This is a genomic window from Parafannyhessea sp. LCP19S3_B1, from assembly GCF_052121955.1.
Lineage (GTDB): Bacteria > Actinomycetota > Coriobacteriia > Coriobacteriales > Atopobiaceae > Parafannyhessea.
The window spans coordinates 1-115,343 of the sequence record NZ_JBQKDH010000001.1 but is presented as its reverse complement, the minus strand read 5'-3'; the positions used below and the strand labels follow the sequence as shown (position 1 = coordinate 115,343).

Annotated in this window: 89 protein-coding genes, 11 tRNA genes and 1 other RNA gene (1 of these 101 running past the window's edge); 53 read left to right on the top strand and 48 right to left on the bottom strand. The window is 62.4% G+C overall.

Going from position 1 to position 115,343, the window contains the following annotated elements:
* The 12 genes from purD to ACTQWE_RS00450 form a co-directional block, all read right to left on the bottom strand.
* Window positions 1–344: the 5' portion of a phosphoribosylamine--glycine ligase gene (gene purD, locus ACTQWE_RS00505; RefSeq protein ID WP_441855031.1), read on the bottom strand. 955 nt of this gene lie to the left of the window's left edge; 344 of the gene's 1,299 nt are visible here — the first part of the coding sequence; it begins with the start codon at window positions 342–344; the stop codon falls past the left edge of the window.
* A gap of 33 nt (window positions 345–377) precedes the next feature.
* A complete protein-coding gene (locus ACTQWE_RS00500; RefSeq protein WP_170103838.1) occupies window positions 378–1,319 on the bottom strand; it encodes a DegV family protein in 942 nt (313 codons plus the stop codon).
* A gap of 6 nt (window positions 1,320–1,325) precedes the next feature.
* Window positions 1,326–2,606 (bottom strand): adenylosuccinate synthase, encoded by a 1,281-nt coding sequence (locus ACTQWE_RS00495; RefSeq protein ID WP_170103837.1) that lies wholly within the window; start codon window positions 2,604–2,606, stop codon window positions 1,326–1,328.
* Window positions 2,607–2,748: 142 nt separating this feature from the next.
* Window positions 2,749–4,143 carry a replicative DNA helicase gene (dnaB, locus tag ACTQWE_RS00490; RefSeq protein WP_170103836.1) on the bottom strand — a complete coding sequence of 465 codons (1,395 nt, stop codon included), beginning with the start codon at window positions 4,141–4,143 and terminating at the stop codon, window positions 2,749–2,751.
* A 493-nt stretch (window positions 4,144–4,636) separates the two neighbouring features.
* Window positions 4,637–5,170: a 50S ribosomal protein L9 gene (gene rplI, locus ACTQWE_RS00485; protein ID WP_170103835.1), complete on the bottom strand. Its 534-nt coding sequence runs from the start codon at window positions 5,168–5,170 to the stop codon at window positions 4,637–4,639.
* Window positions 5,171–5,193: 23 nt separating this feature from the next.
* Window positions 5,194–6,054: a DUF2232 domain-containing protein gene (locus ACTQWE_RS00480; protein ID WP_441921190.1), complete on the bottom strand. Its 861-nt coding sequence runs from the start codon at window positions 6,052–6,054 to the stop codon at window positions 5,194–5,196.
* A gap of 205 nt (window positions 6,055–6,259) precedes the next feature.
* Window positions 6,260–6,532, bottom strand: a complete 273-nt coding sequence (rpsR, locus tag ACTQWE_RS00475; protein WP_090847281.1) for a 30S ribosomal protein S18 — start codon at window positions 6,530–6,532, stop codon at window positions 6,260–6,262.
* 54 nt (window positions 6,533–6,586) lie between these two features.
* A complete protein-coding gene (locus ACTQWE_RS00470) occupies window positions 6,587–7,069 on the bottom strand; it encodes a single-stranded DNA-binding protein (RefSeq protein ID WP_170103833.1) in 483 nt (160 codons plus the stop codon).
* A 49-nt stretch (window positions 7,070–7,118) separates the two neighbouring features.
* The gene (rpsF, locus tag ACTQWE_RS00465) at window positions 7,119–7,412 is read right to left on the bottom strand and encodes a 30S ribosomal protein S6 (protein ID WP_373577244.1); all 294 of its coding nucleotides are present in this window, start codon (window positions 7,410–7,412) and stop codon (window positions 7,119–7,121) included.
* A gap of 276 nt (window positions 7,413–7,688) precedes the next feature.
* Window positions 7,689–8,711 (bottom strand): DUF4013 domain-containing protein, encoded by a 1,023-nt coding sequence (locus ACTQWE_RS00460; RefSeq protein WP_441855027.1) that lies wholly within the window; start codon window positions 8,709–8,711, stop codon window positions 7,689–7,691.
* A gap of 194 nt (window positions 8,712–8,905) precedes the next feature.
* A tRNA-Ser gene (locus tag ACTQWE_RS00455) sits at window positions 8,906–8,996 on the bottom strand.
* A 52-nt stretch (window positions 8,997–9,048) separates the two neighbouring features.
* Window positions 9,049–9,139 (bottom strand) — tRNA-Ser (locus ACTQWE_RS00450).
* Between the two features lie 200 nt (window positions 9,140–9,339).
* Between ACTQWE_RS00450 and ACTQWE_RS00445 the strand changes: the two genes are divergently transcribed.
* Window positions 9,340–10,278: a trimeric intracellular cation channel family protein gene (locus tag ACTQWE_RS00445; protein WP_441855025.1), complete on the top strand. Its 939-nt coding sequence runs from the start codon at window positions 9,340–9,342 to the stop codon at window positions 10,276–10,278.
* Between the two features lie 148 nt (window positions 10,279–10,426).
* Here ACTQWE_RS00445 and typA read toward each other — a convergent pair whose 3' ends face one another.
* The 3 genes from typA to ACTQWE_RS00430 form a co-directional block, all read right to left on the bottom strand.
* Window positions 10,427–12,265: a translational GTPase TypA gene (gene typA, locus ACTQWE_RS00440; protein ID WP_170103829.1), complete on the bottom strand. Its 1,839-nt coding sequence runs from the start codon at window positions 12,263–12,265 to the stop codon at window positions 10,427–10,429.
* Window positions 12,266–12,434: 169 nt separating this feature from the next.
* Window positions 12,435–12,899: a hypothetical protein gene (locus ACTQWE_RS00435; RefSeq protein ID WP_441855023.1), complete on the bottom strand. Its 465-nt coding sequence runs from the start codon at window positions 12,897–12,899 to the stop codon at window positions 12,435–12,437.
* A gap of 32 nt (window positions 12,900–12,931) precedes the next feature.
* Complete coding sequence (locus ACTQWE_RS00430) at window positions 12,932–18,154, bottom strand: hypothetical protein (protein ID WP_441855021.1); 5,223 nt, start codon at window positions 18,152–18,154, stop codon at window positions 12,932–12,934.
* A 195-nt stretch (window positions 18,155–18,349) separates the two neighbouring features.
* Between ACTQWE_RS00430 and ACTQWE_RS00425 the strand changes: the two genes are divergently transcribed.
* On the top strand, window positions 18,350–20,341 hold the full coding sequence (locus tag ACTQWE_RS00425; RefSeq protein WP_441855019.1) for a helix-turn-helix transcriptional regulator: 1,992 nt from the start codon (window positions 18,350–18,352) through the stop codon (window positions 20,339–20,341).
* Between the two features lie 84 nt (window positions 20,342–20,425).
* Here ACTQWE_RS00425 and ACTQWE_RS00420 read toward each other — a convergent pair whose 3' ends face one another.
* Together ACTQWE_RS00420 and ACTQWE_RS00415 are read right to left on the bottom strand one after the other, a co-directional pair.
* Window positions 20,426–23,380, bottom strand: a complete 2,955-nt coding sequence (locus ACTQWE_RS00420) for a helicase C-terminal domain-containing protein (protein ID WP_441855017.1) — start codon at window positions 23,378–23,380, stop codon at window positions 20,426–20,428.
* 9 nt (window positions 23,381–23,389) lie between these two features.
* Complete coding sequence (locus tag ACTQWE_RS00415; protein WP_441855015.1) at window positions 23,390–24,361, bottom strand: D-alanine--D-alanine ligase family protein; 972 nt, start codon at window positions 24,359–24,361, stop codon at window positions 23,390–23,392.
* 110 nt (window positions 24,362–24,471) lie between these two features.
* Here ACTQWE_RS00415 and rlmN point away from each other — a divergent pair, with 110 nt between their 5' ends.
* Window positions 24,472–25,551: a 23S rRNA (adenine(2503)-C(2))-methyltransferase RlmN gene (rlmN, locus tag ACTQWE_RS00410; RefSeq protein WP_441921189.1), complete on the top strand. Its 1,080-nt coding sequence runs from the start codon at window positions 24,472–24,474 to the stop codon at window positions 25,549–25,551.
* Window positions 25,552–25,854: 303 nt separating this feature from the next.
* Here rlmN and ACTQWE_RS00405 read toward each other — a convergent pair whose 3' ends face one another.
* The 8 genes from ACTQWE_RS00405 to rpmH form a co-directional block, all read right to left on the bottom strand.
* The gene (locus tag ACTQWE_RS00405) at window positions 25,855–26,730 is read right to left on the bottom strand and encodes a ParB/RepB/Spo0J family partition protein (RefSeq protein ID WP_441855011.1); all 876 of its coding nucleotides are present in this window, start codon (window positions 26,728–26,730) and stop codon (window positions 25,855–25,857) included.
* Window positions 26,723–27,523 (bottom strand): ParA family protein, encoded by an 801-nt coding sequence (locus tag ACTQWE_RS00400; protein ID WP_441855010.1) that lies wholly within the window; start codon window positions 27,521–27,523, stop codon window positions 26,723–26,725. The genes ACTQWE_RS00405 and ACTQWE_RS00400 overlap by 8 nt, the downstream gene beginning before the upstream one ends.
* Window positions 27,524–27,645: 122 nt before the next feature.
* Complete coding sequence (gene rsmG, locus ACTQWE_RS00395) at window positions 27,646–28,392, bottom strand: 16S rRNA (guanine(527)-N(7))-methyltransferase RsmG (protein ID WP_441855008.1); 747 nt, start codon at window positions 28,390–28,392, stop codon at window positions 27,646–27,648.
* A 1,549-nt stretch (window positions 28,393–29,941) separates the two neighbouring features.
* A complete protein-coding gene (locus tag ACTQWE_RS00390) occupies window positions 29,942–30,484 on the bottom strand; it encodes a Jag family protein (RefSeq protein WP_441855144.1) in 543 nt (180 codons plus the stop codon).
* Window positions 30,485–30,590: 106 nt separating this feature from the next.
* Complete coding sequence (locus ACTQWE_RS00385) at window positions 30,591–31,346, bottom strand: YidC/Oxa1 family membrane protein insertase (RefSeq protein WP_170103819.1); 756 nt, start codon at window positions 31,344–31,346, stop codon at window positions 30,591–30,593.
* A 21-nt stretch (window positions 31,347–31,367) separates the two neighbouring features.
* The gene (yidD, locus tag ACTQWE_RS00380; protein WP_170103818.1) at window positions 31,368–31,580 is read right to left on the bottom strand and encodes a membrane protein insertion efficiency factor YidD; all 213 of its coding nucleotides are present in this window, start codon (window positions 31,578–31,580) and stop codon (window positions 31,368–31,370) included.
* A gap of 30 nt (window positions 31,581–31,610) precedes the next feature.
* A complete protein-coding gene (rnpA, locus tag ACTQWE_RS00375; protein ID WP_441855006.1) occupies window positions 31,611–31,937 on the bottom strand; it encodes a ribonuclease P protein component in 327 nt (108 codons plus the stop codon).
* A 7-nt stretch (window positions 31,938–31,944) separates the two neighbouring features.
* The gene (gene rpmH / locus ACTQWE_RS00370) at window positions 31,945–32,079 is read right to left on the bottom strand and encodes a 50S ribosomal protein L34 (RefSeq protein WP_019127408.1); all 135 of its coding nucleotides are present in this window, start codon (window positions 32,077–32,079) and stop codon (window positions 31,945–31,947) included.
* 477 nt (window positions 32,080–32,556) lie between these two features.
* Between rpmH and ACTQWE_RS00365 the strand changes: the two genes are divergently transcribed.
* The 7 genes from ACTQWE_RS00365 (at window position 32,557) to gyrA (ending at window position 43,392) form a co-directional block, all read left to right on the top strand.
* Entirely contained in the window at window positions 32,557–33,570 is a 1,014-nt protein-coding gene (locus ACTQWE_RS00365) for an ATP-binding protein (protein WP_441921193.1), read from the top strand.
* A gap of 248 nt (window positions 33,571–33,818) precedes the next feature.
* Window positions 33,819–35,369 (top strand): DnaA ATPase domain-containing protein, encoded by a 1,551-nt coding sequence (locus tag ACTQWE_RS00360; RefSeq protein WP_441855002.1) that lies wholly within the window; start codon window positions 33,819–33,821, stop codon window positions 35,367–35,369.
* Between the two features lie 238 nt (window positions 35,370–35,607).
* Window positions 35,608–36,711, top strand: coding sequence for a DNA polymerase III subunit beta (dnaN, locus tag ACTQWE_RS00355; protein WP_441855000.1), 1,104 nt, complete (start codon window positions 35,608–35,610; stop codon window positions 36,709–36,711).
* Between the two features lie 2 nt (window positions 36,712–36,713).
* A complete protein-coding gene (recF, locus tag ACTQWE_RS00350; protein ID WP_441854998.1) occupies window positions 36,714–37,802 on the top strand; it encodes a DNA replication/repair protein RecF in 1,089 nt (362 codons plus the stop codon).
* Window positions 37,795–38,397, top strand: a complete 603-nt coding sequence (locus ACTQWE_RS00345) for a hypothetical protein (protein WP_441854996.1) — start codon at window positions 37,795–37,797, stop codon at window positions 38,395–38,397. The genes recF and ACTQWE_RS00345 overlap by 8 nt, the downstream gene beginning before the upstream one ends.
* A gap of 129 nt (window positions 38,398–38,526) precedes the next feature.
* Window positions 38,527–40,536 carry a DNA topoisomerase (ATP-hydrolyzing) subunit B gene (gene gyrB / locus ACTQWE_RS00340; RefSeq protein ID WP_441854995.1) on the top strand — a complete coding sequence of 670 codons (2,010 nt, stop codon included), beginning with the start codon at window positions 38,527–38,529 and terminating at the stop codon, window positions 40,534–40,536.
* Window positions 40,537–40,575: 39 nt separating this feature from the next.
* Window positions 40,576–43,392 (top strand): DNA gyrase subunit A, encoded by a 2,817-nt coding sequence (gene gyrA, locus ACTQWE_RS00335; protein ID WP_441854994.1) that lies wholly within the window; start codon window positions 40,576–40,578, stop codon window positions 43,390–43,392.
* Between the two features lie 154 nt (window positions 43,393–43,546).
* On the opposite strand, the gene ACTQWE_RS00330 is transcribed toward gyrA, so the two are convergent.
* Window positions 43,547–44,050 carry a bifunctional nuclease family protein gene (locus ACTQWE_RS00330; RefSeq protein WP_441855142.1) on the bottom strand — a complete coding sequence of 168 codons (504 nt, stop codon included), beginning with the start codon at window positions 44,048–44,050 and terminating at the stop codon, window positions 43,547–43,549.
* Between the two features lie 230 nt (window positions 44,051–44,280).
* Here ACTQWE_RS00330 and ACTQWE_RS00325 point away from each other — a divergent pair.
* The 15 genes from ACTQWE_RS00325 to ACTQWE_RS00255 all read left to right on the top strand — a co-directional run bounded on the left by ACTQWE_RS00325 (window position 44,281) and on the right by ACTQWE_RS00255 (window position 57,429).
* A tRNA-Ile gene (locus tag ACTQWE_RS00325) sits at window positions 44,281–44,357 on the top strand.
* Window positions 44,358–44,417: 60 nt separating this feature from the next.
* Window positions 44,418–44,493, top strand: a tRNA-Ala gene (locus ACTQWE_RS00320).
* A 550-nt stretch (window positions 44,494–45,043) separates the two neighbouring features.
* A tRNA-Gly gene (locus ACTQWE_RS00315) sits at window positions 45,044–45,118 on the top strand.
* Window positions 45,119–45,236: 118 nt separating this feature from the next.
* Window positions 45,237–46,520 (top strand): aminopeptidase, encoded by a 1,284-nt coding sequence (locus ACTQWE_RS00310; RefSeq protein ID WP_441854992.1) that lies wholly within the window; start codon window positions 45,237–45,239, stop codon window positions 46,518–46,520.
* Between the two features lie 38 nt (window positions 46,521–46,558).
* A tRNA-Lys gene (locus ACTQWE_RS00305) sits at window positions 46,559–46,634 on the top strand.
* 684 nt (window positions 46,635–47,318) lie between these two features.
* On the top strand, window positions 47,319–48,581 hold the full coding sequence (locus ACTQWE_RS00300; RefSeq protein ID WP_320785937.1) for an argininosuccinate synthase: 1,263 nt from the start codon (window positions 47,319–47,321) through the stop codon (window positions 48,579–48,581).
* Between the two features lie 36 nt (window positions 48,582–48,617).
* Window positions 48,618–50,015: an argininosuccinate lyase gene (gene argH, locus ACTQWE_RS00295; protein WP_304121441.1), complete on the top strand. Its 1,398-nt coding sequence runs from the start codon at window positions 48,618–48,620 to the stop codon at window positions 50,013–50,015.
* Window positions 50,016–50,158: 143 nt separating this feature from the next.
* Window positions 50,159–51,511 carry an adenylosuccinate lyase gene (gene purB / locus ACTQWE_RS00290; RefSeq protein WP_170103807.1) on the top strand — a complete coding sequence of 451 codons (1,353 nt, stop codon included), beginning with the start codon at window positions 50,159–50,161 and terminating at the stop codon, window positions 51,509–51,511.
* A 131-nt stretch (window positions 51,512–51,642) separates the two neighbouring features.
* A complete protein-coding gene (locus ACTQWE_RS00285) occupies window positions 51,643–51,918 on the top strand; it encodes a TIGR03905 family TSCPD domain-containing protein (protein ID WP_441854990.1) in 276 nt (91 codons plus the stop codon).
* A gap of 7 nt (window positions 51,919–51,925) precedes the next feature.
* Window positions 51,926–53,161 carry a Tat pathway signal protein gene (locus tag ACTQWE_RS00280; RefSeq protein ID WP_441854988.1) on the top strand — a complete coding sequence of 412 codons (1,236 nt, stop codon included), beginning with the start codon at window positions 51,926–51,928 and terminating at the stop codon, window positions 53,159–53,161.
* A 105-nt stretch (window positions 53,162–53,266) separates the two neighbouring features.
* The gene (locus ACTQWE_RS00275; protein WP_090847058.1) at window positions 53,267–53,989 is read left to right on the top strand and encodes a response regulator transcription factor; all 723 of its coding nucleotides are present in this window, start codon (window positions 53,267–53,269) and stop codon (window positions 53,987–53,989) included.
* Between the two features lie 25 nt (window positions 53,990–54,014).
* Window positions 54,015–55,553 carry a sensor histidine kinase gene (locus tag ACTQWE_RS00270; protein WP_170103804.1) on the top strand — a complete coding sequence of 513 codons (1,539 nt, stop codon included), beginning with the start codon at window positions 54,015–54,017 and terminating at the stop codon, window positions 55,551–55,553.
* 171 nt (window positions 55,554–55,724) lie between these two features.
* Window positions 55,725–56,621 (top strand): phosphoribosylaminoimidazolesuccinocarboxamide synthase, encoded by an 897-nt coding sequence (locus tag ACTQWE_RS00265; RefSeq protein WP_441854986.1) that lies wholly within the window; start codon window positions 55,725–55,727, stop codon window positions 56,619–56,621.
* Window positions 56,608–57,306: a hypothetical protein gene (locus ACTQWE_RS00260; protein WP_170103803.1), complete on the top strand. Its 699-nt coding sequence runs from the start codon at window positions 56,608–56,610 to the stop codon at window positions 57,304–57,306. The genes ACTQWE_RS00265 and ACTQWE_RS00260 overlap by 14 nt, the downstream gene beginning before the upstream one ends.
* Window positions 57,307–57,353: 47 nt before the next feature.
* A tRNA-Arg gene (locus tag ACTQWE_RS00255) sits at window positions 57,354–57,429 on the top strand.
* A 235-nt stretch (window positions 57,430–57,664) separates the two neighbouring features.
* On the opposite strand, the gene pknB is transcribed toward ACTQWE_RS00255, so the two are convergent.
* From pknB to ACTQWE_RS00225, 6 genes are all read right to left on the bottom strand, one after another.
* Complete coding sequence (gene pknB / locus ACTQWE_RS00250) at window positions 57,665–59,653, bottom strand: Stk1 family PASTA domain-containing Ser/Thr kinase (protein ID WP_441854984.1); 1,989 nt, start codon at window positions 59,651–59,653, stop codon at window positions 57,665–57,667.
* Window positions 59,654–59,750: 97 nt separating this feature from the next.
* Complete coding sequence (locus ACTQWE_RS00245; RefSeq protein ID WP_441854982.1) at window positions 59,751–62,603, bottom strand: FtsW/RodA/SpoVE family cell cycle protein; 2,853 nt, start codon at window positions 62,601–62,603, stop codon at window positions 59,751–59,753.
* A gap of 5 nt (window positions 62,604–62,608) precedes the next feature.
* Entirely contained in the window at window positions 62,609–63,913 is a 1,305-nt protein-coding gene (locus tag ACTQWE_RS00240) for a Stp1/IreP family PP2C-type Ser/Thr phosphatase (protein WP_441854981.1), read from the bottom strand.
* Window positions 63,910–64,326, bottom strand: a complete 417-nt coding sequence (locus tag ACTQWE_RS00235) for an FHA domain-containing protein (protein ID WP_320785901.1) — start codon at window positions 64,324–64,326, stop codon at window positions 63,910–63,912. The genes ACTQWE_RS00240 and ACTQWE_RS00235 overlap by 4 nt, the downstream gene beginning before the upstream one ends.
* Entirely contained in the window at window positions 64,326–65,438 is a 1,113-nt protein-coding gene (locus ACTQWE_RS00230) for an FhaA domain-containing protein (protein ID WP_441854980.1), read from the bottom strand. Before ACTQWE_RS00230 ends, ACTQWE_RS00235 begins: the two co-directional genes overlap by 1 nt.
* Window positions 65,425–67,206: a serine/threonine-protein kinase gene (locus ACTQWE_RS00225; protein ID WP_441854978.1), complete on the bottom strand. Its 1,782-nt coding sequence runs from the start codon at window positions 67,204–67,206 to the stop codon at window positions 65,425–65,427. Before ACTQWE_RS00225 ends, ACTQWE_RS00230 begins: the two co-directional genes overlap by 14 nt.
* A gap of 213 nt (window positions 67,207–67,419) precedes the next feature.
* Here ACTQWE_RS00225 and ACTQWE_RS00220 point away from each other — a divergent pair.
* Window positions 67,420–67,506: transfer RNA gene (locus tag ACTQWE_RS00220), tRNA-Leu, on the top strand.
* A 143-nt stretch (window positions 67,507–67,649) separates the two neighbouring features.
* Here the strand turns inward: ACTQWE_RS00220 and ACTQWE_RS00215 are convergent.
* Complete coding sequence (locus tag ACTQWE_RS00215) at window positions 67,650–67,874, bottom strand: DUF6724 family protein (RefSeq protein ID WP_090847084.1); 225 nt, start codon at window positions 67,872–67,874, stop codon at window positions 67,650–67,652.
* Window positions 67,875–68,006: 132 nt separating this feature from the next.
* Between ACTQWE_RS00215 and serS the strand changes: the two genes are divergently transcribed.
* The gene (gene serS / locus ACTQWE_RS00210; RefSeq protein WP_441854976.1) at window positions 68,007–69,293 is read left to right on the top strand and encodes a serine--tRNA ligase; all 1,287 of its coding nucleotides are present in this window, start codon (window positions 68,007–68,009) and stop codon (window positions 69,291–69,293) included.
* Between the two features lie 148 nt (window positions 69,294–69,441).
* The gene (locus ACTQWE_RS00205; RefSeq protein ID WP_441854974.1) at window positions 69,442–69,801 is read left to right on the top strand and encodes a hypothetical protein; all 360 of its coding nucleotides are present in this window, start codon (window positions 69,442–69,444) and stop codon (window positions 69,799–69,801) included.
* A gap of 34 nt (window positions 69,802–69,835) precedes the next feature.
* On the opposite strand, the gene ACTQWE_RS00200 is transcribed toward ACTQWE_RS00205, so the two are convergent.
* The 4 genes from ACTQWE_RS00200 to gluQRS all read right to left on the bottom strand — a co-directional run bounded on the left by ACTQWE_RS00200 (window position 69,836) and on the right by gluQRS (window position 71,276).
* Window positions 69,836–69,912: transfer RNA gene (locus ACTQWE_RS00200), tRNA-Arg, on the bottom strand.
* Between the two features lie 36 nt (window positions 69,913–69,948).
* Window positions 69,949–70,025, bottom strand: a tRNA-Arg gene (locus ACTQWE_RS00195).
* A gap of 141 nt (window positions 70,026–70,166) precedes the next feature.
* Window positions 70,167–70,257 (bottom strand) — tRNA-Ser (locus ACTQWE_RS00190).
* A 50-nt stretch (window positions 70,258–70,307) separates the two neighbouring features.
* A complete protein-coding gene (gene gluQRS, locus ACTQWE_RS00185; RefSeq protein WP_441854972.1) occupies window positions 70,308–71,276 on the bottom strand; it encodes a tRNA glutamyl-Q(34) synthetase GluQRS in 969 nt (322 codons plus the stop codon).
* Window positions 71,277–71,623: 347 nt separating this feature from the next.
* Here gluQRS and arcC point away from each other — a divergent pair, with 347 nt between their 5' ends.
* Window positions 71,624–72,592: a carbamate kinase gene (gene arcC, locus ACTQWE_RS00180; RefSeq protein ID WP_170104712.1), complete on the top strand. Its 969-nt coding sequence runs from the start codon at window positions 71,624–71,626 to the stop codon at window positions 72,590–72,592.
* Between the two features lie 98 nt (window positions 72,593–72,690).
* Here the strand turns inward: arcC and ACTQWE_RS00175 are convergent, their stop codons facing one another.
* Complete coding sequence (locus ACTQWE_RS00175) at window positions 72,691–73,683, bottom strand: helix-turn-helix domain-containing protein (protein WP_441854969.1); 993 nt, start codon at window positions 73,681–73,683, stop codon at window positions 72,691–72,693.
* A 286-nt stretch (window positions 73,684–73,969) separates the two neighbouring features.
* On the opposite strand from ACTQWE_RS00175, the gene ACTQWE_RS00170 reads away from it, so the two are divergent.
* The 6 genes from ACTQWE_RS00170 (at window position 73,970) to ACTQWE_RS00145 (ending at window position 84,306) form a co-directional block, all read left to right on the top strand.
* Window positions 73,970–74,629 carry a hypothetical protein gene (locus ACTQWE_RS00170; protein WP_328804376.1) on the top strand — a complete coding sequence of 220 codons (660 nt, stop codon included), beginning with the start codon at window positions 73,970–73,972 and terminating at the stop codon, window positions 74,627–74,629.
* A gap of 238 nt (window positions 74,630–74,867) precedes the next feature.
* Window positions 74,868–78,425 carry a pyruvate:ferredoxin (flavodoxin) oxidoreductase gene (nifJ, locus tag ACTQWE_RS00165; RefSeq protein ID WP_441854967.1) on the top strand — a complete coding sequence of 1,186 codons (3,558 nt, stop codon included), beginning with the start codon at window positions 74,868–74,870 and terminating at the stop codon, window positions 78,423–78,425.
* 282 nt (window positions 78,426–78,707) lie between these two features.
* On the top strand, window positions 78,708–79,871 hold the full coding sequence (gene nagA / locus ACTQWE_RS00160) for an N-acetylglucosamine-6-phosphate deacetylase (RefSeq protein WP_441854966.1): 1,164 nt from the start codon (window positions 78,708–78,710) through the stop codon (window positions 79,869–79,871).
* 437 nt (window positions 79,872–80,308) lie between these two features.
* Window positions 80,309–81,388 (top strand): putrescine carbamoyltransferase, encoded by a 1,080-nt coding sequence (gene ptcA / locus ACTQWE_RS00155; protein ID WP_441854964.1) that lies wholly within the window; start codon window positions 80,309–80,311, stop codon window positions 81,386–81,388.
* 132 nt (window positions 81,389–81,520) lie between these two features.
* Entirely contained in the window at window positions 81,521–82,951 is a 1,431-nt protein-coding gene (locus tag ACTQWE_RS00150; protein WP_441854962.1) for an APC family permease, read from the top strand.
* 140 nt (window positions 82,952–83,091) lie between these two features.
* On the top strand, window positions 83,092–84,306 hold the full coding sequence (locus ACTQWE_RS00145; protein ID WP_441854960.1) for an agmatine deiminase family protein: 1,215 nt from the start codon (window positions 83,092–83,094) through the stop codon (window positions 84,304–84,306).
* Window positions 84,307–84,409: 103 nt separating this feature from the next.
* Here ACTQWE_RS00145 and ACTQWE_RS00140 read toward each other — a convergent pair whose 3' ends face one another.
* The gene (locus ACTQWE_RS00140) at window positions 84,410–85,237 is read right to left on the bottom strand and encodes a helix-turn-helix transcriptional regulator (protein WP_441854958.1); all 828 of its coding nucleotides are present in this window, start codon (window positions 85,235–85,237) and stop codon (window positions 84,410–84,412) included.
* 169 nt (window positions 85,238–85,406) lie between these two features.
* On the opposite strand from ACTQWE_RS00140, the gene aguA reads away from it, so the two are divergent.
* Window positions 85,407–86,555 carry an agmatine deiminase gene (gene aguA, locus ACTQWE_RS00135; protein ID WP_441854957.1) on the top strand — a complete coding sequence of 383 codons (1,149 nt, stop codon included), beginning with the start codon at window positions 85,407–85,409 and terminating at the stop codon, window positions 86,553–86,555.
* Here aguA and ACTQWE_RS00130 read toward each other — a convergent pair whose 3' ends face one another.
* The gene (locus tag ACTQWE_RS00130; protein WP_441854955.1) at window positions 86,556–87,200 is read right to left on the bottom strand and encodes a GNAT family N-acetyltransferase; all 645 of its coding nucleotides are present in this window, start codon (window positions 87,198–87,200) and stop codon (window positions 86,556–86,558) included.
* Between the two features lie 158 nt (window positions 87,201–87,358).
* Between ACTQWE_RS00130 and ACTQWE_RS00125 the strand changes: the two genes are divergently transcribed.
* The 8 genes from ACTQWE_RS00125 to ACTQWE_RS00090 all read left to right on the top strand — a co-directional run bounded on the left by ACTQWE_RS00125 (window position 87,359) and on the right by ACTQWE_RS00090 (window position 97,404).
* On the top strand, window positions 87,359–88,351 hold the full coding sequence (locus tag ACTQWE_RS00125; protein WP_441854953.1) for a helix-turn-helix transcriptional regulator: 993 nt from the start codon (window positions 87,359–87,361) through the stop codon (window positions 88,349–88,351).
* A gap of 228 nt (window positions 88,352–88,579) precedes the next feature.
* The gene (locus ACTQWE_RS00120) at window positions 88,580–89,995 is read left to right on the top strand and encodes an MATE family efflux transporter (RefSeq protein WP_441854951.1); all 1,416 of its coding nucleotides are present in this window, start codon (window positions 88,580–88,582) and stop codon (window positions 89,993–89,995) included.
* A 42-nt stretch (window positions 89,996–90,037) separates the two neighbouring features.
* Window positions 90,038–91,663, top strand: a complete 1,626-nt coding sequence (locus ACTQWE_RS00115) for an amidohydrolase (protein ID WP_441854949.1) — start codon at window positions 90,038–90,040, stop codon at window positions 91,661–91,663.
* A 187-nt stretch (window positions 91,664–91,850) separates the two neighbouring features.
* On the top strand, window positions 91,851–93,308 hold the full coding sequence (locus ACTQWE_RS00110) for an APC family permease (protein WP_441854947.1): 1,458 nt from the start codon (window positions 91,851–91,853) through the stop codon (window positions 93,306–93,308).
* A gap of 145 nt (window positions 93,309–93,453) precedes the next feature.
* On the top strand, window positions 93,454–94,677 hold the full coding sequence (locus tag ACTQWE_RS00105; protein WP_441854945.1) for a glycosyltransferase: 1,224 nt from the start codon (window positions 93,454–93,456) through the stop codon (window positions 94,675–94,677).
* Window positions 94,674–96,026, top strand: a complete 1,353-nt coding sequence (locus tag ACTQWE_RS00100; protein ID WP_441854944.1) for a sensor histidine kinase — start codon at window positions 94,674–94,676, stop codon at window positions 96,024–96,026. Before ACTQWE_RS00105 ends, ACTQWE_RS00100 begins: the two co-directional genes overlap by 4 nt.
* A gap of 59 nt (window positions 96,027–96,085) precedes the next feature.
* A complete protein-coding gene (locus ACTQWE_RS00095; protein ID WP_206109894.1) occupies window positions 96,086–96,823 on the top strand; it encodes a LytR/AlgR family response regulator transcription factor in 738 nt (245 codons plus the stop codon).
* 107 nt (window positions 96,824–96,930) lie between these two features.
* On the top strand, window positions 96,931–97,404 hold the full coding sequence (locus ACTQWE_RS00090; protein ID WP_170104702.1) for a YfcE family phosphodiesterase: 474 nt from the start codon (window positions 96,931–96,933) through the stop codon (window positions 97,402–97,404).
* Between the two features lie 95 nt (window positions 97,405–97,499).
* Here the strand turns inward: ACTQWE_RS00090 and ACTQWE_RS00085 are convergent, their stop codons facing one another.
* Both ACTQWE_RS00085 and trxA read right to left on the bottom strand, forming a co-directional pair.
* The gene (locus ACTQWE_RS00085) at window positions 97,500–98,207 is read right to left on the bottom strand and encodes a phosphatase PAP2 family protein (protein WP_441854942.1); all 708 of its coding nucleotides are present in this window, start codon (window positions 98,205–98,207) and stop codon (window positions 97,500–97,502) included.
* A 114-nt stretch (window positions 98,208–98,321) separates the two neighbouring features.
* Window positions 98,322–98,639 (bottom strand): thioredoxin, encoded by a 318-nt coding sequence (gene trxA, locus ACTQWE_RS00080; protein ID WP_090847325.1) that lies wholly within the window; start codon window positions 98,637–98,639, stop codon window positions 98,322–98,324.
* A 133-nt stretch (window positions 98,640–98,772) separates the two neighbouring features.
* Between trxA and ACTQWE_RS00075 the strand changes: the two genes are divergently transcribed.
* From ACTQWE_RS00075 to ACTQWE_RS00065, 3 genes are all read left to right on the top strand, one after another.
* Window positions 98,773–99,327, top strand: coding sequence for a hypothetical protein (locus ACTQWE_RS00075; RefSeq protein WP_441854941.1), 555 nt, complete (start codon window positions 98,773–98,775; stop codon window positions 99,325–99,327).
* Between the two features lie 184 nt (window positions 99,328–99,511).
* Window positions 99,512–101,206 (top strand): glucose-6-phosphate isomerase, encoded by a 1,695-nt coding sequence (pgi, locus tag ACTQWE_RS00070; protein WP_441854939.1) that lies wholly within the window; start codon window positions 99,512–99,514, stop codon window positions 101,204–101,206.
* 234 nt (window positions 101,207–101,440) lie between these two features.
* Complete coding sequence (locus ACTQWE_RS00065; RefSeq protein WP_441854938.1) at window positions 101,441–102,655, top strand: prolyl oligopeptidase family serine peptidase; 1,215 nt, start codon at window positions 101,441–101,443, stop codon at window positions 102,653–102,655.
* Window positions 102,656–102,823: 168 nt separating this feature from the next.
* On the opposite strand, the gene ACTQWE_RS00060 is transcribed toward ACTQWE_RS00065, so the two are convergent.
* The 5 genes from ACTQWE_RS00060 to ACTQWE_RS00040 form a co-directional block, all read right to left on the bottom strand.
* Entirely contained in the window at window positions 102,824–103,099 is a 276-nt protein-coding gene (locus ACTQWE_RS00060) for a GNAT family N-acetyltransferase (RefSeq protein WP_170104696.1), read from the bottom strand.
* A 141-nt stretch (window positions 103,100–103,240) separates the two neighbouring features.
* The gene (gene amrS, locus ACTQWE_RS00055; RefSeq protein ID WP_441854936.1) at window positions 103,241–104,140 is read right to left on the bottom strand and encodes an AmmeMemoRadiSam system radical SAM enzyme; all 900 of its coding nucleotides are present in this window, start codon (window positions 104,138–104,140) and stop codon (window positions 103,241–103,243) included.
* A complete protein-coding gene (amrA, locus tag ACTQWE_RS00050; protein ID WP_441854934.1) occupies window positions 104,137–105,576 on the bottom strand; it encodes an AmmeMemoRadiSam system protein A in 1,440 nt (479 codons plus the stop codon). The genes amrS and amrA overlap by 4 nt, the downstream gene beginning before the upstream one ends.
* A gap of 158 nt (window positions 105,577–105,734) precedes the next feature.
* The gene (locus ACTQWE_RS00045) at window positions 105,735–106,337 is read right to left on the bottom strand and encodes a hypothetical protein (RefSeq protein ID WP_441854932.1); all 603 of its coding nucleotides are present in this window, start codon (window positions 106,335–106,337) and stop codon (window positions 105,735–105,737) included.
* A 125-nt stretch (window positions 106,338–106,462) separates the two neighbouring features.
* Window positions 106,463–108,274, bottom strand: a complete 1,812-nt coding sequence (locus ACTQWE_RS00040; protein ID WP_441854931.1) for an adenine deaminase — start codon at window positions 108,272–108,274, stop codon at window positions 106,463–106,465.
* Between the two features lie 199 nt (window positions 108,275–108,473).
* On the opposite strand from ACTQWE_RS00040, the gene ffs reads away from it, so the two are divergent.
* The 5 genes from ffs to deoC all read left to right on the top strand — a co-directional run bounded on the left by ffs (window position 108,474) and on the right by deoC (window position 111,620).
* Window positions 108,474–108,569, top strand: an RNA gene (gene ffs / locus ACTQWE_RS00035) — signal recognition particle sRNA small type.
* Window positions 108,570–108,692: 123 nt separating this feature from the next.
* Complete coding sequence (locus ACTQWE_RS00030) at window positions 108,693–109,352, top strand: DedA family protein (RefSeq protein ID WP_441854929.1); 660 nt, start codon at window positions 108,693–108,695, stop codon at window positions 109,350–109,352.
* A gap of 118 nt (window positions 109,353–109,470) precedes the next feature.
* Window positions 109,471–109,701 carry a hypothetical protein gene (locus ACTQWE_RS00025; protein WP_441854927.1) on the top strand — a complete coding sequence of 77 codons (231 nt, stop codon included), beginning with the start codon at window positions 109,471–109,473 and terminating at the stop codon, window positions 109,699–109,701.
* Window positions 109,702–109,948: 247 nt separating this feature from the next.
* Window positions 109,949–110,377, top strand: a complete 429-nt coding sequence (locus ACTQWE_RS00020) for an Hsp20/alpha crystallin family protein (RefSeq protein WP_090863840.1) — start codon at window positions 109,949–109,951, stop codon at window positions 110,375–110,377.
* A 532-nt stretch (window positions 110,378–110,909) separates the two neighbouring features.
* Window positions 110,910–111,620, top strand: coding sequence for a deoxyribose-phosphate aldolase (deoC, locus tag ACTQWE_RS00015; RefSeq protein ID WP_441854925.1), 711 nt, complete (start codon window positions 110,910–110,912; stop codon window positions 111,618–111,620).
* Between the two features lie 166 nt (window positions 111,621–111,786).
* Here deoC and ACTQWE_RS00010 read toward each other — a convergent pair whose 3' ends face one another.
* A complete protein-coding gene (locus ACTQWE_RS00010) occupies window positions 111,787–112,929 on the bottom strand; it encodes a hypothetical protein (protein ID WP_441854923.1) in 1,143 nt (380 codons plus the stop codon).
* A gap of 464 nt (window positions 112,930–113,393) precedes the next feature.
* Between ACTQWE_RS00010 and dnaX the strand changes: the two genes are divergently transcribed.
* On the top strand, window positions 113,394–115,343 hold a 1,950-nt coding region (dnaX, locus tag ACTQWE_RS00005; protein ID WP_441921188.1), incomplete at its 3' end, for a DNA polymerase III subunit gamma/tau.

The following is a 115,343-nucleotide window of genomic DNA, read 5'->3' as shown; positions in this document are numbered from 1 at the left end:
TCCTTGGCGAACTTCTTCGAGCCCTCCATCTGCGCGGCCTTGCCGCTGGGACCGAAGACGGGGATGCCCTCCGCACGCACGGCGTCGGCCACGCCTGCGACGAGCGGCGCCTCCGGGCCTATCACCACGAGGCCGATGCCGTTCTCGCGGGCGAAGCGCGCGACCGCGGCAGGATCGTTCTGGTCCACGTCCACCTTCTGGGCGAGCTGGTACATGCCGCCGTTGCCCGGCGCCACGAACAGCCTCCCGGCGCGCGGGGACTGGGCGAGCTTGACCAGCATGGCGTGCTCGCGCCCGCCGGAACCTAGGAGCAGGATGTCTACCTTGTGGTCTTGTGAAGCCATGGTGCCCTCCTTGGGCTAGACGTGAATGTGGCCTTAGGCCTGACGTGCCTGAAGGATCGAGGATGCCTCCTCGGCGGTGATGAGCGATGCGGGCGCATAGGCGATTCCCACGGCGCCGACGCCGATCTGGGCGCAGGTGGAGGGGTTGGCCCTGAGGCGCGTGGCGCAGGCGGACTCGAACTCGTTCGTGTCGAGCGGCTTCTCGAGCTTCTGCAGCACCTTGGGGTCGCCGGAGTAGACCTCGGCGTACGTGATGGGCCCGACCTTTGCGGAGTAGCGGCTGAGCGTGCGCGCGAGCACGCCCGCGAGACGCGCCGTGTCAGAGGAGGTGGTAATCTCCTCCGCCTGGCCGTCAGGCGTGATCTTGACGAGGCCGCGCACGCCGAGCGCGCGGCGCTGCAGCTGGCTCATGTGGCCGAGTATGCCGCCGCGCTTGTGGCCAATGCCGTTTGACGGGTTGGCGTCCGCCGTGGGGACCATGAGCATGCGCGACGCCGCGGACAGCGCCTGCGCGCGCTCCACGGCCTCGTAGGAGTCCATACCGGCGTTCCTGTCCAGCACGAGCCGCGCGAACACGAGCGCGTACTCCGCCGAGGCCGCATGGGTGTCGATCACCGTGACGCGCGCGCCCTGCACCTTCGAGACGGCGCTGCGCGCGACCTCGCACACGTCCCTCATCTGGGACGAGACGTGCAGCGAGACGATGTGCTCGCACCCCTGCTCCGCAAGGGCCTGGTACACGGTCAGGAAGTCGACCTCGGACGGCGAGTAGGTGTTGATCTGGCCGCGGTGCTTGGTGTACTCGCGGTAGAACGTGGGGGTGTCGATGTCGAGGCAGTCGCGGTACTGCTCGTGCCCCATGCGCACGATGAGCGGTACGAGGGCGACCCCCGCCCTCTCCAGCGTGGAGAGGGGGAGGTCGCACGCGCTATCGCACACTATTGCGAACTTTCTGTTGGAAGTGCTGGCGGTCACGCTGGCCTACTTCCAGTAGCGGTCGATCGTCTGGTCGCGATCGGGGCCGACGGTGATGATGGAGACGCGCACGCCCGCGAGCTGCTCGAGGAAGTCGACGTAGTCCTTCGCCTCGCGCGGGAGCTGGTAGAAGTTGCGGACGCCAGAGATGTCGCACTTCCAGCCGGGGAGGGTCTCGTACACGGGCTTCGCGTGATAGAAGACGCTCTGGTGCTCCGGCACGGTGGTGTAGCGCTTGCCGTCGCACTCGTACGCGACGCAGACCTTGATCTCGTCCAGGCAGCCCAGGACGTCCAGCTTCGTAATCGCGAGGTCCGTGAGGCCGTTGACGCGGGCGGCGTAGTTCACGACGACGCCGTCGTACCATCCGCAGCGGCGCTTGCGGCCGGTGGTCACGCCGTACTCGTGGCCGACCTCGCCCAGCTTGTCGCCCACCTCGTCAAACAGCTCCGTCGGGAACGGGCCGGAGCCCACGCGGGTGAGGTACGCCTTCGCGACGCCCAGCACGCGCTTGATCTGGGTGGGGCCGACGCCGGACCCCGTGACCGCGCCGCCCGCGGTGCAGTTGGAGGAGGTGACGAACGGGTAGGTGCCGTGGTCGATGTCGAGCATGGTGGCCTGCGCGCCCTCGAACAGGATGTTCTTGCCGGCCTCGAGCTGCTCGTTCAGGAAGAGCGAGCTCTCCACGATGTACGGGCGGATGCGCTCGGCAAACGGCAGGTACGACTCGCAGATCTGGTCGACCGTGTAGGTCGGGAGGTCGTAGACCTTCTCGAGGATGGGGTTGGTGTACGCAAGGGCCGCGTCCAGCTTCTCGCGGAAGATCTTCTCGTCCAGCATGTCCTGGATGCGAAGGCCGGTGCGGTTCATCTTATCCATGTAGCAGGGACCTACGCCGCGCTTCGTGGTGCCGATGAGGTTCTTGCCGAGCTTCTTCTCGTGCGCGCCGTCCAGGTCCTTGTGGTACGGCATCACGATGTGCGCGTTGCCGGAGATCTTGAGGTCTGCGCACGAGATGCCCTGGCCCTCGAGCACGTCGACCTCGCCGAGCAGGACCTCCGGGTCGACGATGCAGCCGTTGCCGATGACGGGATAGGTGCCCTTGTACATCACGCCGGAGGGAACCTGGTGCAGGGCGAGCTTGTGCCCGTTCGCGATGACCGTGTGGCCGGCGTTCGCGCCGCCGGCGTAGCGGCAGACGACGTCGTAGTCGCCGGAGATAAGGTCCGTGACCTTGCCCTTGCCCTCATCGCCCCACTGTGTGCCAACCAGAACTGTTGCAGGCATTGCATCCTCCCTGTCGGGTCATGTTCACGTGTCGCGGCGCCGTGGCGCCGGCAGTCTCAGTATAGGCCACGAGAAGGACTTCCCGTTCTTCTCGTTACCTATGTTTGAGACTCTCAACGCATCTCTACGGATGGCCGGGCCACTAGTCGCCGTGCCTGGTGTCCACCTCGACGAACTTGGTGGAGCCGGGCAGGAACATGAGCGGCACGATGTTCAGCGGGCCGGAGCGGTTCTTCGCGATGATGAACTCCGTCACGTTCATGTCCGGGCGGTCGTCGCGCGCGGCCTCCTCCTCGGTCATGGAGCGGTCAAGCAGGATGACGATGTCGGCGTCCTGCTCGATGGAGCCGGACTCGCGCAGGTCGGACAGCTGCGGGCGCTGACCCTTGCGGTCCGTTACCTGACGGTTCAGCTGCGACAGCGCGATGACGGGCACCTCGAGGTCCTTCGCCATGATCTTGATGCCACGCGACATCTCCGAGACCTCGGTCGCGCGGCTGTCCGCGCGGTGGCCCCCGGACGGCGGCGAGAGCAGCTGCAGGTAGTCGACCATGACCATGCCCTTGGGCTTGTCCTTCAGCATGCGGCGCGCCTTCGCGCGGATCTCCGTCACCGTCGTGCCGGGCGTGTCGTCGATCAGGATGTCCAGCTGGGAAAGGTCGCGGGTCGCGTCCAGGATGGTGCCCCACTGGTCGTCCTTTATCTTCGCGCCGCGGATGGCGGAAAGCGGGATCTTTGCCTGCGCGGACAGCAGGCGCTGCGCGATCTCGGTCTTGCTCATCTCGAGCGAAAAGAACGCGACGCTCGCGCCTGCGGCCGCCGCGTTGACGGCGAGGTTCAGCGCAAACGACGTCTTTCCTACGCCGGGTCGCGCGCCGATGACGACCATCTGTCCGGGTCGCAGGCCCTGCAGGCACGCGTCGATCCCGGGGTAGCCCGTGGAGACTCCCAGCGTGCCGTCCGGGTTCTGGCACATCTCGCCTAGCTCGGTGTAGAGGTCGCCCATGACCTCAGTGAGCGTGGAGTAGCTGTCGCCGATTTCGCGGTTCGTGACTCCAAGGAGCAGGTTCTCCGCGGTGTCCACGACCTCCTTCGTGTCCTCCGGCGCGTCAAACGCAAGCGCCGTGATCTTGGAGGAGGCGTCGATGATGGCGCGCAGCGTCGCGTCCCTGTGCAGAATCTCGACGTGGTGCTGCCAGCTCGCGAGCGAGAACGAGTTCGTGTTGAGGTCGAGGATGTACGCCATCCCGCCGACCTTGTCCAGGTTGCCCGTGCTCCTGAGGTGGTCTGCAAGGGATACGGGGTCCACCACCTGGCCGCGATCGAACAGCTCGTTCATCGCGCGGAATATCGCCTTGTGCGAGTAGAGGTAGAAGTCGTCCTCGTTCAGCGCGACGAGGCACTCCTGCAGCACCTCCTGGGAGAGCAGCATCGCCGAGAGGATGCTCTTCTCGGCGGCAAGGTCCTGCGGCATCACGCCCCCGCCCGGAAGCGGACCTCCGGAGCCGGAGTAGTTGTCGTATTGGTTGTCGGACATGTCCCTGCGCTCCTCGTCTGATTGCCACGGTCCACTCATTCTAGAACGTAGCCGTCCGTCCGCAGATTGAGGTTGAGTGAAGCCTTCGGAGATTTGTCAAGCCCGTCTGCGGCCACCATCGGGGGCTACGACCCAATTTGTTGATAGCTAGGCGCCACGAGCGGGCCTTTCTTCACTTTTCTTAGTTTTCAACAAATTTGGGAAATTTTCGAGGTTTGCGTTTTCAACATTTCTCCTCACAAGGCGGGACTCCGGGCGAGAAATGCCCCGGCTCCCCATACACCACCCTCTACCTGCGAAAACAGGACATTTCTGCAGGTAGACGGCGCGTTATGCCCTCGCGGCGAGAAAAGGGCCGCCCGAACGAAAGCATGTTCGGGCGGCCCGTATGGCGCACGTATGTGCTGGCCAGGCTCTCACGACAACCCCTCTACCTGCAGGTATTGTTGAAATCCCCTGCTAGGACCATCAATCGGGCCTGGGTGCGGGAACGCTACTCCGCAGACTCCTCGGCAGGTGCCTCGGTGGCCTCGGCGTCCTCGGCCTTCTCGGCCTCGGGCTCCTCGGCAGGCTCCTCCTCGACGGGGGTGCCGACCATGACGGTGACCTTGGAGCCGATCTCGCGGTAGAAGTTGACGTCGACGACGTGGGCGCCGGCGGTCTTGATGGCACCGCCGGTCGCGATGCGCTTGCGGTCGACCTCGACGCCGAGCTGGGCCTTGATGGCGTCCGCGATCTGCGCTGCGGTAACGGCGCCGAAGAGCTGGTTGTTCTCGCCAACCTTGGCGTCGATCACGATCGTCTGGTCGTCGAGCTTGGCCTTCGTCGCGTTGGCATCGGCGATGCGCTTCTCCTCGCGCTTCTCGATGTTGTGGCGGCGCTCCTCAAGCTGCTTGATGTTGCCCGGGGTGGCAGGCTGAGCGATCTTCTGGGGGAACAGATAGTTCTCCGCATAGCCCTGAGCGACCTCTACGATGTCGCCCTCGCCGCCCTTGCCCCTGAGCTCACCCAGAAGGATGACTTTCATGGGAACTCCTTTTGTTGGTCGGCCTAGGCCGACTCTTTGCTCACTTTGGGATCCTTTGGCCGCGCGTTCCCCCGCTTGCGCGGAAGGCCACGGAAGTTCGCCGCGACTACGTCGACCAATCCCACAACGCTCACTAACAAGAATGACACCTCAAGATAGAACGCCGCGACAAGCGTCAGTCCCTGCGTTATGGGGCCGAAGCCAGCCTTCTTCGTGTACCACGTCGCCACGGCCGCGCCCTGCAGGAACAGGGCGACCCTGGCTGCCGTGAGGACGTTCTCCCCCACCATCTTCACCTGGGAGGACCAGGCAGGCAGCTGCGAGCTTAGGAGGCTCGCCGCAACCCCGACGATGAAGAGCACCGCGACCCATGCCGGCGCGTCAAACAAGGAGAACGTGCGCTCAGTACGCGCGTTCCTCTTTCTTGCCGCGAGGCTCCCGCCAATGTGAGAGCAGAGCGCCTCGACGATGGCGTTGCTCAGGAACGCCATCGGCCAGTAGGTCTTGGCCAACGTCACCACCGCGGTCAGCTGCTCGCGCATGTCCGCGCTCGCAGACTGTCCCGCCTCCCTCGCGTACGTCCGTATCGCGCCGTCCATGGCGGCGGGAAGAGACGTGTTGTTCAGATAGGCGAACACCGCGTCGGTACCTGCCATCGCAAGCGCTATCACCGCGACGGCAAAGCACTTCCAGCCAGTGGAGGCCTCTGCATCCGAACCGTCTGCAGAGAAGACCCAGGCCGTCAGACACCCGATGAGCACATAGGGTATCTGCTTGGGATCGACCAGAACGCAAACGAGGATGGAGGCGAGACAGGCAACGACAAACGCCGTCCGCCTGGCCACTTTCCCGTTCGATTCCGAAAGGCCGATTCCGTACGCCACGAGCACGCACGCGAAATCGATTCCCACGAGCATGCATGCCGCGCCGACCAGAATCCAGGCGAGACCACCTTGGGTGGATCTCGGTCCTTCCGCCACTTCTCGGGCGCCGTGCGCGCCTTTGGAGCCGTCAAACCCCTCGGGAGCCACCGGACGACCGTTTTCGGAAGTGTCGTTCAAAAGAGCTGCGTCCTTCTCTAGAGGCTACCTAGCCGCGGTTGCGGCCACCACGGCTGGAAACCACGGTGACGGTGTACGGCAGGAGTGCCATCTCGCGGGCGCGCTTGATAGCGACCGCGATGTCGTGCTGATGCTGCGTGCAGGCGCCAGTGACGCGACGGGGCTTAATCTTGCCACGGTCGGTCATGTACTTGCGGAGGAGCTGCGTGTCCTTGTAGTCGATGAACTCGACGTCCTCCTTGCAGAACTGGCAATACTTGCGACGCGGCTGGCGCTGTTCAACTTGCCTTTGCTTAGCCATGTCTTTTTGCCTTTCTTACGACGGCCGTGCTTTCGCTGGCCGCCTTCTTGAATCCTAGAACGGGATGTCCTCGTCGTAGATGTCCGCGCTGGGCGGGGTCTGGACGGGGGGACGGGAGGGCTCGGGAGCACGAGCGGGTGCGGGAGCAGAGTAGTTCTGGTAGTTACCGCCGTTGTTCTGCTGGTAGCCACCACCCTGCTGGCCGCCGTTCCTCGGCGAGAGGAACTCGACCTCATCAACGATTACCTCGATCTTGCTACGCTTCTGCCCATCGCGCTCCCAGGAGCTCCAGCGAAGCTTGCCCTCGATGGCAACCTTCATGCCCTTTGAGAGGAAACGGGAGAGCGGTTCGGCACGGTTGCCAAACACGACGCAGTCGATGTAGTTGGGAACGTCCTCCCACTCGCCGCTCTGCGGGTTGCGACGACGGTCGTTGACGGCAACACCAAAGGTAAGAACCTGGGTTCCGCCGGCGGTCGAACGCAGCTCCGGGTCACGAGTGAGGTTACCGGAAATGTTCACCCTGTTGATACTCATGCTTGCTTACGCCTCTCGTCCGTGGACGCGCACGTCCACACTTCCAAAACTAGTCCCTGTCGTTGCGACGCACGATCATGTGGCGCTTCACCGCATCGTTGATGCGGAGAACGCGATCGAGCTCGGCGATCTGAGCGGGGTCTGCGTGGAAGTCGACGAGGGTGTAGTCGCCCTCGGTGAGCTTGTCGATCTCAAAGGCGAGCTTGCGCTTGCCCCAGTCCTCGACGTTGTCGATCTTGCCGCCGTTCTCGGTGACAGCGACGTCAATACGCTTGGAGACGCCGGCGCGAGCCTCCTCAGTGGCCGCGGGATCGACAAAATACAGCAGTTCATAAGCCTTCATGTGGTCACCTCCTCTGGGCTAACGGCTCCGGTTAGTGAAGGTGCATCCGGAGCAGGAAAGGTCGATTTGGTATCGTAACACAGATGCGTCCAAACTCTTCGTCATCACGCCTCAAACGCGACTCCCCATACGTTCCCCACACAAGAAGCGTAGCAGGCGGTGCTTGCAGAAAAATATCCCCGGGCTGCAGATACCTGCCCGGGGATACGTACGCGCACGTAAAGCGCGTGAAGACGAGAAACGCGAGGCCACTTCGCCCAGGCCTCGCCACGGACTCTACAAGAATCGGGGCGAATCGTACGTGTCGCCGGAGGCGGGCAGGCTTTTCACGCCGTCGTCACCTGCGCCTTCCGTATTCTGGGCTGAGCCCTCCTGCCCCGCAGGCTCGTTCTTCTCGCCCGCCGCGGGCGCAGGCTGCTGCGAGGTAGCCGGAGTGGAGGCGCCTTGCCGCACGAAGGCGTCGCCTTCCGCGGGGTCTGCGGGGTTCTGCGGCTGCGGAAGGGTGGCGACGGAGGCCGGGAGCGGGTCTGCGCTCGCTCCCCATGCGGGAACGTTAAAGTTCCTCATCCACAGCCCAACGGCCGTGACCTGGATGAGCGTAACGAAGGCCTGGCCCACGCTCGCGAGGTACGCCATGAACATGACCAGGGGGAAGATGCCGGCAATCACGTCCGCAAGCACATTCACGAACGCGCGGTAGTCCGCGGAGGAGCCGGCCGACACCGCAAAGCCGATCACGTGGGCGACGGAGGGCATCATCGCCACGAGGCCAACGACGCTCAGCACGAAGCCTATGACAAGAGACGCCAGCGTCGTGATTCCCGTAATCTTCGCGATGCCGCCAAAGTCCGCCTTCAGCATGCCCCACAGGCGGTTTGCCTGGTAGCCCGCCTTGAAGCTCTGGTACACGGCCGCACGGAGCGCAACGACGCACAGGATGACGTTCACGAAGAGCGAGGCGATGGACACGAGCAGGTTCATCACGTCGTCGTTATGAGTCAGCCGCATAAGGATAAGCGAGATCGCCTCCCACACGGCGAGCCAGCCCAGGCACGCCACAAAGCCGCGCCAGCCGCTCTTGATGCACTCGCCCACGCGGACGCCCTTCTGCTTGGGCGATGCGTCCACGCCCCACGCCGTGAGCCTCGCCCATTCCAGCGCGTAGCCAAACACGCCCAGGGGCCCAACGATGGGCACGAAGTTCGCTATGCCCGCGACCAGCAGCACCTTCCACCAGCCCTTGTCGCGCGTGAGCAGCGCCCACGACCTGGAGTAGTACGCTTCCCTCTGAGCACTCATATCGGTCTCCTTTCGGCCTGCTGGCCGGCAGCGAGGCTCGCTTGCAAATGATTGTCGCATACGACTCGTTACATCTTTGCACGGCGCGCTCGACTGTCAAGATGCGCGCAAGGCAGATGTGATCTAGAGCGTGCGGTACTCTCGCGCTCTATAAAAAACGGGCGGAACCAAGGTTCCACCCGTAAAGCATCTAATGGCGGAGGAGGAGGGATTCGAACCCTCGTACCCGCGAAGCGGGTAAACGGTTTTCGAGACCGCCGCATTCAACCACTCTGCCACCCCTCCGTGGGGTATTGGCTATCTAAAAGTGGCGCCCGAAGGCGCCACAGGACTATTCTGGCGGAGAGTCTGGGATTTGAACCCAGGATACGCTTTAGGCGTATACACGATTTCCAATCGTGCTCCTTCGGCCACTCGGACAACTCTCCTCAAAACCGCGGAAGCAAGTATACATTACTTTGCCCCCTTGTGTGAAGCCCATTATTTCTACAATTTTTGCCCACGAACCCAGGCGCGGCAGACCGCGCCGCCCGGGCGCGCGGCAAGATGCGCCGGCACCTCCCTCGCACAAGAACGGCTATATTCGTAGTTCGCATCGATACGCACCCAACAACGCAGGGAGAAGAACGTGATTCCCGAGCTCATATCCTCCTCTGGGCCAGACGTCACCGCCGTTGCCATCCCCGCATGGCTCGACGCGTCCGCCGTGGCGGTAGGCTCCGTCTCCGGAGTCCTCGTCGCAACGGACCGCAAGCTCGACCTCGTGGGCTTCATCGTGCTCGCCATGCTCGGCGGCCTGGGCGGCGGCCTCATCCGCGACCTCATCATCCAGCACAACGACGTCTACATGGTCAACTCGCCGTATGCCATCCCCATGACGGTCCTCGTCGGGTGCGGCGGCTTCCTGTTCCCCAGCCTGCTCACGCGGTTCCCGCACCTCATCGAGTGGGTCGACATCATCTCCGTCGGCCTGTTCGTGGCCGCCGGCTCCGACAAGGCGATCGTGTACCACATGAACCCGTGGGCCGTCGTGCTCATGGGCACCGTCACCGGCGTCGGCGGAGGCATGCTCCGCGACATCTTCCTCGGCAACACGCCACGCATCTTCCAGCGCAGCAACTTCTATGCCATCTGCGCCGTCGCGGGCTCCATCGCGTTCTACATGCTCGTCATCCACGCCAACGTCACCGGCGAGTGGGCCACGGCCATCAGCGTCACCGTCGTCATCCTCATGCGCCGGCTGTCGCTGCACTTCAACATACTCTCCCCGGCAAACGTGGACCTCGCGCCCGTGGTCAAGAAGAAGGTTCGCGTCATCTACCACCTCGCGCAGGAAGATGGAAGAGAGAACTCCAGGCGCATCCTTCGCAAGTTCGAGGGGCGCGACGGCTACCAGATAACCTACGTGCAGCAGTCCTCCCCGGACGACGCGTGCCCCAAACCCGGCCAGGCGCACGCCCCCCGCACGCGCGTGATCGACAGGATAGAGATCGAGGACGACGTCTCCGAGGATGTGGTCTCGGACGCCTCGCCGCAAGGCATCGGCAACAAGCGGCAGCGCTCCTAGCGCGACCCCATCAGTGCCACCCGCACATCGTCGCACTCACAAAGACGCCGCCGAGAAGAGCCCCATGCCCTTCTCGGCGGCGAAGTCTTGCACCTGTCCCTCGCGTTGTCGCGGCCCTGCGCGCGCGGGGTCCTGTCGGTCGCAGGCCTTACTTGTTCACCAGGCCGTTCCTGACGCGCCACTTGCGGCGCTCCGTCTCGGAGAGGATGCGCTTGCGCATACGGACGCTCTTCGGAGTTACCTCGACCAGCTCGTCGTCCATGATGTACTCCAGGGCCTCCTCGAGCGTGAACGTCCTAGGCGGCGTCAGCTGCACCGCGATGTCCGCGGTGGAGGAGCGCTGGTTGCCCAGCTGCTTGGTGCGGGCAACGTTCACGACCATGTCGCCGGGCTTGGAGCGCTCGCCCACGAGCATGCCCTCATAGCAGTCGTCGCCGGGCGACACAAACAGCTGGCCGCGCTCCTGCAGCGTGCCCAGGGCGTACGCGACGGCCTTCTCGGTCGACATGGAGATCATGGCGCCGTTCTGGCGGCCGCCGATCTCGCCGGCAAACGGGCCGTACTCCAGGAAGTTGTGATAGAACACGGCCTCGCCGTGCGTCACGTTCATGATGCGGGTCTTCAGGCCCATGATGCCGCGCGTGGGAATGTGGAACTCAAGGTGAGTCTGCTGGATGCCTGCGCTCATGTTGCTCATGGTGCCGCCGGCGTTGCCAAACACCTCGATGACCTTGCCGGAGCACTCGTTCGGGCACTCGACGACGGCCTCCTCGATCGGCTCGAGCTTGTTGCCGTTCTCGTCCTTCTTGAACAGGACCTTCGGGCGGCCAACCTGGAACTCGAAGCCCTCGCGGCGCATCTGCTCCATCAGGACGGACAGGTGCAGGATGCCGCGGCCCGCAACCTCGACGCCGGTCTTGTCCGGGGTCTCCTCGATGCGCATGGTAACGTTGTTCTCGCGCTCCTGCTCCAGGCGCTCCTTAAGCTGGCGGCCGCCAACGATGTCGCCCTCGCGGCCAACAAGCGGGCTCGTGCTGGGCTCGAAGATGATGGAGAGCGTGGGCGGGTCGATCTCGATCGGGTCGAGCTCGACGGGGTTCTCGGGGTCGGTGTACACGTCGCCGATGTCGGTGGAGTCAAGGCCCACCACGGCCGCGATGTCGCCGGCCTCCGCCTGCGTGCACTCCTTGCGGCCCAGGTAGTCAAACGTGAACAGCTGCTTCACCTGGCTCATGGCGCGCGAGCCGTCGTTCTTCACAACCAGGATCTTGTCGCCCGCGTGGATGGTGCCAGAATAGATGCGCCCGATGCCGATGCGGCCCACGTAGTCGGAGTGGTCCACGGTCACGCACTGCATGGCCAGCGGGCCGTCCACGTCTACGTCCGGCGCGGGCAGCGCGTCCACGATCATGTCAAGCAGCGGATACATGTCCATGTTGCCGTCATCGGGATCCAGGCGCGCGTAGCCGTTCACGGCAGACGCGTACACCACGTGCTCCATGGCAAACTCAAGCTGGTCGTCGTCGGCGCCCAGGTCCATCATCAGGTCGAGGCAGTCGTTCAGCGCCTTCTCGGGATTCGCGCCCTCGCGGTCGATCTTGTTGATGCACACCATGATGCGCAAGTTCGCCGCGATGGCGTGCGAAAGCACAAAGCGCGTCTGCGGCATGGGGCCCTCGGCCGCGTCCACCAGCAGAACGGCGCCGTCGGCCATCTTCAGCACGCGCTCCACCTCGCCGCCAAAGTCCGCGTGGCCCGGCGTGTCGATCACGTTGATCTTCACGCCCTTGTACTCGATGGAGATGTTCTTCGCAAGAATCGTGATGCCGCGCTCACGCTCCTGGTCGTTGGAGTCAAGCACGCGCTCCTGAACCTGCTGGTTCTCGCGGAAGGCATGCGTCGCCTTCAGCATCTGGTCAACCAGCGTCGTCTTGCCGTGGTCGACGTGCGCGATGATTGCGATGTTCCTGATGTGCTCCTGGAGCATGTTTACCTCTTCTGTCAATTCAGCGGTGTAACCTGCAAAACTTTATAGCACGCAGGCACGTGCAAGAGCGCCACCTGCCGCTTTCCATCTAAACTGCTCGCGGCAGGCAGCCTCAAGACAAGGCCGGCCTGCCGCGCGTCTGGTTTTCTCGGGCGAGAAGGACGTGCCCTCACAGCAGGGGCTCTAGCTCCCCTGCGGGCGCGGGATCGGTCCAGGCAAATCCCTCGCCCGTGCCTTTGCCCTTGAAGTATGAGTATGCCGAGTACGACCTGTAGCCCTTCTCGCCAAACTCCAGCAACAGGGCGTCCTGGTACGTGCCGGATTCGTCCGCCACGGCACCCACGTACGTGATGGCATAGCGCACGGGCTCCCCCACGCCGGATTCCGCGTCGCCCTTGGCCTTCGCAAGCTCGCGCACCTTGTCGCGCGCGCCTTCGAGGCACTCCTCGATCCCGTCGTCAGAAAACGAGAAGGACGCGACGTTTCCCTTGGCGTCCGATGCCACCAGCAGCACGTTCACGTCCTCGCCGGCGGCCAGCAGGTCCAGGGCATCCCCCATGAGCGCGGCCGAGAGCCGGTCGAGCTCCGGCGAGATGCCATCGGCCCTCGTTTCGTCTTCGCGTGTGCTAGACATGCGTCCGCCTTTCGAAATCCCGTCGCCTGCCCCTACGAGCGACGGATCAGCTCTGCAATCAGGTCGCTAACCGCCACTACCTGCGACGGGTTCACGTTCTCTGGCACGTCATCCGATGTTGCGGAAAGCGCCGGCACGCCGTCCGGGCTCATGCCCATGAGCGTCGTCGCGCGCACGGAGTTCTGCATGGCCAGGGTCGCGTCGGTCTCTCCCCAGTCGAGCTTCGCCCTGCCCAGCGGAATGTGCAGGTCCTTTGCGATGCCCATCAGCATCCTGCCCATCCTCCTGTCAGAGCGGCGCGTGTTCGTGCGGCCCTCGTGCGTCAGGAACACCAGGTCGCCCGCGCCAACGGAATCCAGGTTCACCAGGAAGGCGCCGCGGATGTCGCCGCGGTGCTCCGCCAGGAAGTGCTTCATGCCCGCATGGTCCACGTTCGACGCGCCCAGCGCCACGAAGTAGATGTCGTGCGCCAGCAGTTCGTCGTTGCTCATGCCAAGTATGGCCTGGCGCAGGTCCTCCTGCGTGGGCTCCTGCCCGGCGACCTCCGCGCCCGCATACGCGTCCGCGGGCGCCGCGCCCTGCGCGTAGCCGTCGACGGCATAGCCCTGGGCGCCTGACGTCGCGTCTGCGCCGGAATCGGTCGCGTCCTGCTGGTAGGCAGAATCGTCCACCGGGTACAGGTCGTAGCCCTCCGCCTGCGGGGCGGCGTCGTCGGCCTGAGGCTGGTCGTCATAGGTTGGCTGCTGGTCGTCATAGGTTGGCTGCTGGTCGTCGTAGGCCGACTGCTGGTCGTAGCCCGGCTGGTCGTCGTACGGCTGCCCGCCATAGGCGCCGGCGGAATCGTCACCGTCGCCCTCCACGACCCTAAAGCCAGAGCGCGTGGTAGCACCGCCCTTCCAGTCTCCGCGGCGACCGGAGTCGCCGTTCTTCTCGTCCTCGCCAAAGTGCTGCCAGTCGCCAATCTTGCGACCGTCCGTCTTCGCGTCGAAGTCGTCTCCCACGCCAAGCCACTCTCCCATGGACTGCTGCTCCGGCTCTGGGTCGCGGCGCTTCTCCCTGTTGCCAAAAAGGGATGAGAAGCGCTTGCGCGCCGCGGCAGCTTGCGCCTTTCTGGTTCGCTCCGCGCTTCCGCTCAGGCGGCTGGCCTCGTCTTGCATGGCATGGGTGCCGTTGACCAGGCCGATGGGCTCACGCGTGCCAAGCGGCGCGGAGTCCACCTTCTCGGCGCCGGCCGCAATGGGGGTGCGCCCAGTGCGAAGCGCGCCGGAGTTGCCAATGTTGCCCGTGCCAAACGGGTCGGTCGTAGCCTCGCTGGGATCCGGCAGGTCAAACAGCACGGCGCGGCGGGCCATGCTGTTGTGGGCCGGCCTGAACTCGCTCCGGCCCCAGCTTGGGTCGTCAATCGGCCGCGGCGCCGGGATCTTCTCCGCAGGGGTGTCGTCCTCGATGGGCGCGTCCAGGCCGGATGCGTCCTTTGCGGCAAGCTCCTCCTCGGGAACCTCCTCGTTTGGAACAAAGCTGTAGCCAGACATGGCCCCAGTCGCCTCCGCCTCGGAAGACAACTGCGACTCTGTCTCCTCCGTTGCATCCGCCGTCTCGTCGACGTCGCGATCCGCCTCGGCGCGCGCCTCGCCATCACCGCCCAGCGGCTCGCCCGTGTCGTCCGCAGGCTCCGTCACGTTCTCGGCGGTGCCGGCCACCGGCAGCGCCTCTACCTCGGCCACTTGCGCAGCGACCTCCGGCGCCGTCTCGTCAGCCTGCGTCGCAACCGGAGCCTCAAGCGGCTCGGCGGGCACGGCGCCCTGCTCCGGCGTATCGTCCGCTGCGGCGGGCTCCTCCTGCGAGGCCACGTCCTCCAGCTCGTCGGCCGTCGGCATGGGCTCCACGCCATCGCCGTACTCGTCCCTCAGCGTAGCGGGACGAAGCGGCTTAAGGTGGGCCGTTGCCTCAAGGGCGTCAAGCCGCGCGGTGTCGTCCGCAGCCTCGTCCGAGAACTCCTCCTCCGGCGCCGACTGTTGGTAAGGGGTCGCGTCCGCATCAGGCAGCTGCGAGCCGGGCACCTTCGGGTCGTCCGCCCTGGTGTCGTCGATGACCTCGTAGTCCTCTATTATCGGGGCGTCGTCCCCAATGGAGTCAGCGCCAAAGGTCGCGGCAAAGCCGTGCTCCTCCTCCGGCGCCGCTTCGGCCTCTGGCTCATACTCGGGCGCAGCCTCGTATTCCGACGCGGGCTCAGCTTCGGGCGCAACCTCGGCTTCGGGCGCGGGCTCCGGCCCAAACGATGCATCATGCGGTTCGCCGGCCGGCGCTACATCGTATTCATGGTCGTCGTACGCGCCATCGTCGTCCGTCGCGTCGACACGGTAATCATCGTCGTAGTCCGCCGAGTCTTCCTCGGCATACTCGGCGTACGGCTGCGCGTCCCAATCGCTTGCAGATTCCTGGGAGACGGGGTCGTATCCCTGCGTCGGGTCAACGTTGGCTGCAGCGTGCTCGCTTGGCTCACTCTTGTCGTTGTCTTCCAGGTGGAGCACCGGCATGTCCGCCGTCGAGTCAACCGGCAGGGGTTCCTCGCCCGGAGCCGCATACCTTGCGGTCTTCTGGCGAGCACCATGTCCGGCAAACAGCGACTTCAGCTTCGCCAGGAAGCCAGACGCCTTCTGCTTTTCCTCCGGCCGCGCGTTTCCAACGGTAACCAGCTCTTCCCACGAAGCATCGTCGGCGGCATCATCCTCGGTCGGCACGGCGACCGCGCCATCGTCAACGCCTTCGGCCGCGGTGGCCTCGTCCTTCTCGGCGTCATCGCCTTCGAGGGCGGGCGCATCATAGTAGTAGGGCTCCGCCGCGTCATTGCTCACGGGGATGAGAAACTCGTCGTCCTCTGCAGTTGTCTGCTCGGCACCCGCGGCCTCGTCGCCCGTGGAATCCTCGACCTCGTAATCCTCGTCCACGACGGTATCGGACTCGTCGGACTCCCACTCCTGTTCCGGCGCAAGGTCCGCATCAGACGCGGGCGCCTCTGCCACGGCCTGCTCATCCTGCGCGGCTTCCGGCTGCGCGGCAGGTTCAGCGTCGGGCGCAGGCTCGTCCTCATATATGACCTCGGGAGCCGCATGGTCGATCGCCGTGTAGTGAGGCTCGATCTCCGGAAGGTCAATCAGGTGGGACTGGCTGTCGTCGACAGTGGAGGCCGCGTCCATGTGCGCGGCGTCCTCGCGCGACGCGACGTCGTGCCTATCAGTTGTCTGCGCGGGTTCGTCAGCCGGTGTCGCAACGGCATCCGTCGCATAGTCCGATGCGTCCGAAGCGGGTCCACCCGCAACCGGCGTGGCCTCGTCGCCACGCGTCGCGTCGGTTGCGTCAGCCGCAGCGGCTCCCGGCGCCTCGCCCGAGTCGCCCGGTTCGTCATGCTTCGGCTCTTCTATTACCTCGTACTCCTCAACAATGGGGTACTGCTCGTCGTACGTCACATAATGTATGTAGTCGACTTCGGCGGGCGCGCTCTCTATATAGGGGTTGCCGGCCGCGACGGGAGAATACCTCGTCTCGTCCAGATCCCCTGCCACATGCGGCTGCGCGGCGGCAAGCGGCTCGACGTCGCGCGGCGCAACGGCATCGGCAGTCGAGTCGGGCGCAGGCTGGGCCTCGGGCGCCTTGGGCGAGAAGGACGCGGCGTACTTCTCCTCAAACTCCGCCGTGAAATCCGGGATCTCGGGGACCTCCGGAAGGTTAGAGAGGTCCGGGCGCGGGCGCGGCGGATTGTCGTACACGATCTCGCAGTCAGCCGGAAGAATGTTCAGGCTCCCCATGAAGTCCGGACCGCGGCGGACGTTGTCCTCAAACGGGTCGACCTCCGGAGCCTGCGCGGGCAGAGGGGTCGCGCGACGCACGTGCACGTCATGCGCACCAGACAAGTCGGCGCGCGGCGCGGGTGCCTCGCTCTTCTCGCCCCGCGGCTCCTCCTCCGTGGCAAAGTCCTCCGGATAGCCGGCGGTCGCCTCGACAAAGTCCTCGCCCTCTGCGGGCTGCTTGGCCGCGTGCGCGGCGTCGCCGGCGCGACGCGCCTCCACCTCGTCGCGAATGGTGCGCACGCCGCCGGCGATGCTTGCAGAGGCCTTCTTGAAGAAGGCGGCAACGGGGTTCGTCGGCACCTCGGGCTTCGCGGCCGGCGCGGCGTTGGCAGCGGCCTCCGGCGCGACGGCGTCGTATGCCTCGGGGTAGTACGCGTCCGCGCCCTCCGCGTCGGACGGCTCCACAGCGGATGGCGAGCCTGCCGCATCTACCGGCGCCTCGGGCTCCGCCTGGGCCTCCGGCACGGGCTGCGCCTGAGCAGCCTCTTCGGGGGCGTTCTCCCCGGCAATCGCCTCGGCAGGGTAGTAGCCGTCCTCGCCAGCGTACTGCTCCTCGCCAGCGTACTGCCCCTCGCCGGCAAGCGGCTCCGCATACTCCTCGCCCTGTGAAGCCGGCTCCTCCTGCGGGAGGTCCTCCATCGGCTGGCGCGGGTGCAGCGCAACATAGCGCTTCGCGGCATCGTCGGCGGGACGCACCATGTCCATCACGCCCAGCATTGCCGCAAGAGAGGCCTTGTTGTCGTTCGCGCCCGTCGTGCAGGGTGCAAACTTCTGATAGATGGCAGAGACTCCCACCGCCAGCAGCGGAAGCGACGCCAGAATGCCCACGATCCAGAATATGTGCCTAAAGCCTTCTGGAAGAAAGCCCATCAGCTGTACCAGCGCGCAGATCGGGACGACCACCGCGCAGTAGAACGTCGCGCGCTTCAACATGGGCTGGTACCTTGCGATCTGGGGGCGGCTCAGCAGGTCCTCGTTCGGGCTGTCGTAGTGAGCCACAATCACGATGGGGCGGTTGCCCTTCATCACAAGCGGGCCGGTGGCACGGTGCACGCCGATCACGTTCTGGCTGCGACCCCTGGGGCCAATGTTGCTCAGCACGTCACGGCCGGCAAACTCCATGGCAAGCAGCACGAAGGAAGCCGCCACAAGAATGAGGCCCACCGCACCGGCGATGGTTCCCAAAAAACCCGCCAGCAGCATACCCACAAACATAACTATATAAAGCACGTAGTGCGCAAGCTTCCCCTGCGACGGCGCATCAAACTCTTGCATCTGCACGTCGAGGCCGTGCTCCTCCATAAGGGAGCCCATCAGCTCGGCAGCGTCAAGCTCCTCCTGGCTGTTGGCGGGCGAGATGTCGATCTTCTCGTCTAGGTAATCAAGATAGGTGCGAGTTGTCGCCATGCTATTGTCCTTTGCCCCAGGCAACGATTTTCCGCTAGTACTCCATCGTCTGAGTATACGTCTTCTCTTCCCGCGTTTCCCAAACGCGCATAACCTACCCTATATTGGAGGGTAATCAAGCGGCCAAAGGTCGCCCGGAGGCACACGGTCCAGGCGCGTGAGCAGGCGCAGGTATCTGCCAGGGAAAGTGAGAGCATGGCAAGGCAAAGCAAGAACACCGCGGAAGACGAGTTTGACGATCGCAACAGCGACGACATCCAGGCCTTGCGGCTTTCTTCCCTCATGATCGGCCTCGCGGCCAGCAGAGTGCCCATGCCAACGGCCACAATCCGCTCCCTCTACTATCCGGACCTCGACGAGCAGGCGTTCTTCAAGAAGTTCCAGCGCGATAGAAAGATGCTTTCTACCTGCGGCGTAGCCGTGGTCGAGTCCGGGCGCAACGCCAGCGGGGCGCTGTGGGCCATCGACGCGCAGGCAACGTTTGCCCATCCGCAGGAGCTCACGAGGCAGGACGCCGCGTTCATCGACGTTGCGTGCATGCCGCTTGCAAACGACCCGGCGTTTCCTTACCGAGACGAGCTCACACTCGCACTCGCAAAGATAAACCGCAGGTACAACGCAGTGGTGACGCGCCGCGACGCCACCGGCGGCAAACCGTGGGACTCGACCCTTGCCGAGCTTCTGGACGCACTGCAGGCACGCCACCCCATAGACGTGCGCTACCAGCCAAAAGACGCTGCCGAGAAGGACTACTGCCTTGCCCTTTACGGCTCCTTCGGCTTCAGGGAGCAGACGTACTTCGTCGCGTGCGAGTATGACAGGGACTCCCGCGCCGTAGCCTCATCCCCGCGGACGTTCCGTCTCGACCGCTTCCGCAAGGTAAGGGCAATCGCCTCGCGAACGTACGAGGTGCCGCAAGACTTCTGCATAGGCGACTTCGTCAGGCTTCCGTTCCAGATGGGCGAGGTCACGCTGCGCGCGTCCTTCTCGCCCCTTGGCGCGGCAGGTCACACGGGCGACCCTTGTTCCCCGGGCGTATGCGAGCTTGCCGCGCGGGGCTACGCGATGGAAGATGGCCTCGTGCAGGGCGTGCCCGTATCGAACGCGCAGGTCGCGACCGCCTGGTCCATTGACGCCGCCGTCGCGCCCGTGGAGCCAGAGCCCCTGGTGCAGGCATATCGCAGCATTCTGCTGGCGGCAAGCGACTGCCAGCCACGGGCCCTCGACCCCTGGCTGGCGGCAGGAAAGTCACATGCGAGTCAGTCCCACCCACGACGGCGCGGCCGCAAGGGAGGGGTGCTCGAGGCTCGGCAGCTTTCCGCCCTCATCGGCTCGCTCGACTCGGAGGGCGCCACCATCAGCGCAAACGTGGTGGCACAGCGCCTGGGTTGCACCATCGCTCATGCAAAGCACCTGCTCAGCCTGCTCATCGACGCTTCGGACGAGGAGAGCCTCAACAGGCTTCCCCTCGCCACGGACGACGACATGAGCGAGGCGGTCCTCCTGTTCGGCACCACCGCCGGAAGGCCCATTCGCCTTACGCTGACAGAGTCCGTGTCGCTGATTGCGGCCCTGTTGCTTGCGGGAGTAGAGTCCCAGGACCCTCTCTTCCAGAAGCTCTCGCAAAGTCTGTCCGCAGCGATCGGTGACGCACCCGCCGTCGCGGGCCTTGCGGCTGCCATGCAAGAACCTTCCTGTCCAAAGGCCCTTCCTACCTGTGCGGATGCCATAACCAGCCGAAACATCATCTCGTTTGCGTACACGTCCACCACCGGACAGCACAGCAGCCGCCTTGTGAAGCCCGGCGCCATCTCGCACCGGAACGGGCAGTGGTACCTCGAGGGCTACGACCTCTCCCGCTCTTCCATGCGCAACTTCAGGATAGACCGCATGACTGGCGTCGCCGTTGAAGAAGGCCACTTCAACGTGCCGAAGGTCGCGCCCGACGGCGCGCCCCAGCGCACGATTCGCTTCGTTCTTCTCGACCAGACGCTTGTGGACGCGCTTCTGTGGAACCAGACGTGCTTTACGCCGCTGGCTTCCGGCGCAACGCTCGTGAGCTGCCCCTACTTTGGCGGCACGTGGCTTCCCCGAAGGCTCGCTGCCTGCGGCGACTCCGTCGTTATCGAGGATGCAGACATGTGCAAGCTTGTGCGCCAGTACGCAAGGTCCGCGCTGCAGGCGTAAGGTCGCCGGTCATCGCCCTTGCCGCACACGTCTGCACATAGCTTGCGGGCGCCCGCGCACCCAGCGCAGACACCCGCAGCATGCCTACTCGTGCGACTTTCGCCACATCTCTATGTATCTGCCCACGTTCTCGCACTCCAGCATGGTGCCGGAAGTCTTGGGCAGGGACGTCAGAAACTGCCGACCGTAACGCTTCGTGACCAGCCTGGAGTCCGCAAGCACCAAAACGCCGCTGTCAGAAGCGCTGCGTATCAGTCTTCCAGCTGCCTGCTTCACCTCGATGACTGCCTCGGGCAGCGAGTACTTCCACCACGCGCGGTCCTCGCGACGCTCTCGCTCGCGCACAAGCGGGTCACGCGGGCTGGCAAACGGGAGCTTGGGAATCACCACGCAGCGCAGCGTGTCCCCAGAGGCGTCAAACCCCTCCCAGAACGATTTGAGCGCCATCAGGGAGCGACTCTTGTCCGCCAGAAAGCTCTCGCGAAGGCGTCGGGGAGAAGAGCCCCTTTCCTGGCACAGAACCTCAAGCCCAACGCCGGCGAGCCTTGGCTTCAGCACCCCGTAGGCAAGCTCCATGTCCCTCCTGTTCGTGAACAGGGTGAGCACAGACCCCTCCATGGACCTGTGCACGTCAAACAGTAGGTCGCACAGGCTGTCCAGATAGCGCGGGTCGTTGGGCTGGGGCATGTCCTTCGCAACCACCACAGACATGTGCGAGTCATAGTCGAAGCTCGAATCCAGTCGCACGTCCTTGTGCATGTCCTTGCCAAGCCTGTCGAGTCCGACGGCATGGTCAAAGTGGTCGAAGCTCTTGCCCACCGCGATGGTTGCAGAGGTAAACACGACGCTCTGCATCTCGGGCAGCCAGCGCTCGCCCAGGTCGGCACCAATGTCGAGCTTCTCTGCCAGCAGCTTTTCGGAAGACATGTCCTTCTTGCGGCGCGCCACCTGCGCGGAGTACACGTACGTCTCGTCCGTGCCCTCCACTATCAGCCGAAGGCCGTCCTTCAGATCGCCCAGGAAGCGACCGGCCTCGTTAAGGTCGGCGCCAAGCTGGGGCGCCACCTTGCCAAGCTCCTCAACCGCGGAGCGCACGTCCTTCTCGGCCTCTTCGAGCTTGTCAGCCGCGGCATGTCCCGCCTCGGAAAGCGACGCCCACTCCGGCGTGGCGCGCACCTCTTCGTCAAGCCACACCGTGAGGCTGTCGTACCCGCCGCCGGGGCCGGCCACCTTCGCAAGGTCGTGGAGCGCAACAAGTGCGTCCGACATGGCAACCTGCGCCCGCGCACTTGATGCGGCACATTTGGTGAGGAGCCTTATAAGAAGCGTAGACCCCTCCAACCCCGTGGCCTTCGTCATCACGTTGTGGATCGCGCCCGTCTTCGAGCCCCCAAGCAGCTCGAACCCCGTGCGGGCGCGCTCGCCCGAGACCTCCACGGCCCACTGCCGACGGGCCTCGGCCTCGAAGCCGTGCGCCTCGTCCACCACCCAGTTCCTCACGGGCGGCAGTATCTTCCCGTCCATGTCGATGTCGCGCAGCAGCAGCGAGTGGTTCGTCACGACGACGTCGCTCGACGCCGCGCGGCGGCGGGCCCCATGCACCAGGCACTCATTCGGGAAGTACGGGCACTTTCCGCGCAGGCACTCCGCGGGCGTCGTGGTCAGAAGCGGCCGAGGGACATAGCGCCACCTGATGCCAAGGGCGTCCAGATCACCATCGGGGGATTGGCAGCTAAACGCATACGTCACCGCGAGCGCCGTCAGGACGTCCTCCTCCACGGCCGCAAGAGACCTGCCAGACTGCCCCAGAAGCTCCTCCGGCAGCGCGTTTTGCACCGCCTGGTCCATCCTGTGCAGGCAGGGGTAGTGGTCATAGCCCTTGAGGCTCGTGAAGGAGACCCCTCCCAACGCATCGGAAAGCGCGGGAAGCTCGTGGGTCACAAGCTGGTCGGTAAGCGCGTTGCTTTTTGTGGCCACGCCAACGGTCACACCGTTTCGGCGTGCAAAGTCCACCTCGGGGAGCAGGTATGCCATGGACTTGCCAACGCCCGTACCAGCCTCGATGGCGCGGTGCGTCGACGTGGCGAGCGCGTCCCTTACCTGCAAGGCCATCTCTACCTGCTCGGGACGCGGCTCGTAGTGCTTGTACAGCCTCGGCACCACCCCGTCCGGCCCAAACGCAGACCTCACCTCGTCCTGGCTCATCACCCTGAGGTGACCGCTCTTCTCGGCCGCATCGCCGCGCGGCTCCACGGAATCCTCCGCCAGAAGCCCGTGGCGCAGCTCCTTCAAAGAGAACGGAGCGTCCACGTTGTTCTTCTGGAGCATGACGTGCCTGATAATCGGCCTGAACGACCATTCGACGTCCTCGTGCATCTGGGCGAGAAGGGCGAGCATGCCAACCGGCAGATCGCTTAGGCCAAGCAGCAGAATGCGCCACATGCCGCAGAGGGCGTCAACGTCTGCCATCGCCCTGTGCGTGACAGAGTCGCACCCGAAGGCCTGGGCCATGTCCGAAAGCCTGTGAGACCGCAGGCGGGGCAGGGCGATCCTGGAAAGAGACAGCGTGTCGATCCAATTGTCCGTCACGTCGCGGCCGCCCGGCACACCCTCGATAAACGTCCTGTCGAACGTCGCGTTGTGCGCAAGGACCGGCGAGCCGGCAACGAACTCGGACAGGGAGCGGACTGCATCCTCGGCAGAGGGGGCATCCGCTACGTCTACGTCAGATATGTGCGTAAGGGCAGCTATCTCCTTCGGTATGGGACCATGGGGGTGCACGAAGGTCTGGAAGCGGTCCACGACTTCCCGTCCGCTCAGGCGCGCCGCGGCAATCTCTATGAGGTCGCAGTTCTTGAACGAGAGCCCCGTCGTCTCGGTGTCAATAACGACGATGTCCTCCTCGAGCGGGCCGAAGTCTGTCGTGAGAGCACGCTCCTCCAGTGACAGATACCTTTCCCTGACGGAGGAGGGTGTCCCTGGCATGAGGAGTGACTCTACGGTCGTCGAGGGAGCCTTGGTCGCTTCTGCCTTCGCCATTCAGTACACCTACTCCTTGTCCTTCGCGTGAGCCTGGAGGGCAAACTCCACGAACATGCGGCATAGCTGGGGAAACTCGATGCCGTCATGCCTGGCGGAGTCGGGAAGCAAGCTCGACTCGGTCATGCCGGGAATGGTGTTGGTCTCGAGGATGACCGGCGTCCCGTCGGCCTTGACGATAAAGTCGCTCCTGGAAGCGCCCAGGCATCCAAGCGCCTTGTGGGCTCGGACGGCAAGCTCCTGAGCCTTCTTGTAGGGACCCTCCGGCAAACGTGCCGGAATGACATGGTGAAGAGCGGAGGGCTCATACTTCACCTTGCTGTCATAGAAGTCCGCACCAGTCACAACCTCGATGATCGGAAGTGCACGAGCATCCTCGTTGCCTATGACCGGGACGGAGATCTCCGTGCCCTCGATACAAGATTCCACCAGCACCCTGTCTCCCTCGGCACCGGCCTTCTTCACGGCAACCGCAATCTCGTCCGCCCTGGTCACACGTGTCACACCATAGCTGGAGCCGTTTGCCGCGGGCTTCACGAAGATGGGGAGGCCCAGACGCTCTACCATCTTGGCGGCCTCCGCCTCGTCTATTTCTGCATCGCATGCGACATCGACACCTTCGGGAACTGGAATTCCCGCTGAGCGATATATAGATTTTGCAACTTCCTTCTCGGTTCCGGTTGCCGAGGCAAGTACGCCAGAGAACGTATATGGAATATGCATAATCTCAAGCATACCCTGTATACATCCATCCTCGCCGTAACGGCCGTGCATGGCAACAAACGCCACGTCGTACCCGCCGTTTGCGAGCGACGTCACGAAGTCGTCGGCCGCCACGTCCAAAAAGTCGACGTCCTCAAAACCAGCGTCGCGCAACGCCTTCTCGCAAGCCTTTCCCGACTGCAGGGAGATTTCCCTTTCGTCAGACCAGCCACCTGCAAGAACGGCAACTTTATATTGTGTAACGTCGGTCTTCTCCATCTTAGACTCCTTAACATGCCGCATCGTGCGGTAGTATCAACTCGATAGGCGAGATAACTCAGAAGAGGATACTCCACAAGTACAACCAGACTCAGGCGAGGTCCCAAATCATGCAAGATGACAACACTAGACAGCCAGGTTCGAAGACGTCGAACCGCCCAGACATTCACGCACTTTCCCACAAGGATCTCTTGGCCCTGTTCGAGGAGATGGGTCAGCCCAAGTTCCGTGCAAAGCAAGTTGAGGAATGGGTTTGGGAGAAGAACGCATCATCCTTTGACGACATGACAAACCTGCCCAAATCCCTTCGCGCGGCGCTCTCCGAACGCTGCTCCATGGGTGGGGTCGAAGAGGTTGTAAAGCAGGTATCACAGGACGGAAGCAGGAAATATCTTCTTCGCTACGATGATGGTGTATCGGTCGAATGTGTTGGAATGCCCAGTCGTGGAAAGCTTGCCGTATGTGCCTCGTCACAAGCTGGTTGCGCCATGGGTTGCGCTTTCTGCGCTACCGGAGCAGCCGGTCTTACGAGAAGCCTCACCGCTGGCGAGATTTACGAACAGGTTATGCACGTTCGAGATGACTTTGATACACGTGTTACCAGCGTCGTGATGATGGGCCAGGGTGAGCCCTTCATGAACTACGATGCGGTACTTGCTGCGCTGCGCAAGCTCAATTCTCCTGAAGGCGCAGGGATAGGCGCAAGGCATCTAACCGTGTCGACCTGTGGCGTGATTCCCATGATCAAGAGGTTCGCCAACGAACCCGAGCAGTTTACACTGGCTGTTTCGCTCCATTCTGCCGTACAGAGAACTCGCGACATGCTGATGCCGGGAGTTAAGAAGTACTCTCTACTTCATCTCTACGACGTAATGGGAGAGTATGTAGATAAGACGGGAAGACGACCGACATACGAATATGCCCTCATCAAGGGAATCAATGACACTGAGGAGGAGCTAGCTTCGCTATGCGACTTTTGCCGCAGCAACCTTGCCCACGTTAACCTGATTCAGCTTAACAATGTAAGGGGATCGAAGTTCCAGCCCACTTCTGAGGCTCGCGCACAGGAGTTTGTTAGACGTCTTGCAAGCGTAGGCGTTGAGGCAACGATACGTAACTCCAGGGGTTCCGATATCGATGCTGCGTGTGGACAGCTTAGGCAAAATGTCGAGCGTGCTTTAAGACGATAGGGACCGAAGGATAGAAAAGTGGGGGGTTGAAACCTATTGGCTTCAACCCCCCACTTTTTTTACTTAGTATCCGATAGAACCCCACTGCTCTATCACGTCATCTTTGAAGACATCTTCAGTCCTACGGCTATTGCCATTTTGTCTATTTATCGTCTCTCGCATATTCTTTGCCGCATGAACAAGTTGGTTCAATGTCTCTACGACAGATGTGCGGGCATCATCATTTAGCAACACGTGCCAACCTATATATGCACCGGTTGCAACTATTGCTGTCGATAGGAGAATAGCATTCAAACGTCTCAACTAGTCACCTTCACCTTCTTGGACTGAAGACAACATATCAACGATTCTCGCAAGATCATCTTCAGTGGTGAATTCGATCTCAATCTTATTTCTATTTCTTAGCTTCTTGACCTTAACGTTTGTATTCAATACCGTTCTGAGTTGCCTAGCAGCTCGTTTATATGAAGTTGGCGTAGGTTCTCTTGTTGTCGTTGTCTTTTGGGTGTCTTTGTCAGAAAACAATGGAGCCATATTTTCTGTCTGTCTGACAGTCAAGTTCTCCTGAACAACTTTCTCTGCCAGCCTTATTTTGCCTTCAACACCAGCAACCGCAAGAATTGCTCTTGCATGCCCAGCCGTCAGTTTACCTTCGAGCATCATTTGCTGCACTTCATCTGGCAAATCTAACAGCCTTAAAGTATTTGCAATCGCAGATCTTGATTTCGACAAAGCCTGACCGAGTTGCTCTTGAGTTAGTCCATCTTGCTCAAGTAGCTTCCTATATCCTTGTGCCTCTTCTATAGGATTCAGGTCTGAGCGCTGAAGATTCTCTATAAGAGCAAGCTTGAATACTTCTTTGTCTGTGATATCTTTGATATTGACAGGGATTTCTTTGAGTCCTGCTAGTTTCGCAGCCTGATATCTTCTTTCGCCGGCAACGATTTCATAATTCTGTCCAACTTTTCTTACAAGTATAGGTTGCAGCACTCCATTTTGCTTGATAGAGTCTGCCAGCTCCTCTAAAGCCTCTTTGTCAAATTTTTTTCTGGGCTGGTCCTTGTTAACCTTGATTTTTGAAATCGGTAAGCTCGCTTCTGGAGAGATAGCACTAATTTCTGCATCAGCGCTGCCCATCAACGATTCTAACCCCTTGCCAAGACCGCCTTTTCTAGCCACGCCTTGTCACCTCTTTTGCGAGCTTCATGTATGCAAGAGAACCCTTGCTTACATGTGCATACATAGTAATCGGAAGACCATGCGAGGGTGCCTCAGAGAGTTTTACATTCCTGGGAATTATTGTCTTAAAGACTTTCCTACCAAAGTATTTCGTTACTTCTTCGACTACCTGTTTCGACAAAGTAGTGCGTGCATCATACATGGTCATAACTACACCAAACACATCCAAGTCTGGGTTTAGTCTAGCCTTAACCATTTTCATTGATTCGAGCAGCTTGGTCACGCCCTCGAGCGCGTAAAACTCACATTGAATCGGAATTAGGAGTGAGTCTGCAGCAACAAGTGCATTTATCGTCAGCAATCCAAGGGATGGGGGGCAGTCGATAAACACGTAATCAAACTTGTTTTTGACTGGATCAAGTATGCTCTTCAAGATGCTCTCACGAGCCATTGCAGAAACCAATTCGATTTCTGCACCAGCAAGCTGTATTGTTGCCGGTATAACGAAGACATTTGGCTCTACAGTGTCTTCAATCAGCTTCTCGATTGGATAGTCCTGCAGCAGTGCATCATAAACATCGTATTCGAGCTCTTCTTTTTCTATTCCATAGCCACTTGTCGTGTTTCCCTGAGGATCCAAATCTATAACAAGACACTTCTTCTTGTTTTCTCCGAGTGCTGCAGAAAGATTTACGGCAGTCGTTGACTTTCCAACACCGCCTTTTTGGTTGATAATCGCCAATACTTTTACATCTCTGTCCGGAAATGCTCTCTTTACTTCTTCAAATCCCAAGGCTCCTCCATCCACAAATCTGTTTCACGTGAAACATTGTATCTAGTTCACACCAACATAGCTACGCATCGTTTGAAGGAACTGTCTCATGCACTGTGCTCGACAATGTTTCACGTGAAACACTACTTCAACTTCATGTACAAAGGTTCTGACTTTGCTAATCCATTCCTCCTTGGGAGTCTTACCTTTGGATCTTTTTCACGAACATATGTAAGAAGTTCCCTATGGCCAGATTCATCAGGAAGCTCAAATGTTTCACGTGAAACAAGTTTCATGCCGCAAATCTGAGCTGTCAATTTCGCGTGTTCAAATTCATCAGACGAGAGTCTGCCTTTAGAGAATACAGCCTTGCCATTTAATTTTAGAAAAGGGGTTGCATACTCTATAAGAGTAGATAGCTTGGCAACAGCTCTGGCAGTCACAAGTTCAAATGACTCACTTCTATCATTTGCAAATTCTTCTGCTCTGCTTTGGATACATTCGGTCTTGTTTCCAAGCTTGAGTTCATCTACAAAGCTTTGAAGTACCCTTACTTTCTTACCAACAGAATCAATCATTGTTACATGCATTGGAGAACATATATCTATTGGGATACCAGGGAATCCTGCTCCGGTACCAATATCAAGCAATTTCCCACTAGACTCCCTGATACTCTCATTAGCAGCGATATAGAGTAGAGAATCAAGTATATGAAGGTTGATGCCTTCGCATATAGAAGTAATTCTCGTTAGGTTGATTGACTTATTAGCTTCAATCACCAATTTTAGATGCTGCAATAGTTTACAGGCTTCAGCATCATTTATCGCTATTTCATACTGCAGTGCTCTTTGCTTAAGTACATTTTCGTATTCTATTTCGTTATCCAACATAATGAAATTCCTTCACCATGACAGAATCTCTTGTATCGGGATTTATTGTCATAAAATTTGTTCGCAGGGTTCGAGAGTATAGATTCTAACGCCTAGCTCATAGCGTCCTAGTGTTATTAGTAAGGCATCCTTCAACATGGCAAAGATTTTAGACGAAAGACTGTAGTTCATGACTTAGCAGCCATTTGAGTGTACATGCGACCTGTGGCTCACGAGCAAAAGTATCCTTGAACATCGTCAATGGCAACAAGGCTTATCTGTGTAGATTGATGTCCAGTTAGACGACGACCTACGTTCTTTAAAGTGATGCGCCTTCCATAGTCCTTAAGCACCGAAGCTGCTCTAATCAGCAATGATTTACTTCTTCCTCTGTCATCAAATCAGTACGCTAAGGCGATTCATTTCGACCCATGCGTTGACCTATGAGTGTCCGCATGCGTTACGTCGGACTTCTGAAATCCCAAAGCCAGCTAAGATCTCCCGGGATAAACCGAGGATTCATATTGGGAATCGATGCAAGCTATGCATTCTTCTAAATGGCACAATCAAACAGGTTCAAATCTATCCCCAAACTCAAACTGGCATTGATCAACATTTGTGACAACACATCCACCAAACTATTCTGCTTGTGGCTAGATGCAATCTTCAATAGTAAGTGCGTGTCTTATGAGCAACGTGCTACAGAGTTCGACATGATCATCTCACTTGTATTTGAGTCGATCGAAGTATTCGAGATTCTGGGCGCAACAGTATTCACTAACTTCAAATTGTTGAGACTGTTAGGTTCTCCATGTGGTTTGTTCCAGCCAGGTCACCTTCAGCGTCACGCTCAGCCTCTATTTTCTTTACGGGCCACAAATCAAACCTAATAGGAGTAGCCTAGCAGCAACCTCTCGGATGACTTTTGGCAGAACGTCTTCGCCAGGTTATCCCAGACACTTCTATACGCATTCGTACCCACGCTATCGATAAATACATATAGTCGTACTTCTGTAGTCGTTGCTCTCAGACACGACCATTCCCGTGATGGACGTTGATAGGCCTACATTTGAAGCGTCTACTGGTCCCAAACTCGTTCTAAAGGGGTGTACCATAACGTACTTTAGGCCATTAGCCTAAACTCCCAAGCAGTCCGTAAAACTATAAGAGCACATATTGACAGTCGATCATCAACACGCCTACGTAATCTTTTTACCTACCACTTGGAAGTCTTGCATCCACCAAATAGGCGACTAGCGTGCATCATTCCGATAGTCCCGTAAAGACAATGTAGACCCCATCTTTTCGCTTGGAGTCCTACGACATGTCGCTCACACCTTCACTTTGCATGCGAGACCCCTCTTGTGTCATTACGCTCTCATTGCTCTCTCGGCCGACAGGACAATCGATCACAGCTCCAGGAAGTCGACTTCATCGCATATCATCAGAGACGTCTTTAGACTCAGGTATCTTCCCCTGTTTCGCATTGCGCGGCAGCGAACTTAGCCAAATAAAAAAGGAGGCTGCCTTAAAGGCAGTCTCCCTGCTGACTTCAACAATATGGGCTGAATTATGCCTTCACATAGGTAACAATTACCCTTCGCTCAGGTTCGTTACCCTCGGAATGGGTGGTTACCTCTTCATCGTCGACGAGCGCAAGATGAACTATTCGACGGTCATAGGCATTCATGGGGGCCATCGCAACGCGTCCATGTTGCTTCTTCGCTCGTGCCGCGGCTGAGCGTGCCAGCTCTGCAAGCTTCTCGCGGCGGCGGCTCTTGTAGCCCTCTATATCGACAACGATGGGATAGTGGAACTTAAGCCTGTTGCTTAGGTAGGAAGATACGACCATCTGGAGGGCATCCAACGTCTTGCCGTGCCTACCGATGAGAACTGCGAGGTCTCCGCCACTGATGTCTAGGATGAGCTCGCCGTCGTCGCCGTCATACTCGTCAATAGAGATGTGCTCCTCGCCGAAGAAGCCAAGCAGCTCTCTGATGTACGTCACGGCGACGTCAGCGATCTTGTCGACTTCCTCATCGGTGAGGTCGACGTCGCTCTCGAAGTGTTCGCGAATGCTCGAGAACTCATCTTCAATCACAGGAGCCTGCATCTGCTCGCTCTCTTCAGAAGAGGCACTCTGAACGTCCTCCACGTGTTACCTCCACAAACGATAGCGCGACCCATCCTAAGGGGCCGCGCAGCTGAATCCACTAATTCTAGTTCTTCTTGTGCGGGCGCGGCTTGCGCTCCTTGCGCACGACGTCGACCTGTACACCCTGGTTCGCAAGCTTGGCTTCGGTCTCGGCCTTGACCTTGTCCATGACCCTCTGGGTGACGATCTTCTGCTGTGCGACCTGCCAAACGGCAGATGCATCGTAATAGAGAAGGACGGCACCAGGGACGGTCCAGCCAAACCAGAGCATCATCGCGGCCATGACAACACCCATGACGAGAGTCTGCTGGCGCTGCTCCTCAGGGGTGTTCTGGAGATTCATGATCATAGGGATGAAGGTGAGGATGCCAAACAGCACGTCAAAGACGATATAAACCGCCGCGACGCTTATGCCCTTATCCATTGCCTGCGCGGCAGACATGCCAAGGGACGGCATGATGTTGAGGAAGTGAGCGGACGAGGGGACCTGCTTGGCGACGGTGAAGAGCGCGAAGAAGACGGGCATCTGCAGGAGGATGGGAAGGCAGCCCCCAAGGGGGTTGAACTTGTTCTCTGCAGTAAACTTGCGAAGCTCCTCTGCCTGGCGCTCGGGATCGTCCGCGTACTTGTTCTGGATCTCCATCATCTTTGGCTGCAGCGCTTGCATTCTTGCGCTCGAGGCAGTCGACTTCGTCATGAGCGGCATGACCAGGAGTCGGATGATGATGGTGAGGATGATGACGGCAATACCCCAGTCGCCGCTGAAGTTGGCGAGCCACTGCAGTATCTGCATCAGGAAATCAATAAACCAGTCCCACATGGATTCCTCCGGTTATCAAAGCTAGGGGACAGGGTCATAGCCGCCTTTGTGAAATGGGTTGCACCGCAGGATTCTTTTAAAGGCGAGCCACGAACCTCTCAGGGCGCCGTACTTGCCAATGGCCTCGAGGGCATATTGGGAGCAAGACGGCTCGTAGATGCAAGATGGCGGGAACAGCGGGGAAAGGTACTTCTGGTAACCCCTTATCAAGACGAGAAGAACTCTCTTAACCATATGGCAAGCCCTTCTCGCCCAGCGCCGTTCTTAGCCGTTGATGCCGCAACGCTTGAGAAGGCTTCGCAGCGCCTCGGACACTTCGTCCGGGGAGCTTTCGTGCGTTGCCTTCGTTGCGAACAGGATGATTCTTGTGCCCTGGACGGGAAAGCCACACGAGCGGGCGGCCTCTCGAAGCACCCTCTTGCACCTGTTCCTATAGACCGCGTTGCCCAGTCGCTTAGGTGCGACGAAGGCGACCTTTCCCAAGTCGCCTTCGTCGCACTTTAAAACTGTAGCTCGGACGAGTCTATGGCTGACTCTCTTCCCGCCAGAAAAGACCGCTTCAAAATCTCGCTTGGATTTGATGGTCTCCATGGCGTGCCTAGACGGTAAGCCTCTTGCGGCCCTTGGCGCGACGGCGGGCGAGGACGGCGCGGCCGCCCTTGGTTGCCATGCGGGCGCGGAAGCCGTGGGTCTTTGCGCGCTTCCTCTTGTTAGGCTGATAAGTACGCTTCATTTTTAAATCCTCCCGAGGATCAACATATAGGACCAATAGCGTCAAGCTACAAGATTGTAGTGAACTGTCAGGCGAAATGTCAATTTCCCTCTGCTAGAGACCACAATTTGACCCTTGAGGCGACGCTAGGTGGGCACACACGTGTCATTCAGGCTATGTTGAATGAAATTCATTGAGCATGATTTCGGCGATACTTGAGTCTCATCTGCGGTTTTGTTGATGAATGATGCTATGATTTTTCACCCGATACGAACAACATCCGCCCAAGTTTTGAACAACGTTTCATCCCGTGTTGAAATCTTTCATTCGGATGTTATTCAGATTGAATAGTTTTCAACATGCGTAGATGAATTGTTTAAAACTAAGGAGAAAGGGACGAACATGCCGCGTGACTTCTACCCGTTTGTAGAGAACGCAGACGGCGAGAATGAGGCACAGGGGACCCCCAAAACCTCCACAGATGGCGATGAATTGAAGGTGAAATACCCCGCGCGCATCGCCGTGTACGACGACGCGGCGGCGGCGCCGCGCGTCGTGCTTGTGGAGCCGAAGGACGTGCGCTCCTATCTTGAGGAGATCACCGCGACGGTGACGAGGCTTTCCAAGGAGCAGGGCGGAACCATTCCCTTTATGGTGATCAGGGAGATTGTCGAGAACTTCATTCACGCATACTTCCTCGAGCCGACCATCAGCATCCTGGACGGCGGCGAGACGATCAAGTTCTCGGACCAGGGGCCGGGGATCAAGTCCAAGGACCTCGCACTCGAGTACGGGACGACGTCCGCGACGGAGCCCATGAAGCAGTACATCCGCGGTGTGGGGAGCGGTCTGCCGTACGTGCAGCAGTACATGACGGACCGCGGCGGGTCGCTCACCATCGAGGACAACATTTCCGGCGGAACCATAGTCACGATATCCAATGTGGTTCAGGACGACGAGCAGATGACGGACCAGCCCATGGACGCCCAGGGCTTTGCCATGGGCGGCATGCAGGGCCAGAGCCCCACGGGCATGCAGGGCCCGGCGGGCGGCGGGATGCCGGCGGCCATGCCCGGGGCCGCGGCGGCGATGCCGCAGATGCCACAGGGCGTCGGGATGCAGCAGTACGGGGCGATGCCCTATGGGCAGCCGGCCTATCCGCAGGGGGGCTTCGCGCCGGGGTGGCCGCAGTTCCAGCAGATGCCCATGCAGCAGGGCATGCCATACCAGCAGCAGGGCCAATACCAGCCATACATGCAGCCCCAACAGCCCATGCCGGCTCCGCAGCCTGCGCCCTTCTCGCTAAGCGAAAGGGACGTGAGCGTGCTTTCGTACCTCAAAGCGAACCCGACCGTGGGCCCGACGGAGCTGACGCGCGCGTTTGGCAGCTCGCAGCCCACGTGGACGCGCGAGCTGCAGAAGCTTGAGAAGGCGGGCTTCATCAGGAAGAACAAGGGTGCCCAGAAGTATGCCCTGACCGACCTTGGCAGAACGTACGCACAGCAGATATAGCGCAGCCAAATAACGTATCGAAATAACGCAGCCAAATAGCTCAGCCATAAAGCCCCAGCCCAGTGCGACGACGGGAAGGCGTTGCGCGGCCTTGGCGGAGCGGGGATGAGTGGCCGCGGTCGCCACGGGCGACATGCGGCAATAAAAACTCCGGGCGAGAAGTACTCGTCCGGCGCCGAGGGTGTGCTCGGACGGTTTTCATCATATAATGGGTGCACTTTTCAACATTGCAGAGGTAAATGGTAGGTATGACTTCATCTCAGGAATCGGATGCGATAGCGCTCTGGGAAGACGCACTGACGCTTCTTGCCGAAAGGAACGTCGCGCCCGCAACGCTGGCCATGCTCAGGAGCTGCCAAGCGGTCTCGTTTGATGGCGAGAAGCTGACAGTGTCCACGAACATGGGATTTGCGCAGCGCAAGATATCCCAGCAGACGCCCATGATTGAGGAGTGCCTGGAGCAGGCGGCCTTCCAGCCCGTGGGCTTCGAGGTCATGCTGACGCACGACTCCGTGCGTCGCCCGGTACAGACGGGCGCGGAGATGTCGCGCGAGGAGGTCGGTCGCATCAACACGACGGCCGCGGCGATGGAGCCTGCGTCGGCACCGGCGAGCGTGGCGCCCAGGACGGTGCCGACGGCGACGGGGGGCGGCCCTTCTCGCCCGGAGGCCGCGGAGCGACCGGTGAGCGACTTCCAGAACGAGGTCATCGACCCGTCCGACTCGAAGCTCACGTTTGACCGCTTTGTGTCCGGCGAGGAGAACGAGTTTGCGTTCGACGCGGCGAAGCAGGTGGCGAACGGCGGGAACAAGAGCTACAACCCACTGTTTATATATGGGAAGAGCGGACTGGGAAAGACCCACCTGCTGCGCGCGATCCAGAACTACATTGCACAGAACGACCCGTCGCGGCTGTGCGTGTACCGCACGGGCACGGAGTTTGTGGACGACTACGTGAACGCGATGAACGTGGGCGACACCCCAGCAAAGGCGGCGCTGTCTCGCAACTACCAGAACGTCGACGTGCTGATTATCGACGACATTCAGAACATGCGGCGTGCGGCGGGCACGATCAGCTTCTTCTTCGAGACGTACAACACGCTCATGTCGCACGGGAAGCAGATAGTTCTTGCGGCCGACCGATCCCCCTCGCAGCTTGGCATGGGTGACAGCAAGTTTGACGAGCGCGAGACCAGTCGCATGGACTCTGGCGTGACCGTGAGCATACAGGTACCAGACTACGAGCTGAAGCTGAAGCTCATCAACAGCTTTTACGACACCATGAAGCAGGACGCCGTGAGGGAACACATCCCCGGCATGACGGGAACGATATCCGAGACGGACCGGAAGCTCATGGCCGAGAAATCGGGCACGAACATCCGCATCATCGAGGGATTCGTGCACACCTGCCTGATAACCGCGTCGCGCAAGGAAAAGCTGGGCGAGCGACTGGACCGGGAAGACATCATAAAGATTGCGAACGCCAAGTGGCCGACTGGTCAGAAGACCATCACGGTCGAGCAGATACAGAAGGCGGTCGAGACCTACTACGACGTCTCGCATATGGACCTGGTGGGCTCGAAGCGCAACAAGGAACTGATGGAGCCAAGGCACGTGGCAGTCTGGCTCACGAGGGAGCTTACCGACAACACGTTGGCAGACATAGGAAAGAAGTTTGGCGGACGGAGCCACGCGACCGTCAAGCACAGCATCTACTGGGTCGACAAGACCCGCAAGGAGGACAGGATCTTCCAAGATAGGATCCAGACTCTGCAAGACGGGATAACCGACAACAGATAGGGTTCGAAAAGCTGGAAGAAATCCTGTAGAGAAGAGTCGAAAAGTGCGGCATCGTTGTAGACGGAGGTTTTCGACATATTGTGAGTGTTAACTGACGTAAGGAGAAATGAAGTAGCCCGAGTCGCGCTTACATTCCATTTACCTGCGGAGATTCTGACTTTTCAACTTTTCTACAAGCCTTATTATTACCACTACTTCTTTTCTATATATAAGTACCAATAACAATGGAGGGTACCGAATGAAATTCACAGTAAGCCAGTCTGCACTCATGCAAGCCCTCTCTGTGGTAGCAAAGGGAATGGCTTCGAATTCAACCCTCCCCGTGCTCTCAGGCATATATATAAAGGCGGAGGAAGGTGTCCTCGAGTTCCAGACGACGAACCTGGACATATCGATCAGGCACAGGATCGCAGCCGACGTCGAGGAGCCGGGTGCGACGGTGGCGTCCGGCAAGATCCTGACGAGCATCGTGAAGACGCTTCCCGACGCGGCCGTGATGTTCGAGGACGGCGAGAGGGTCCTGACGATCCAGTGCGACAAGTCGTCGTTCCGTCTGAACACCCTCGACCCCGCCGACTTCCCCGAGTTCCCGGAGTATGACCTCGACCGCACCGTCGAGCTGCCGAGCGACCTTCTTTCCGAGATGGTGGGGAAGGTCTACAAGGTGACCTCGAAGGACACGTCGCGCCCCATCCTTTCCGGCGTGCTCCTGACCGTCGAGGACAACACGATCAGGCTCGTGGCGACCGACTCGTACCGCCTGGCCGTGTGCGACTCGAACGTGGAGACGAGCTCCATACAGGAGGCGTTCGAGACCATCGTCCCGGGCAACACCTTCCACGACGTCCTGTCGCTCCCGTCCATGACGGAGAGGATCACGATCGGCACGACGAACAGCCAGGTCGTGTTTGCGTTTGGCGACACGACCTACGTGTCGCGCAAGATCGACGGAACCTTCCCCAACTACAAGCAGCTTTTGCCGCCCAGCTGCAACACGTCTGTCAGGATCGACGTGGCGCAGTTCTCCGCTGCGCTCAAGCGCGTCTCGGTCATCGCGCTGACGAACCCCTCCGTACGCTTTGACATCGACCCGGACGGCAAGGTCATGAAGCTTTCTGCAAGCTCGCCCGACCAGGGTGAGTCCACGGAGCTGCTGCCGGTGGAAGTCGAGGGCAACGCCATGTCCATCGCGCTGAACTACCACTACGTGTTCGATTGCGTGAACGCCGCGAACGACCAGAAGGAGATCACGCTCGAGCTCCAGAGCACCATGCAGCCGGGCATCTTCAAGTCATACTCCAAGATCAACTACCTCTATCTGCTGATGCCCGTCAGGATGTAGCCGTGGGACTGCGCGTCAAGACCCTTGGCATGCGCGACTGGCGCAACTTTGGCGAGAAGAGCATCGACTTTGCCGACGGCATGACCATCCTTGCGGGAAGGAACGCCGTCGGCAAGACGAATACCGTCGAGGCCTTGCAGATGCTTACCGCCGGAACCTCGTTCAGGAAGGCGAAGCCGTCTCAGCAGGTTCGCGAGGACTGCGCCGCCGCGAAGATATCCGCAAGACTCGAGGGCGACGGACGCGTGATAGACGTATCGTGCGAGGTGGAGGACAGGCGCCGCCGATTCTTCAGGAATGGCAAGAAGTGCTCTTCTCAGGACCTTCCCGAAACGCTCATGTCGGTTCTCTTCAACCCCGACGACCTTTCGTTTGTGAAGCGGGGCGCCTCGTACCGCCGCGACGAGCTCGACGGCTTTGGCCGGCAGGCGAATCGCGGCTATGCGAAGGTGCTCTCCGCCTACCTGCGCTCCGTGGAGCAGAGGAACCGGCTCCTGAAGGAGGACTACCCCGACCTCGCGCTCCTGGACGCATGGGACGCGTCGGTATCCCTTGGCGGGGCGACGCTGCTCGCCGCGCGGCTGAGGCTCTTCGAGAGGCTCGGGCACTATCTTCGCGACATCTATAGCGAGATCGCCTCCGGCGAGGAGCTGGACTGCCAGTACGTCTCGTCTCTTGGCGAGGACCTGAGCGGGCGCACCCGCGACGAGCTCTGCGACCTCTTTGCGAGGAAGCTGGAGGAGGGCAGGCAGGACGACCTCAGGCGCCAGCAGACGCTCGTGGGGCCCCAGCGCGACGACATCGCCTTCGCCATCGACGGCCGTGACGCCCGCGCGTATGGCTCGCAGGGGCAGCAGCGCTCGATCGTGCTGGCGTGGAAGATGGCCGAAGTGAGGCTGTCGCAGGAGGTTGTGGGCGAGCAGCCGCTGCTGCTTCTGGACGACGTCATGAGCGAGCTGGACGAAGGCCGTCGCGACGCGATGACGAGGTTCGTGCAGTCCGGCATACAGACGGTCGTGACGACGACAAACCTTGGATACTTCCCGGAAGAGCTTCTGTTGGACGCGAGAGTCGTGAGGATAGATGGGTAACCCCAGGGAAAAAGGCACGTCCAAGAACTACGGGAGGGGCTACGTCTTCGACGAGGAGCGCTTCAGGAACGACACGCCCCTCTCGTCCATACTGAGCGGTACGGTGAGCACGGACATGCGCGCGCACATGACCGAGAACCAGCGCGCCCGTGCGGCCTGGTACGGCGCGAACGGAGACATAGAGCGAAGGCACACGACGGGCGTTTTTCTCGACAAGACACCCACGAAGAAGGGGAGGGACCCCGTCCTGTGCGTGTACGTGGACTCGCACGTGAGGATGTCGGACTTCAACGCGAACAAGGAGATCTACCTTGCGCGGCTCCACGGCGTTGGCTTGCAGGTGTCTGGCGTCAAGTTCAGGCTTTCCGACGCACGGCACATGCGCAAGGCCACGGGTGAGAAGTACGAGGGCATCGGGAAGAAGCATGCCTCGGTGGCGCTGCCCGGCCTTTCGCAGGAGGAGCGCGGCCGCATCGAGGACATGACGCGCGACCTTCCCGACGGGATTCGTGCGAAGGCGGAGAGAGCCATTGAGCTCTCGTTCAGAAGAGAACTGCTAGAGAACACGAAGAATCGGACAAATCATCAGAAATAGGCTTACAAGCCCGCTGACGTGATTTTAAGATGGCGCGGCATTCCATTTTATGTTTGGCTCGAACCAAAAGAGACCCCTTGGACTAAAATCTAGGAGTCTCTTTTTATTTCAATATAGAGGGGAAACTGAGTGGCGACAGAAGAAAGCAACTACGGCGGAAGCGAGATTAAGGTCCTCAAGGGTCTCGAAGCCGTCCGCATGCGTCCCGGCATGTACATTGGCACCACGAGCGAGACCGGTCTTCACCACCTGGTGTGGGAGATCGTTGACAACTCCGTGGACGAGGCCATGGCCGGGTACTGCAACAAGATTCTTGTCACGGTCCATCCGGACAACTCCATCACCGTCGTGGACAACGGCCGCGGCATCCCCGTCGACATGCATCCCACCGAGAAGAAGCCGACCCTCGAGGTCGTGCTCACCATCCTGCACGCCGGCGGAAAGTTCGACAACAACGCATACAAGGTGTCCGGCGGCCTGCACGGCGTCGGCGTTTCCGTTGTGAACGCGCTCTCGAAGAAGCTGATTGCGCAGGTAAAGCGCGATGGCAAGATCTATGAGATGCAATTCTCGCGCGGCAAGACCATCGAGAAGATGAAGGAGATCGGCAAGTCCAAGACGACGGGCACGACCATCACCTTCTGGCCCGACGAGAAGATCTTCGAGACCACCGTCTACAACTTCGACACCCTGAAGAACCACCTACAGGAGACGGCGTTCCTGAACAAGAACCTGAAGATCGTGCTGACCGACGAGCGCGAGCTTGTTCCGCGCGTGGAGGAGTTCTGCTATGCCGGCGGCATCAACGACTTCGTCAAGTTCCTGAACGGCTGGAGCCCCGAGAAGAAGACGTACGAGAAGACCGTGCTTCCCGGCCTGTCGAAGCCCATCTACATCGAGGGCAAGACGGACGAGGACACCCCGCTCGCCAAGAAGGGCGAGGTCGAGGTCTCCATGCAGTGGAACACCGGCTACTCGGAGCACGTGATGTCGTTCGCGAACGACATCTACACCGAGGAGGGCGGCATGCACCTGGAGGGCTTCAGGACGGCCCTCACGAAGACGGTGAACGACTATGCCCGCAGCCACAAGCTGCTGAAGGAGAAGGAGGCGAACCTCACCGGTGACGACATCCGCGAGGGCCTGACGGCCGTCATATCCGTTAAGCTTCCCGACCCGCAGTTCGAGGGACAGACGAAGGCGAAGCTGGGCAGCTCGTACATGAGGACGCTCACGAACAAGATCGTTTCTCGCGGCCTTGCGGACTACCTGGAGGAGCACCCCAAGCAGGCGAAGGAGATCTTCAAGAAGGCATCGAGCGCCGCAAAGGGACGCCTTGCGGCCCAGAAGGCGCGCCAGGCAACGCGGCGAAAGAGCATCCTCGAGTCCGCGTCGCTTCCCGGCAAGCTTGCGGACTGCTCCGTGCGCGACGCGGCCATGACCGAGCTCTTCATCGTCGAGGGTGACTCGGCAGGCGGATCGGCGAAGGACGGCCGCCGCCGAGACATCCAGGCGATCCTCCCGCTTCGAGGCAAGATCCTGAACGTCGAGCGCGTGGGTGACCACAGGGCGTTCAACTCCGACACGATCCAGAGCCTCATCACGGCAATCGGTACCGGCGTCACGACGGACGCGGGCGATTTCGACATCAACAAGGCCCGCTACCACAAGATCATCATCATGACCGATGCAGACGTCGACGGCGCGCACATCCGCATCCTGCTGATGACGTTCTTCTACAAGTACATGCGTCCGCTGATCGACGCAGGCTACATCTACAGCGCCTGCCCGCCGATCTTCGGCGTGAAGGTGGGCAAGAAGATCCACTACGTGTACCCAGACGGCAAGACGGCGGAGGAGGCTCTTCTCGCCCAGGCGATCGAGCAGTACGTGCCGCGCGACGCGGAGGGCAAGCAGCGCAAGTACACCGTCCAGCGCTACAAGGGCCTGGGAGAGATGGACCCGCAGCAGCTGGCGGACACGACGATGGACCCGAAGACGCGCATCCTGCAGAGGATTGGCATCGAGGACGCCGCGCGCGCCGAGCAGGCGGTGTCGCGACTGATGGGAACCTCCGTCGAGTACCGCAGGGACTACATCGAGAAGCACGCGAAGGACGCCCGCTTCCTGGACGCGTAGCGGCGCAGACAGGCAAGCGACAGACGAAAGGCACGATAAGTGGCAGATAACAGCAACAGCAACGACGGCCTGGGACAGGGCGGCGACAACGACGTCACCCTGCCCGAGGACCTGCAGCGCCTGCTGGACAGGGCAGAGTCGGACGACTCTGACGCGCCGGTGTACGACCCGGACGCGGAGGACGAGGCCGGCATGGACGACGGTGGCTCCGACGACGAGGACGACGCCGAGGACGACGACGCAGACGAGCAGCTCCAGATGGGCGACGACAACCGTGGCGCCGGCGACGGCGTGGACGTGCATGGCGGCCGTCTGCAGTTTCACGAGTTCGGTCACGAGATGGAGCAGTCGTTCATCGAGTACTCCATGTCGGTCATCACGGCCCGTGCGCTCCCGGACGTGCGCGACGGCCTGAAGCCCGTTCACAGGCGCATCCTGTACGCCATGAACGAGGCGGGCATCTTCCCGAACAAGCCGCACAAGAAGTCGGCATGGACCGTTGGCGAAGTCATCGGCAAGTACCACCCGCACGGTGACTCTGCCGTGTACGACGCCATGGTCCGCCTGGCCCAGTGGTTCAGCATGCGCGTGCCCCTGGTGGACGGCCACGGCAACTTTGGCAACATCGACGGCGACGGCGCGGCGGCGATGCGTTACACCGAGGCGCGCCTTGCCCGGCCGGCGATGGAGCTTCTGCGCGACCTGAACAAGGACACGGTCGACTGGCAGCCGAACTACGACGAGTCGCTGCAGGAGCCCGTGGTCCTGCCCGCGCGCTTCCCGAACCTGCTGGTCAACGGCTCGCAGGGCATCGCAGTCGGCATGGCGACGAACATTCCGCCGCACAACCTGCGCGAGGCGATCAACGCCGTCTGCATGCTGATCGACAACCCGGACGCGACGGTGGACGAGCTCATGACCGTCATGCCGGGACCTGACTTCCCGACCGGCGGCCTCATCATGGGCTCCGAGGGCATCAAGCAGGCGTACGAGACCGGTCGTGGCATCATCACCATCCGCGCGAAGGCGCACGTGGAGTCCACGAAGGGCGGCCGCAACAAGCTGGTGTTCACCGAGTTCCCGTACGGTGTGAACAAGGGCACCCTGCAGGAGAAGATTGCGGCCCTGGTAAACGAGAAGCGCATCGACGGCATCACCGACATGCGCGACGAGTCGAACCGCAAGGGTCTGCGCCTTGTGCTCATGCTGAAGCAGGGCACGGTGCCCGAGGTCGTCCTGAACAACCTGTACAAGTACTCCGCGCTGCAGAGCTCCTTCGGCATCATCGACCTTGCGCTGGTCGACGGCGTGCCGAGGACGCTCACGCTGCGCGAGATGCTTCAGTACTACATCGACCACCAGGTCGACGTGGTTACCCGACGCACGAAGTTCGACCTTGCGAAGGCGCGCGCCCGCGCGCACATCCTCGAGGGCCTGCTGCTTGCGCTCGACCACATCGACGAGGTCATCACCATCATCCGTTCCAGCCGCACGGACACGGAGGCGTCCGAGAGGCTCATCAACAGGTTTGGGTTCACCAAGATCCAGACGACGGCGATCCTCGAGATGCGCCTGCGCCGCCTGACCGGCCTGGAGCGCGACAAGATCCAGGACGAGCTCGACGGCCTGCGCAAGGCCATCGAGTACTACGAGGGACTCCTTGCGGACCAGAGGAAGATCCTCGAGGTCATCAAGACCGAGATGCAGGAGATCGCCCAGAAGTTTGGCGACAAGCGTCGCACGCAGATATCTGACGCGCCCGTGGACCTCGACGTCGAGGACCTCATCGCCGAGGAGGACATGGTCGTCACCTTCACGCACGCCGGCTACGTCAAGCGCCTGCCTGTGGCGACGTACCGCTCCCAGAAGCGTGGCGGCAAGGGCGTCCAGGGCCTCTCGCTGAAGGACAACGACTTCGTCGAGGACCTGTTTGTGGCGTCCACCCACGACTATGTGCTGTTCTTCACGAACAGGGGCAAGGTGTACCGCCTGAAGGTGCACGAGCTGCCGCTGGGCAGCCGCCACGCAAGGGGCTCCGCGCTCGTGAACGTGCTGCCGCTTGAGGATGGCGAGCACCCGACGGCCGTCATCACCACGAGGGAGTTCCCCGCGGACGAGTACCTGCTGTTTGCCACGCGCGACGGCATGATCAAGAAGACCGCGATGAGCGACTACGACAAGAGCCGACGTGACGGCATCATCGCGATCAACCTTAAGAAGGGCGACGAGCTTGTCAACGTGAGGAGGGTCAAGTCCGGCGAGAAGGTCATCCTGTGCTCTGACCTGGGCAAGGCCATCCTGTTTGACGAGGCCGAGATCCGCCCGACCGGTCGCGACACCTCCGGCGTCCGCGGCATCACGCTGAAGGACGGCGCGAAGATGCTGGGCATGGAGATCACGAACGGCAACGGTGACCTGCTGGTGATCACGGACCGCGGCTATGGCAAGCGCACGCCCGTGTCCGAGTACCCCGAGCACAAGCGCGGCGGCCAGGGTGTGGCCACCATCGCGATGACCGCGAAGAAGGGCAACCTTGTGGCGTGCCGCGTCGTTGGGCCTCAGCACGAGCTGATGATCGTGTCCGAGGAGGGCGTCGTGATCCGCGTGAAGTCGAGCGACATATCGAGGCTCGGCCGCGCGACGCAGGGCGTGAAGATCATGAACCTGGGCGAGAGCGACAAGATCAGCGCCGTCGCCAGGATGGTTGCGCACAAGAAGAAGGCCGCGAAGGCGAACCCGATGCAGGGATCGCTTGACCTTGCGGCCGCCGGGGCCAAGGAGGCCGACGACGAGGATCCCGTCGACATCGGCGGCGAGGAGGAGCTGGACGACACGCTCATCGAGGACGACGAGTAGCGGGCCCGCGACCCCTGGGAAAGGCTGACGCTAGAAAGGCGCCCGGGCGAGAAGAGCTGATCTTCTCGCCCGGGCGTTTGCCATAACGGCAGGCATGTGTGTGTTGAAGCCCCTGCGACGCCCTGGTGCGCCGGGGGCAGGTACGAGGCCGGAGCTAGTGGGTGGCGTTGAAATCGTCTGGGGAGAGGCCCTCGACGAAGGCATGGAACTTCTCGAGCTCCTGCTTCTCCTCGTCCTTCTCGACCGACGCGAAATCGGGCAGGGTCGCGGCCTCGAGCACGGACTCCTCCGCAAACAGCGGCGCGTCGACGCGGACCGCAAGGGCGATGGCATCCGACGGGCGCGCGTCCACCTGAACGATGCGGCCAGAATCGGTCCGGAGCTCCACCTGGGCAAAGAACGTGGTTCCCTCGACGTCGGAAATGACGACGTGAGAGACCTGTGCGCCCAGCGCCTTGATGGTCGACGCCAAAAGATCGTGCGTCATGGGGCGGCTGCCGTGCGCGCCATCGACCCCCATGGAGATCGCGGTTGCCTCGACCGCACCGATGCGGATGGGTAGCTGCGTGAAGCTACCGTCCGCGTTGGGCTTCCTGGTCCTGAGGACGATGAGGGACGCGACGGGACCTCCGCCGACCACCACTGTCTGGATGTCCATTCTTACCAAGTGAATCCACCTCTCTTTAGCGTGGATATCTTACCCGCAATAGGAAGGGGCGCAAGCACTATTTGGCAAACACCAGATATACACTGCCGCGTTGCATTGCTCCGTCGCGCGGCCGCGCTTCCGGACAGAACGAACGAAATGTGGAGGAAAAGAGAAGGGAAAGAAATTTGGGATTGCGGTTGACCTAGGTACCGATGCTGAGTAATATTACTTCTCGCGTTGGGCCCGTAGCTCAGTTGGTCAGAGCGTCCGGCTGATAACCGGGAGGTCACAAGTTCGAACCTTGTCGGGCCCACCACTTTTTCTTGAGAATAATCGCCCCAGCGCTAGCCGAGTCGCCGCTGGGGCGATTATTATCGGGGACGTAGCTCAGCTGGGAGAGCGCGGGCTTTGCAAGCCTGAGGTCGTGGGTTCGATCCCCATCGTCTCCACCATGTTTATGATGCCGCGGGTACGTCCCCGCGGTTTTTTATTAGACGCGCAACGACATTCCTACATTGGCGGACCTCCTTTTTGTTGTGATGTGGCGGCTCTTCTACAGCGTGCGACGATCACCTCCCAAGAGTCCGGCATGCCCGGCGGCAAGCGGGACGCCGCCCCTTATGGGGTCCCCGCCGCGAAGCTGACAGCGGCCCGGCCTGTTGGCCGGACCATGACGTGTTGGCTCCTCGGCCTTTGTGACCTCGGTGTTCTGACGCGGTGCGCGTGCGACCATGTGGTTCACCTTCCTATGAGGGCCTTCGTGGACGGAAAGCGTAGCAAACGGCGCCTGCAGATGGCTCGCACGCGTCTTGCAGTTACCTTCTTGCAGGTCAGGGGTACCGCGACGGGCTGGAATTGCGTACATGGTAAGGAGATGCCTGCTAGTCTTGGCCCCATGTCCTTCTCGCCCGCGGCCATGCGCGTTGCTTTGCGGCTTGTGCGGAAGGAATTGTGCCCGCACTCCCCGCGTTGGGCAAGCTGTGTTAGAATGCTCAAACAGACGCGGGCATCGCCAAGTGGTAAGGCAATGGCTTCCCAAGCCATCATCCGCGGGTTCGAATCCCGTTGCCCGCTCCATGGATGTCAGACGGGCCCTTCGGGGCCCGTATTTGTTTGTGGTCCGGCGGCCGGCTGGCCGGGACCTTACGGGCGTCTTCCGTTGACGCCGCAAAGCCACAAGAGAAGAGGTGCGAACGTGAGCAAGGGAATGACCCGCGAGGAGTGCACGCTGGCCATAGAGGGCCTGAGCGGCCAGATTGACAAGTACGCGGAGCTGCTTGTGCGCAAGGGCCTTTGCGTGCGAGAAGGACAGGAGGTCGTGGTCCAGGCCCCCGTGGAGTGCGCTGACTTTGCCAGGCGCGTGGTGCGCCTGGCCTATCGCGAGGGCGCCGGTCACGTGACCGTGATCTGGGGCGATGACGCGATGGCGCGGCTGGAGTATGAGAACGTGCCGCTGGAGCACTTTCGCCACACGCCCACGTGGAAGGTGGAGCAGCTGAACTCGCTTGCCGAGGCGGGCGCGTGCTTCCTGTTCATAGAGGGCAGCGACCCATCCGCGCTGGACGGCATCGACCCCGCGAAGCCCGCCGCGGCGGCGCACGCGCGCAACACGGAGTGCCTCTCGTTCAGAAACGGTATGGACTTTGGCAAGAACGTCTGGTGCATCGCCGGCGCGCCCGTGGAGGCCTGGGCGCGGAAGGTCTTTCCCGACTGCGCCCCCTACGAGGCGGTCTATCGCCTGTGGCTTGCGATCCTGAAGGTCGCGCGCGCCGACGGCCTTGACCCGCAGCTTGACTGGGAGACCCACAACGCCGCGTTCGAGAAGAACAAGGGTTTCCTGAACGACATGGCCTTCGATCGTCTGCACTACACCTCGAAGAACGGCACCGACCTCACGGTTGGCCTGAACGCGAAAGGCATCTGGGAGGGTGGCGCCGGCCGCACCGTGGACGGCACCGTGTTCTTCCCGAACATCCCGACGGAGGAGGTTTTCACCACGCCGGCACGCACGCGCGTGGACGGCATCGTGTACTCCGCGATGCCCCTGGTGCACGCCGGGCAGATCGTGGACGACTTCTGGCTGAGGTTCGAGGGCGGCAGGGTCGTGGAGTACGACGCCGCGCGCGGGCGAGAAGTGCTGCGCCACATTATAGAGACCGACGAGAACGCCGCGTACCTTGGCGAGTGCGCGCTCATATCGAAGCGCACGCCGATAAGGCAGTCCGGCCTGCTGTTTTTTGACACCCTGTACGACGAGAACGCCAGCTGTCACCTTGCGCTGGGAACGGGCTTCCCGGAGTGCCTGGAGGGCGGCCTGGACATGGACAAGGACGCCCTGCTCGCGAGCGGCGTGAACCAGTCCGCCACGCACGTGGACTTCATGATTGGCTCCGATGACCTCAACGTCACGGGCGTGAAGGCGTCCGGCGAGGAGGTCCCCGTGTTTCGCAACGGCGCGTGGGCCTGGGAGAGCGAATAGCTGCCCGACGTGATATCATTTTCCGTACGCACACATGAGGGTCGTTAGCTCAGTTGGTAGAGCAGGGGACTTTTAATCCCAAGGTCGTGGGTTCGAGACCCACACGACCCACCACTAAAAACAAGCCCCGCACCTGCGAAAACGCGGTGTGGGGCTCTTTTTGTGCCTAGCATACGGCAGCGGCCTTACAGCCGCCTATCAGGCACTTCTCGCCTAGGCGGGCCCCTGTTTCTCTACGGCGTCATGGCGTGAACTTCTTGATGCAATGGTTTGAATAGCGATGTCATGACAGCTTGTGAGGTGCGGCATCGGGCGCCCACAGGGGTCATTGGCGGTGCCGCGGGCACGTTTTTGCACGTATCTTGCACCGTGGCCACGTGCGTGACAATCGTTATGGAGTTGTGTTGACATTGTTACGAACGTGTCTCGAACCAAGATTCTGGGTTGTGTGGCCCGATTTTGCCGCTAAAGTCTTTCACCAACGCAGGAAGCGCTGCAATGGATGCAGCACAACGCATGAAGGAGGGGTTTTATATGGCATTCACGCTCAACATGATCAACTCCCTCCGACGCCAGGATCGACGTTCCACGCTGCGACGCCAGCGCGCGCTCACTTCGGTCCTCGAGGCATAGTTCAACAAGCCTAAAACTGGACAGTGTAGACGCCTGGCAGAGCCGGGCGCCTTTTTTGTACCTACGCAACGGTGCAAACAACCGGGGCATGGCCCCGTGGTCATAGCTATCGAAAATTTGGCACATCACACGGACAATCGCACATAGGAAGCAGGGGTGTTTAAGATGGCAGCAGAGAAGAACAAGGAAAAGGTCGTCCTGGCGTATTCGGGTGGTCTGGATACCTCCGTCATGGTGAAGTGGCTGCAGCTCGAGAAGAACCTCGACGTCGTCGCGATTTGCGGCAACGTTGGCCAGGACGCGCAGGACCTCACCTGGATCGAGAAGAAGGCCCTGGGCATGGGCGCCGTGTACTCCAAGGCGCTTGACATGCGCTCGGAGTACGCCGAGGACTTCCTGACGAAGGCCATCGCCGCAAACGGCATGTACGAGGACACGTATCCGCTGCTATCCGCCCTGTCTCGTCCCCTGATCGTGAAGCACCTGGTGGACATCGCGCACGAGACCGGCGCGTCCTACATCTGTCACGGCTGCACCGGCAAGGGCAACGACCAGGTGCGCTTCGAGTCCAGCATCCACGCGCTCGACCCCGAGCTGAAGATCCTGGCGCCCGTGCGCGAGTGGGACCTTCACACCCGCGAGGACGAGATGGAGTGGGCGAAGCAGCACGGCGTGCCCGTTCCCACCACCGCGGCGAAGCCGTACTCCCTGGACGAGAACCTGTGGGGCCGCGCGATCGAGTGCGGCGCCCTTGAGGACCCGTGGAAGGAGGCTCCGGCGGACATCTACACGCTGACCGCCGACCCGATGAGCGCCCCGGACGAGCCCGAGGAGGTCGTCCTTGGATTCGAGCAGGGCAAGCCGGTCTCGCTCAACGGCAAGAAGATGGACCTGCTGAGCCTGATCATCAGCATGAACAAGATCGCGGGCAAGCACGGCTACGGCCGCCTGGACATGATCGAGGACCGCGTCGTGGGCATCAAGAGCCACGAGGTGTACGAGTGCCCCGGCTCCCTTGCGATCATCAACATGCACAAGGCGCTCGAGACCATGTGCTTGGACGGCGCGACCCTGCAGTACAAGCACATGATCGACCAGCAGTGGGCGACCACCGTCTACAACGGGCTTTGGTACTCCCAGCTCAAGCAGGCCCTGGACGCGTTCTGCGCGGACACCCAGAAGTTCGTGACCGGCCAGGTCAAGGCTAAGTTCTACAAGGGCAGCATGACTGTGACCGGCCGCAAGAGCGCGTACTCGCTGTACGACTACAGCCTGGCGACGTATGGTGAGGGTGACACCTTTGACCGCAGCGCCTCCAAGGGCTTCATCGAGCTGCACACGCTCGCCGCGACCACGTGGTCCAAGACGCAGGGACCCGCCGCGGAGTACGAGCTGCAGAAGCAGAGCGAGAACGTCCACGTGGCGTAGGGTCGCCAGGGCAGAAAAACGAGAGATTGGACAGGGATGGCACTTTGGTCAGGCCGCTTTGAGCAGGGAGTGAGCGAGTTCACGCAGGAGTTTGGCGCGTCGCTCGAGGACGACAAGAGCATGTACGCGCAAGACATCGCGGGCTCCATCGCGCACGCAAGGATGCTTGCCCGCCAAGGCGTCATCCCCCAGGAGGACGCAGAGAAGATCGAGGCCGGCCTGCTGAGGATAAAGGGCCAGATCGACGCCGGCACGTTTGCGTGGGACGTGAACGACGAGGACATCCACATGGCCGTGGAGGGCGCGCTCATTCGCGACATCGGCGCGCCCGGAGCGCGCCTGCACACCGGGCGTTCCCGCAACGACCAGGTGGCGACGGACATCAGGCTCCTGGCAAAGGACATGCTGCGCGAGCTCGCGAAAGAGAACTGCAAGCTGAGGAAGACCCTGCTTTCGGCGGCCGAGAAGAACTTCGACGTGGTGATGCCGGGCTATACGCACATGCAGCATGCCCAGCCCGTGCTCTTCTCGCATCATCTTCTGGCGTACTTCTGGATGTTCTCGCGTGACCTGAAGAGGGTTGCGTCGGCCTTTGAGGACGCCGACGCGAACCCGTTGGGCTCGGCCGCGCTCGCGGGCACGACGTACCCGCTGGACCGCTTCTATACCACGGAGCTTTTGGGCTTCGACCACCCCATCCCAAACTCGATGGATGCGGTATCTGATCGCGACTACCTGCTTGACCTGCTGTTTGCCTGCAGCGTGAGCATGATGCACCTCTCGCGCCTGTGCGAGGAGATCATCACATGGTCTACCACGGAGTTTGGGTTCGTCACGCTGAGCGACGAGTACTCCACGGGGTCCTCCATCATGCCGCAGAAGAAGAACCCCGACTTTGCCGAGCTCACGCGCGGCAAGTCCGGGCGCGTGGTTGGCAACCTGGTGGCGCTCCTGGTGACGATGAAGGGGCTGCCGCTTGCGTACAACAAGGACCTGCAGGAGTGCAAGCAGGGCGCCATCGACTCGGCGAAGACCCTGCGCGACTGTATGACCTGCATGGAGGGCATGATCGACACCTGGACCGTGCATGCGGACAGGATGCTGGAGGAGGCGAAGGCGGGATTTACGGCCGCGACGGACGTGGCCGACTACCTTGCGAAGAAGGGTATGCCGTTCCGCCGCGCCCACGAGGTGGTGGGCGAGCTGGTGCTGTACTGCGAGAAGCACGGCAAGGGCCTGGAGGACCTGACGCTGGAGGAGTTCCAGGCGGCGAGCGACCTGTTTGAGAAGGACGTCGTGGCGGACCTGGACCCCGCGGGCATCGCCCGCGCGCGCAACACCTACGGCGGCACCGGCCACGACGCCGTCCGCGTGCAGCTGGGCGAGGCCAAGGCGCGTCTTCAGTCCGACGAGGCCATGGTGGAGGGCATGTAGCTCTTCTCGCATGGGTAAACTCGCACGTTTCTTGCATGACGGTCTTCTGAGCTTGGGCTACAGCCGGCCCAGGCTCTTTTTTGCGCGGTAGAATCTTGCGTGTAGGAGCGTAACCAACCTGTTGCCATACGGAGGGAAGCCGCATGATTGATCGCTACACTCGTCCCGAGATGGGAAACATCTTCGAGCTCGAGCACAAGTACGAGGTCTGGCAGGAGATCGAGGTCCTGGCCTGCGAGGCCCACGCGGAGCTGGGCGAGAGCGGCATCACCAAGGAGGAGGCCAAGTGGATTCGCGACCACGCGAAGTTCAACAAGGCCGAGGTGGACGAGATCGAGGCCGTGACCAACCACGACGTGATCGCGTTCCTGACGAACATGGGCTCCTACATCGACGCGGACGTGCCCGAGGGCGAGCCGAAGCCCAGCCGCTGGGTGCACTACGGCATGACCAGCTCTGACCTGGGTGACACCGCCCTGTGCTACCAGCTGTGCGAGGCGACGGACATCCTGATAGATGACTGTCGCAAGCTGGGAGAGATCTGCCGCCGCCGCGCGTTCGAGGAGAGGAACACGCTCTGCGTTGGCCGCACCCACGGCATCCACGCCGAGCCCATGACGTTTGGCATGAAGTTTGGCAGCTGGGCGTGGGAGCTCAAGCGCGACCTTGACAGGCTGAGGGACGCCCGCAAGAACGTGTCGTTTGGCGCCATCTCCGGCGCGGTGGGAACGTACAGCTCCATCGACCCGCGCGTGGAGGAGTACGTCTGCAAGCATCTGGGCCTGGTGCACGACCCGCTGTCGACGCAGGTCATCAGCCGCGACCACCACGCGTACCTCGCCGGCGTGCTTGCGACGACGGCCGCCACGTGCGAGCGCATCGCGACCGAGATCAGGAACCTCCAGCGCACGGACACCCTCGAGGCCGAGGAGCCGTTCCGCAAGGGGCAGAAGGGCTCCAGCGCCATGCCGCACAAGCGCAACCCCATCACCGTCGAGAAGGTATGCGGCCTTTCTCGCGTGGTGAAGGCGAACGCGCAGGTGGCCTTCGACAACGTGGCGCTGTGGCACGAGCGCGACATCAGCCACTCGTCCGCGGAGCGCGTGGCGCAGGCGGACAGCTTCATCGCGCTGGACCACATGTTCCAGTGCCTCATCCGCATCGTGGACGGCCTGCAGCTGTATCCCGCGCAGATGATGGCCAACCTCAACAAGACCAAGGGGCTGATCTTCTCGTCCAAGGTCCTTCTGCATCTGGTGGACACCGGCATCACGCGCGAGGACGCCTACAAGATCGTGCAGGAGAACGCCATGGCCACGTGGCACGAGATCCAGCAGTGCGACCCCAACGGCACCACGTTCCGCGCGAAGCTCGAGGCCGACCCGCGCTGCAGCCACCTGACGAAGGAGGAGCTGGACAAGATCTTCGACCCGTGGAGCTTCCTCGGCCGCATCGACGTGGTATTTGACAGGCTGGAGCAGCTGAGCTTCGACTAGCGCCTGCTGCAGGCAAATGCAAGGGAACGCCTAGGCGAGAAGACCCGCGACGCCAGCCGCGGGTCTTCCTGTGTATGGCGGCCGCGTGCAGCGTGCGCTGGGTATACTTGTTTCCGACAGAGAGGACGGGAATGTTTCACTACGACTTTGTGCCGCGCGGCGTGTGCTCGCGCGTCATCCACCTGGACCTGAGCGACGACGGGCAAACCATCGAGGGCGTGAGCTTCGAGGGCGGCTGCGAGGGCAACCTGAAGGCCGTCGGCAAGCTGGTGGAGGGCAGGCCCGTGGCGGACGTGGTGGAGCTTCTTGCGGGCAACACCTGCGGCATGCGCGGCACCTCGTGCGCGGACCAGATGACCATCGCCCTGTGCGAGGCCCAGCGCGAGCTTGCGCGGGTGCGGGGCTAGTCCGGTCATGGCGAAGGGCGGCGCGAGGCACGCGCTTACCAGGCGCGGGCTGTTCAGGGCGGGCGCGGCCACGGGCGTGGCGGCGGCCGCCATTGGCGTCATGGCGGGCTGCGGGCGCAACACGAAGGACGACGAGACCGCCCCGACCGTGGTGAACGACAAGTCCGCGGACTACGTGATCGACCCGAAGACGAACGAGAGCAAGTACAAGTCCGTCGACTTCAAGAAGGAACCCGTCGCGACGTGGACCATTCCCGTGGGCAACGTGCTGCATCCCGGCGGCGACACGTGGATTCCCGTCACGTCCGCGGGGAGCTCCGCGACGCCCATGGTGAAGGGGTCCGCGCTCGACATCACGAGCGGCACGCTTTCCGAGGTCGTGAACAAGACCCACACGTCGCACAACACCAACATGGTGATATACGACGTGAGGTGCTCGGACAGCGTCTATGCGTGGAGCGAGCTGGACCTGCTCACGCACAAGTGGTACCTGTACGCCGCGGCGTTCTCTGGCGGGGCCCTCGCGGGGGACGTGTCCACGCTCTGGCACGCAAGCAAGGACTATGACCCGCCGCTGTTTGCCGTTGCGGGCAAGAGGGTGATCTGGCAGGTCATGCCATCGGCAACGGGCGCGAAGGCCGCGAAGAGCTCGTCTTGCTACGTGTGGTCCCTGGGGGATTCCAAGGCGCGGCGGGCCATAGAGTCCCCGGGGCGCTTTGCGACGGAGCCGGCGGTTTCCGACGGCACCGTGACGCTCACCCCCCGCGTGCGCGCGGACAAGGGCACGTACTACGGCATAACGTCGTACAAGCTGAGCGACGACCTCTCCGAGCAGGTGGACCAGCTCGTGCTGCCGGCGGGCGTGAAGCCGCTCAACGCGGTGAGCATAGACGACCGCTTCGCGTTCTCCATCGAGGCGAGCTACGACTCCGGCGGCCTGCTGGGGACGATGGGCTCCTACATCGGCAAGCCGGAGGGGCCGTTCGTGGCGCTGTCCCGCGAGCCGTTCGCCCCGATCTGCGGCAAGGACGGCACCTACATCGTGAAGAGCCGCGCGTCGTACTTCGTGATCGACACGGACAAGAGGAAGTACTCCGTGCTTGCGGCGCAGAACCGTTGCGTGGACTACGGGGAGTATCCGGCCTGCGTGGGCTACACGTCGCGGTTCGTGACCTTCTCGACCATCAAGAACCAGGACACCGGCTACCCCGAATCAGTGTCTATCCGAGTATTTTCTCTCTAGTTCCCGCTTTTAGGGGCTTCGTTCTGGGGTATCATTACTCTGAATCACAAAAAAGGCGCACAATGCACATAACAGCCCCTGAGCAGTAAATGGAGGAGGCCATCCATGGCTTCGGACGAGAAACGCATCCTATTGGTCGAGGACGAGAAGACCATTCGCGACGCCGTCGCGGCATACCTTGAGCGCGAGAACTACATCGTACGTGGCGTAGGCGACGGCCAAAGCGCCCTGGAGGAGTTCGAGAAGCACTCCTTCGACCTCATCATTCTGGACCTCATGCTCCCGAAGCTCTCTGGCGAGCGCGTCTGCCGCGCCATCAGGGAGACCTCTAACGTCCCCATCATCATGCTGACCGCGAAGGGCGAGGTCGAGGACCGCATCATCGGCCTGGAGCTTGGCGCCGACGACTACCTGATCAAGCCCTTCTCGCCCCGCGAGCTCGTGGCCCGCGTTCGCGCGCTGCTGCGCCGCGCGCATGCGGAGAGCGAGCCCCAGCTCGAGGTGCTGGACTTTGGCGACCTCGTCATCGACATCTCTGGCCACAAGGTCATGGTCGAGGGCAAGGAGGTCGACCTCACCGCGTCAGAGTTCAAGCTGCTCACGACCCTCGCACGCTACCCGGGCCGCGTCTATACGCGTATGGAGCTGGTCGAGAAGGTCTTGGGCTACGACTTCGAGGGATACGAGCGCACGATAGACTCCCACGTGAAGAACCTTCGCGCGAAGCTGGGCGACGACCCCCGCAACCCGCGCTGGCTCTACACGGTGCACGGCGTTGGCTACCGCTTCGAGGCACCGCAGAAGCCGGAGAAGAAGAGTGCGGAATAGCGCCGCAGACAGGTAAGCGACAGACGTGGCAGACATAGACGCAACCAGGTCATACGACGAGCGTGAGGACGCAGGCGAGAAGAGCGAGAGCGCGAAGGCCGAGTACTCGACCTTGAGGCGCGCGCCGCGCGTTGCCAACCCGACGACGTCCTTCACGGGTCGCATGGCCTTCTTCTCGGCACTGACCGCCGTGATGACGGCGGCCATACTCTCCATCGTGCTGGCGGTGGTGTGGGAGCAGCAGTTCCAGGGCTACACCAGGCAGAACATGCAGCGCCTTGCCCAGCAGACCGCGGACACCCTTGGAACGCAGTACGACAAGGGCGGGGACCGCTGGACCTCGAGCGTCATCGAGTACGCGAAGACGAGCGTGTCCGCGTACCCGGACATAAGCATGCAGATACTGGACGCCAACGACGCCCTGGTGTACGACGAGACCGCGGCAAACCGCGCCGCCTCTGGCAAGATGTCGCACGACTCGAAGCAGAACCCCGTGCCGTCCTCGGCAAACGACATCGTGTCGGCCGAGGTGACCGACAGCACGGGCAAGAAGGTCGGCACCGTTCGGCTTTGGGCGTTTGGGTCCGAGGCCCTCATCACGAAGTCAGATGCGGCCTTCAGGCAGAACTCGTACACCGCGATCCTGATGGCCGCGGCTGTCGCCATATTCCTGGCAAGCATCATTGGCTACTACACGTCGCGTGCCCTGACGCGACCGATCAAGAAGATAACCGCGACAGCGACGCAGATCAGGAACGGCGACCTGACGGCCCGCACGGGGCTGAAGGGCACGGACGAGATAGGCCAGCTGGGCGAGACGTTCGACGGCATGGCGACGGAGCTCGAGCGCGACATCAAGTTCGAGCATCGCCTGACGAGCGACGTTGCGCATGAGCTGCGCACGCCGCTCATGGCAATGCAGGCCACGGTCGAGGCCATGCAGGACGGGGTGCTGCCGGCGGACGACGAGCACTTCGAGACGGTCGCGAGCGAGGTGAGACGCCTTTCTCGCCTGGTCGACGCGATGCTGCACCTTTCCCGCGTTGAGAACAACGAGAAGTTCAAGACCGAGAAGACCGACATGGTCTTCGTGCTGAAGAGCCTGGTGACGATGCAGCAGCAGCTGTTTGCCGACTGCGACCTGCGGCTGCGCTTTGACGACAAGACGCCGAACCACGAGCTCTTTGCGGACGTGAACCCCGACCTCATTCGCGAGGCAATCACGAACCTCATGTCAAACGCGATGCGCTACACGCCCGCGGGCGGCTGGGTCGTGGTGAGCATTGGCTACGAGGGTCGCAGCTACATGCAGATATCCGTTAGGGACACGGGCATCGGCATCGCGAAGGAGGACATCCCGAGGGTGTTCTCGCGCTTCTGGCGCTCAGACGCAAGCCGCGAGCGGGTCTCTGGCGGGCTGGGCGTGGGCCTCGCGCTCACGAAGGAGATTGTCGACAAGCACAATGGCAGCATCTCCGTGGAGTCCGAGCTTGGGAAGGGCACGACGTTCACGCTGCACATCCCGCTCGAGCACAAGGCGGGAAGTCCTTCTCGCGAGGAGTAGCCCCAGCGGAATAGTCCCAGCGCCGCGCTCGCCGGCCCGCTGCGAATGGCGCACGGGCCGGTTTAAATTGCGTGACGCATCGCGGCGCGCCTGAGCCTGAAATGGCTAATCCATTACAATGGATGCGCTATGCACGTGTGTTAACTGGACCTCGATGAGGGGAGACACCTAATGGGAGCCATGGAGCTTCGTCCGGATTCTCACGGCAAGGTTCGCGACATTTACGACTGCGGCGACAGCCTGCTCATGGTCGCGAGCGACCGCATCAGCGCGTTCGACTACATCCTGCCCGACGAGATTCCGTACAAGGGAGAGATTCTCTCCCGCATCTCGGCCTTCTGGTTCAACAGGTTCAAGGACCTGATGCCCAACCACCTGATCACGATGGACGTGAGCGAGTATCCGGAGGAGTACCAGAAGTACGGCGAGTACCTCACGGGTCGCTCCATGCTCGTGAAGAAGGCCAAGACCGTTCCCATCGAGTGCATCGTCCGCGGCTACCTCACCGGCTCTGGAAAGAAGACGTACGACCAGGACGGCACCGTCTGCGGCATCAAGCTGCCCGCCGGCCTGACCGAGGCGTCCAAGATCCCCGAGCCGATCTTCACCCCGTCCACCAAGGCTGCGCTTGGCGACCACGACGAGAATATCAGCTTCGAGCGCTGCGCCGAGCTCGTGGGCGAGGACGTCGCGACCCAGCTGCGCGACGCGTCCCTGAAGCTGTACACCGCGGCGGCGGAGTATGCCCTGACGCGCGGCATCATCATCGCGGACACCAAGTTCGAGTTCGGCTTCATCGACGGCAAGCTGACGCTGATTGACGAGGCGCTCACGCCCGACTCGAGCCGCTTCTGGCCCGCGGACGGCTACGAGCCCGGCAAGGTGCAGCCCAGCTATGACAAGCAGTACGTGCGCGACTGGCTGAAGGCGAACTGGGACATGACCGGCGAGCCGCCCCACCTGCCCGAAGAGGTCGTCAAGGGTACCTCGGAGCGCTATCAGGAGGCCTTCGAGATCATCACTGGCGAGAAGTTCACCCCCATGAAGGAGTCAAATGTCTCTGCGTGAAACCATTAACGCGGCCAAGAGGGAGGCGCAGGAGGCAAACGCGCCCCTCGCCAAGAAGGAAGAGAAGGCCGCAGCCGACGAGGAGGAGCGCTCGGGCTTCTCGAAGCGCTCCGTCTCTCGTGCAAAGCCCGCGCGCGAGGCCGCATCGGGCGTGCGCGTCGTAGGCGCTTCCGGCGGTGCGGGAAAGTCCGCTGCCTCGGGCAAGGCCCCGGTCCAGATGACGAAGGACGAGAAGAAGCGCGCGCGCCGCGAGCGCCGCGACGAGGCCGACCGCCGCGCGTCCGCCTCGCAGATCGTGCTGAAGCAGATCCCGGGCTACAAGAGGTCCCAGCGCGTCTGGTGGGGGCTGCTTGGCACGGGCTTCGTGTGCACCATCATCTCGTGGCTGCTGCCGAACCTCTTCCCCCAGCAGGTGAACGAGGGAACGACCCCCATGGGCGTTGCGGTGTTCATCATGCTGGTCGCGGCGTACGCCCTCATCATCTCGGCGTTCGTGTACGACTGGCGCGTCGTGCGCCCCATGAGGAAGAAAGCCGAGTCCACCACGGGTGCCATGACCAACAAGAAGGTCACGAAGGTGCTCCGCGGCGAGGCGAACGAGATCGCCCGCGAGCAGGCCGCCCGCGACGAGGCCAAGGCCGCGCGCCGTGCTAAGCGCTCTGGAAGGCACGAGCAGCACAAGTAAAACTCTCGGCCCCACATCGTCCAGAAGATGATAGAATGGTCGAGCACGGCCCCGTAGCTCAGGGGATAGAGCACAGGTTTCCTAAACCTGGTGTCGTTGGTTCGAATCCGACCGGGGTCACCATGAAATGTGAGGTCAGCGGCTTAGGTCGCTGGCCTTTTTCGTTAGCGCGGCAATGCCGGCCAGGTGCGATGGCTGCGCGTCTCGGTGGCATGCGCCTTTTGACCGGCCGTTGCCGCGCGAGGCTCTGGTGGGTCGCTGCCCGACGCCTCCACATGTGCCCACAGAAAAGCCCGCGGGCGAGAAGAACGGCTCTTCTCGCCCGCGGGCGTCTTCCTATGTTTGGTGCGCTAGGCCTCTATTGGCCTCCGGTTGGTTTGGTCGTCGTGCCGGTGGCGCCATTGTTGGTCGTCGTGCTGTCCGTGTTGGTGTTGGCGCCGCTGGTTGTGGGGTCGGGACCGTTGGAGATCACGAGGGTGATCGTGGCTCCGCTCTTGGCGCTCGTGGCCGACTGCGAGACGACGGTACCCTGTGCGACGCTGGAGCTGTACTGGTAAGTGAGGTTGTACTTGAAGCCCTCGGCCTCCAACGCGCCCTTGGCGTCGTCTGCCGTGGACCCCACGACGTTGGGCACTGAGACCGTCTTCGGGCCGTTGGAGACGTATATCGTGACCGTGGAGCCCTTGTCGGCGCTGCCGGTGGGGGACTGGTCGTACACGTAGCCCTTCTGGACGGTGTCGCTGTTGCCGTAGCTGACGTTGACCTCGAACCCGGCACCCTTGAGCGCGGACGTCGCGGAGTCCGCGTCCTGGCCCACGACGCTGGGTACGTCCACGGACTCCTTGCCCTTGGACAGCTGGTAGGTGATGGTGTCTCCAGCCTTGGCCTCGGAGCCGCCCACCGGAGACTGCTTTGCGACCATGCCAACCGAGACGTTCTCGTCGTACACGGAGTCGCCGGCCTGCCCCACAAGGCCAACCTTCGCGAGCGCCTTGTCGGCCTGCGAGGGGCTCATGTCCGTGAGGTCGGGGACCTTCACCGTGGCGGCGGGCTCCTTGCCCTTGGAGATTACCAGGTTGATCTTCGTGCCCTTTGCCACCATGCGGCCGGAATCGGGGTCCTGGTCCATGACCACGCCCTTCTCGACCGTGCTGGAGTACTGCTCCTTGACGGAGCCCTTCTTGAAGAATTCTGACTCGTCGATCGCCTTCAGGGCGTCCGCCTCCGTCATGCTGAGGTAGTTTGGCACCTCGCGCTTCTGGTTGCTGGGGTTCACGAGCGTGTAGATGCCTACGATCGCCGCGATGAGGGCGATGACGCCGAGTATCGAGAAGAGCACGACGCGCCGCTTGTGCTTCTTCATGGCGGCGTCGGCCTCTTGCTGGGCCTTCTGCGTTGCGGTCTGCGGCTTGATGTGCTCGGCGGTGTCGATGCGCGGCAGGCTCTGGGTGCTGGACGCGGCGATGGGCGCGATCGCGGGCACCACGGGGTTTGCCGGCAGCACCTCGGTAGCGTTGTTGACGGCCGCGAGGCGTCCCGCAAGGTAGTCGCGCAGGACGTGGTACAGCTCGTCCGCGGTCTGGAAGCGGTCCTTCGGGTCCTTCTGCATGCACTTGAGGATGATGCTCTCGAGCGCGGAGTCCACGGCGGGGTTCACGGCCGTCGGCGGCACCGGCTGCTCGTTCACCTGCTTGAGCGCGACGGAGATGGCGTCGTCGCCGTCGAAGGGGACGCGACCGGTCGCGGCCTCGTACATGACGATGCCGAGCGAGTAGATGTCGGTCGTGGGGCCAAGCTCCTTGCCCTGCGTCTGCTCGGGCGATACGTAGTGGGCGGTGCCCAGAACGGAGTTGTCCGTGGTCAGGTGGCTGTTCTTCGCGCGGGCGATGCCGAAGTCCATCACCTTGATGTTGCCGTCCGGCTGCACCATGATGTTCTGCGGCTTGATGTCGCGGTGGATGATGTCGTGGCGGTGCGCGACGGAGAGCGCCTGCGCGATCTGGCTGCCGATCTGGGCGACCTTCTTGCTGTCAAGCGCGCCGTGCTTGCGGATGCCGCTCTTGAGGTCGGTGCCACGCAGGTACTCCATGACGATGTAGTAAGTGTCGCCGTCCTTGCCCCAGTCGTACACGGACACGATGTAGGGGCTCTGCAGTGCGGCGGCCGCCTGGGCCTCCTGCTTGAAGCGTGCCGCGAAGGAGGGGTCGGCGGCATACTGGGGCAGCATCGTCTTGATTGCTACGGTTCGCCCCAGCACCTCGTCCAGACCGCGGTAGACAATCGCCATGCCGCCGGTGCCGATTCTGTCCTGTACGGTATAGCGCCCCCCAAGAACTCTTTCTGCCATCGTCACTCCGTCTCATCCTCAAAAGCCGCGCGCTCGTGCGGCATTCAACATACTAATCTACCCGCTCGCCATCGCGTCGTTGTGTGGGAACTCGATACTATACGCCGGCTCCCATCGCCTGTACGCGCAGGCACGTGGCAAGCACCTTACCTGCAACTCCCGCGGCGACGCCTACCATCCTCTCGCCCTCGGATCCCTCGATGCAGACCGAAATCGCCACCGTGGGCTGGTCGTAGGGGGCGAATCCCACGAACAGGGAGTTTGCCGTGTTGGAGCTCACCTCTGCGGTGCCGGTCTTGCCCGCGACCTTCACACCGGGGACCTGGGCGCCCATGCCGGTGCCGTCGTTCACGACGTCCAGCATCGCCTCCCCGATCTGCTGCGCCGTCTGGGCGGACACCGCCTGTCCCAGCGACTTGGGTTTCGTGGTAGAGCTGGTCGCGCCCTCGGGGGTGAGGATGTGGTCGACCACGTAGGGGTTCATGACGACGCCCTTGTTCGCGATCGCGGCCGCGACGACGGCGTTCTGCATGACCGTGGTCTGCGGTCCCGCGGGGCTGGAGTGCTGGCCCACGGGCTGGCCGACGGCCGACCATGCGGTCTCCCACTCGGTCATCTGTGAGGGGTCCGGCATGAGCGAGGCCACGGTGGAGAAGTCCTGGCCAAGCTTCTGCCCATACCCGAACGCGTCGGAGTAGCTCACGAGCTTGCTCGCGCCCACCTGCTGGCCCAGCTGGCCAAACACCGTGTTGACGGAATAGGTGAGAGCCTCCTTGAGGGAGAGCGAGCTCCACGCCTCGCCATCGATGTTCGTGACCTTTGCACCGCCGATCTCTATCGACGCGGGAGCGCGGTAGGTGCTGTCGAGCGTCGCCACGCCAGAGTCGAGCGCCGCAGAAAGGCTCACGATCTTGAACGTGGAGCCCGGCGTGTACAGCGTCTGCGTCGCGCGGTCCACCAGACTGGCGTTGTTGCCGGACATGGCCGAGCCGATGTCGTTGTAGTCGAACGACGGGTTGGAGGCCTTCGCGAGCACCGCGCCGGTGGTGGGGCTCAGCACCACGATGGCGCCGCGGTGACCGTGGAGCGCCTGCTCGGCGGCCTTCTGCATCTGCGAGTTGATGGTGAGCACCACGGACGACCCCGGAGTCTCGATGCCGGCCATCGCGTTGATGGCGCTTGACCAGGTTGAGTAGTCCGAGTGGCCCGTGAGCGTCTGGTTCATGGTGGCCTCGACGCCGCTTGCCCCGTACTGTGACGAGAGGTAGCCCACGGTGTGCGTGGCGACGTTTCCCTGCGGGTACGTGCGCACATACGTGCCGTCGGGCTGCTTGACGGACTCTGCGAGCGTCGCGCCGTCCGCCGCGATGATCGCGCCGCGCTGGACCTTCGCGCTCTTGGCGATGGTGTGGTTGTTGTTGGGAAGCGTCTGGTAGTAGTCGGCCTTGAAGACCTGGATGTAGGTGAGGTTGGCCACCAGCAGGGCAAACATCATCGTGAACACGGTCACGAGCGACACGAGCCTGTTGCCGAGGGCCACGCGGCCCAGGACGCCGGACTCCGGGGTGTCAAGCCCGCGGCGGGCGCGTGCATGGGCGCCGTGCACCACGGAGGCCATGGCCTTCTCGACCTGCGTCTGAGAGCCCACGCTTCCGGAGCCCTGCTCTATCAGGGCCTCGCGGCCCGTCCCCTCGTCGCCGGCCTTCAGCAGAAGCCCGACGATGATGAAGCTGGCCAGAAGCGAGCTGCCGCCCTGGCTCATGAACGGGAGCGTGACGCCCGTGAGCGGCAGCAGCTTGGTCACGCCGCCCACGATGAGAAACGCCTGCACCGCGATGGCTGCGGTGAGGCCAACCGCGGTGAACGCGGAGATGTCGGACTTTGCGCGCGCGGCCGTGGCCAGCCCGCGCACGGCGAGCAGCATGTAGCAGATGAGCACGGCGGACGCGCCGAGGAGGCCCATCTCTTCTCCGATGGCCGAGAAGATGAAGTCTGACTCGACGACGGGGATGAGCTTGGGAAGCCCCTTGCCGATGCCGGAGCCCACGAGGCCGCCGTCCGCGAGCGAGTACAGCGACTGCACGATCTGCAGGCCCTTGCCGGACGGGTCCTTGAACGGGTTCATCCAGATCTGGACGCGCGTCTGCACGTGGCCGAAGAAGTGGTAGCAGAACACGCCGCCGATGGCCAAAAGCAGGATGGACACGAGGACGTACCCCACGCGCCCGGTGCAGACGTACAGCATGATCACGAAGAACGTGAAGAAGAGAAGTGCGCTGCCCAGGTCGCGCTCGAACACCACGACCAGAAGGGACATACCCCACATGAGCATCATGGGCGCGAGCATGCGCGGGCGCGGCAGGTCGAGCGGGCCGACCTTGACGGCGGACGCCGAGAGCATCTCGCGGTTCTCTGCGAGGTAGGCCGCGAGGAACAGGACGATGAGGATCTTCGCGAGCTCGCCGGGCTGGAACGAGAGCGGCCCCAGGACGATCCAGAGCTTGGAGCCGCCGCGCGACGTGCCGATGAGCATGGGCAGGAGAAGCAGCGCGACGCCGACGATGCCCATGGTGAACTTGTACTGCGCCAGGGCCTCGATGCTGGGCACGAGCACCAGCACGGCGATCATGGCCGCGACGGAAAGGAAGAGCCAGGTGACCTGGCCTATGGCGAGCGAGGGTGCGAGCCTCGTCACGAACGCGATGCCGATGCCAGAGAGCAGGAAGACAAGCGGAAGGATGGCCGGGTCGGCCTCTGGCGCAAAGCGGCGCGTTGCGAAGTGCGCGACGCCGAACGCCGCGAACAGCCCGATGGGGACCGCGAGAGACGAGAAGCTCAGCGCGATCTTCGCGTTGAGCAGGTACATTGCGTACAGAAGGATGACGGGGATGGCCGCCGCAATGAGCAGGCCAAGCTCAGTGTTCCTGCGGGTGTTGATTGCCCTTGGCATCGTGACTACTCACCTCCGGACGTGGACGAGGCGTCCGACTGCGACGAGTCGCTGGTGTCCTGGTCCGAATCCGACTTTGCCTTTGCCTTGTCTGCCGTGATTGCCGCGTCGGTCTTGTCCGTGTCGATCTGGTCGCGGTAACTTTCGACCGTGTCGAGCGCCGCCTGCTCAGAATCGACGGTGACGCCTTTCCTCAGGCTTTGCTGGATGGCCGCGGGCAGGTCGCTCACCTGCACGGACGAGGTGTCTACCAGGTGGCTCAGGCGGATGCCGAGCACGCTTTGGTTCACGCCGGAGTAGATGCCGACGGTGCCGTTGTTGTTGCCCAGGTACCACGAGCTGCGCACGTACAGCGCCAGCGCCCCGGTGACCAGGGCGAGAAGGACTACGAAGGCCAGCAGGCCGCCAAACATCCAGCGCCTGCGATACGTGCGCCTGGCCTCAGAGGAGCCGTCATCGAGGACGTCCACCACGACGACGGTGACGTTGTCGTGCCCACCGCCCGCGAGGGCCGCGGAAACAAGGTTGTCCGCCGCGGTCTGGGGGTCGACGCACGAGACGGCGATGTCCTCTATCTCGGAGTCCTCTACCATGGAGGAAAGCCCGTCCGAGCAGATGATGATGCGGTCCCCCGTCGCGACCTCGAGCGTGAAGTGGTCGGCGTACATGTCGGGGTCGTTGCCGAGCGCCCTGGTGATGATGGAGCGCGAGGGGTGGACCCTCGCCTCGTCCGCGGTGATCTCGCCGGCGTCCACCAGCTCCTCGACGTACGAGTGGTCGTGCGTGAGGCGCACGAGCGCTCCTGCGTGGAGGAGGTAGATGCGCGAGTCGCCAACGTGGGCGATGGCGACCTTGTTCTTCTCGACGAGTATGCACGATGCGGTGCAGCCCATGCCAGGCTTGCCCTTGCCGGTCTTGGCGCCCTCGATCACCTTGGCGTTCGCGGTCTCGACGGCGGCGCCGAGAAGGACGTCGTCCGCGTGGAGCGGGGCGTTCGCGGCGATGGTCTCGACGGCGATGGAGCTGGCGACCTCGCCGGCCGCATGCCCGCCCATGCCGTCGCACACGGCGAACACGGGCGCCTGCACGAGGAACGAGTCCTCGTTGTGGCTGCGCACCAGGCCGATGTCCGTGCGCGCACCCCAGGCCAGCATGCCGCTGGCACCCTTTCTGGAGTCCGTGCCCTCGCGGTTCTCGACGGGTATGACGTCGTGGCCGGGGCTTGCGACGGGCTTCTTGCCGCCGTGCCCGGCGATCCTTGTGTATAGGCTCTCCCTGTGGAGGGGGAGCGGCAACGGCTTCAGCTTCATCGGCGGCTCACATGCATGATGGCGTCGCCCACCTGGACCTCGTCACCGTCGCGAAGCGTGACGGGCGTGTCTCCGATGGGGTGGCCGTTCACGAGCGTGCCGTTCTTGGAGCCAAGGTCCTCGAGCACGAGCGCCGGGCCTTGCAGCGTGAAGCGCGCGTGCGTGGCCGAGACGAACGGCTCGTTGATGACGATGTCCGAGGACGGGGAGCGGCCTATGACCACGGGGCCCAGAATGTCCACGTGGAGGCCGCGGAGCGCACGCGAGCCCTTCTCGACGTCGACGGACCAGATGGCCGCGTCGCGACGCTGGCCGCGCACGAGGCCGATGCCCGTTTTCATGACCGCGAAGAGGAACGCGTACAACAGGACGACGAGGACGATCCTGCCGATGAACAGAACGAGGTCGATCATCATGACTGGTTCTCCCTGAACTCAAGGTTCACCAAACCAAGCGTGATGAGGTCGCCGTCCGCAAGGGCGCACGAGCTGACCTCGGCATCGTTCACCATGGTGCCGTTGGTGGAGTTGAGGTCCGTTATGTGCCACGTGCGGCCGTCGAACGAGAGCTCGGCGTGGTGGCGCGACACGTTGGGGTCGTGCAGGACGATGCCGTGCGGCGTGCGCTCGCGGCCGATGACCGTGGTGGGCGCGATGCCGGTGTACGTGCGGCCGGTCTGGTGGTTGACGAGCAGGCAGGTAGGCACGTCCGCGGCGGCCTCCTGCGCGCTGGAAAGGTTGCGGTCGCGGCTGACCAGGGGGACGTTGCGGCGCTGCGTCTGCGGCACGGGGATGGCCTCATCCTGCTGCTGCGCGGCGGCCGGGATGTCGTCCGGCTGGACGAAGTCCGTGGGGATGACCTTGAGGCCGGCGGACGCGTCCGCGACGGGCTCGACGACGGGGGCGAACTCCTCGTGCAGGAGGCCGTCCACGATGTCGCGGTTGATGGGCGCGGGCTCCGGAACGGAAGGCGCCGCCGCGGGCTCCGGCGGCAGGACCTCGATGGCGGGCTCTGCGGGCGCGCGGTGCGGAGACCGTGCGCGGCGCGGCTTGCGCTCCGCCGCGGCCGGCTCGGGACGGAGCTGACCCGCGGCGCCGCCAAGGCCGACGGAGCTTGAGAGGAAGGCGTCCTCCTCCGCGCGCAGCCTGGAGAGCGTGCCGGCGTCGACGTTTTCCGCGAACACGGCGAACTTGCCGCTGCGAAGCGACGGGTCGATCATGAAGCGCGCGAGCGGCTTGCCCACGAAGATGTATCCCTTGCTCTGGGCCTGAGCCTCCACGAACGCGACGATCTCTGCGGTGAGCTGCGCATACAGGGGGCGCATCGCAGCGTCATCCGCGGCCGAGACCAGGATGGTATACAGCGCGGGCGCGGTGTTTATGCCGTCGATCTCGAACGTCTCGTTCTCCATCTCGCGCGTGGCGCGCTTTGCGAGCTTCTTGAAAGAAAACGGCGCGGTGTAACCCTGGGGCGCGGCGCCAAACGCGTCGCCCACGCGGGTCTCGAACGTCTTAAGCAAGTTCATCTATTTCCTCAACCTCCCCGCCCGCGTCGAGCGGGCCTCTTAGGTTGGTGGCAATGCACACAAACACACATAAGAGTATCGCAACGGCGACGTCTGCAAAGTTAGGGCTGGTCCATATACCGCCATTCTCCACTCGCGCCGCCATGAACTGCGACGTTATAAGAATCGCGGTACCAACGACCTGACCTGCGACACCGCTGACAACGGAGCTCCTGAGCCTGCCGGAGCGGTACAGGAGCGAGGCGACAAGGGCCCCCAGACAGCTGCCAGCCAAAAGCAGCCACGTGCCAGGTTGCGCGAGCCTGGCCACGAGCGCCGCACCCACGGCGTCCGCGCCAAAGCCGGTCTGCCGCGCCGCGCCAAAGGCAAGCTGCCACACGAAGCCCACCCCCGCGGTCGCAGCGGCACGCGCGGGCGCAAGGCAGAACGCCGCGAGCGCCGCCCCGCCAAACGGCTGGCCAAGGGCGCAGGGGAGAAGAACGGCGCACGTGGACAGGCGCTCGCTCGTGCCGACGGGAATCCACCACGCCAGGAACGCCACGACGCAGGCAAGCGGCAGCAGGATGGACGCGGCGGTGGCCCCGACGCCGAAGAGCGAGAACGCGAACGCCGCCAGCGCGAGCGCCGAGCCCGCCGGCGGCCACGCGGCCCCGACGCCGGCCGCAGCCACTGCCGTGACGCCCGCGCTCCGCGCGAGCGACGACGCCGTGAGCGCCACGTACACCGCCCAGGCGGAAAGAGCCGCGGCCCCGGCGCGCGCCGCTACGCCGCCGAGCCAGGGGTAGCGATAGGCAACGGGCAGCGCCTCTGGCTTGAACTCGTCTGCCCTGAGCGCCACGTCCTTCTCGTCCTGCGACATGAGCTCCCTTATGGACTCTGCGCCAAGGTCGGGGTCTCCCAGGCCAAACACAAGCTCGTTCGCGAAGGCCTCCGCGGAGGGGGTGCGCTGCGTGGGATTGGGGTCGAGCGCCTGCATGATGACCTCCTCGGCCATGCCCGCAAGCGTCGGGTCCATCTTGGACAGCGCCACCTTGGGCCCACGCTCGATCTTGCGCAGCGACTCCTCGGCCGTCTTCGCCGCAAAGGGGTTCTGGCCGGTCAGCGCCTGCCAGACCACGACGGCGAGCGAGAAGATGTCCGCGCGCTCGTCCACCAGGTCGCCCTCGATCTGCTCCGGCGGCATGTAGCCAACGGTGCCGCCGCGCACGCCGCCGTAGCCGGCCGCAGAGGCCAGCATTGCCATGCCAAAGTCGCAGAGCTTTATGGCGCCCGAGTGCTCGATCATGATGTTCGTGGGCTTGATGTCCAGGTGCAGCACGCGGTTCTCGTGCGCGAAGGACAGGGCGCTCGCGACGGATTGCACCAGGTAGGCGCACTCGTCGTTTGTGAGCGTGCCGCCTTCGACGCGCGCGAGGAAGTCCGCGAGCGTGAGTCCGTCCACGTACTCCATCACGAGGTACGCGTACGTGCGGTCCACCTCGAAGTCGTACATGGTGACGATGTTGGGGTGCGCCAGCATGCTTGCTGTGCGGGCCTCCGCGAGAGCCTCGCTTATGGTCGAGGTCGCCGCGCCGCCCGGCTGGCCCATAAGGGGAATCCGCTTGATGGCGACCCTGCGCTGCAGGCGCGTGTCCCAGCAGGTGAGGACGGTGCCAAAGCCGCCCGCCTCGCCGGGCTTCATGACCCGGTAGCGGCCCAGCAGAAGCGCCTGCCTGGCCTGAGGCTGGGCGGTGCCCGTCTGATGTTGCAAGAAGTCCTGGTCCCCCACGACGCCATCCTTGTCCGTTTGAGTTGCATGTGCTGGCGCGATGAAGTGTCACGGCACGAACATTGTACTGTCGAGAAGGGCGTGTCTGCCACGACGCAACCCATTTCAGCATATGAAAGGTGTGAACGTGATGTGGCGACTCCCGCCGCGGCGAAACTCTTCAAAAATACCCATTGCCAAACGATGGCGGATGGTATTAGAATGCTGACTCACGCGGGCGTGGCGGAATTGGCAGACGCGTACGGTTCAGGTCCGTATGAGAGCAATCTCATGAAGGTTCAAGTCCTTTCGCCCGCACCATTGCATGCGAGGCCCCATCAGTCGGATTGGCTGGTGGGGCTTTTTGCTTATGCGTAGGCCGCCCGCCAAAAAGAGGGTCCCGCGGCCAACGTGGCTGTGGGACCCCTAACCTGCGGCTCTTCTCGCCGTTCTGTCTTATGGAGCTAGTTGTTGTCGTCCTCGAAGCTGCTCCAGCCGCTCTCGTCGTCATCGTCGTCGAAGAGGTCCCAGTCCTCGGGGGACTTCTCGTGGTTCTTGTATATCTTCCGCGTCTTGCGCTCCAGCACGACGGAGACGATCAGGAAGAAGATGATTCCGCCGACGATAAGGCAGAGCACGCCCGCTGGCTTGTTGAACAGCCAGTCGAAGAAGGTGCCGATCTGACCCATGAGGTGACCTTTCTATCTTGGTGAACAACTCAGGCTAAAAAGCGAGATTCAGAACAACAAGTATATACTTGAACGGCTGTACGTAGGCCTGTCCCGACAGGTCGCTTGTTACCGATACAAAGGGGAAACGAGATGCTCGACATCAAGTTCGTACGCGAAAATCCTGACGCAGTGGACAAGTCGTGTGCGTCCAGGCAAAACGCGCACTGGGATAGGGAGAGGTTCTTCGAGCTCGACGAGGAGAGGCGCTCCGTGATCGCAGAGGTCGAGAGCCTCCAGGCAGAGCGTAACGCCGCCTCCAAGGAGATCGGTCTCCTCATGCGCGACGGAAAGAAGGACGAGGCCGAGGCCGCGAAGGCGAAGGTCACCGCAAACAAGCAGAGGATCGCCGATCTTAACGAGAAGCGCACCGACGTGGAGAAGCAGCTGTTTGACCTGGTTGCGGCCATCCCCAACATCCCGCACGAGAGCGTTCCCTACGGCGTCGACGATTCCGACAACCCTGAGGTTCGCAAGTGGGGCGAGCCGACCCACTTCGACTTCGAGCCCAAGGCGCACTGGGACCTTGGCTCCAGCACCGGCATGATCGACTTCGAGCGCGGTATCAAGCTTGCGGGCACCAGGTTCTACCTGCTTGGCGGCGCCGGAGCCCTCATGGAGCGCGCGCTCATCAACTTCTTTATCGACACACACGTGAAGGCCGGCTTCAAGGAGTGGTGGCCTCCCGTCATAACCAACTATGACAGCCTGTTTGGCACCGGCCAGCTCCCCAAGTTCGACGACGACCTCTATCACGTCTCGGGCGGCATGTACCTCATCCCGACCGCGGAGGTCATGCTGACCAACATCCACCGCGGCGAGGTCCTCGACGGCTCCCAGCTCCCGCTGTGGTACACGGCGTTCACCCCGTGCTTCCGCGAGGAGGCCGGCTCCGCCGGTCGCGACACGCGCGGCATCATCCGCGTGCACGAGTTCGACAAGGTCGAGATGGTCAAGTTCGCGAAGCCCGAGGACTCCATGAACCAGCTCGAGTCCATGGTCACCGAGGCGGAGAGGTGCCTGCAGCTGCTTGGCCTCCCGTACCACGTCGTGACGCTCTGCACCGGCGACATCGGCTTCAGCGCCACCAAGTGCTACGACCTCGAGGTCTGGCTGCCGAGCTACAACAACTACAAGGAGATCTCCTCCTGCTCCAACTGCTGGGACTTCCAGGCGCGCCGTGCGAACATCAAGTACAAGGACCCGTCCGAGTTCAAGGGGTCCCGCTACGTCCACACGCTGAACGGCTCGGGTCTCGCCGTCGGACGCACCATGGCCGCCATCATGGAGAACTACCAGAACGCCGACGGTTCGATCACGGTCCCCGAGGTTCTTCGCCCCTACATGCGCGACATGGAGGTCATCAAGCCTCTCGCGTAGCCGCGACCACACGTACGGCTTGTTTTTCCCAGGCGGGCGCTCATCCGGGCGCTCGCCTTTCTTCTTGAAATAGTTACGAACAACAGTTCTATTTTTCAATCGGACGTAGTATACTCGTTCCAACGAAATCGTCGGGGAGGGAGAAGAGATGAAGGATGTTCTCGTGGGATCTGTCGGCACCAACGTCCTTTCGGTGCACGCGGCCGGAGAGTCCAGGACCGTGGACGTGGTCATGAGTGATAACGGCGTGGAGGTGTGGGAGGAGACATTCGGTCCCACTACCATGTCTGTCCACGGAGCCCCCAGCCACATAAACAGGGTCGTGCTCGATGCTTCCGCAGCAAACGAGGCGATGTCGCTGTTTGGAAACCGCGACGGCGAGCCGGCGGAGGTTTTTGGCGAGTTCTTCAAGACGGGGGAGAGAACCACGCTCGACCTTATGGATTGGCTCGACTGGAGTGCCATTCCCTACAAGGCCGTGTCATCTGTCGACGGGTTCTTCTTATAAGAAAAAGAGGCCCCTTTCGGGGCCTCGCAAGTTCTGGTGCGGCGTATAGGATTCGAACCTATGACGTTCTGATTCGTAGTCAGACCCTCTATCCAGCTGAGGTAACGCCGCCTGTGCAAGAGCCCCTTTCGGGGCTCCCGGATAATCTGGTGCGGCGTATAGGATTCGAACCTATGACGTTCTGATTCGTAGTCAGACCCTCTATCCAGCTGAGGTAACGCCGCATTGCAGTAATTAAAATGCCACTGATGGGAAACCGCGTCAAGGGAGAATTTCAAACTTTTTGGAATAGATTGCGATTTAATCGATTTACCTGCGAAAAAGAAAAGACCCAATCAAATTTCTTTGATTGGGTCCGAATCGTCTGGCGGAGAGCTGGGGATTCGAACCCCAGATAGGATTTGGTCCTATACTCGCTTAGCAGGCGAGCACCTTCGGCCTCTCGGTCAGCTCTCCAAACATCGTGCTTGGCAATAATACCCCACATTGGGCCAAACTCACAACATCTACTTTAGAAAGAAGCTGTCGTCCACCACCACGTCACTTTTGTGTGTCCGGATGTCTTCCCAAGAGAATCTGCGCGCAAACTCGTCTGCGGTCAGGCTCTCGCCCGGCTCGGCGATTCCCACGGCCTCTGCCAGTCGGCCGATTATGGTCTTCGCGTCCATTCCGTCATCACGAAGGCTCGCTACGTCCGTGTCGAGGTTTCTTTTCGAGAGACGGTGGCCGTCTGGTCCCATCAGGAGCGGGACGTGTGAGTATTCGTGTCGGTCAAACCCCAGCAACCCGCCAAGATACGTCTGCCTCGCGGCGGAGGGAAGGAGGTCCCTGCCCCTTACGACCTCGGTCACGCCCATCAGGCCGTCGTCAACGACTACGGCAAGCTGATAGGCGAACACACCATCGCTTCTCCTGATCAGAAAGTCGCCGCAGTCTCGCGCGAGGTTCTCGCTATAGGTCCCATATACGCGGTCGACAACGGTGATCCGAGCGAGCGGGGAGCTTTCGCCGGGAACCATGAGCCTGATGGCGGGGTTCCGCCTCTTGGACTTCTCGGCAATCTGCTCCGGAGTCAGCCCCCTGCACGTTCCCTGGTACACGAACGTGCCGTCGGCGGCGTGGGGCGCGCTTGCCGCGTGAAGCTCTGCGCGCGAGCAAAAACAAGGGTAGGTAAGCCCCCTGTCGCCAAGCGTCTCCAGAGCCTCCTGATAGGCCTCCGTCCGCCTGCTCTGATAGTACGGTCCTTCGTCCCAGGAGAGTCCAAGCCACTCGTAGTCCCTCATGAGGTCGTCGGCCACCCGCTGATCCTGCGCTCGTGGGTCAAGATCCTCTATGCGAAGAATCATCTTGCCGCCAGCCGACCTGACGGAAGCCCACGCCATGAGCGCCGAGAAGACGTTGCCAAGGTGTATCTTGCCGGACGGCGTCGGGGCAAAGCGTCCAACGACGGGGCGCCGCGCCGGCGCGCAGTCCATGTCGCATGATTTGTGAGTCGAGGTATCCATATGCCCATGGTAGCTGTTGCGTCCTGCCGCGCCTCTGGGGAGAACGGGCTTTCGGTCCCGAGCCGCATATACTTAACATTCCTAGCACCAGAGTGACTTAATGCTCCATGATTGATTCCAAATATTGGAATAATTTATCAATGTATCCATCTGCATATCTTGGAAAACAGCCGTCTACCTTTGAAAACGAATTTGCTACCGTTTATAGAAACGAGAAAAACCCCTACACAATCTTGAGAAACGCGGTATAGTCTAATCTCCGATTAGGAGGGCGGCGCGAAGGCGTCGCCTTAAGTCATTAGGCATAGGAGGATAAAGTGTCCAAGGCATTCGGCAAGCCTAACCGCGTCGTTATCGCCCTCGGTGGCAACGCCCTCGGCAACACCCCCGAGGAGCAGATCGCCAAGGTCCGCGCGGCCGCCCCGACGCTGCTCAAGGTTATCGAGCAGGGCAACGAGATCATCATCACCCACGGCAACGGCCCGCAGGTCGGCATGATCCAGAACGCGTTCGCCTACGCCCACAAGGATGACCCGGCGAAGATCCCCGCCATGGACCTCCCCGAGTGCGGCGCGATGTCCCAGGGCTACATCGGCTACCACCTGCAGCAGGCCATCGGCGCAGCCATGCACAAGGAGTACAAGCGCTGGCACGTCGCTTCCGTCGTGACCCAGATTGAGGTCGACCCCGACGACCCCGCGTTCAAGAACCCCACCAAGCCCATCGGAGCCTTCATGAGCAAGGAGGAGGCCGACGCCGAGCTCGAGAAGCACCCCGACTGGACCATGGTCGAGGACTCCGGCCGCGGCTATCGTCGCGTTGTCGCTTCCCCGCAGCCCAAGAAGATCGTCGAGTACGAGAGCATCCTCAACCTCCTCGACAACGAGTTCATCGTCATCGCCTGCGGCGGCGGCGGAATCCCCGTTGTTCGTGACTACACCGACAAGGGCACCTACAAGGGCGTCGCTGCCGTCATCGACAAGGACATGGGCGGCGAGCTTCTCGCCGAGGACTGCTCCGCCGACATGCTCGTCCTGCTGACCGCCGTCGACCACGTCGCCATCAACTTCGGCAAGCCCGACCAGAAGGACCTCGAGGACATCACCGTCGACGAGGCCAAGAAGTACGTCGAGGAGGGCCAGTTCGGCAAGGGCTCCATGGAGCCAAAGGTCAAGGCCGGCATCAAGTTCGCCGAGTCTCGCCCCGGCCGCGTCTGCATCATCGGCTCGCTCGAGAAGGCTGCCGAGGCCATGGCGGGCCTCTCCGGCACCCGCATCCACGCGTAGGCATTGCCTGCATAGGTGTTAAAGAGCGCCAAGCTTGAAAGCACAGGGAGGGTCGCGACGTGGTCGCGGCCCTCCCTTCCTCTTGTATGTCGGCTTGGCTAGCTACGCCAGAAGTCTTTCTTGAGATCCTCGCGGTTCGGCTGTCCGCACTTCTTCATGATGTTGTGAAGGTGCGTCTTGATGGTTCCCTCCGCAAGTATCAGCTCAGACGCGATCTCGCGATTGGACTTGCCCTCGACGACGAGGGCAAGTATTTCTCGCTCGCGCTTTGAGAGACTGTGCGCCTGTGCGTACGCGGGAAGCCTGTCCTCGATGTGCTCTGTAAGCGAGCTGTTGTGTCTCGCGGCATCGATCTGGACCTCGGGTGGCTCGTTGAAGCGCAGCGCAAGGTCCCGCACGGTCTGGTAGATGGTGATCGCCGCGACGAAGATCATCATCAGGTTCTCGGATATGTTGCGGCTCGAGAGGAAGACGCCGGTAAGCGGGCTGTTTGCCGTGGGGATGGGCGCAAGCAGGATAACGTAGGTGTCCTCGCAGACGATAGAGATGGTAAAGACGAGAAGTACCAGGAATATGGGCCGTCTCTTTACCATGCGATGCTGGAATACCTCGTCCTTGTTCGAGCGATAGAGCCAGAAGGCATATCCAAGGCAGCTGAGTATGGAGACCTGCCGCATGGTGTAGAAGAGCCATTGGCGCAGCGGGCCATAGGGGAGTAGAAGCAGGATCAACGCTTGGGCCACGCAGAGCGCAATCGTCGGCAGGACTATTCGACGCGGTTCGCGCACATCGATGATGCCGAACACGATTTGCCAGAAGCAGGCGAGGATGACGGCTCCGATCAGTATTCTGAACGCGGGCTCATCGACCGCATAGTAGTTCGCCGCTGTAACCGTTCCGACGTTCTGAAGAAGCCACTCGCCCCCAAAGATCTGGGTCAGCTCGACGAAGTAGGCAATGAAGAAGAGCGCCTGCGGAATGTATTTGAGCCGTCTTGAGACTATATAAGCCGCAATCGAAATCGAAGCCGTGCTGAGGCAGACACACAGAACAACGATGGTGTACGTAAAGATGAGAGAGCTCAAATCCACACCTCCGCAGCAACATAAGCCAACAGAAAAACTGTCTGACCGATGAATGCTAGCCATTCTGGCATATCTTGTTGGGCTTTTCGAAAGTCCGACGCGCATGTGGTGTCAATCACATCCGAATGCCACGGCTGCCGCTCCGCACGTTGGAAGGTATCTGCCAGAAACCTTCTTTCTTTCGATAGTCTTTGACACGCTCAAAAAGACTACATGTGAGCGCCGGGGCCAAATGCCATTCGACGGGCTGTGGGTACACTGGATGGACGAGCATTCGATCAAGGAGGTAAGTGTGCCGGACGCAGATCTCAATGATGGCGAGTTCATGCTTGGACAACCTGCAATCGTTTGTAGGTGGCGGCTTTCGAATAAGACGCTTCCGCTTGAGAACAGACACCTCAGGGCCCTTGGGGCGCGGCATACGCGCACGAGGAGGGTGCAGAAGGAGCTTGTTGCCTGGGCGAAGCAGCATATCGAGTGGACGTTGGGAGACGGGGCGGCGGCCAACCCTGACGGCGTACTCATGATGATCGTGGACACGGAGGGTCGAGCCGCGATGTCCGTCGGTCCCTATGAGGAGCTTGAGGACACGCGCCTGGCTGCGCTCTGTGCCCGTGCCGACCTCGCGCGCCGCGAGGCGGAGGAGGTCGGCGTCGCCCCCGAGGCACTGTGGCTCGCGAGCGAAGGAACCCTCATCCGGGAGGGGGCTCCGGGCATGGTGCCCGCCGGCGCCGTCTCTTTGGTCACCGACCTGGCGAAGACGATGGGCATTCACATCAAATACGTCGACGACCTTCTGGAGAAGGTCCAGGGTCGTCGCATCGACTTCGACGAGGCGTTCCTCGTGTCCGACGAGCATGGCGTCGTACCCGCGAGCGACTTCTCCGGCCCCGAAGGCCGGCGCTTCTCAGAGGGATACGAGAGATTGCTCGAGCGTGCAAAAAAGAAATGAGGGCCGCACTGGCAATGAGCTGAGAAAACGTAATCCCTACTAAAAATAGGGGAATTACGGTCACCGTTTTGTAGGAATATTGCATCCACTTTGAGCAATAATACAAGTGTATGTGCATCGATGTGATTCGGCGCGCATTCATGTTGGCAGTAGCGACGAGAGCTTTCCCCTCGTGATCCTGTGCCACGTGCCAAATCAACGGACGCTTGGCAGCGTCCGGTGGATGTAAGGAGAGGATATGGAACGTAAGTTCAAGTCGATGGACGGCAACGAGGCCGCAGGCTGGGTCTCGTATGCATTCACCGAGGTGGCGGGCATTTACCCGATCACTCCCTCGAGCCCCATGGCCGACCATGTCGACCAGTGGGCGGCAAAGGGTCTGAAGAACATCTTCGGCAATCCCGTCAAGATCATCGAGATGGAGTCTGAGGCTGGTGCCTCCGGTACCGTCCACGGCTCTCTCGGCGCAGGTGCGTTGACCACCACCTACACCGCTTCTCAGGGTCTGCTTCTGATGATCCCGAACATGTACAAGATTGCCGCCGAGGGCCTGCCTGGCGTCTTCCACGTCTCCGCGCGTACCGTCGCGACGCAGGCGCTGAACATCTTCGGCGATCACTCCGACGTCATGGCCTGCCGCCAGACCGGCTTCGCCATGCTCGCCGAGGGCAACGTCCAGGAGGTTATGGACCTCGCTCCCGTCGCCCACCTTGCCGCCATCTCCGGCAAGACCCCGTTCCTGAACTTCTTCGACGGCTTCCGCACCTCCCACGAGATTCAGAAGGTCGCCGTCTGGGACTTCGACGACCTCAAGGACATGGTCGACTGGAAGTCTCTGCAGGAGTTCCGCGATCACGCGCTGAACCCCGATCACCCGCACTCCCGCGGCTCGCATGAGAACGGCGACATCTTCTTCCAGCACCGCGAGGCCTGCAACAGCAGGTATGACGCGCTCCCCGAGATCGTCCAGGGCTATATGGACAAGATCAACGAGAAGCTCGGCACCAGCTATCACCTGTTTGATTACTACGGCGCCGAGGACGCGGACCGCGTCGTTGTCTGCATGGGCTCCTTCTGCGATACGCTCGAGGAGGTCATCGACTACCTCAACGCCCACGGTGAGAAGGTCGGCCTGGTCAAGGTTCGCCTCTATCGTCCTTGGTCCATCAAGGACTTCGTCGCGGCCCTGCCGAAGACCGTCAAGAAGATCGCCGTCCTCGACCGCACCAAGGAGCCCGGCTCCATTGGCGAGCCCCTCTACCAGGACGTCGTTACCGCCCTTTACGAGGCTGGCATGTCTGATCTCGTCGTGACCGGTGGCCGTTACGGCCTCGGCTCGAAGGACGAGCCGCCCGCGGCCGCGTTCTCCGTCTTCGAGGAGCTCAAGAAGGACGAGCCGAAGCGCGAGTTCACCATCGGCATCGTGGACGACCTCACCAACCTCTCGCTCCCGATGGATCCGGACGCCCCCAACACGGCGGCTCCTGGCACCATCGAGTGCAAGTTCTGGGGTCTTGGCGGCGACGGTACCGTCGGCGCGAACAAGAACTCCATCAAGATCATCGGCGACCACACGGACAAGTACGTCCAGGCCTACTTCCAGTACGACTCCAAGAAGACCGGCGGCGTCACCATCTCGCACCTGCGCTTTGGTGACAGCCCCATTCGTTCGCCGTACTACGTCACCAAGGCCGACTTCGTCGCCTGCCACAACCCCAGCTACATCGTCAAGGGCTTCAAGATGGTCCGCGACGTCAAGCCGGGTGGTACCTTCCTGGTCAACTGCCAGTGGGATGACGCGGAGTTCGCAGAGAAGATGCCTGCCGAGGCGAAGCGCTACATCGCCAAGAACAACATCTCCGTCTACCTGATCGACGCAATCGACCTCGCTGCGAAGGTCGGCATGGGCAAGCGCACCAACACGGTGCTCCAGTCCGCGTTCTTCGCCCTGGCGAAGGTCCTTCCCGCCGAGGACGCCCTGAAGTACATGAAGGACGCTGCCGAGAAGTCCTACGCAAAGAAGGGCCAGGCCATCGTCGAGGCCAACTGGAAGGCCATCGACGCCGGCGCGACCGCGTTCCGCAAGTTCGACGTTCCTGCCGACTGGGCAGAGGCCGAGGACGTCAAGCACGAGGTCAAGCTTGAGGGCCGCGACGCCATCGTCAAGCAGGTCCGCGAGCTTCTCTTCCCGATCGACAAGATGGACGGCGACTCGCTGCCCGTCTCCGCCTTCAAGGACAACCCCGACGGCCAGTTCGAGCTCGGTGCCTCCGCGTACGAGAAGCGAGGCACCGCGGTCATGGTCCCGCGTTGGGATCCCAGCAAGTGCATCCAGTGCTGCAACTGCGCGTTCGTGTGCCCGCACGCAACCATCCGTCCGGTTGCCATGAACGCCGAGGAAGCGGCCGCCGCTCCTGAGGCCATGAAGACCACCGACCTCAAGATGCCGAAGAACACCGGCTACACCTTCTCCATCGTCGTTTCCCCGCTGGACTGCATGGGCTGCTACAACTGCCTGTATGCCTGCCCGAAGAGCGACTACAAGAACGGTGGCGCGCTCACCATGGTGCCGCAGGAGGAAGAGGCCGCTCAGGCAGAGGTCTGGGACTACGCCGTCAACAAGGTGAGCGAGAAGAGCGAGCTCGCCAGCGACAAGAACCCCAAGGGCTCCCAGTTCCACAAGCCCCTGCTCGAGTTCTCCGGCTCCTGCGCCGGCTGCGCCGAGACCTCCTATGCACGTCTCGTCACCCAGCTCTTCGGCGACCGCATGTTCATCAGCAACGCGACCGGCTGCTCCTCGATCTGGGGCAACCCCGCTGCGACCTCGCCGTTCACCGTCAACGCCGAGGGTCACGGCCCCGCTTGGAACAACTCGCTGTTCGAGGACAACGCCGAGCACGGCCTCGGCCTGAAGCTTGGCTATGATGCCGAGCAGGACCGTCTTGCTACCATGACCGAGCAGCTCATCGAGACCGAGGGCATCCCCGAGAGCCTCAAGGAGTCTGCGACCGCATGGCTTGCCGCGAAGGACAAGACCGCCGAGTCCAAGGCTGCCGCTGCCGAGTACGTGGCACAGCTCGAGGCAGACGGCTCTGACGCCTCCAAGGCAATCCTCGCCGACAAGTCCTTCCTCTCCAAGAAGTCCTTCTGGATCTTCGGCGGCGACGGATGGGCCTACGACATCGGCTTCGGCGGCCTCGATCACGTGCTTGCCTCTGGCAACAACGTGAACGTCTTCGTCTTCGACACCGAGGTCTACTCCAACACCGGTGGACAGGCCTCCAAGGCTTCCAACCTTGGTCAGGTCGCACAGTTCGCCGCTGCGGGCAAGACCACCAAGAAGAAGTCCCTTGCCGAGATCGAGATGTCCTATGGCTACGTCTATGTCGCCCAGGTCGCCATGGGTGCCAACCCGATGCAGACCCTGAAGGCCATCGCCGAGGCAGAGGCCTATGACGGACCGTCCCTGATCATCGGCTACAGCCCCTGCGAGATGCACTCCATCGCCAAGGGCGGCATGATGCACGCTCAGGAAGAGATGAAGAAGGCAGTCGACTGCGGCTACTGGAACCTCTTCCGCTTCAACCCCGCTGCTCCCGACGGCAAGAAGTTCACCCTTGACTCCAAGGAGCCGAAGGAGGGCTACCAGGAGTTCCTGATGAACGAGGCCCGCTACAGCCGCCTCACGCGCGAGTTCCCCGATCGCGCAAAGGAGCTCTTCGCCGAGAACGAGGCTGCGGCAATGGCACGCTACGAGCACCTGCTCAAGCTCAAGGCCATGTACGCCGAGGCGTAGGGAGAAGAACGCGCTCCACTAGCCGCTAGCTAAGGAACCGGTCGCGACAGAGTTCGCGGCCGGTTCTTTTTTCTAACGCCACACCCGCTCGTCGCTCCGCCTCGCGACGTCTTGTGTACCATAGCGGTAACGATTCATAGCGTCGCGCTCGTCGTGGTATGTCTTCGCAAGTTGTGGCCTTGGCACTTGGCGCATCGGCATGTAAGGCTGAACTACCTTGCTGGCCGGCGCACATGCGCCGCATCGCGAAGGCGACGACGTGTCCTCAGGAGGTGCAGGATATTGGCAGACAACAGCGTTTCCCTCAAGGCTCGCGGGTTCTTCCTTCCCTCTGGCTTCCGTCCCGGTGGCTTTCTCGAGGTGCGTGACGGGGTCGTTGTGGGCGTTTCGGACGCCCCCTCGCCAGACCTCGAGGTCGTCGACTGCGGCGACGCCACCGTGGCGCCGGGCTTCGTCGACACTCACATACATGGCTACGCAGACCACGACTTCATGGACTGCGACCCAAACGGCAATCGTAAGATTCTTGATGCGCTCGCGCACAAGGGGACAACGTCCATCCTCGCGACAACGCTGACCGCCTCGACCGACTCCATCGACAAGGCTTGCGCCGGCATCGCCAGGACCGTGGAGGAGCGCCCTGCCGGCTCCACCGAGGCCCGCATCCAGGGAATCTTCCTGGAGGGCCCGTTCTTCACGGAGAAGCATAAGGGTGCACAGAACCCCGCGTACCTTTGCGACCCCAGCCTCGACAAGCTGAGGCAGTGGCAGCAGTCCGCGCACGGCCTCATTCGCAAGAGCGCGCTCGCGCCCGAGCGCAAGGGCTCCGATGCGTACGTGCGTGGTGCGGCGAAGATGGGTGTCGTGACGGCGTTGGGGCACTCCGACGCAACATGCGAGCAAGGACGACATGCGGTCGACGCCGGCGCCTCGGTCTTCGTTCACACGTACAACGGCATGAGTGGATTGCACCACCGCATGCCCGGCCTCGTTGGATGCGCCATGACCACTGACAACACCTACGCGGAGCTCATCTGCGACGGCCTGCACGTCATGCCGGCGGCTGTCGATGCCCTTGTGCGTGCGAAGGGGTGGGATGAGGTTGCGTTGGTGAGTGATTGTCTACGCTGCGGTGGTATGCCCGATGGCGACTACATGCTTGGTGAGCTCCCCATCGTGCTCAGCGGCGGCGTGGCGCGGCTGCGTGACGAGAACAACATAGCGGGCTCCGTCCTCACCATGGGCGGTGCGGTGCGCAACATCGTCGACTGGGGCGTCGAGTCGCTGGAGCATGCCGTCGCAATGGCGACAATAGTTCCGGCGCGCTCAGCAGGCATTGCGGATCGATGTGGGCAGATTCTGCCCGGCAGGGCTGCCGATCTGGTGGTGCTGGGCGCAGATCTTTCTGTACGTGCTACCTACGTTGGTGGTGTGCTTGTGAGGTAGGCGAGAAATTCCACCCCCGCGCACGACAGCGCGTTCTGGATTATAGCGCCCCTGACTCCCGACATGTGGTGGAGCCAGGGGCGTATGTGATGGCTGGTGATATCTGTGCTTTTCGAGGGCCTATATCCACGCTGAACCTTACGTTTTCCTGTTTGACCAGTTACGAACGAACGGTAGGAATCCGAGTGCGAGCGGCTGGATGACTGTAAACCATACAACTGATCGAAAGATAAAAACACAAACTTAAATCTCTAGAATTAGAATGTCTACCATAGGGATTATTAGAGAGATAGATTGGTTTAGTGTCGTTTGCCCACTTTGGAACTTAGATAAACTGGCACCCTGGGCTGGAGCGTTGCAACATGGGCCGTGAAAGGACGCCGGAAGAGCACAAGGCCCGGCGGCTACGTGCAAGGTTCGAGAAAGGGAGCACCGCAATGGCAATGCCCAAGGATTTCATCGACAGCAACGACTTCACCAAGGAACAGATTCTTGCGATCGAGGACCTTGGCCTCGCGATGAAGAAGGCCATCAAGGTCGATGGCTTTTACCCGCACCTCCTGCGCAACAAGTCCCTTGGTATGATCTTCCAGCAGGTTTCCACCCGTACCCGTATTTCGTTTGAGACCGCGATGACCGACCTCGGCGGTCACGCTCAGTTCTACGGCCCCGGTACCATCCAGCTTGGCGGCCACGAGTCCCTGGGCGACACCGCCCGCGTCATGGGCTCGCTGCTCGACGTGATGATGGCGCGCGTCAACCGCCACAAGGACGTCGAGGGCCTGGCTGCCGGCTCCGCCGTGCCCGTCATCAACGGCATGTCCGAGTTCAACCACCCCACGCAGGAGATGGGCGACCTCATGACCATGCTGGAGAACCTGCCCGAGGGCAAGAGGATCGAGGACTGCACGCTGGCATTCATTGGTGACGCCACGCAGGTGTGCGTCTCGCTCATGTTCATCTGCTCCAAGATGGGCATGCACTTTGTGCAGTTTGGCCCCAAGGGCCACCAGATATCCGATGGTGCCCTGCACGTGGGCACCCCCGAGGAGCGCGCGGCGTTTGGCAAGCGTCTTATGGAAATCGGCGAGAAGAACTGCAAGGAGTCCGGCGGCACCATCGTGATCTCCGATGACATCGAGAGCATCAAGGGCGCCGACTTCGTGTACACCGACGTTTGGTACGGCCTGTACGACCAGGAGGAGTCTGGCGCGTCCTACATGGACGTGTTCTATCCCAAGTACCAGGTCACCATGGACATGATGAACTATGCCGGGCCCAACTCCAAGTTCATGCACTGCCTGCCCGCCACCCGTGGCGAGGAGGTCGTGGACGAGGTCATGGACGACCCCGAGCGCTCCCTGTGCTGGGTCGAGGCGGAGAACCGCAAGCACTCCATCCGCGCGCTGCTTGCCGCGCTGGCAAAGCGCACGCCGCTGAACGACGAGGACGTTGACTACTCTGCCAAGGCCGAGCTGCACGCAGCCCTCAAGAAGATCGAGGAGCTCCAGGCCTAGTACCAGGTGCTTCAGGGTCGGGGCGCGCCCAGAAGGCGCCCCTCGCCCTGGCGCCGGGTTGCGCCGGGGAGAGTGGCTTTTCTCGCCCAACCGGGGCCTTTTCCGCTGGGCCAGAGGGAGAAAGGGGATTGCATGGGGGAGAAGAAGGGGATATCGTTCCTCACCATCATCTCTACGGTCATCTGCGTCGTCTTTGTGTGTGAGGCGGCGGCGCCGGCCGCGGCGATCGGAAACCAGCAGTTCTTCTGGTGGATCTTCCTGATCGTCACGTTCCTGATTCCGTACGGCCTCGCGGTCGCGGAGCTGGGAACCACCTACGACAGCGACGGCGGCATCATCGACTGGATCCGCGACGGGCTGGGCGATAAGTGGGCGGCGCGCGCGTCCTACTACTACTGGGTGAACTACCCGTTCTGGATCGCGTCGCTCGCCACCATGTTCCCGCCCATCCTGAACATGGCTTTTGGCATCCAGTTCAACCTCGCGACCTCGCTCATCATCGAGCTTGCGTTTACCTGGATCGTCACGTTCATGGCGTTCTCGAAGGTGTCTGACTCCGAGTGGGTCCTCAACGGCGGTGCAATCATCAAGGTCGCGATTGCCGTGGTCGTCGGCTGCATGGGCATCTGGTTCGCATCCCAGCATGGATTTGCAAACGACATGAGTCCGCAGACGTTTTTGCCCTCCGGCCTGAATGGCCTCAGCTACATCTCCATCATCATCTTCAACTTCATGGGCTTCGAGGTCATCTGCACCATGACCGGCGACATGAAGAACCCCAAGGTCGAGATTCCCCGTGCCATCATTATGGGCGGTGCGGCCATCGCGGTCATCTACCTGTTCTGTGGCTTCGGCATCGGCGCGGCGATACCCGCTGACAAGATTGATCCTGATTACGGCATGATCGTGGCCGTCCAGACCATGGTCGGCAACTCCTGGCTGTTCAAGCTCATCTGCGTTGCGTTCCTGATCACGTTCTTCGCGAACATGGCGTCTTGGTCGTTTGGTGTGAACTCCGTCGCAGCTTACGCTGCCCAGACCGGTAACATGCCAAAGGTCTTCGGCAAGATGAACCCCAAGACCGGCATGCCGGACGGTGCGGCAATCACCAACGGCGTTGTGGCATCGCTCGTCCTTTGCATTCAGCTTATTCCCATCGAAGCGATTTCGGACGGAATCTTCTGGATGCTGTTCAGCCTCTCCGTTGTCTTCCTGCTGCTCACCTATGTCCCCATGTTCCCGGCGTTCATGAACCTGCGCAAGAACGACCCCAACCGCGAGCGCGTCTACAAGATGCCGTTCAAGGGCGGTCTGCTCAAGGCCGCGATGATCATCCCGATGATCGAGCTCATCGGCGTTATCGTCACCACCGTTGTGCCGCTGTCCGCGGACGAGGTGTCCTCCAAGATGCCGATGCTCATAGGGTTCTTCGTCCTTCTCGCCATTGGCGAGGTGGTCCGCGTGGTCTCCGCAAAGGGCCGCACGGAGGAGTACCACGGCCTCACACCGGAACTTGCGCAGAAGCGCCTGGAAGAGGAGGCTGCGGCGGAGTCTGCAGAGTAGCAGGCGCGGTACCCGGGCGAGAAAGGCCGCGCACTTTGCGGCAGTCCGCGCCTGGCTGCAAGCAACCTTTGGCTTGTCTGTTCTTGTCTTACACGTAACGGCGGGCGCGCGTGCGCCCGCCACCGCAAGAGGAGGGTCTTATGCGTACCATTACCGAGTCCGAGTCCACCCCTAGGGCCGACGGCTTCCACATGCCTGCGGAGTTCGAGCCGCAGGACCGCGTCTGGATGGGCTGGCCGCACCGCACCGACACCTGGGCGTTTGGCGCCAAGCCCGCTCAGGAGCAGTATGCCGCCATCGCTCGTGCCATCGCGGAGTTCACGCCGGTGGTCATGTGCGTTAACGAGGCTGACTACGCCAACTGCAAGAAGGTGTTCGAGGACGACGAGAACGTGCTTGTGCTCGAGATGACCACCGACGACGCGTGGTTCCGCGACACCGGCGCGACGTTCGTCGTGAACGACAAGGGCGAGAAGCGCGCAAACAACTGGCACTTCAACGCGTACGGCGGACTTGTGGACGGCCTGTACTTCCCGTGGCGCTCCGACGACGAGATCGCCCTCAAGATGGCCGAGTTCGCGGGATGCCGCACGTACCGTCCCGATGACATGATCCTCGAGGGCGGTTCCATTACCGTCGACGGCGAGGGCACCCTTGTCGTGACCGACCAGTGCCTGCTGTCCCCGGGCCGCACCTGCTCTGCCGTGATGGCCGACGAGGACGACGAGGACACCATCTGGCCCAAGTACGCCCGCAAGTTCGAGCCCTGGAGCGAGCCGCTGCGCGAGTACATGAACGAGCACCTGAAGAACTACCTGGGCGTCGAGAAGGTCATCTGGGTGAAGGAGGGCATCGACCCCGAGGAGACGAACGGTCACATCGACGACGTCGCGACGTTCATCGCGCCTGGCGTCATGGCATGCATCTGGTCCGACGACCCGGATTACCCGTTCTATCGCCAGTGCCACGAGGCGTACGAGACGCTGTCCAACGCGACGGACGCCAAGGGTCGCAAGCTCAAGGTCTACAAGCTCCCCATGCCCGTGAAGCCGCTGTACATGACGCAGGAGGCCTGCGACTCCATCGACGTGGACGAGGCCGCGGAGCCGCGCGTCCCGGACGAGCCGCTCATCGCGTCCTACATGAACTACCTGGTCACCAACCACGGCGTCATCACCCCGCAGTACGGTGACGAGAACGACGCCCTGGCCGTGGAGACCCTGCAGAAGATCTACGACGAGACCTGGGGCGAGGGCGTCTACAAGGTCGTCGGCGTAAAGTCGGACCAGGTTGTCTACGGTGGTGGCAACATCCACTGCATCACGCAGCAGGAGCCTTCCGCCCAGACCAAGTAGCAGGTAGCCCAAAGGCAGCTGCAAATAAGACGGCGCAGCGCAGCCGAGAAGAGCGTGCAGGCAGGGCGGGACGACCCACGTGGGCGCCCCGCCCCACTCTTGTTTATGCCTTGTGGCCAGAGACCACGGCGGCAAGCTGAATACGACTTGTCACGCCTACCTTTTTGTAAATGCTGTTGACATGCTTCTTTATCGTCGATTCCGACACGTAGAGCTTTTCGGCCACTCGGCGGTTGCTCATACCGTCGAGCATGAGGGAGAGAACCTGCTTTTCTCGTCCGCTGAGTCCGAAGCGCCTTGCGACGCACGTTGCCTCGTCTAAGCTCGATTCCTGCTCGTAGTCTGCGACACCTTTGGGAAACATCGCGCCAAGGCGCGCGCTCAAATGGCGCGCAAGCTCTAGGAGCACTCTCATTTGCGCCGGCGTAAAGTCTCCCGTATCCTGCTCGCGAAACAGGGTGATGCTACCAAGGGGCATGCCTTCCAGCGCGAGAGTAGCTCCACACCCATAGTAGACGCCCTGCGGAAGCATCCACTCGCGATAAATCGGCGTCTCGTCACGCCTTGTCACGTCCACCAAGTCGAGGTCTCTATAGACTTCAACCTGGTAGGGGTCGAAGCTCCAGACCGTATAGTCCAAGGCAGCATAGTGCAGGTAGTAGGAAGACAGCGTGTCGGCACTCATGGTCGTGCTAACGGCATGCGTATAGGCAATGGTCCCGTCCTGTCTGACTGCTGCGAGGTCGAACATCGACGAGCGATGTGGAACGATGTCTGCAATTCTTTCAAGCGCACCGCTCTGAAGCGCAGAGACGTCCTTCTGCCCGGCAATCCACAAGGCTGTCTCGTTGATTTTCTCCCACGTATCCGCGTCGAGGGATGACGCCACAATGCCGCTGGGTGTTGTACGCAAAGATCCATTCAACTGCACGCACCTCCCGATGGTTCCCAAGTCTGATGGCCCAAAGTGAACAATAGAACTTTTGGTTAGACATAAGGTAGACGTTCGTCCGCAGAAGGTGTATGCGCGCTCCATTGTCCAAGGTAAAAAAGCGCGGGAACATTGAGATACCCAGAAGAAACGGCGAAAGGAGAAGAATATGCACACCATTCGAGAAGAGCAGTCCACGCCGCTGCAAGACGGGTTCTTTATGCCCGGGGAGTACGAGGAGCAGGAACAGACGTGGATTCTGTGGCCGCATCGGCCAGATGTGTGGCGCTCTGGCGCAAAGCCAGCTCAGAAGGTCTTTACAGAGGTTATCAAGACTGTTGCTCGGTTCCAGCCAATTACTGTCGGCGTGAACCCCGAGGACTGGCCTGCCGTGAACGAGATTCTGGGTGAGGTTGCTAACGTCCGAATCATGCTGATGGAGTATAACGACTCTTGGATTCGAGACCCCGGCCCCGCATTTCTGGTAAACGACAAAGGGGAGCTTGCGCTCAGTCACTTCCACTTCAACGCATATGGCGGTCTCGTAGACGGCCTTTACTTCCCTTGGGACAAAGACGCGTCGCTTGGTTTGCAGATAGCGAACATCGAGCAGGTGTCCCGCTATCGTCCGGACAGCTTTATTCTCGAGGGCGGATCCATCAACTGCGACGGCCAAGGTACGGTTCTTACGACAGAGATGTGCCTGCTGCATCCCGGGCGTAACGCATCGGTCACGGACTACGAGCCCGGTAGTGCGGAACTCAAAGCGTACTGCGAGGAGGAGCTGAAGAAGTACCTTGGGGCGCAGAAGGTGATATGGATCAAGGACGGAATCGACCCATACGAGACAAATGGTCACGTAGACGATGTCGCATGCTTCAGCGCGCCTGGGGAGGTATGCTGCATGTGGACCGACGACCCAAACCACAAGTTCTACAAGGAGTGCCAGGAGGCATACCAGACGCTCAGCAACGCGACGGATGCCCGCGGACGCAAGCTCAAGGTGCACAAGGTTATAATGCCCAGCAAGTCCGTTTACATGACCGAGGAAGAGGCCTCAACCATCGATCCTGTCGAGGGCGTTCTTCCGCGGACTTCTGAAGACGCCTTCGAGCCCAGTTACCTCAACTTCCTCCCGATAAACGGAGCGGTGCTCGTTCCACAGTTTGGCGATCCCAACGACGAGCAAGCGCTGGCTGACATCAAGGTCGCCTATCCGGACCGCGAGGTCATTGGCCTTCAAACGCGCGAAATAATTTATGGTGGAGGCAATCTTCACTGCATCACGCAGCAACAGCCAAAGCCTCGCGTAAGATAGCTAGCACTTTCCGCCGTAGATGTAGACGACAAACCCATCGCCCGTGTCTTGGCTATGGTCCTCGGCGATGCGGGTCATCCCAATGTGGTCGTAGAACTCGTAGTCAGAATGGTTATCGCTCATGAGGAAGAACCGACTGCACCCCTCGGCGCGCATGCGGCCGCGGGCCTCGTCCAAAAGGCGTCGTCCCAAGCCCAGTCCCTGCCACTCGGGTCGTATCACGATGAGGTTGATCTGTCCTTGGGCGTATTCGTTTCCGCCTGCCGCAAAGCGGTCGGCCGTGGCCTTCTCGCGGCTGTCGCCAAAGAGCGAGCCCTCCAGGTCGTCGTCGGCAGTCTTGGCACGCTCGCGTGCCTGGGCGAGAAGCGCCTCGTATGCGGGTTGCCACAGCGGATTGGTCCGGGGTGCGCCGTGGTCGAAGATCCCGACCAGGCACGCGGCTACGACGCCCCCGTTCCTCTCCGCCACCAGCGTGATGGGGGAGCGTTGCAGCTGCATGGCAGCGTTGAAGCGACCGCAGAGCGCCCAGTCCTCTATGGCGCCTGACGTGCGAATCCAGTTGCACCACAGGGAGTTGTAGATGCCTGCGATGTGGTCGAGGTCCTCCTGGCGCGCCTCGCGTATAGTTATATCCTTGATGTCCATTTTGACTCCTTTCACACCAGCTCCAAGAAGTTGAGGCGTCTTGGAATGGAATTCTCTCGTTAACGTATGTGTGAGACTGATGTCCTATTCTATCCGCTACAAAAGACGCTTTTCGCAGCGGGAAGAGGACGGTGGGCGAGTGGGAAAGGTCTGGTTGCATGGAACTCGCATGGTTCGTTTTCACACTGACACTCATGCTGCTATCCATGACGGCGTGCGTTACTAACACTATGCTCTGGCTCATTGCGGGACGCAAGGACTGCCGCTCTGCCGCAGCCGCGTTCGCCGCGTACCTCCTCTCTGTCGCACTTATCTTCTTCGACGAGTATATCCAGGTGAAGCCATCCGTGACCTCATACATTGCCAATACCGGCCTTCTTCACCCTTGGCTTGAGGTACCCCTGGGCGTGTTCCTTGTTGCCTCATGCCTTTCCTGGCTCTATTGCCGCCTGGGCATCAAAGCCGATTCAAGAAGGTTCTGGATTCCCGTCGCTGCCTTCGCTGTCATTGAGTTGCTGCTCTGTCCCGTGGCGGGTAACACGACCCGGGGGCGAACCTTTGCATACTGGGCGATTCACGACCTCACGATCATAGGCATCCTCGTCTACGGATTCTGGTATGTGAGGTTTCGCGCAAGTGATGCGGTGCGGCTGGCCCTGCATCCCAACAGGCGCTTCTACCTCTTCATCCTCATTCTTTCGCTAGCCGCGCTCGTCGAAGACGCCTACAACGTCCTAATCTCGACGCCGGACCTCAGCAATCCGCTTGTGCGCGAGTTCTACTGGCATCTTACGGAGCGCAACCTGTCAGAGAGCGTGCTCGCAATCGCATTGGCCGTCAGGTCGATGCTCTATGCGCGCGATGTCATGCGCGTCTACTCGCGCCACCCTGCCGAAGGCGGCGGGGTATGGCAGAGCGGAGGCGCTGCGGTAGACTTCGACGCACGGGTCCTGCGGTTCTGCGACGACGCTGGTATGAGTGCTCGTGAGCGCGAGGTGCTCCAGCTTGTCATCCAAGGGAAAGATACCCAGGGCATCGCAAGCGAGCTGTACATCTCTACAGGCACTGTGAAGGCACACCTGCACCGCATCTACACCAAGGCCGGGGTAGCCGGCAGGCAGGAGCTTGTGTCGGCGTTCTGGAAGTACTGACGCATGTAACCTTGCTCCGAGAAGTACGTCCGGCTTTTCTCGCCCAGCATTCCTAAGTTCAAGAAATCCCAGCTCAGAGCCGTGTAACCGCAATTAAACCCTAGGGGGGACCTGGTAACCCCTAAGTGGTCTCGCGAAAGCTCCGGCCTGGTGTGATGATTCCCCCAACGTCCGCGGCCAAGGCGTTTCTGCCGTGGACCCATGTCCACACCAAAGATTGGGGGAAAGATGGCAGAGACAACTGCGGAAGCCGGTGGCGGGGACCTCGAGCTTCTTACGGCGCCGGTCAAGAAGACATTCAACAAGTATGCGCTCGTGACCATGCAGGGCATGATCGCGCAGATCATCATGGTCATACTTGAGGGCGTTATCATGGGGGCCGGCCTTGGCGCCCACGGGCTTGCCTGCGTGTCGATCATCATGTCGGTCGAGTACATCAACCTGTCGTTTGGCAATCTCTTTGGGACTGGCGTGCCCACGGTGATGGGTAACTATCTGGGGGCCGGCGACCGTGAGGGCGCAAAGCACGTGTTTGGCCAGGGATTCTGGTTTACCACCTATGTGGCAATCGCGGTTGCTGTGGTGTTTGAGCTCTTTGCAGCGCCCTTGGCGACGTTCTTTGGTGCCACGCCGGACATCCTGGCGGATTCTGCCGCAGGTATCCGCACCTTTGGCCTCTTCCTCGCATTCACGATCATCGGACAGATGCTCACGGGCGTGCTACGCGTGATCGAGAAGCCGCAGCAGTCTGCAAACCTGATGACCGCGTCTGCCGTTATCGCAATTGTCTGGCTTGCGCTTGCCGTGCTGGTGCTTGGCCTTGGCGTTCCGGGCGCAGGCATCTACTACGGTCTCTCGATCGGCATCTGGGCGGCTGGCATCGTCTACTTCGTGGGGCCAAAGGCGGAGTTCAAGATTACGGCCAGGGAGATGAGGCCCGACTTTGCCGTCTGGGGCCAGATCTTTAAGATTGGCTTTCCGTTCTTTGTGACGCAGGCCGGCACCTTCGTCTACAACACCGTTGCCAACAACCTTCTGGGACAGCTCGGAGGCAGGAACGGCTCCCTTTACATAGGTGCCTTTGCCGTGATTAACGGCTACATCGTATACATCATCATGATGTTTGTGAACGCGCTCACGTACGGTTTGCAGCCCGTGGCTTCCGTCAACAATGGCGCGGATCGTTACGACCGCCTAAAGGAAGCGCTCAACTGGTCGCTCATTGTCCAAGTCATTGTTACCGCCATCCTGACGGTTGTCGTCGTCGTGTTCGCGGCGCCCATCTCCAGCTTCTTCGACGGAGGCGACCCTGCCCTTACCCAGGCGTCCGCACACGCGGTGCGCATTATGTGCCTTGCATCGGTCCTCGGCTTCATGGGCGCCATGGTGAGCTCCTATCTTCAGTCTGTCGAGAAGGTCGTGCTAGCCACGGTCGCATCCCTCCTGCGCTACGTGATTCTTGCGTGCCCCCTGATGGTTGTCATCGGCAATGCCGTGGGCACCGTGGACGGCGTCTGGTACGGCCTGCTTGCAGCCGACATTGTTACGGGCGTTGTCTGCCTGGTCATCGTGGCCGCAGAAAACCGGCGCTTAGACAGGCTCGGGGCGCAAGGAAGCGCCCAGGCGAAGGAATCCCAGGCGTAGAGGGAGCCCCGGACGCAGCAAAAAGACGAAAGGAGACCCAAAATGTATGCAGACTACATCATTAAATCAAGCAATGTGTTTACGGGTGACGGAAGCCTGCCGTTTGCGGGTGGCGTTGCGGTTGCGGGTGACAAGATAATCACCTGTGGCGACGAGCTTCACCTCGCCCCTTACGTTGGGCCTAAGACAGACGTGCGCGACTATGGCGACAAGCTGGTCATGCCGGGACTCATCGACTCTCACACCCACTTTGCCCAGGGGTCTCTGACGTCAGACGAGGACTTCTGCGTAAACCTCATCGACTGCACGAGCTTTGAGCAGTGCATGGAGCGCGTGGTTGCCTTCGCCGAGTTGCACTCAGCAAACGAGTGGATTCTTGGCACACAGGTGATTCAGTTCCAGTGGGACGTGCCAGAGATGCCTACGTCCGCGATGATCGACCGCTACCTGGCAGATCGTCCCGTCGTTCTGCAGCAGGTGGACATGCATACCGTAAGTGCCAACTCCCTCGCGATGCAAAAGGTCAGCATCACGCGCGACACCCCCGACCCCGTGGGTGGAAAGATTCTGCGCGACGATGCCGGAGAGCCCACGGGCGTCTTTTCGAACGCGGGATCTGAGGCGCTTCTCCACGCGGTCTATGCGCCGCCCCTCGATCGCGTGCGCACGTCCTTCAAGAAGACGGCGCATGCGGCCAACGCCTATGGAATAACTTCCGTGGGGGCGGTGGCTCCCACGTTCGTGGGTCTCGACGACCCGTATACGATCTTTGCGGACATGAGCCGCGAGAAGGACCTGCCTCTGCGCATGTTTGTGTACACGGACCTGTTTGACCTCGAGAGCAAGACGCCAGAGCAGATTCGGTCGGCATGCAACTTTCCGGGCACGACGGTCGAGTGGCGCGGGTTCAAGCAGTTTAGCGACGGCGTATGCTCGGACCACACGGCGTGGATGATCGAGCCCTACGCAAATGCCCCCGAGACCTGCGGCGAGCCCGCGGAAGATCCTGAGCAGCTGAGGAGGAACATCCTCAGAGCCTGCGACCTGGGGTATCCCGTGCGCATTCACGCCATTGGGGACGCGGCCGTTCGCTTTGTGCTCGACTGCTTCGAGGAGGCGGACGAGAAGTACGGCCACAAGGGGCTGCGGCACTGTATCGAGCACAACGAGACCGTGCAGCCGGAGGACCTGCCGCGCTACGCACGCCTGGGCATTTCTCCCGCGATGCAGCCATGGCACATGCTTCTTGACATGGCGGACCTTGCGAAGGACGCCGCGGTGGGCCCGGAGCGCGCCGCGCTCTCGTGGCCGCTGAGGAGCCTGATCAACTCGGGCGCCAACGTGCACCTTGGCTCGGACTTCCCCGTGGTTGGGCTCAACCCTATGGAGGAGGTCTATGGCGCGGTGTACAGGATGCGCGAGGACGGGTCCAACCCAGAGGGATGGTTCCCGCAGGAGCGCATCAGCATGGCGCAGGCGCTCAAGGCATACACCTTTGGCTCCGCCTATGCGATGGGTCTCGAAGGCCGCCTGGGCACGCTCGCCGCGGGAAAGCTTGCGGACATCTGCGTGCTAGACCGAAACCTCTTTGATTGCTCCCCGCAAGAAGTGCTCGAGGCGCGTGCTGCGATGACCATGCTTGGCGGCGACGTGGTGTACGAGGCGTAGAGAAGACCCCCTCCCCCGGGCGGGCGCGGCCAAATTGCACACAAGGCGGTCGCGCTCGCCTTTATGGGTCAGGGTGGTATGGGCACAAAATAATCCTAAGTAAGCTGCGGTGTACGCGCGGGTTTGCCCTGATAGACACTACAGTTGTCGCATTGTCCCTGTGCGGTGCGCATCCAACGGAGGCCCCATGGCCAGAAAGAAGCTGCGTCTTAAGGACGTGGTCCTCTCGATAATCTGCGTCGTCTTCACCATCGAGGCGTGTGCGCCCGCCGCCGCGATCGGCAACTCGTCCGTGTTCTGGTGGCTCCTGCTGTTTGTCACGTTTCTGGTGCCGTACGGGCTCATCGTGGCAGAGCTTGGGACCACGTACGCGGAGGGCGCCGGCGTGTACGAGTGGGTGCGCGACTCTATGGGACGCCGTTGGGCCACGCGCGAGGCGTGGTACTACTGGGTGAACTATTTCACGTGGCTTGCGTCCATAGCGGTGCTGTTTCCCACCACCATCGGCGGCATGCTGGGACGCCCTCTTCCCGCGTGGGCATCCGTCGCCATCGAGCTTGCGTTTATCTGGTTCGTGGTGTGGGTCTCCATGCAGGAGGTTGGCGACATATCCTGGATCATGAACCTGGGCGCCGTGGTGAACGTCCTTCTCGCCCTGGGCGTTGGCGGGATGGGCATCTGGTACGGAAGCCGGCACGGGTTCGTGTCGCCCCTCACGCCGCAGTCCATGCTGCCAGACTTTGGCGACCCCACGACGTTCACGTACCTTTCCGTCATCATCTACAACTACATGGGCTGCGAGGTAATTGCGACTTTTGTCGACTCGATGGAAAGCCCGCAGCGCGACATGCCAAAGGCCATAGTCGCGTCTGGCCTTACGATCGTAGCCATCTACCTCTTTGTGTCGCTTGGAATCTCCACCGCGGTGCCGCACGACAAAATCAACCTTGCCTCAGGCATAGCCGACGCCGTCGCTGCGATGGCAGGCGCGCGTAGCTGGCCTTTTATGCTGGTGTCTTTGGGATTTCTGCTCTCGTGCTTCGCGAACATGATCAGTTGGTCGCACGGCGTGAGCTCCGTGACCACCCGCGCGTCGAAGGAGGGCAACCTTCCTCGTGCCTTTGGCAAGGAGGACGAGAAGGGCCGGCACCTTGGCTCGTGCGTGGTAACGGGAGTATGTACGTCTGCCCTGGTGGTGGTGGGGCCGCTGCTGGACTCCCTTGGGATTGGCGTCTTCTATGTGGCGCTGTCGCTCGACATTGTGTTCACGCTTGCGTCGTACGTGCCCATGTTTCCCGCGTTCCTGCGCTTGCGCAAGATCGATCCGGACCGGCCACGTCCGTTTAGGGTGCCTGGTGGCCGGGTGGCAAACGCGCTGTTCTGCTGGGTGCCGGTGGTGGAGCTTGTCGTCTGCATCGTGATATCGCTCGTGCCGTTTGGAGTGGCACCAGACCAGCTCAAGAAGCTTCCCCTGCTTGCGGCAACCGTTGTCGTCATCCTTTTGGGCGAGGTCGTGCGGCACGTGAGCTACCTCCGCGCGACGGAGCGCGCGATCGAGCTTGGCGTCGAGCTTCCCGCCGCGAAGATGGGACCAGATTACGAGCGGCACCACAACATCCATCCTCGCGCATGCCACCTGCACTAGTGTCAAACTCATCTCGCCAAATCGCATAAAACGGGCAACGGACGGCGCGTCTGCGGGTATCATAAGACAACATAGCAGTTAGACCATCGGATCCCGCGCCACCCGCGCTTTGGGGCGCGCGGGGGACAGAAGGGGCCCACCGGTCTTGAATCCCGTCATCGTCATACCATCCTACTGGGCGGAAAGCGACGCGCCCGCCAAGATCGGCGAGGTCGGCGTATATGACCACACGACGCCCGTGACGAAGCCGCTGCCCGAGCTCGAGACCTGCCTCTCGTCGCTCGACACGGTGCGCGGCGTGCTCAGGGTCGTGGTGCTCCTGGTGTGCGATCCCTCGTGCGAGAAGAGCGCGCGTGCGAGGGTCGATGGCGTCTGCCGCCAGCACCCCAGGCTGAACCCGCTGGTCATAGGCTCGGCGGAGGCCCAGCTCATACGCGCAGCCATCGATAGGGCCGTGCCGCGGCTCGAGGGCGACCCCGTTTCGCTTCGCGGCTACGGCGCCATCCGCAACATGGGGCTGGCCGTCGCGGCCGTGCTTGACCACGACGTGGTGGTCTTCCTGGACGACGACGAGGTTGCCCTGAACGAGAACTTCCTGATTGACGCCGTGTACGGCATGGGGCTCACCACGCGCCAGGGCCTGAAGATCGCCGCGAAGAGCGGCTGTTACCTCGATGCGCACAACTCCCCGTACGCGTCCATCACGCGCGCGCGGTGGCAGGACCGCTGGTGGTCCAAGCGCCTGGAGTTCAACCAGTGGATGCACCGCGCGCTGGGCGGCACGCGCATCAGCCGCTCCAACTACGTGTGCGGCGGCTGCTTCTGCGTGGGTGCCAGCGTGTTCAGCAAGGTGAGCTTCGACCCCACCATCACGCGCGGCGAGGACCTGGACTACCTGTTCAACCTGCGCATGCACGGCTACGACGTGTGGTTTGACAGCGCGTGGCGCGTGCGCCACCTGCCGCCAAAGATCCCCTCGCACGCGTCCCGCTTCATGCAGGACGTGTACCGGTGGAACTACGAGGTAGAGAAGCTCGCCGTCGCGAACTCCATAAAGGGCATGCGCCAGGTGCGGCCGGAGTCCCTGCGGCCGTATCCCTCGGAGTGGATATCGCCCGGCGTGCGCACCAGGATCGCGCACACATCGCTGCGCCGCGCCATCGCGGGGCCCGAGCACCTTGACTACCTTAGGATCTGGCTGCACGGCAGGCACGTGGCGCAGCAGTGGGCGCGGCGCGTCGCGAGCAGCTACTTCAGCTTCCAGACGTACTGGCCGCAGGTGATGTCGTCGCTCTGGGGCGACGCGGACCTGGCACGGCAGGTCGTAAAGATGGGGACGCCGGCCGGCATGGGTGGTGAGCAGGAATGACTGGACCTAGCTATGCCCCCCGCGGCCTCGTCATAAACGTTCTTCTCGGCGTGCTGACGGTGGCCCTCATCGCGCTTCTGGTGTGGGGCCTTCTGACCGCGAACCTCGTGGCCGCCGTCCTGGCGGGTGCGGGGCTTGCCGTGGACATCGTGCTCGCCGGCGGCGTGATGCTGCTGGTGCCCGAGGACATGCGCTCGCAGGCGACGGAGCGCATGCTGCGAGTGTCGTCGTCCGTGCTCGCCCACATGAACGGCGGCCTCACGCCGGAGAACTGCAACGCCGTATGCCAGCTGCTGCTTCCGGAGACCACGGCCGCCGCCGTCGCCATGTGCGACGACGAGGCGCTCCTTGCGATCGTGGGCGGCGACGAGTCGAAGCATCGCGTGGGCGAGCCGAATTCGCCCACCACCAGGGATGTCATAACCAGCGGGAGGATGCAGACCTTCTCGTACAGCGAGGAGAACGAGTGGCTGGAGGCGGACGACGACGCCGCGGGCGCCCTGCGCGACAAGGAGTATCCCGTGGGCGTCGCGGTGCCGCTCATGGTGCGCGATCACGCGGTGGGCACGCTCGAGCTCTTCTATCGCAACGGGAGCGACGTGGACCGCACGCAGCTCACCATCGCGCGCGGGTTTGGCGAGCTGCTGTCGACCCAGCTTTCCGCGTACGAGCTCGACCGGCAGGCGGAGCTCACGGCGCGCGCGGAGGTCAAGGCGCTGCAGGCCCAGATCAACCCGCACTTCCTCTTCAACACGCTCAACACCATCGCCGCGTTCACGCGCACGGACCCCGCGAAGGCGCGCGACCTGCTGCGCGAGTTCTCGGCGTTCTACCGCCGCACGCTCCAGAGCTCGCAGTCGCTCATTCCCCTTTCCGAGGAGCTTGAGCAGACGCGCCGCTACCTCACGATAGAGAAGGCCCGCTTTGGCGAGGACCGCATCCTGGAGAGCGAGTCCGTGGCGCCGGGATGCGAGAAGGTCATGGTTCCCGGCTTCATCGTGCAGCCGATCGTAGAGAACGCCGTGCGCCACGCCATGCGTGACGAGGGTCCCCTCACGATCGACGTCCAGGTGGTGAAGGACGGAAACGACGTGCTGATTGCCGTCGCGGACGACGGCCTGGGCATGACAGAGGACGTGGCGGAGAGGTTGCTCTCCGGCTCGTCGCAGGATTCCAGCAACAGCTCGCGCGGCACGGGCATCGCGCTTCGCAACGTGTCCGAGCGTCTGCAGCGGTTCTACGGCGGCGACTCCAGCGTGGAGATCATGTCCAAGCTGGGCGAGGGCACGTGTGTCACGCTGCGGCTTGCGGGCGTGGCTCCCAAAGAGACTGACGGTCGGATAGAATAGAAACGTTGGCTTATGCACGGCTTGGCCGTGCTGGTGTTCCAAAGGTTAGGTGATGTGACTTGCTGAACGCACTCATCGTGGACGACGAGGCTCCTGCGCGTTCTGAACTCAGGTACCTCCTTGAGGAGACGGGGCGCGTCGACACCATTCGCGAGGCGCTGAACGCCCGCGAGGCCGTGGAATCCCTCGTCAAGAGCAAGGAGGGTACCGACCAGCGCATCGACGTGATATTTCTGGACATCTCGATGCCGAAGACGTCTGGCATGCAGCTTGCCGAGGCCCTGCACAAGCTGAAGAACCCGCCGGCGGTGGTGTTTGTGACCGCGTACAGCGAGTACGCGCTCGAGGCGTTCAACGTGGACGCCGTCGACTACCTCATGAAGCCGGTGGAGACCGACAGGCTCAACCGCGCCCTCGACAAGGTCGAGGCCATCGTGAAGCCCGCCCCCGCTAGCCATCCCGCGCAGGAGCGCATCCCCGTGGAGAAGGGCGGCCGCAAGGTGCTCGTCCCCGTGGACGAGATTCGCTACATCGAGGCGAAGGACGACTACTCCTGCATCTACACGGACGGCGACCGCTTCCTCTCCACCATCTCGCTCGCGAAGCTCGAGCAGAAGCTCACGCCGCACGGATTCTTCCGCGTGCATCGCGGCTACATCGTGAACCTGGACCACGTCGAGGACGTCGAGGTCATCTCTAGCGGCATTCTGCAGCTGGGCATCAAGGGCGTGGAAGAGAAGAAGATCCCCGTGTCGCGCCGTCGCGTCGTGCCGCTGAAGCGGGCGCTTGGGCTGTAGCGCCCTGCGCACGAAGGAATCCCACGCGAGCGGACGCGGGGCATGCGCGGACACGCGCCCGCGCCCAGCGCGCACGGGCACTCGTTAGAAGAGAAGAGCGGGAATTTATGCGGTTTGACATAGTCTCCGACACACACGGGTACCTATCGGACGAGCTTCTGTCCGAGCTGGAGGGCGCCGACGTGATTGTGCATGCCGGGGACATGTGCTCCGAGTCGGACTTCCACACCCTGAACGGCATCGCCATGACCTACATGTGCAAGGGCAACAACGACTGGGGCTACACCTACGACTCGTACGTCACGAACCTCGTGAGGTTCTTTGCGGCGGGCCTGCGCTGGGAGGTGTGCCACTACCGGGAGCGCCTTGACCTTGCCACCTGCGAGGTCGCCATCTGCGGGCACACCCATCGGCCGTTCGTGGAGCGCGACGCCAAGACCGGTGCGCTCGTCATGAACCCCGGCAGCCCCACGTTCCCGCGCGCAGGCGGGCCTACCATCGGCCGCATCATCGCAGACAACGGCAAGGTGCAGAGCGCGAAGATCGTGCCGCTGCGCGCCCTGGACTGGCAGGAGTCATAGGGGCCGGCAAGGGGTCGGCGTGACGCAGGAGCCCGCGCTCGCGGTGCCGTCAGACACCCGGCCGCCAGACGAGTGGCTCAAGCTTGCAGTTGCCTTTAGGCCTCGCGGCCGGCGCCGTCCTTCTCGCCCGGCGCACCCTGAGGGTCTTTCCGTTGCGCAAGGAAGACGGGTGCAAGGAGCTTGGTGTACACGCCAAGCCACGCGATGGACGCGCAGAAACCCGCAAGCACGTCTGAGGCGTAGTGAACGCCCAGGTAGATGCGGCTAAGCCCCACGAGCACGATAACAAGGCCAAAGCCGATGACGCCAAGCCGACGCACGAGGGCGTCCTTCTCGTAGCGCCAGACCATCCAGATGAGCAGCCCGTAGAACGCCATCGCCACCATGGAGTGGCCGGACGGGAAGCTGAAGCCGCTCTCCGCGACCAGGCGGTAGCCCTCGGGGCGTGGGCGCTGGATCAGCGCCTTGAGCAGCAGGTTGAGCAGCGTGGCGAGCACGAGGTTGACAGCGGCGCACAGCCCGGGGCGGCGTCCGGGGGCGAAGACCTCGATTACCAGGAGCATCACCACCAGCACCACGGGGTAGGCGAGGTCCGATATCGACTGCATGATGGGCGTGAGCCACGCCGCGCGCATGTGCATCACGACCAGGCTGTGCGCGGCGGCGTCCATGCGCATGATGTCGTCCGTCTTGATTTCGAACAGAAGCCAGGTAAAGACCAGCACCGCAACGAGCACCAGCATCGCGCGCCGGCTCTGCACCAGCCGCGCGAGCGCGCCTGCCTTGCGCTTGTCTTGCGTCATGGGATGACCTCCGTGGGTGCGGCCGCGCAGATGCCTGCAAGGAGGCCGGCGGCCGGCAGATACAAAAAGCGGACGCCGCGCAGACGTCCGCAAAATGCGTATGTGGGGCGGGCCCTACAGGTTTGCCTCGAGCTCCTTCACGAGGTCGGCCTTCGGCATGTTGCCCACCATGGTGTGGACGGGCTTGCCGTCCTTGAACAGGATGAGCGTGGGGATGGACACGATCTGGAACCTCTGGGCCAGGTCGCCCTCCTCGTCCACGTTGCACTTGTAGACGGTCAGGCGGTCGGCCATCTCGTCCCCAACCTGCTCGACGACGGGGCCAAGCGCGCGGCAGGGGCCGCACCAGGAAGCCCAGAAGTCAACCAGGACCGGCTTGTCAGAGCTTGCGAGGACGGAATCGAAGTCCGCGGAGGTGATTGCGTTTGCCATTAACTCTCTCCTTCGAAGGGGCGCGCGCGAGCGCGCAGATTGTCTCTGGAGCGCTTATACCCAATCTGCGCAGGATTGCGGCGCTAGAATCGAATCCATAAAAGCCAACGGCGACAACACGAGAGGAGCGACCATGCCGTCAGACAGGGAGGCGCGTCGCGACGCGTACGTGGCGAAGGCCCGCGCGGAGCTCGCGGGGCTCGCGTCTAGGGGCGTGTGCATGTCTGGCAACTCGTTCTCTTCCGTCCTGTTTGTGAAAGGCCAGCTCAACGCAGGCGAGAAGGACGGGCGTCCCCTGCTTTCGGGCGAGGACGGGACGGCGCTCCGCAAGTCGCTCGAGGCGCTGGGCTACGCACCCGAGGACTGGGCGGCGGTGTCGTGTTCGCTTGACACCGGCAAGCCGCTGCCTGCGGAAACGCTGCAACGCGTCGTAGCCGCGCTTGACCCGGCGACGCTCGTCTTGTGCGACGAGGCCGCCGCCGCGGCCGTGCGCGAGGCGTACGCGGACGAGCTCGCGGCGCTTCCGGACTTTGCGGAGGCGATGCTCGCGCCCGGCGTCGTGGCGCTTGTGCTGGGCATGCGCGTGCTGAACCTGGGCGGCTTCGAGGCGGCCCTTGCAGACAAGCGGCAGAAGCAGGTCATGTGGGCGCGCCTGAAGCGCGTACCGCCGCTTGGCGAGCCCATCTAGCGCCACCGGGCCCGCGGCCGCGGCAAAGGGCCCGCGCCCTTCTCGCCCGCGCGCAAGTCTGTTGGCACTTTATGCCCTGTCACGCATCTTTTGGCGAACGGGGTAGAATTAGGGCTGTATGTTGCGGTCGCCGCCCGGGCGACCCGGTCTTGCACGTAACTGCAGTCAGACCTAAGGAGCTAGCATGCCAGACGTACCCGCACCCATCGACGCGACGCAGACCCCAGAGTGGAAGGCCCTCGAGGACCACTTCGACAGCCTCCAGTCCAAGGGCATCAGCCTGAAGGATTGGTTCGCCGCTGACCCCCAGCGCGTCCAGAAGCTGTCGTTTGACCTATCCGACCTGCACTTTGACCTGTCGAAGAACCTCGTGACGGACGAGACCGTCGAGCTGCTGGCCGCCCTTGGCAAGGCGGTGGGTCTTGAGGAGCGCCGCACCGCGATGTTCAACGGCGTGCACATCAACACCACCGAGGACCGCGCCGTCCTGCACACGGCGCTGCGCCGTCCCGCGTCAGACGCCGGCAAGCTCATCGTCGACGGCCAGGACTGCGTGAAGGACGTGCACGAGGTGCTGGACCGCATGTACGCGTTCGCGGAAAGCGTGCGCTCCGGCGAGTGGAAGGGCGTCACCGGCAAGAAGATCGAGACCGTCGTCTCCATCGGCATCGGCGGCTCCGACCTGGGCCCGGTCATGGTGTACGAGGCGCTCAAGCCGTACGCGGACGCCGGCATCTCCGTGCGCTACGTCTCTAACATCGACCCCAACGACATGGCCGAGAAGGTCAAGGGCCTCGACCCCGAGACCACGCTGGTGGTCATAGTGTCCAAGACGTTCACGACGCTCGAGACGATGACGAACGCGCGCGAGGCTCGCACCTGGCTGCTGGAGGGACTGAAGGCGCAGGGCGCAATCGACGGCTCCGACGCCTCCGTTGCAGATGCCATCAAGAAGCACTTCGTCGCGGTCTCGACCAACCTGGAGCTCGTTGAGAAGTTCGGCATCGACCCGGCGAACGCCTTCGGCTTCTGGAGCTGGGTCGGCGGCCGCTACTCCGTCGACGCCGCAGTCGGCCTGTCGCTCATCATCGCGTTTGGCCCGCAGATGTTCAAGGACTTCCTGGCCGGCTTCCACGACCTCGACACCTACTTCTGCGAGACCCCGCTCGAGCAGAACGTCGTCGCGCTCATGGGCCTCATCAACGTCTGGTACGTCAACTTCTTCAAGGCCGCAAGCCACGCCGTGCTGCCGTACAACCAGTACCTGCACCGCTTCCCGGCGTACCTGCAGCAGCTGACCATGGAATCCAACGGCAAGTCCACGCGCTGGGACGGCACCCCCGTCACGTCCGACACCGGCGAGATCTTCTGGGGCGAGGCCGGCACCAACGGCCAGCACGCGTTCTACCAGCTCATTCACCAGGGCACGCGCATGATTCCGGCCGATTTCATCGCGTTCGCCAACACTCCCAACCCCACGAAGGACGGCGACCAGGACGTGCACGAGCTCTTCCTGGGCAACTTCCTTGCGCAGACGAAGGCCCTCGCCTTTGGCAAGACCGCTGACGAGGTCCGCGCGGAGGGCACTGCGGAGTGGATGGTCCCGGCGCGCGTCTTCACCGGCAACCGCCCGACCACGTCGATCTTTGGCGACACGCTGAACGCGCACGCCCTGGGCGAGCTCATCGCGCTGTACGAGCACATCACGTTTGTCGAGGGCACGGTCTGGGGCCTGGACTCCTACGACCAGTGGGGCGTCGAGCTGGGCAAGCAGCTTGCGAAGCAGATCACGCCCGCGTTCCACGACGACGAGGCGCTCGCCGCCCAGGACGCCTCTACGAAGGCGCTCATCGCGTACTACCGCGCGCACCGCAGGTAGGCGCAAGGCGGCCGCAAGGCAACTGCAAGGTTGCCGCGCGCGGCGACGACCGAAGCTAGAGCACGCAAGGCCTCCGGAGCTGGCATCTGCCTTTGGCCCCGGAGGCCTTTCCCTTCTCGCCCCGCGGGCGAGAAGGACGTGAGAACATGGTTGCGACCCGCCTTTCGGGCGCCTTGCGCGGAAATTTGCCCGAGCGCCACGCGCGGACGCCTCGCGGAAGACTTTGGAGGCATCATGGCAGAGTATCGAACCGTCACGACCGCGACGGACAGGGGCGCATACGTGAGCAGGCTTGTGCTTGACCTGCCGTACGACGTTGCGGATGCCGGCGACCTTGCAGATGCCTTTGCCGTGCGCGCGGATGGGGAGGACGTAGCCGTGCTTCGCGCATGGGCGTGCGACGAGATGGGCGCGCGTCGTCCCGGCGGCAGCCACGTGGTGCTCGAGCTTCCGGAGGTGAGGGCCACCCAGCGCATCGGTGGCGGGGTCATGGGCTCGAGGGAGCTCATGCCCGTGTTTCACGTGGCACAGCGTCGCGCGCTTGCGGCGAAAAATCCTTCTGCGGGTGCGCTCGGGGGCCTCGTGTTTGATGAGTCTGCGGGTGACACCTGTCCCGACCTGCTGGGATGGGACCTCACGGGCGAAGGCAACTTCGATGGGTACCACATGCGCCTCTCGCTCTTTACGCCGGAGTGCGCGCGGGGTAATCGCTCGCCGCGGCCACGGTCCGTGCCGCTGCTGCTGTGGCTGCATGGCGCGGGCGAGCCGCGCGTGCCGTTTCTGACGGTCATGGCAAACAGGGTGACGGCGCTTGGGCAACCGGACATCCAGGCAAAGCTCGGCGGTGCGGCGTACGTGCTGGTGCCGTCTTCCCCCACGTATTGGATGGACTCTGGATCCGGCCGGATGGATGACGACAACCAGAGTCGCTACGTGCGCGCGCTTGGCGACATGGTGCGTCGCGCCGTCGCGGCGCTGCCGGCCGTTGACCCGTCGCGCGTGTACGTGGGCGGGCTCTCCAACGGCGGGTTCATGACGTGCCGCCTGCTGGCAGACTACCCAGACCTGTTTGCCGCCGGCATCGCCGTGTGTCCGGCGTGGAACGACGACCTTGCGACGGAGGCCGAGGTCGCGGCCATCGCTCGCACACCGCTCTGGTTGGTGCAGTCCGCGGACGACGACATCGTCGACCCGCGTCGCACCTCGATCCCCACGTACCGCCACCTGCGCCGCCTTGGCGCGGACGTCCACCTTACCCTGTTTGACCACGTGGACGACCTGACGGGCCGCTACCATGACGCATCGGGCGCGCCGCTTCGCTACCGTGGCCACTTCTGCTGGGTCGAGGTGTACCACGACTTCGTGGACGTCGACGCGGACGGGTCGCCCGTGACGGTGGGCGGCCGCCCGGTGAGCCTGTGGGAGTGGGTCGGTCTGCAGCGCAGGTAAAGACTGGTGCAAGATCGCGCCTGCGCCTGCGCCTGCGCCTGCGCCTGCGCGCGGCGCGTACAAGCGAAGCGGGCGGCCGTTGGCAAAAGCCACGTGCCGCCCGCCTTCTTGCGGTTGTCTTCCACAGGGCTTGCGGCTGCCTGCGCAGTCGCCGCCACGACCGTCGCGCTACTCCGTCACGAGGCCCTGGTACTCGGGGTGCTTCTTGAACCACGCTTGCGCATAGCTGCAGGAAAGCCTGGCCTTCTTGCCCGTCGCCTTGATGTGCTCCGCCGCGCGGCCCATCAAGAGTCCCGCGGTCCCCATGCCGCGCTCCGTTGGGGCAACGTACGTCTTGTTGATGTCCACGACGCCGTCCCCCGCGTCGGGAAAGAGGACTGCGCCCTTGACCTCGTTGTCGTCGCCAAGGAACTTGACGCTGTTGTCGTCGACCTGAAAGATCATGTTGAGCCTCCTTAGGGTGCCAAGCGGGGGCCGCGTGGCAAAATCGCCATGCGGCCCCCGCGAAAACTGCGTATGTTTTTATGTATACCCGTAAAGGCAGATGCTAGACATGCCGTCTTCGCGGGCGGTTGCGTCGCGCCGTCAGCAGTTGCCCACCAGCACGCAGTCAAGCTCTTCTCGCGCAACGTCAGCCAGGTGATAGACAAGCTCCACGTCCGTCGGCCGTGCGTCAGACATGTGCCAGCGCGGGAAGAACCGCGTCACGTGCAGCACCACCGTGCGGTCGACGGAGGCAAGCCACCGCGAAAGCCTCTGCATGTGGTCGTCCGTGTCGTTCATGCCGGGCACGACGAGCATGGTCACCTCCAGGTGGCAGCCGCCCTCCGCGGCCAGCGCCTCTATGGTGTGCCGCACGGCGTCCAGCGCCCCGGCAGGCGCGCCGCACGCGTGGTAGAACGCGGGCGAGAAGGACTTGAGGTCTATGTTGGCGGCGTCCACCAGGGGCGCGAGGGTTGCAATTACCTGCGGCGTGGCGCACCCGTTCGAGACGAGCACGTTCGCGAGGCCCGTCTCGTGCGCAAGCTCGCCGCAGTCGCGTACGTACTCCCAGCCAACGAGCGGCTCGTTGTACGTGTAGGCGATCCCCGCCATCTGTCTGCCGGCCGCCTCCTCGCGGCGCCGCACGTCAAGCGCCATGCGCACCAGCTCCCGCGGCGATACCTCGCGCCACGGCACGTCGCCCTCGCCGGATTGTGATATCTGCCAGTTCTGGCAGAACGGGCACCGCAGGTTGCACCCGTAGCTCCCAACGGAAAGAACGGTCGAACCTTGCATCCACCTTGCGATGGGCTTCTTCTGTATGGGGTCGAGCGCAATGGACGTGAGCCTGCCGTAGTTCTCTGGCAGGACCCTGCCGTCCCGGCAGCGCCGCGCGCGGCACCGGCCAAGCGTGCCTTCCGCAAGCCTGCAGCGCCGCGGGCACGCGTCGCACGTCGCGCCTGACGTTGCGCCTGGCACGGCGCCCGACGCTGCGCGCGTCATGTGTGCCTCACCACCTCGAAGCGATCCAGGTGCCAGTCGTCGCGCGAGAGGTCTATCCCGCCCTTGCGCGCCGCAATGCGCACCTGCTGCTCCACGCTGTCCACGCCGTCAAGATCGGGCAGGAGCAGCCCGCGCCGGCCGTCATCCGTGCTCACGATCACGCCGTAGCGGTGCACGTCCAGCTCCTGCGGCCCCGCTATGCGCTCCGGGGGCGTCAGCACGTCCACGTCGTACACCAGCTCGTCCAGCTCGCCCTTGCGCACGGGCGAGAAGCGCGGGTCATGCGCCCCGGCAGAGACGGCGTTGCCCAGGATCTCTGCCCACAGGGTGTCGCGCGTGGGCATGATGGTCCCGATGCAGCCGCGCAGCTCGCCGTCCTTCTTGAGCGAGACGAAGCAGCCGGCGGGGCTGTCGTCCGCTGCCTTGCGCAGCTGTGCCAGCAGCCCGTCTGGCACGTCGGCCGCGCGCAGGCGCTCGCCCGTGCGAACGAATGTCTCGAGCGACAGCCGCGCCAGCCTCACAAGCGGGTCCTCCGCCTCCTTGCGGCGACGCATCTCCTCGCGGTGGGCGTCCTCGTACGCGGAAAGAAAGTCGCGAGCCGGGTCCGCGCGTTCTTCTCCCGTGGGAACGAACGCCGCCACGCCGTAGCCAACGCCAAAAGGCCCCTGGTAGGAAAGGAGCTCTGAGCGCACGTCCGTCTGGTCCAGCGCGCCGGCCATGATCTGGAAGCTGCGCAGGCCGCACTCTGCCGCGCGCTCCGCGAACCCGCGATCGATCATCAAAAGGTCAAGAAAATCCGCGGTGGAGAAGTCGTTGCACACGCGCCGGTCAAACTTGGGCCCCTCCGCCGCAAACCCGTACGGGCCCTCTGGCGCAAGCTTGTGCGAAAGGTCGCCGGACGCCACGTACACGCAGCGCCGCCCCAGCACGCTGGCCACGCGCTGCACCAGCGTGCCCATGCGGTAGTGGTCCGCGGGCGAAAGGCCGGAAATGCCCATGCGCACCACCTTGTAGCGCGGCTCGCGCCCGGCCTTGCGGTAGGCTTCCTGTATAAAGTGCAGCGGGATCATGGTCGCGTGGTCAAGCGCGGAATCGCGCTCGCCCTCGCAGCCGGCGGCAAGCCCGTCCGCGTCCGCCGCCGCGGCGAGCGCCGTCACGAACTCAGTGTCGTAGCACGCCGCGTAGCGGGCCTCCCTTGCGCCAAACTGCCCAAAGTTCCCCTCCGCGGACGTGCCGGGCGATACGTGGATGTAGTCGCGGTACATGACGGAGTGCGGGGACGATATCACGATCGTCTGCGGGTCGAGCTCCGCGATGCGCGCGCCTACCTCCCGATACGCGTCGATCGTCTTCTGAATCTCTTTCTCGCGGCCCCTGCCTACGGCCGGGATGATCAGGGGCGGGTGCGGAACCGCGAACGCCGCTACGATTGCCATGGGTCCTTCCTCCCCGGCATGCGAAGGCGGGCGCACGATGCGACATCCGCACCGCGCGCCCGCCCGTGACGCCGTTATGTTGCCGCTGGTTACAGGGTTGATACCCATACTGCGGCGCGTCTAGCGCGCCGGACACCCAGCTTGCGGCTATCTTGCACCTATCTTGCGGCTTTCTCCAGGAACTGCTCGAGCTCGCGCAGGCGGCTCACGCTCATCTGGCTGGCCGGGAAGTACGCCACACGCGCCTTGCCAAACATGGCCAGACAGCCGTGCTCGTCGTGGCGCACGCGGCGCAGCTCGCGCAGCGGCAGGCGCAGCACCTCTGCACCGGGGCCCTCCACGATGACCTCCTCGGCGGTCACGACGTTGTGGCGGTTGAGGTCCTCCTTGGAATCGCCCAGGTTTGTGCCCATGAGAGCCCACATGGTGACGGACTTCCAGTTGCCTGACGCCGTGGCGCCAGACACCGACAGCACAAGCGCGATCAGGAAGATCGCCAGGTTGAATCCCAGCACGAAGTTCGTCACCAGCATCACGATGCCAACGACCAGAAGCACGAGGCACAGGTCGCGCGTGCGGCCCCCGCCATACAGCGCGGCCGCGTTGTCCGCGCTCTTCTCGTCCAGAAAGTACGTTGTCGAGAAGAGCACGTCTCCGTACTTTTCGGCATCTTGCTCGGCTGCGGTGAGGTTTTGCTCCTGGCGCTGCTTTGCGCTTATGTGCGCCGCCTGCTTGGAGCGGTTCTTGCTCTTTTTTGACATGTGGTCTCCCTGTACGTGGTTGAACCCCACGATGGTAGCGCAAAGGCAACGGGTAGCGAAAGGTCCGCCCCGAAGGACGGACCCGTGACGTGACCTTGCGGACGGCTTGCAGCTACCTTGTGGCGCTACTCTGCCAGGAGCGGCTCCATCTTGAACGTGATGCAGTTGACGTAGCCGCGGTTGGTGAGGCGCAGGAACGGCACGCAGGCAAGCGACATGACGCCCATGGTCATGAACGGCGACGGCAGCGTGCAACCCATGGTGGACCATGCCTGCTCGATGCGGTCGACCTCGGAGGCGACCACCTCGACGGGCTTGTCGCTCATGAGGCCGCAGACGGGCAGCTCGACCAGGGCGAGGACCTTACCGTCCATGACGGCGACCTCTCCGCCGCCGCACTCCGCGAGCGTCTTCGCCGCAAGCGCCATGTCCGCGTCGTTGTCGCCCATGACGAGGAGGTTGTGGGCATCGTGGCTCACGGTCTGGGCGAGCGCGCCGTGGATGCCGAAGCCGTTGATGAAGCCGAAGGCGTGAGTGCCCTTCTCGCCGTGGTGCCTGTCGAACACGCAGGCCTTCAGCACGTCGTGCTCCGGGTCAGCCTGGAGCGAGCCGTCGCGCACGGGCACCTGGACGAAAAGCTCGCGCGTGAGGGTGTCGCCCGCGTTGACTCCGAGCGCGCGGACCTTGCACGTGTCTTCCTGCGTGTCGACCGGGATGCGGAACGTCTGCGGCGTGATGTCGATGCCAAGGTCCATGGTGTTGGTCATGAAGTCGGGCCACTGGAACGGCTCGACCTCGAACAGGGCTTTGCCGTCGCGCGCGACGAGCTCGCCGTCGATGTAGACCTGCGCGGCGCGGAAGTCCGTGAGGTCCTCGAACAGCGCGATGTCCGCGCACTTGCCCGGCGTGATGGAGCCCATGTCCAGCCCGACGCCGAAGTACGTGGCTGCGTTGATGGTGCACATCTGGATGGCGACGACGGGGTCGAGCCCGAGCCTGACGGCCTCGCGCAGGACGCGGTCCATGTGGCCGTCCGCGACGATGGTGTGCGGGTGGGAGTCGTCCGTGCACAGCATGCAGTGGCTGGTGTCCACGCCGCTCTGGACGAGCTGCGGCAGGTAGCCCGGCAGGTTGAGCCAGGCGGAGCCCTGGCGCAGCTGCACGTACATGCCCATGCGGAGCTTTGCGAGGACGTCCTGGAACGTGCTGGACTCGTGGCAGCTCGTGACGCCGGCGGCGATGTAGGCGTTCAGGCCGCGGTCGTCGTCCGTCGTGACGTAGTGGCCGGTCACGGGCTTGTCGGCCTTGAGGGTCTCTTGCACCTCGCCGAGTGCGTTCTTCTCGCCCGAAAGGATGCCGGGGAAGTTCATCATCTCGCCGAGGCCACAGGTCTCGGGCCACGTCATGGTGTCCGCGACCTGCACGGCGTCGATGCTGGAGCCCGTGTCCTCGACGCCGAGGACCGCCGGCACGCACGACGGCGTGGTGAGCATGATCTTGAGCGGCGTGCGGGCGGCGTCCTGCCACATGGCCTTCACGCCCTCGAGGCCGCGGACGTTTGCGACTTCGTGCGGGTCCGCGTAGATGCCGACGGTGCCGTGGGGCACCACGCCGCGCGCGTACTCGGACGGGCCGACCATGGAGGACTCGATGTGGATGTGGGTGTCAAGAAGGCCGGGCGCGGCGTAGAGGCCGTGGGCGTCCACGACGGTTGTGTTGGGGCCGATGCAGTGCTCGGCCGTGTGGCCGTCGAATCCGATGTAGGCGACGCGGCCGCAGCTGATGGCGATGTCCGCGTTGTCCAGGATCTCGCGCGTGGTGACGCTTACGAGCTTTGCGTGGCGGATGACCGTGTCCGCGGCCTCCTGACCCTGCGCCACGCGAACGAGCTTACCGTTGCATTCCCAAAGGGGAACCTTGCAGAAGTGATTGATCATGCGCGCCTCCCGTGACGACGCCGTGGCCGTTCGCTCTGCCCGCGGCGATATTTGGTTGCACCTAGGGTAGCGTATCGGCGGGGCGCCGCGGCCGTGGATGCCCAAGCGACGCTCAAACGACGTGGGCTTTTGGTGTTATCGTCCGGGCGATACCACGTGCGCCGCGCCGGGCAGGTAGAGTATCAATCCGTGAGTGTGCTCGATGGGTTCGGGCGACGTACTGTTCCGAACCTGGTCAGGACCGGAAGGTAGCAGCCATAAGGAGCCTCGGGCGGGCGCCCGTTCCCATCGAGCACACTTTGACCTGCGCCCCAAACCGCGAACGCGGCAAGGGGTGTTGTTGTAAGCAGAGACTGCGGACCCGCCTGTCGCGAGCCCTGGCACGCGTTGGCGCCGCCAAAGGTAAGGATTTTCTCGCATGGGATTCGTGAACTTCATCGTCGAGCTGCTGAAGGACCCCCGCACGGCCATAGCCAGCGCCATCGCCGCCGGACCGGTTGTGGCGTACGGCTTTGTGTTTCTCATCATCTTCATCGAGACGGGCGTCGTGTTCTTCCCGTTTCTTCCGGGTGACTCGCTGCTGTTTGCGTCGGGGTTCTTCGCGCACAACGGCGGCTTCAACATCTTTATGCTGCTTGGCGTCGCGTGGGCCGCGGCCATCCTGGGCGACCAGTGCAACTTCATGATCGGCCACTTCTTTGGGCAGAGAATCGTGGCGTCAGGCAAGGTAAAGGCCATGACCCCGGAGCGCGTGAAGAAGACGGAGGACTTCCTGGACAAGTGGGGCCACCTCGCGGTCTTCCTGGGCAGGTTCTTCCCGTTCATCCGCACGTTCGTCCCGTTCCTGAGCGGCATGGGCGGCATGCACTGGCGCAACTTCGTGATCTTCAACATCCTGGGCGGCATCACGTGGTCCACGCTCTTTACGCTGCTGGGCTACTTCTTTGGCGGCATCCCTGCGGTGCAGAAGCACTTTGAGCTGGTCATCGTGGGCATCATCCTCGTTTCTGTCATTCCGGCCGTCGTGGGTGCGCTCAAGGCGAAGTTTGGCAAGAAGGCGGAGGAGGCGGCCGAGTAGGCTGCCGCGCGGCAAGGGAGACTGCCTGCGAAGGCGCCCGTTAAGATAGATAGGTACAAGCCTGGGGCGTCTGCCTTCCGACGGAGGCGGGCGCCCCTTTGCGTGGGACGGAGGATGCATGAGCGATGACACGACGACCGCGGGCATGGCCGCGGCGGAGCGCGAGCGCAGGCTCGAGCGCTACGAGGCGTTTGCGGCGGGCGTGCGGGAGGACTACGGCAACGCCGTGCGCCAGATGGACGACCTGCGCGCGCAGGGTCGCATGAAGACGGCGACGTACCGGCAGCTCTTTGCGTACAAGTCGACGCTGGGCGAAATCCTGGACCGCCTGGAGGAGTGTGGTCTGTAGGGGCGCCAGAGAGAAGGACGACCGAGGGGACGTTTCCCAGCTTGGGCGACGTCCCCTTGTGCATGGAGACAGGCGTCATGGATTCGAGAGGTCTAAACCTTAGGCTGAAGCACTTAGATATAGTTAGCGACATAGACTCAAAAAATCTGAGAAATCATGTTTAAGTTACTGGTAGGTGGTTACATATACCAGTGAACCCAAGGAAGCCCAAAGGAAGGGCGTCCAGCCAATAGAAGGAGTGGTAACAATGGCAGGCATGGTTCCCTATAGCGACTACGAGAAGGCACTTCGCAGGGTTTGGCCGTTCGCAGCGATTGACGACTTCTTCGCACCGCTGGCTGTGTCGGACGCAGACGCGTTCAACATGGACGTCGAGGACGCGGGCGACAAGTACGTGATCACGGCTGAGCTGCCGGGCGTCAAGAAGGACCAGGTCGACATTGAGCTCAACGAGGGTCGTCTGAGCATTAGCGTCGACAAGAAGGAGTCCGACGAGCAGAAGGACAAGAACTACCTGCAGAAGGAGACCTCGGAGTGGCAGGCAACCCGTGGCGTGTACCTGAAGGACGCGGCCAACGAGGGCATCTCTGCAAAGATGGACGGCGGCGTTCTGACGGTCGACGTCCCGAAGCAGGAGGAGAAGAAGGCAAACGTCACGAAGGTCACCATCGAGTAGCCGGACGGCGGATGTGCTGCGACCTACTTGCTTGCGGGGCTGCGGAAGCGCGGAATTGCAGGCGCGAAGGTGACTGCTAGGTAGCAAGCGTTAGATGCCAGGCGGAAGGCGGTGCCCGATGCCTGGCGGCCGAGAGCTGAAAGGGGGTCGAGGCGAATGAGAGAGGGAATGGCTTTCCCGCGCACGCGAGGTTTCGTGCGGCCGCAAGAGTGTCGCGGACTCATGTGGCGTCGATTCCCGGGGACTCACGGCGTCGTGAGACTCTAGGAAGGCGCGGAAACGGCGGGGGTGCCTCGCCATCCACGACGCGGAACACGCACTCGCGCATGCGCACAACCGAATATGACTTGCTCTGGACGGGGCGGTGCCGAGAGGTGCCACCCCGTTCTTCTCATCTGCGCGAAAGCCCCACGGGGCCGTCCTGCGCAACCGTCTGCGTGAGCGATGGTCGCGGCGCGCGGCGATGCGTTGGATAATGCGCATGTCGAAGCATTGGTCGCGCGCGGACGGACGCGCGCGGGGGAGGGGGAACATGAAGTCTTACACGCTGGACGACCTTGCGAGGCTCGTTGACCACACCAACCTGCACCCCGACGCGACGCGCGAGGACATGGAGCGCCTGTGCGGCGAGGCGCGGCGCTACCACTTCAAGATGGTCGCGATCAACTCGGTGCAGTCGGCGCTGTGCTCGCGCCTTCTGGCGGGGACCGACATCGACACCGGTGCCGCTATCGGGTTTCCGCTGGGACAGACGAGCGTCGCGTGCAAGGTGTTCGAGACGAAAGACGCCCTGGCCGCGGGTGCGAACGAGATCGACTACGTGGTGAACCTGACGGAGGTCAAGGCCGGCAACTGGGAGTACGTCGAGGACGAGATGCGGCAGATCGTGGACGTGTGCCGTGAGGCAGGCGTTCCGAGCAAGGTGATCTTCGAGAACTGCCTGCTGACCGATGACGAGAAGGTGGCGCTGTGCGAGGTGGCCAACCGCGTGCTGCCCACGTTCGTGAAGACGTCGACCGGTTTCAGCACCGGCGGGGCGACCGTGGAGGACGTGCGGCTGATGCGCGCGCACGTGGATCCGCGCGTGAAGGTGAAGGCCGCGGGTGGCATTCGCACGGCCGACGCGTTTTTGGACATGGTGCGCGCGGGTGCCGAGCGCATTGGCTGCAGCGCGGGCGTGCCGATCATGGACGAGCTGCGGCGCCGCTTCGAGGAGTGGGGCGTGAGCAGCATCGAGCTGTAGGCGGGACGTGCGACGCAACTAGTGAGGCCGAACGTAGAACACTCAAAGTAAGGTTGACGTTCGCGTCGCGTTTTCGCAGGTCGCTGAAATGTGTCGAAAATATGTTCTACGTTCGTGTGCGATGGGCCGTGTCCGGGTGATGCGGCCCATCGCTTTCGTGCCCGTACTAGCGACGTTCGAGCTCGCCGCGGGCCATGTCGCCTCGACGGCCAGGCAGGAGCGACCACAGCAACAGCTGCCTGGTACGTGCGAGGTCCTGGTGGGTGAGAGCATCGCGTTGGGCGAGGAGGTTTCGAGCTCCCTCGGCCTCGATTCTGTCCATCGCCCATCTTGCCAGCGCGTCCATACCGCCTGGCTCGTACAGATCTTCGGACGTAACGGAAATAACCTGCAGGCCAGCGGCCATAAGCTCGCGGTCTCTGCGGCGGTCATCGACGAACTTGTGTCTCGCATCGCGTGTTGCCCTGTCAAGCTCACGCTCTCTGGCGTGGCTGCCTGGGTTCAGCCCAAGGTTAAGGCCGGCGTGGGCAATGGTATCGATAGGAAGGTGATCGCTGCTGTCGTAGTTGAAGCCAACGTGCGTTCCTGCAAAGAGAATGTCTGGAACGCGAGAGGTGCGCGCTCCGACGAAGGCGGTGCCCCCAGCGAATCGCTTGTTGAGGACCAGGGGCCCGAGGCCATAGCCCTGGCTTGTGACGGGTATCGAGAGCACGGTCGCCACAGAGGTTTCCATCGGAGACCAGGAGTTATCAGTAATGAGAGGTGCGAGGCTTCTTGCCTGCTGCATTCCCCAGATGTGAGCCTGCGGGTAGGAGGCGAGAAAGGCACGTATCTCTTCCTCGCTAGTTGCGGGAGCGATGCCGAACGTCGACGCACCGCGATTGGGCTCGTGGGCGTCCAAGGTGTAGGTTCCGCAAAGCTCGAGCTCGAGCGCGAGGTGCTCAACGGGGGAAAGAAGAGACCCCATCTGTGCAAAGAGCATCTCTGGTCGGGGTATCCAGATTTCGTCATCGACTCGGATGAACGAGTTCTGCGGCAATAGCCAGTCCCTGAGCGTACTGGCATGCAGCAGCTTTGTGCGCGGTGCTTTGCAGAAGCGGCTAACGATAACCTCGACTGGCTCCCCTGGACTCGGCGGTTCGCTCAGGAGGAGCGCGTCGCAATCGATGGCTTGTGCGGACCAACGCTTCGCGGGCGAGGGGTCAGGAGCCTGGAGCTCGCCGTGGGGAAGGTTGTGCAGGTCTACGCGCTGAGCCCTAAGGGCGCGCGTGATGCGCAGGGCATCCGAAAGTCTGACCGTGAGTCTCATGTTGAAGACCTCCCGTGCGTGACCGCGGCTTTGTCATCACTAACTCGTTCTTTCGACCGCGCGACGCTCTCGCGCGGACGAGCGACGAACTAAGATGAGCTGCCGCATGTAGTAGTGAGGGCGAATTATAACAAATATCAACGTTCGACTAGTCGTCCATAGCAAGCGATATAGCGTGATAAACGAGCAAAATTGACTCAACTGGGCAAACTCCATAGATGCATAAAGATAGATGAAAGATAAGTACTGTGGACGTAGCGCGCCGCAGCAAAATCGCTGCCGCATGCGGCGAAAAGCACGGCAAGCGATCCGCGCGGTCCGTGGCAGCAAGGCATCCCGCGCCGCGACCGCGATGCGTCGCAAGCCCCCCGGCCGCTATACTTATGCCCCAGACAACAAGGCCCGCGACGCGGTGCCTCGGCGGCATAGCCGGGGGCGTGGCGTCGCGACGCGCGGGAGGCGCAATGGAATCTCTGTACAGGAAGTATCGTCCGCAGACGTTTGACCAGGTAGTTGGCCAGCAGCATGTGGTTTCGACGCTTGAGAACGCCGTGCTGGAGGGCCGCACGAGCCACGCGTACCTGTTCTGCGGGCCGCGTGGTACGGGCAAGACGACCATGGCGCGCATCCTGGCAAAGGCCCTGATGTGCGAGCAGGGGCCGGGGCATCTGCCGGACGGGACGTGCGAGCAGTGCAAGCTGATCGCGGCGGGCGAGCACCCGGACGTGTACGAGCTGGACGCCGCGTCCAGGACCGGCGTGGACAACGTTCGCGAAGAGATCATCAATCGCGTCAACTATGCCCCCGTGCGCGGCAATTACAAGTTCTATATCATCGACGAGGTCCACATGCTCACGACGGCGGCGTTCAACGCGCTGCTGAAGACGCTTGAGGAGCCTCCTGAGCACGTGGTTTTCGTACTGTGCACAACGGACCCGCAGAAGATTCCCGAGACCATCCTCTCGCGCGTGCAGCGCTTCGACTTCCGCGCCATTGGCGCGCCGGACATCGAGGCCCACCTCGAGGACGTCTGCCGTCAAGAGGGCTTCGAGTACGACAAGGCCGCGCTCGAGCTGGTGGTGCGCCACGCGCGCGGCGGCATGCGCGATGCGCTGAGCACGCTGGAGAAGCTCTCCGTATTTGGTGACGGCAAGGTGTCGCTGGAGTCCGCCCAGGACCTGTTAGGCGAGGTCAGCGGCTCCATGCTGGTGAGCGTCGCCTGCGCCATGGCGGAGCGCAACGTGCCCACGCTGTTCTCGGCTGTGGGCGACCTCGTGAGCCAGGGCCGCGACCTGCTGGAGTTCAACCGCGAGCTCGCGGGTCATCTGCGCGACGTGTACGTGATCGCCGCGGTGGGAGCGAAGCCCGGCGTGGTGGACGCCAACGAGGAGGAACTGCAGAACCTGCGCGACGAGGCGCTGGCGTTTGGCTCCGTGGACAGGATCTCGCGCGCGATGGTGGTGCTGGGCGATGCCGCGAAGGAGATGCGCACCGCGACGGACCAGCGCCTGGTGCTCGAGGTGGCGCTCACCAAGATCGCGCGCCCCAAGAGTGACCTGACGCTCGACTCCCTCGCGGACCGCGTGGCCCAGCTCGAGCGCCGCGTGGCGGAGCTGATGGTGCCGGGCGCGATGCCTACCGCCGCTCCGGCGACCCCCGCGCCACCGACCGCCGCACCAGCGGCCGCGCACCGTGCGCCGCGTCCAACTGCGCCCGCGCGTCCGGCGCAGGGCGAGAAGAACGTGGCCACCGCGCCGCAGCCAGAAGCTGTGGTGCGCCCTGCGCCTTCACCGCAACCCAGGGCGTCGCAGCAGGCGCCCGTGCAGGCAGCCGCAAGCAAGCCGGCTCCCGCGCCACGATCCGCGGCGCCGGCACCGAAGCCTGTCACGTCCCGGCCGACACCGGCTCCGGCACCCCAGCCCGCACCGGCTCCGGCACCCCGGCCGGTGCCAAAACCGGCATCCCAGCCGGCGCCCCAGCCCGTGGCTCCTGCGCCAAGTCCGGCTTCCGGATCGACTGCCGTGACGGATGGTGGAGAGCTCCAGCGCAGGTGGCGCCAGGTGGTTGACGCGCTGGTGCGCAAGGACCCGCCGCGCGGCTCGCTGCTGCTCAGCTCCTCGGCCATCAGCGACGACGGCTCGAAGCTGCTGGTCAACCTGCCTAAGGGCTCCGCGTTCGCCGTGAAGATGCTCGAGCGAGCAGACGTGAGGGCCGTGGTCGAGCCTGCCGTCGAGGCGCTGTTCGGCCACAGACAGCTGATCTATGCCGAGGCAAGCCTGCGCGGCGCGGACATCGCGCGCTCCCAGAGGGCGGCCGCGCCGACTCCCGCGCCCGCACCTACGCCGACTCCCGCACCGCGGCCGGCTCCCGCACCGCGGCCGGCTCCCGCACCGCGGCCGGCCCCTGCCCCGGCT

Excerpts from the sequence above, each read along its gene's own strand:
- typA (WP_170103829.1), bottom strand. The coding sequence starts at position 12,265 with ATGCTCCAGGAGCACATCAGGAACATCGCAATCATCGCGCACGTCGAC.
- ACTQWE_RS00385 (WP_170103819.1), bottom strand. The coding sequence starts at position 31,346 with ATGTGGGACTGGTTTATTGATTTCCTGATGCAGATACTGCAGTGGCTC.
- trxA (WP_090847325.1), bottom strand. The coding sequence starts at position 98,639 with ATGGCAAACGCAATCACCTCCGCGGACTTCGATTCCGTCCTCGCAAGC.
- ACTQWE_RS00065 (WP_441854938.1), top strand. The coding sequence starts at position 101,441 with ATGGCAGAGTATCGAACCGTCACGACCGCGACGGACAGGGGCGCATAC.
- ACTQWE_RS00115 (WP_441854949.1), top strand. The coding sequence starts at position 90,038 with ATGTATGCAGACTACATCATTAAATCAAGCAATGTGTTTACGGGTGAC.
- rlmN (WP_441921189.1), top strand. The coding sequence starts at position 24,472 with ATGCAAGATGACAACACTAGACAGCCAGGTTCGAAGACGTCGAACCGC.
- ACTQWE_RS00205 (WP_441854974.1), top strand. The coding sequence starts at position 69,442 with ATGAAGGATGTTCTCGTGGGATCTGTCGGCACCAACGTCCTTTCGGTG.
- rsmG (WP_441855008.1), bottom strand. The coding sequence starts at position 28,392 with ATGTTGGATAACGAAATAGAATACGAAAATGTACTTAAGCAAAGAGCA.
- gluQRS (WP_441854972.1), bottom strand. The coding sequence starts at position 71,276 with ATGGACTGCGCGCCGGCGCGGCGCCCCGTCGTTGGACGCTTTGCCCCG.
- ACTQWE_RS00285 (WP_441854990.1), top strand. The coding sequence starts at position 51,643 with ATGTTTCACTACGACTTTGTGCCGCGCGGCGTGTGCTCGCGCGTCATC.
- ACTQWE_RS00090 (WP_170104702.1), top strand. The coding sequence starts at position 96,931 with ATGCGGTTTGACATAGTCTCCGACACACACGGGTACCTATCGGACGAG.
- ACTQWE_RS00020 (WP_090863840.1), top strand. The coding sequence starts at position 109,949 with ATGGCAGGCATGGTTCCCTATAGCGACTACGAGAAGGCACTTCGCAGG.
- rpsR (WP_090847281.1), bottom strand. The coding sequence starts at position 6,532 with ATGGCTAAGCAAAGGCAAGTTGAACAGCGCCAGCCGCGTCGCAAGTAT.
- ACTQWE_RS00300 (WP_320785937.1), top strand. The coding sequence starts at position 47,319 with ATGGCAGCAGAGAAGAACAAGGAAAAGGTCGTCCTGGCGTATTCGGGT.
- serS (WP_441854976.1), top strand. The coding sequence starts at position 68,007 with ATGCTCGACATCAAGTTCGTACGCGAAAATCCTGACGCAGTGGACAAG.
- rplI (WP_170103835.1), bottom strand. The coding sequence starts at position 5,170 with ATGAAAGTCATCCTTCTGGGTGAGCTCAGGGGCAAGGGCGGCGAGGGC.
- ACTQWE_RS00030 (WP_441854929.1), top strand. The coding sequence starts at position 108,693 with ATGGGATTCGTGAACTTCATCGTCGAGCTGCTGAAGGACCCCCGCACG.
- ACTQWE_RS00260 (WP_170103803.1), top strand. The coding sequence starts at position 56,608 with ATGTCTCTGCGTGAAACCATTAACGCGGCCAAGAGGGAGGCGCAGGAG.
- ACTQWE_RS00330 (WP_441855142.1), bottom strand. The coding sequence starts at position 44,050 with ATGGACATCCAGACAGTGGTGGTCGGCGGAGGTCCCGTCGCGTCCCTC.
- ACTQWE_RS00045 (WP_441854932.1), bottom strand. The coding sequence starts at position 106,337 with ATGTCAAAAAAGAGCAAGAACCGCTCCAAGCAGGCGGCGCACATAAGC.
- ACTQWE_RS00275 (WP_090847058.1), top strand. The coding sequence starts at position 53,267 with ATGGCTTCGGACGAGAAACGCATCCTATTGGTCGAGGACGAGAAGACC.
- ACTQWE_RS00215 (WP_090847084.1), bottom strand. The coding sequence starts at position 67,874 with ATGGGTCAGATCGGCACCTTCTTCGACTGGCTGTTCAACAAGCCAGCG.
- ACTQWE_RS00010 (WP_441854923.1), bottom strand. The coding sequence starts at position 112,929 with ATGAGACTCACGGTCAGACTTTCGGATGCCCTGCGCATCACGCGCGCC.
- ACTQWE_RS00100 (WP_441854944.1), top strand. The coding sequence starts at position 94,674 with ATGACTGGACCTAGCTATGCCCCCCGCGGCCTCGTCATAAACGTTCTT.
- ACTQWE_RS00240 (WP_441854981.1), bottom strand. The coding sequence starts at position 63,913 with ATGAAGCTGAAGCCGTTGCCGCTCCCCCTCCACAGGGAGAGCCTATAC.
- deoC (WP_441854925.1), top strand. The coding sequence starts at position 110,910 with ATGAAGTCTTACACGCTGGACGACCTTGCGAGGCTCGTTGACCACACC.
- pgi (WP_441854939.1), top strand. The coding sequence starts at position 99,512 with ATGCCAGACGTACCCGCACCCATCGACGCGACGCAGACCCCAGAGTGG.
- ACTQWE_RS00075 (WP_441854941.1), top strand. The coding sequence starts at position 98,773 with ATGCCGTCAGACAGGGAGGCGCGTCGCGACGCGTACGTGGCGAAGGCC.
- ACTQWE_RS00145 (WP_441854960.1), top strand. The coding sequence starts at position 83,092 with ATGCGTACCATTACCGAGTCCGAGTCCACCCCTAGGGCCGACGGCTTC.
- rnpA (WP_441855006.1), bottom strand. The coding sequence starts at position 31,937 with ATGGAGACCATCAAATCCAAGCGAGATTTTGAAGCGGTCTTTTCTGGC.
- yidD (WP_170103818.1), bottom strand. The coding sequence starts at position 31,580 with ATGGTTAAGAGAGTTCTTCTCGTCTTGATAAGGGGTTACCAGAAGTAC.
- ACTQWE_RS00425 (WP_441855019.1), top strand. The coding sequence starts at position 18,350 with ATGGCAAGGCAAAGCAAGAACACCGCGGAAGACGAGTTTGACGATCGC.
- ACTQWE_RS00130 (WP_441854955.1), bottom strand. The coding sequence starts at position 87,200 with ATGGACATCAAGGATATAACTATACGCGAGGCGCGCCAGGAGGACCTC.
- ACTQWE_RS00360 (WP_441855002.1), top strand. The coding sequence starts at position 33,819 with ATGACTTCATCTCAGGAATCGGATGCGATAGCGCTCTGGGAAGACGCA.
- amrA (WP_441854934.1), bottom strand. The coding sequence starts at position 105,576 with ATGGCAATCGTAGCGGCGTTCGCGGTTCCGCACCCGCCCCTGATCATC.
- ACTQWE_RS00025 (WP_441854927.1), top strand. The coding sequence starts at position 109,471 with ATGAGCGATGACACGACGACCGCGGGCATGGCCGCGGCGGAGCGCGAG.
- ACTQWE_RS00265 (WP_441854986.1), top strand. The coding sequence starts at position 55,725 with ATGGGAGCCATGGAGCTTCGTCCGGATTCTCACGGCAAGGTTCGCGAC.
- ACTQWE_RS00460 (WP_441855027.1), bottom strand. The coding sequence starts at position 8,711 with ATGAGTGCTCAGAGGGAAGCGTACTACTCCAGGTCGTGGGCGCTGCTC.
- ACTQWE_RS00345 (WP_441854996.1), top strand. The coding sequence starts at position 37,795 with ATGGGTAACCCCAGGGAAAAAGGCACGTCCAAGAACTACGGGAGGGGC.
- ACTQWE_RS00420 (WP_441855017.1), bottom strand. The coding sequence starts at position 23,380 with ATGGCGAAGGCAGAAGCGACCAAGGCTCCCTCGACGACCGTAGAGTCA.
- argH (WP_304121441.1), top strand. The coding sequence starts at position 48,618 with ATGGCACTTTGGTCAGGCCGCTTTGAGCAGGGAGTGAGCGAGTTCACG.
- aguA (WP_441854957.1), top strand. The coding sequence starts at position 85,407 with ATGCACACCATTCGAGAAGAGCAGTCCACGCCGCTGCAAGACGGGTTC.
- ACTQWE_RS00470 (WP_170103833.1), bottom strand. The coding sequence starts at position 7,069 with ATGAGTATCAACAGGGTGAACATTTCCGGTAACCTCACTCGTGACCCG.
- ptcA (WP_441854964.1), top strand. The coding sequence starts at position 80,309 with ATGGCAATGCCCAAGGATTTCATCGACAGCAACGACTTCACCAAGGAA.
- ACTQWE_RS00120 (WP_441854951.1), top strand. The coding sequence starts at position 88,580 with ATGGCAGAGACAACTGCGGAAGCCGGTGGCGGGGACCTCGAGCTTCTT.
- ACTQWE_RS00060 (WP_170104696.1), bottom strand. The coding sequence starts at position 103,099 with ATGATCTTTCAGGTCGACGACAACAGCGTCAAGTTCCTTGGCGACGAC.
- ACTQWE_RS00125 (WP_441854953.1), top strand. The coding sequence starts at position 87,359 with ATGGAACTCGCATGGTTCGTTTTCACACTGACACTCATGCTGCTATCC.
- ACTQWE_RS00230 (WP_441854980.1), bottom strand. The coding sequence starts at position 65,438 with ATGAACTTGCTTAAGACGTTCGAGACCCGCGTGGGCGACGCGTTTGGC.
- pknB (WP_441854984.1), bottom strand. The coding sequence starts at position 59,653 with ATGGCAGAAAGAGTTCTTGGGGGGCGCTATACCGTACAGGACAGAATC.
- ACTQWE_RS00040 (WP_441854931.1), bottom strand. The coding sequence starts at position 108,274 with ATGATCAATCACTTCTGCAAGGTTCCCCTTTGGGAATGCAACGGTAAG.
- rpsF (WP_373577244.1), bottom strand. The coding sequence starts at position 7,412 with ATGAAGGCTTATGAACTGCTGTATTTTGTCGATCCCGCGGCCACTGAG.
- ACTQWE_RS00430 (WP_441855021.1), bottom strand. The coding sequence starts at position 18,154 with ATGGCGACAACTCGCACCTATCTTGATTACCTAGACGAGAAGATCGAC.
- rpmH (WP_019127408.1), bottom strand. The coding sequence starts at position 32,079 with ATGAAGCGTACTTATCAGCCTAACAAGAGGAAGCGCGCAAAGACCCAC.
- amrS (WP_441854936.1), bottom strand. The coding sequence starts at position 104,140 with ATGACGCGCGCAGCGTCGGGCGCCGTGCCAGGCGCAACGTCAGGCGCG.
- ACTQWE_RS00245 (WP_441854982.1), bottom strand. The coding sequence starts at position 62,603 with ATGCCAAGGGCAATCAACACCCGCAGGAACACTGAGCTTGGCCTGCTC.
- ACTQWE_RS00280 (WP_441854988.1), top strand. The coding sequence starts at position 51,926 with ATGGCGAAGGGCGGCGCGAGGCACGCGCTTACCAGGCGCGGGCTGTTC.
- ACTQWE_RS00415 (WP_441855015.1), bottom strand. The coding sequence starts at position 24,361 with ATGGAGAAGACCGACGTTACACAATATAAAGTTGCCGTTCTTGCAGGT.
- purB (WP_170103807.1), top strand. The coding sequence starts at position 50,159 with ATGATTGATCGCTACACTCGTCCCGAGATGGGAAACATCTTCGAGCTC.
- ACTQWE_RS00150 (WP_441854962.1), top strand. The coding sequence starts at position 81,521 with ATGGGGGAGAAGAAGGGGATATCGTTCCTCACCATCATCTCTACGGTC.
- ACTQWE_RS00390 (WP_441855144.1), bottom strand. The coding sequence starts at position 30,484 with ATGCAGGCTCCTGTGATTGAAGATGAGTTCTCGAGCATTCGCGAACAC.
- ACTQWE_RS00085 (WP_441854942.1), bottom strand. The coding sequence starts at position 98,207 with ATGACGCAAGACAAGCGCAAGGCAGGCGCGCTCGCGCGGCTGGTGCAG.
- nifJ (WP_441854967.1), top strand. The coding sequence starts at position 74,868 with ATGGAACGTAAGTTCAAGTCGATGGACGGCAACGAGGCCGCAGGCTGG.
- ACTQWE_RS00235 (WP_320785901.1), bottom strand. The coding sequence starts at position 64,326 with ATGATCGACCTCGTTCTGTTCATCGGCAGGATCGTCCTCGTCGTCCTG.
- ACTQWE_RS00435 (WP_441855023.1), bottom strand. The coding sequence starts at position 12,899 with ATGTCTAGCACACGCGAAGACGAAACGAGGGCCGATGGCATCTCGCCG.
- dnaN (WP_441855000.1), top strand. The coding sequence starts at position 35,608 with ATGAAATTCACAGTAAGCCAGTCTGCACTCATGCAAGCCCTCTCTGTG.
- ACTQWE_RS00110 (WP_441854947.1), top strand. The coding sequence starts at position 91,851 with ATGGCCAGAAAGAAGCTGCGTCTTAAGGACGTGGTCCTCTCGATAATC.
- ACTQWE_RS00495 (WP_170103837.1), bottom strand. The coding sequence starts at position 2,606 with ATGCCTGCAACAGTTCTGGTTGGCACACAGTGGGGCGATGAGGGCAAG.
- dnaB (WP_170103836.1), bottom strand. The coding sequence starts at position 4,143 with ATGTCCGACAACCAATACGACAACTACTCCGGCTCCGGAGGTCCGCTT.